General features: G+C 70.3%; 106 protein-coding genes and 1 pseudogene (1 of these 107 cut by a window edge). 60 read left to right on the top strand and 47 right to left on the bottom strand.

Going from position 1 to position 109,766, the window contains the following annotated elements; translation table 11 throughout:
- The 5 genes from STARVERO_RS03140 to STARVERO_RS03160 form a co-directional block, all read left to right on the top strand.
- Positions 1–419, top strand: the final stretch of a protein-coding gene (locus STARVERO_RS03140) for a phage portal protein (protein WP_159597879.1). It extends 748 nt beyond the left edge of the window; the window shows 419 of its 1,167 coding nt (coding positions 749–1,167); the start codon falls outside the window, past its left edge; its stop codon occupies positions 417–419.
- Between the two features lie 113 nt (positions 420–532).
- Positions 533–730: a hypothetical protein gene (locus STARVERO_RS03145; protein WP_144343153.1), complete on the top strand. Its 198-nt coding sequence runs from the start codon at positions 533–535 to the stop codon at positions 728–730.
- On the top strand, positions 727–927 hold the full coding sequence (locus tag STARVERO_RS03150) for a hypothetical protein (RefSeq protein WP_159597880.1): 201 nt from the start codon (positions 727–729) through the stop codon (positions 925–927). The genes STARVERO_RS03145 and STARVERO_RS03150 overlap by 4 nt, the downstream gene beginning before the upstream one ends.
- On the top strand, positions 924–1,487 hold the full coding sequence (locus STARVERO_RS03155; protein WP_144343151.1) for an HK97 family phage prohead protease: 564 nt from the start codon (positions 924–926) through the stop codon (positions 1,485–1,487). Before STARVERO_RS03150 ends, STARVERO_RS03155 begins: the two co-directional genes overlap by 4 nt.
- Positions 1,488–1,618: 131 nt before the next feature.
- A complete protein-coding gene (locus tag STARVERO_RS03160) occupies positions 1,619–2,878 on the top strand; it encodes a phage major capsid protein (protein WP_159601546.1) in 1,260 nt (419 codons plus the stop codon).
- A gap of 82 nt (positions 2,879–2,960) precedes the next feature.
- On the opposite strand, the gene STARVERO_RS03165 is transcribed toward STARVERO_RS03160, so the two are convergent.
- The 3 genes from STARVERO_RS03165 to STARVERO_RS03175 form a co-directional block, all read right to left on the bottom strand.
- Positions 2,961–3,167: a hypothetical protein gene (locus tag STARVERO_RS03165; protein ID WP_159597881.1), complete on the bottom strand. Its 207-nt coding sequence runs from the start codon at positions 3,165–3,167 to the stop codon at positions 2,961–2,963.
- Between the two features lie 76 nt (positions 3,168–3,243).
- Positions 3,244–3,450 carry a hypothetical protein gene (locus STARVERO_RS03170; protein WP_159597882.1) on the bottom strand — a complete coding sequence of 69 codons (207 nt, stop codon included), beginning with the start codon at positions 3,448–3,450 and terminating at the stop codon, positions 3,244–3,246.
- 288 nt (positions 3,451–3,738) lie between these two features.
- Positions 3,739–4,461, bottom strand: coding sequence for a S1 family peptidase (locus STARVERO_RS03175; RefSeq protein WP_159597883.1), 723 nt, complete (start codon positions 4,459–4,461; stop codon positions 3,739–3,741).
- 213 nt (positions 4,462–4,674) lie between these two features.
- Here STARVERO_RS03175 and STARVERO_RS03180 point away from each other — a divergent pair, with 213 nt between their 5' ends.
- The 10 genes and pseudogenes from STARVERO_RS03180 to STARVERO_RS03225 all read left to right on the top strand — a co-directional run bounded on the left by STARVERO_RS03180 (position 4,675) and on the right by STARVERO_RS03225 (position 11,121).
- On the top strand, positions 4,675–5,241 hold the full coding sequence (locus tag STARVERO_RS03180) for a head-tail connector protein (RefSeq protein WP_159597884.1): 567 nt from the start codon (positions 4,675–4,677) through the stop codon (positions 5,239–5,241).
- Positions 5,238–5,582: a head-tail adaptor protein gene (locus STARVERO_RS03185; RefSeq protein WP_244616534.1), complete on the top strand. Its 345-nt coding sequence runs from the start codon at positions 5,238–5,240 to the stop codon at positions 5,580–5,582. The genes STARVERO_RS03180 and STARVERO_RS03185 overlap by 4 nt, the downstream gene beginning before the upstream one ends.
- 97 nt (positions 5,583–5,679) lie before the next feature.
- On the top strand, positions 5,680–6,096 hold the full coding sequence (locus STARVERO_RS03190; protein WP_244616536.1) for a DUF3168 domain-containing protein: 417 nt from the start codon (positions 5,680–5,682) through the stop codon (positions 6,094–6,096).
- Positions 6,097–6,321: 225 nt separating this feature from the next.
- The gene (locus tag STARVERO_RS03195; protein ID WP_144343146.1) at positions 6,322–6,729 is read left to right on the top strand and encodes a phage major tail protein, TP901-1 family; all 408 of its coding nucleotides are present in this window, start codon (positions 6,322–6,324) and stop codon (positions 6,727–6,729) included.
- Between the two features lie 8 nt (positions 6,730–6,737).
- Positions 6,738–7,067, top strand: a pseudogene (locus STARVERO_RS03200) (gene transfer agent family protein); the annotation flags it as partial.
- Positions 7,068–7,162: 95 nt separating this feature from the next.
- The gene (locus STARVERO_RS03205; protein ID WP_280178111.1) at positions 7,163–7,384 is read left to right on the top strand and encodes a rcc01693 family protein; all 222 of its coding nucleotides are present in this window, start codon (positions 7,163–7,165) and stop codon (positions 7,382–7,384) included.
- Positions 7,385–8,000: 616 nt separating this feature from the next.
- Positions 8,001–8,612 (top strand): phage tail tape measure protein, encoded by a 612-nt coding sequence (locus tag STARVERO_RS03210; RefSeq protein ID WP_159597886.1) that lies wholly within the window; start codon positions 8,001–8,003, stop codon positions 8,610–8,612.
- A gap of 187 nt (positions 8,613–8,799) precedes the next feature.
- On the top strand, positions 8,800–9,441 hold the full coding sequence (locus tag STARVERO_RS03215; protein ID WP_159601552.1) for a DUF2460 domain-containing protein: 642 nt from the start codon (positions 8,800–8,802) through the stop codon (positions 9,439–9,441).
- A gap of 332 nt (positions 9,442–9,773) precedes the next feature.
- Positions 9,774–10,637, top strand: a complete 864-nt coding sequence (locus tag STARVERO_RS03220; RefSeq protein ID WP_159597887.1) for a DUF2163 domain-containing protein — start codon at positions 9,774–9,776, stop codon at positions 10,635–10,637.
- 28 nt (positions 10,638–10,665) lie between these two features.
- On the top strand, positions 10,666–11,121 hold the full coding sequence (locus STARVERO_RS03225; protein ID WP_159601554.1) for an NlpC/P60 family protein: 456 nt from the start codon (positions 10,666–10,668) through the stop codon (positions 11,119–11,121).
- 340 nt (positions 11,122–11,461) lie between these two features.
- On the opposite strand, the gene STARVERO_RS03230 is transcribed toward STARVERO_RS03225, so the two are convergent.
- The gene (locus tag STARVERO_RS03230; RefSeq protein ID WP_159597888.1) at positions 11,462–12,121 is read right to left on the bottom strand and encodes a ParB N-terminal domain-containing protein; all 660 of its coding nucleotides are present in this window, start codon (positions 12,119–12,121) and stop codon (positions 11,462–11,464) included.
- 2 nt (positions 12,122–12,123) lie between these two features.
- Positions 12,124–12,462, bottom strand: coding sequence for a helix-turn-helix domain-containing protein (locus STARVERO_RS03235; RefSeq protein WP_159597889.1), 339 nt, complete (start codon positions 12,460–12,462; stop codon positions 12,124–12,126).
- Positions 12,463–12,676: 214 nt separating this feature from the next.
- Between STARVERO_RS03235 and STARVERO_RS03240 the strand changes: the two genes are divergently transcribed.
- From STARVERO_RS03240 to STARVERO_RS03250, 3 genes are all read left to right on the top strand, one after another.
- Positions 12,677–13,192, top strand: a complete 516-nt coding sequence (locus STARVERO_RS03240; RefSeq protein ID WP_159597890.1) for a helix-turn-helix domain-containing protein — start codon at positions 12,677–12,679, stop codon at positions 13,190–13,192.
- A gap of 405 nt (positions 13,193–13,597) precedes the next feature.
- On the top strand, positions 13,598–17,500 hold the full coding sequence (locus tag STARVERO_RS03245; RefSeq protein ID WP_159597891.1) for a baseplate multidomain protein megatron: 3,903 nt from the start codon (positions 13,598–13,600) through the stop codon (positions 17,498–17,500).
- Positions 17,501–17,691: 191 nt separating this feature from the next.
- Positions 17,692–18,384: a DUF2793 domain-containing protein gene (locus STARVERO_RS03250; protein ID WP_159597892.1), complete on the top strand. Its 693-nt coding sequence runs from the start codon at positions 17,692–17,694 to the stop codon at positions 18,382–18,384.
- An 11-nt stretch (positions 18,385–18,395) separates the two neighbouring features.
- Here the strand turns inward: STARVERO_RS03250 and STARVERO_RS03255 are convergent, their stop codons facing one another.
- A complete protein-coding gene (locus STARVERO_RS03255) occupies positions 18,396–18,605 on the bottom strand; it encodes a hypothetical protein (protein ID WP_144343139.1) in 210 nt (69 codons plus the stop codon).
- A gap of 311 nt (positions 18,606–18,916) precedes the next feature.
- Here STARVERO_RS03255 and STARVERO_RS03260 point away from each other — a divergent pair, with 311 nt between their 5' ends.
- From STARVERO_RS03260 to STARVERO_RS03320, 13 genes are all read left to right on the top strand, one after another.
- The gene (locus tag STARVERO_RS03260; RefSeq protein ID WP_159597893.1) at positions 18,917–19,717 is read left to right on the top strand and encodes a glycoside hydrolase family 108 protein; all 801 of its coding nucleotides are present in this window, start codon (positions 18,917–18,919) and stop codon (positions 19,715–19,717) included.
- Positions 19,714–19,962 (top strand): hypothetical protein, encoded by a 249-nt coding sequence (locus STARVERO_RS03265; RefSeq protein WP_159597894.1) that lies wholly within the window; start codon positions 19,714–19,716, stop codon positions 19,960–19,962. The genes STARVERO_RS03260 and STARVERO_RS03265 overlap by 4 nt, the downstream gene beginning before the upstream one ends.
- Positions 19,963–20,171: 209 nt before the next feature.
- Entirely contained in the window at positions 20,172–20,873 is a 702-nt protein-coding gene (locus STARVERO_RS03270) for a response regulator transcription factor (protein ID WP_144343136.1), read from the top strand.
- On the top strand, positions 20,873–22,252 hold the full coding sequence (locus tag STARVERO_RS03275; protein WP_144343135.1) for an ATP-binding protein: 1,380 nt from the start codon (positions 20,873–20,875) through the stop codon (positions 22,250–22,252). Before STARVERO_RS03270 ends, STARVERO_RS03275 begins: the two co-directional genes overlap by 1 nt.
- A gap of 269 nt (positions 22,253–22,521) precedes the next feature.
- A complete protein-coding gene (locus tag STARVERO_RS03280; RefSeq protein WP_144343134.1) occupies positions 22,522–22,989 on the top strand; it encodes a glycine zipper domain-containing protein in 468 nt (155 codons plus the stop codon).
- 196 nt (positions 22,990–23,185) lie between these two features.
- A complete protein-coding gene (ccmI, locus tag STARVERO_RS03285; protein WP_159597895.1) occupies positions 23,186–24,334 on the top strand; it encodes a c-type cytochrome biogenesis protein CcmI in 1,149 nt (382 codons plus the stop codon).
- A 2-nt stretch (positions 24,335–24,336) separates the two neighbouring features.
- Positions 24,337–24,783, top strand: a complete 447-nt coding sequence (gene ccmE / locus STARVERO_RS03290) for a cytochrome c maturation protein CcmE (RefSeq protein WP_144343132.1) — start codon at positions 24,337–24,339, stop codon at positions 24,781–24,783.
- A complete protein-coding gene (locus tag STARVERO_RS03295; RefSeq protein ID WP_159597896.1) occupies positions 24,780–26,783 on the top strand; it encodes a heme lyase CcmF/NrfE family subunit in 2,004 nt (667 codons plus the stop codon). Before ccmE ends, STARVERO_RS03295 begins: the two co-directional genes overlap by 4 nt.
- A 5-nt stretch (positions 26,784–26,788) precedes the next feature.
- Positions 26,789–27,289: a cytochrome c-type biogenesis protein gene (locus STARVERO_RS03300; protein WP_159597897.1), complete on the top strand. Its 501-nt coding sequence runs from the start codon at positions 26,789–26,791 to the stop codon at positions 27,287–27,289.
- Between the two features lie 92 nt (positions 27,290–27,381).
- Complete coding sequence (locus tag STARVERO_RS03305; RefSeq protein ID WP_159597898.1) at positions 27,382–28,950, top strand: Do family serine endopeptidase; 1,569 nt, start codon at positions 27,382–27,384, stop codon at positions 28,948–28,950.
- A gap of 291 nt (positions 28,951–29,241) precedes the next feature.
- Complete coding sequence (locus STARVERO_RS03310; protein ID WP_200837893.1) at positions 29,242–29,922, top strand: response regulator transcription factor; 681 nt, start codon at positions 29,242–29,244, stop codon at positions 29,920–29,922.
- On the top strand, positions 29,906–31,315 hold the full coding sequence (locus STARVERO_RS03315) for a sensor histidine kinase (RefSeq protein WP_144343127.1): 1,410 nt from the start codon (positions 29,906–29,908) through the stop codon (positions 31,313–31,315). Before STARVERO_RS03310 ends, STARVERO_RS03315 begins: the two co-directional genes overlap by 17 nt.
- Before the next feature lie 59 nt (positions 31,316–31,374).
- Positions 31,375–34,401, top strand: a complete 3,027-nt coding sequence (locus tag STARVERO_RS03320) for a bifunctional [glutamine synthetase] adenylyltransferase/[glutamine synthetase]-adenylyl-L-tyrosine phosphorylase (RefSeq protein WP_159597900.1) — start codon at positions 31,375–31,377, stop codon at positions 34,399–34,401.
- A gap of 33 nt (positions 34,402–34,434) precedes the next feature.
- Here the strand turns inward: STARVERO_RS03320 and STARVERO_RS03325 are convergent, their stop codons facing one another.
- Both STARVERO_RS03325 and STARVERO_RS03330 read right to left on the bottom strand, forming a co-directional pair.
- A complete protein-coding gene (locus tag STARVERO_RS03325; protein ID WP_159597901.1) occupies positions 34,435–35,550 on the bottom strand; it encodes an NAD(P)/FAD-dependent oxidoreductase in 1,116 nt (371 codons plus the stop codon).
- Positions 35,551–35,559: 9 nt separating this feature from the next.
- A complete protein-coding gene (locus STARVERO_RS03330; RefSeq protein ID WP_159597902.1) occupies positions 35,560–37,764 on the bottom strand; it encodes a PAS domain-containing sensor histidine kinase in 2,205 nt (734 codons plus the stop codon).
- Between the two features lie 402 nt (positions 37,765–38,166).
- Between STARVERO_RS03330 and fae the strand changes: the two genes are divergently transcribed.
- Positions 38,167–38,706 (top strand): formaldehyde-activating enzyme, encoded by a 540-nt coding sequence (gene fae, locus STARVERO_RS03335; RefSeq protein WP_144343123.1) that lies wholly within the window; start codon positions 38,167–38,169, stop codon positions 38,704–38,706.
- Between the two features lie 3 nt (positions 38,707–38,709).
- Here fae and STARVERO_RS03340 read toward each other — a convergent pair whose 3' ends face one another.
- Positions 38,710–40,161: a sensor domain-containing diguanylate cyclase gene (locus tag STARVERO_RS03340; protein ID WP_159597903.1), complete on the bottom strand. Its 1,452-nt coding sequence runs from the start codon at positions 40,159–40,161 to the stop codon at positions 38,710–38,712.
- A gap of 127 nt (positions 40,162–40,288) precedes the next feature.
- The gene (pepN, locus tag STARVERO_RS03345) at positions 40,289–42,943 is read right to left on the bottom strand and encodes an aminopeptidase N (RefSeq protein WP_159597904.1); all 2,655 of its coding nucleotides are present in this window, start codon (positions 42,941–42,943) and stop codon (positions 40,289–40,291) included.
- Between the two features lie 199 nt (positions 42,944–43,142).
- Here pepN and STARVERO_RS03350 point away from each other — a divergent pair, with 199 nt between their 5' ends.
- Complete coding sequence (locus STARVERO_RS03350) at positions 43,143–44,384, top strand: acyltransferase family protein (protein ID WP_159597905.1); 1,242 nt, start codon at positions 43,143–43,145, stop codon at positions 44,382–44,384.
- Positions 44,385–44,402: 18 nt separating this feature from the next.
- Here STARVERO_RS03350 and folB read toward each other — a convergent pair whose 3' ends face one another.
- From folB to STARVERO_RS03365, 3 genes are read right to left on the bottom strand one after another with little or no spacing between them, the layout of a single operon-like run.
- On the bottom strand, positions 44,403–44,765 hold the full coding sequence (gene folB, locus STARVERO_RS03355; protein WP_144343119.1) for a dihydroneopterin aldolase: 363 nt from the start codon (positions 44,763–44,765) through the stop codon (positions 44,403–44,405).
- Positions 44,766–44,799: 34 nt separating this feature from the next.
- Entirely contained in the window at positions 44,800–45,843 is a 1,044-nt protein-coding gene (locus STARVERO_RS03360; protein WP_159597906.1) for a hydantoinase/oxoprolinase family protein, read from the bottom strand.
- Positions 45,840–46,805, bottom strand: coding sequence for an ATP-grasp domain-containing protein (locus STARVERO_RS03365; RefSeq protein WP_244616540.1), 966 nt, complete (start codon positions 46,803–46,805; stop codon positions 45,840–45,842). The genes STARVERO_RS03360 and STARVERO_RS03365 overlap by 4 nt, the downstream gene beginning before the upstream one ends.
- 26 nt (positions 46,806–46,831) lie before the next feature.
- Between STARVERO_RS03365 and STARVERO_RS03370 the strand changes: the two genes are divergently transcribed.
- Positions 46,832–47,530, top strand: coding sequence for a HisA/HisF-related TIM barrel protein (locus tag STARVERO_RS03370; protein WP_200837653.1), 699 nt, complete (start codon positions 46,832–46,834; stop codon positions 47,528–47,530).
- Here the strand turns inward: STARVERO_RS03370 and STARVERO_RS03375 are convergent.
- The 6 genes from STARVERO_RS03375 to STARVERO_RS03400 all read right to left on the bottom strand — a co-directional run bounded on the left by STARVERO_RS03375 (position 47,520) and on the right by STARVERO_RS03400 (position 53,370).
- Positions 47,520–48,344, bottom strand: a complete 825-nt coding sequence (locus STARVERO_RS03375) for a triphosphoribosyl-dephospho-CoA synthase (protein WP_159597907.1) — start codon at positions 48,342–48,344, stop codon at positions 47,520–47,522. The genes STARVERO_RS03370 and STARVERO_RS03375 overlap by 11 nt on opposite strands.
- Positions 48,341–49,249, bottom strand: a complete 909-nt coding sequence (locus STARVERO_RS03380; RefSeq protein WP_159597908.1) for a RimK family alpha-L-glutamate ligase — start codon at positions 49,247–49,249, stop codon at positions 48,341–48,343. Before STARVERO_RS03380 ends, STARVERO_RS03375 begins: the two co-directional genes overlap by 4 nt.
- A complete protein-coding gene (gene mch, locus STARVERO_RS03385; RefSeq protein WP_144343115.1) occupies positions 49,246–50,229 on the bottom strand; it encodes a methenyltetrahydromethanopterin cyclohydrolase in 984 nt (327 codons plus the stop codon). Before mch ends, STARVERO_RS03380 begins: the two co-directional genes overlap by 4 nt.
- Positions 50,230–50,236: 7 nt before the next feature.
- On the bottom strand, positions 50,237–51,400 hold the full coding sequence (locus STARVERO_RS03390) for an ATP-grasp domain-containing protein (protein ID WP_159597909.1): 1,164 nt from the start codon (positions 51,398–51,400) through the stop codon (positions 50,237–50,239).
- Positions 51,366–52,262, bottom strand: coding sequence for an NAD(P)-dependent methylenetetrahydromethanopterin dehydrogenase (locus STARVERO_RS03395; RefSeq protein ID WP_144343113.1), 897 nt, complete (start codon positions 52,260–52,262; stop codon positions 51,366–51,368). Before STARVERO_RS03395 ends, STARVERO_RS03390 begins: the two co-directional genes overlap by 35 nt.
- A gap of 88 nt (positions 52,263–52,350) precedes the next feature.
- Complete coding sequence (locus STARVERO_RS03400; protein WP_244616542.1) at positions 52,351–53,370, bottom strand: beta-ribofuranosylaminobenzene 5'-phosphate synthase family protein; 1,020 nt, start codon at positions 53,368–53,370, stop codon at positions 52,351–52,353.
- A gap of 158 nt (positions 53,371–53,528) precedes the next feature.
- Between STARVERO_RS03400 and STARVERO_RS03405 the strand changes: the two genes are divergently transcribed.
- The 6 genes from STARVERO_RS03405 (at position 53,529) to STARVERO_RS03430 (ending at position 58,925) form a co-directional block, all read left to right on the top strand.
- On the top strand, positions 53,529–53,909 hold the full coding sequence (locus STARVERO_RS03405; protein WP_144343111.1) for a 4a-hydroxytetrahydrobiopterin dehydratase: 381 nt from the start codon (positions 53,529–53,531) through the stop codon (positions 53,907–53,909).
- A 17-nt stretch (positions 53,910–53,926) separates the two neighbouring features.
- A complete protein-coding gene (locus STARVERO_RS03410; protein ID WP_159597911.1) occupies positions 53,927–55,168 on the top strand; it encodes a formylmethanofuran dehydrogenase in 1,242 nt (413 codons plus the stop codon).
- Positions 55,169–56,836, top strand: coding sequence for a formylmethanofuran dehydrogenase subunit A (locus tag STARVERO_RS03415; RefSeq protein ID WP_159597912.1), 1,668 nt, complete (start codon positions 55,169–55,171; stop codon positions 56,834–56,836).
- Entirely contained in the window at positions 56,833–57,750 is a 918-nt protein-coding gene (fhcD, locus tag STARVERO_RS03420) for a formylmethanofuran--tetrahydromethanopterin N-formyltransferase (RefSeq protein WP_159597913.1), read from the top strand. Before STARVERO_RS03415 ends, fhcD begins: the two co-directional genes overlap by 4 nt.
- A complete protein-coding gene (locus STARVERO_RS03425; protein ID WP_144343107.1) occupies positions 57,747–58,547 on the top strand; it encodes a formylmethanofuran dehydrogenase subunit C in 801 nt (266 codons plus the stop codon). The genes fhcD and STARVERO_RS03425 overlap by 4 nt, the downstream gene beginning before the upstream one ends.
- A gap of 165 nt (positions 58,548–58,712) precedes the next feature.
- A complete protein-coding gene (locus STARVERO_RS03430; RefSeq protein ID WP_144343106.1) occupies positions 58,713–58,925 on the top strand; it encodes a DUF1059 domain-containing protein in 213 nt (70 codons plus the stop codon).
- A gap of 155 nt (positions 58,926–59,080) precedes the next feature.
- Here STARVERO_RS03430 and mgtE read toward each other — a convergent pair whose 3' ends face one another.
- The 9 genes from mgtE to STARVERO_RS03475 form a co-directional block, all read right to left on the bottom strand.
- On the bottom strand, positions 59,081–60,511 hold the full coding sequence (gene mgtE / locus STARVERO_RS03435) for a magnesium transporter (RefSeq protein ID WP_144343105.1): 1,431 nt from the start codon (positions 60,509–60,511) through the stop codon (positions 59,081–59,083).
- Between the two features lie 215 nt (positions 60,512–60,726).
- Positions 60,727–61,458, bottom strand: coding sequence for a (5-formylfuran-3-yl)methyl phosphate synthase (locus STARVERO_RS03440; RefSeq protein ID WP_159597914.1), 732 nt, complete (start codon positions 61,456–61,458; stop codon positions 60,727–60,729).
- A gap of 7 nt (positions 61,459–61,465) precedes the next feature.
- Positions 61,466–62,032 (bottom strand): DUF447 domain-containing protein, encoded by a 567-nt coding sequence (locus STARVERO_RS03445; RefSeq protein ID WP_144343103.1) that lies wholly within the window; start codon positions 62,030–62,032, stop codon positions 61,466–61,468.
- Positions 62,022–63,509: a DUF6513 domain-containing protein gene (locus STARVERO_RS03450; protein ID WP_159597915.1), complete on the bottom strand. Its 1,488-nt coding sequence runs from the start codon at positions 63,507–63,509 to the stop codon at positions 62,022–62,024. Before STARVERO_RS03450 ends, STARVERO_RS03445 begins: the two co-directional genes overlap by 11 nt.
- A complete protein-coding gene (locus STARVERO_RS03455; RefSeq protein ID WP_159597916.1) occupies positions 63,502–64,068 on the bottom strand; it encodes a flavoprotein in 567 nt (188 codons plus the stop codon). The genes STARVERO_RS03450 and STARVERO_RS03455 overlap by 8 nt, the downstream gene beginning before the upstream one ends.
- On the bottom strand, positions 64,065–64,673 hold the full coding sequence (locus STARVERO_RS03460) for an amino acid kinase family protein (protein WP_159597917.1): 609 nt from the start codon (positions 64,671–64,673) through the stop codon (positions 64,065–64,067). The genes STARVERO_RS03455 and STARVERO_RS03460 overlap by 4 nt, the downstream gene beginning before the upstream one ends.
- A 249-nt stretch (positions 64,674–64,922) precedes the next feature.
- Positions 64,923–65,729: a TrmH family RNA methyltransferase gene (locus STARVERO_RS03465; protein ID WP_159597918.1), complete on the bottom strand. Its 807-nt coding sequence runs from the start codon at positions 65,727–65,729 to the stop codon at positions 64,923–64,925.
- Between the two features lie 279 nt (positions 65,730–66,008).
- A complete protein-coding gene (locus tag STARVERO_RS03470) occupies positions 66,009–67,817 on the bottom strand; it encodes an ABC-F family ATP-binding cassette domain-containing protein (RefSeq protein WP_159597919.1) in 1,809 nt (602 codons plus the stop codon).
- Positions 67,818–67,889: 72 nt separating this feature from the next.
- A complete protein-coding gene (locus tag STARVERO_RS03475; RefSeq protein ID WP_308676584.1) occupies positions 67,890–68,297 on the bottom strand; it encodes a VOC family protein in 408 nt (135 codons plus the stop codon).
- 184 nt (positions 68,298–68,481) lie between these two features.
- Between STARVERO_RS03475 and STARVERO_RS03480 the strand changes: the two genes are divergently transcribed.
- From STARVERO_RS03480 to STARVERO_RS03495, 4 genes are all read left to right on the top strand, one after another.
- Positions 68,482–69,909, top strand: coding sequence for an FAD-binding oxidoreductase (locus STARVERO_RS03480; protein WP_159597920.1), 1,428 nt, complete (start codon positions 68,482–68,484; stop codon positions 69,907–69,909).
- Positions 69,910–70,124: 215 nt separating this feature from the next.
- Entirely contained in the window at positions 70,125–71,237 is a 1,113-nt protein-coding gene (gene exbB, locus STARVERO_RS03485) for a tonB-system energizer ExbB (protein ID WP_159597921.1), read from the top strand.
- 6 nt (positions 71,238–71,243) lie between these two features.
- Positions 71,244–71,768, top strand: a complete 525-nt coding sequence (exbD, locus tag STARVERO_RS03490; RefSeq protein ID WP_159597922.1) for a TonB system transport protein ExbD — start codon at positions 71,244–71,246, stop codon at positions 71,766–71,768.
- On the top strand, positions 71,765–72,634 hold the full coding sequence (locus tag STARVERO_RS03495; protein WP_144343095.1) for an energy transducer TonB family protein: 870 nt from the start codon (positions 71,765–71,767) through the stop codon (positions 72,632–72,634). Before exbD ends, STARVERO_RS03495 begins: the two co-directional genes overlap by 4 nt.
- A gap of 20 nt (positions 72,635–72,654) precedes the next feature.
- Here the strand turns inward: STARVERO_RS03495 and STARVERO_RS03500 are convergent, their stop codons facing one another.
- From STARVERO_RS03500 to STARVERO_RS03525, 6 genes are all read right to left on the bottom strand, one after another.
- Positions 72,655–73,152 (bottom strand): GNAT family N-acetyltransferase, encoded by a 498-nt coding sequence (locus STARVERO_RS03500; protein WP_159597923.1) that lies wholly within the window; start codon positions 73,150–73,152, stop codon positions 72,655–72,657.
- A gap of 20 nt (positions 73,153–73,172) precedes the next feature.
- Positions 73,173–74,168: a dipeptide ABC transporter ATP-binding protein gene (locus STARVERO_RS03505; RefSeq protein ID WP_159601562.1), complete on the bottom strand. Its 996-nt coding sequence runs from the start codon at positions 74,166–74,168 to the stop codon at positions 73,173–73,175.
- A gap of 17 nt (positions 74,169–74,185) precedes the next feature.
- Positions 74,186–75,175, bottom strand: coding sequence for an ABC transporter ATP-binding protein (locus tag STARVERO_RS03510; RefSeq protein WP_159597924.1), 990 nt, complete (start codon positions 75,173–75,175; stop codon positions 74,186–74,188).
- Positions 75,175–76,056, bottom strand: coding sequence for an ABC transporter permease subunit (locus STARVERO_RS03515; protein ID WP_159601564.1), 882 nt, complete (start codon positions 76,054–76,056; stop codon positions 75,175–75,177). Before STARVERO_RS03515 ends, STARVERO_RS03510 begins: the two co-directional genes overlap by 1 nt.
- A 58-nt stretch (positions 76,057–76,114) precedes the next feature.
- Positions 76,115–77,128, bottom strand: a complete 1,014-nt coding sequence (locus tag STARVERO_RS03520; RefSeq protein WP_144343092.1) for an ABC transporter permease subunit — start codon at positions 77,126–77,128, stop codon at positions 76,115–76,117.
- A gap of 201 nt (positions 77,129–77,329) precedes the next feature.
- The gene (locus tag STARVERO_RS03525) at positions 77,330–78,928 is read right to left on the bottom strand and encodes an ABC transporter substrate-binding protein (RefSeq protein WP_418655052.1); all 1,599 of its coding nucleotides are present in this window, start codon (positions 78,926–78,928) and stop codon (positions 77,330–77,332) included.
- Positions 78,929–79,206: 278 nt separating this feature from the next.
- On the opposite strand from STARVERO_RS03525, the gene STARVERO_RS03530 reads away from it, so the two are divergent.
- Positions 79,207–80,442: an acyl-CoA dehydrogenase gene (locus STARVERO_RS03530; RefSeq protein ID WP_159597925.1), complete on the top strand. Its 1,236-nt coding sequence runs from the start codon at positions 79,207–79,209 to the stop codon at positions 80,440–80,442.
- 121 nt (positions 80,443–80,563) lie between these two features.
- Here STARVERO_RS03530 and STARVERO_RS03535 read toward each other — a convergent pair whose 3' ends face one another.
- The 6 genes from STARVERO_RS03535 to STARVERO_RS03555 form a co-directional block, all read right to left on the bottom strand.
- A complete protein-coding gene (locus STARVERO_RS03535; protein ID WP_159597926.1) occupies positions 80,564–80,965 on the bottom strand; it encodes a methylglyoxal synthase in 402 nt (133 codons plus the stop codon).
- Entirely contained in the window at positions 80,962–81,411 is a 450-nt protein-coding gene (locus tag STARVERO_RS03540; RefSeq protein WP_144343089.1) for an RrF2 family transcriptional regulator, read from the bottom strand. Before STARVERO_RS03540 ends, STARVERO_RS03535 begins: the two co-directional genes overlap by 4 nt.
- 97 nt (positions 81,412–81,508) lie before the next feature.
- Positions 81,509–81,655, bottom strand: coding sequence for a hypothetical protein (locus tag STARVERO_RS23320; protein WP_186291932.1), 147 nt, complete (start codon positions 81,653–81,655; stop codon positions 81,509–81,511).
- 57 nt (positions 81,656–81,712) lie between these two features.
- Complete coding sequence (locus STARVERO_RS03545; protein ID WP_159597927.1) at positions 81,713–83,038, bottom strand: ATP-dependent DNA helicase; 1,326 nt, start codon at positions 83,036–83,038, stop codon at positions 81,713–81,715.
- A 194-nt stretch (positions 83,039–83,232) separates the two neighbouring features.
- Entirely contained in the window at positions 83,233–84,075 is an 843-nt protein-coding gene (locus STARVERO_RS03550) for an EamA family transporter (RefSeq protein WP_159597928.1), read from the bottom strand.
- A 269-nt stretch (positions 84,076–84,344) separates the two neighbouring features.
- Positions 84,345–85,805 (bottom strand): NAD-dependent succinate-semialdehyde dehydrogenase, encoded by a 1,461-nt coding sequence (locus tag STARVERO_RS03555; protein ID WP_159597929.1) that lies wholly within the window; start codon positions 85,803–85,805, stop codon positions 84,345–84,347.
- Positions 85,806–85,954: 149 nt separating this feature from the next.
- On the opposite strand from STARVERO_RS03555, the gene STARVERO_RS03560 reads away from it, so the two are divergent.
- Positions 85,955–86,476 carry an MgtC/SapB family protein gene (locus STARVERO_RS03560; RefSeq protein WP_144343085.1) on the top strand — a complete coding sequence of 174 codons (522 nt, stop codon included), beginning with the start codon at positions 85,955–85,957 and terminating at the stop codon, positions 86,474–86,476.
- Between the two features lie 31 nt (positions 86,477–86,507).
- Here the strand turns inward: STARVERO_RS03560 and STARVERO_RS03565 are convergent, their stop codons facing one another.
- Together STARVERO_RS03565 and STARVERO_RS03570 are read right to left on the bottom strand one after the other, a co-directional pair.
- Complete coding sequence (locus tag STARVERO_RS03565; protein WP_159597930.1) at positions 86,508–89,294, bottom strand: DNA translocase FtsK; 2,787 nt, start codon at positions 89,292–89,294, stop codon at positions 86,508–86,510.
- Between the two features lie 186 nt (positions 89,295–89,480).
- Positions 89,481–89,801, bottom strand: a complete 321-nt coding sequence (locus tag STARVERO_RS03570) for a GNAT family N-acetyltransferase (protein ID WP_144343083.1) — start codon at positions 89,799–89,801, stop codon at positions 89,481–89,483.
- Between the two features lie 166 nt (positions 89,802–89,967).
- Here STARVERO_RS03570 and STARVERO_RS03575 point away from each other — a divergent pair, with 166 nt between their 5' ends.
- Entirely contained in the window at positions 89,968–90,579 is a 612-nt protein-coding gene (locus STARVERO_RS03575; RefSeq protein WP_159597931.1) for a nitroreductase family protein, read from the top strand.
- Positions 90,580–90,706: 127 nt separating this feature from the next.
- Here the strand turns inward: STARVERO_RS03575 and STARVERO_RS03580 are convergent, their stop codons facing one another.
- The 3 genes from STARVERO_RS03580 to STARVERO_RS03590 form a co-directional block, all read right to left on the bottom strand.
- Entirely contained in the window at positions 90,707–92,884 is a 2,178-nt protein-coding gene (locus tag STARVERO_RS03580) for a malate synthase G (protein ID WP_159597932.1), read from the bottom strand.
- A 283-nt stretch (positions 92,885–93,167) separates the two neighbouring features.
- On the bottom strand, positions 93,168–94,463 hold the full coding sequence (aceA, locus tag STARVERO_RS03585; protein WP_159597933.1) for an isocitrate lyase: 1,296 nt from the start codon (positions 94,461–94,463) through the stop codon (positions 93,168–93,170).
- A gap of 149 nt (positions 94,464–94,612) precedes the next feature.
- The gene (locus tag STARVERO_RS03590; RefSeq protein ID WP_159597934.1) at positions 94,613–94,852 is read right to left on the bottom strand and encodes a hypothetical protein; all 240 of its coding nucleotides are present in this window, start codon (positions 94,850–94,852) and stop codon (positions 94,613–94,615) included.
- 143 nt (positions 94,853–94,995) lie between these two features.
- Here STARVERO_RS03590 and STARVERO_RS03595 point away from each other — a divergent pair, with 143 nt between their 5' ends.
- The 13 genes from STARVERO_RS03595 to cydX all read left to right on the top strand — a co-directional run bounded on the left by STARVERO_RS03595 (position 94,996) and on the right by cydX (position 107,129).
- Positions 94,996–96,414, top strand: a complete 1,419-nt coding sequence (locus STARVERO_RS03595; protein ID WP_159597935.1) for a helix-turn-helix domain-containing protein — start codon at positions 94,996–94,998, stop codon at positions 96,412–96,414.
- 172 nt (positions 96,415–96,586) lie between these two features.
- Positions 96,587–97,456 (top strand): glutathione-dependent disulfide-bond oxidoreductase, encoded by an 870-nt coding sequence (gene yghU / locus STARVERO_RS03600; RefSeq protein ID WP_159597936.1) that lies wholly within the window; start codon positions 96,587–96,589, stop codon positions 97,454–97,456.
- 165 nt (positions 97,457–97,621) lie between these two features.
- A complete protein-coding gene (locus STARVERO_RS03605) occupies positions 97,622–97,825 on the top strand; it encodes a YgaP family membrane protein (protein WP_159597937.1) in 204 nt (67 codons plus the stop codon).
- 29 nt (positions 97,826–97,854) lie between these two features.
- On the top strand, positions 97,855–98,736 hold the full coding sequence (locus STARVERO_RS03610; protein ID WP_159597938.1) for an MBL fold metallo-hydrolase: 882 nt from the start codon (positions 97,855–97,857) through the stop codon (positions 98,734–98,736).
- Between the two features lie 4 nt (positions 98,737–98,740).
- Positions 98,741–99,097: an ArsR/SmtB family transcription factor gene (locus tag STARVERO_RS03615; protein ID WP_144343074.1), complete on the top strand. Its 357-nt coding sequence runs from the start codon at positions 98,741–98,743 to the stop codon at positions 99,095–99,097.
- A complete protein-coding gene (locus STARVERO_RS03620) occupies positions 99,090–99,518 on the top strand; it encodes a YeeE/YedE family protein (protein WP_159597939.1) in 429 nt (142 codons plus the stop codon). Before STARVERO_RS03615 ends, STARVERO_RS03620 begins: the two co-directional genes overlap by 8 nt.
- A 3-nt stretch (positions 99,519–99,521) precedes the next feature.
- Positions 99,522–99,938 carry a DUF6691 family protein gene (locus STARVERO_RS03625; protein WP_159597940.1) on the top strand — a complete coding sequence of 139 codons (417 nt, stop codon included), beginning with the start codon at positions 99,522–99,524 and terminating at the stop codon, positions 99,936–99,938.
- Between the two features lie 174 nt (positions 99,939–100,112).
- Positions 100,113–100,742: a GbsR/MarR family transcriptional regulator gene (locus STARVERO_RS03630; protein ID WP_159597941.1), complete on the top strand. Its 630-nt coding sequence runs from the start codon at positions 100,113–100,115 to the stop codon at positions 100,740–100,742.
- A gap of 1 nt (position 100,743) precedes the next feature.
- Positions 100,744–102,495: a thiol reductant ABC exporter subunit CydD gene (gene cydD, locus STARVERO_RS03635; protein WP_159597942.1), complete on the top strand. Its 1,752-nt coding sequence runs from the start codon at positions 100,744–100,746 to the stop codon at positions 102,493–102,495.
- Positions 102,492–104,180: a thiol reductant ABC exporter subunit CydC gene (cydC, locus tag STARVERO_RS03640; protein ID WP_159597943.1), complete on the top strand. Its 1,689-nt coding sequence runs from the start codon at positions 102,492–102,494 to the stop codon at positions 104,178–104,180. Before cydD ends, cydC begins: the two co-directional genes overlap by 4 nt.
- A 47-nt stretch (positions 104,181–104,227) precedes the next feature.
- Positions 104,228–105,805, top strand: a complete 1,578-nt coding sequence (locus STARVERO_RS03645; protein ID WP_144343068.1) for a cytochrome ubiquinol oxidase subunit I — start codon at positions 104,228–104,230, stop codon at positions 105,803–105,805.
- A gap of 4 nt (positions 105,806–105,809) precedes the next feature.
- Positions 105,810–106,967 carry a cytochrome d ubiquinol oxidase subunit II gene (gene cydB / locus STARVERO_RS03650; RefSeq protein WP_159597944.1) on the top strand — a complete coding sequence of 386 codons (1,158 nt, stop codon included), beginning with the start codon at positions 105,810–105,812 and terminating at the stop codon, positions 106,965–106,967.
- A gap of 15 nt (positions 106,968–106,982) precedes the next feature.
- The gene (gene cydX / locus STARVERO_RS03655) at positions 106,983–107,129 is read left to right on the top strand and encodes a cytochrome bd-I oxidase subunit CydX (protein WP_159597945.1); all 147 of its coding nucleotides are present in this window, start codon (positions 106,983–106,985) and stop codon (positions 107,127–107,129) included.
- 75 nt (positions 107,130–107,204) lie between these two features.
- Here the strand turns inward: cydX and STARVERO_RS03660 are convergent, their stop codons facing one another.
- The gene (locus tag STARVERO_RS03660) at positions 107,205–108,632 is read right to left on the bottom strand and encodes an MmgE/PrpD family protein (protein WP_159597946.1); all 1,428 of its coding nucleotides are present in this window, start codon (positions 108,630–108,632) and stop codon (positions 107,205–107,207) included.
- A gap of 38 nt (positions 108,633–108,670) precedes the next feature.
- Positions 108,671–109,756: a tartrate dehydrogenase gene (locus STARVERO_RS03665; protein WP_159597947.1), complete on the bottom strand. Its 1,086-nt coding sequence runs from the start codon at positions 109,754–109,756 to the stop codon at positions 108,671–108,673.
- Positions 109,757–109,766: the final 10 nt, after the last annotated feature.

A 109,766-nucleotide genomic window follows, 5' to 3' on the forward strand; every position in this document is an offset into this window, starting at 1 on the left:
ATGCCGGGCGGCCGCTGCTGCTGGAGGGCGGGCTGGACTGGCGCCCGCTCTCGCTCTCGCCCAAGGACATGGATTTCCTCGAGGCGCGCAACGCGGCGGCGCGGGAGATCGCGCTCGCCTTCGGCGTGCCGCCGATGCTGATCGGCATTCCCGGCGACGCCACCTATGCCAACTACGCCGAGGCGAGCCGGGTGCTCTGGCGCCAGACCGTGCTGCCGCTGGCGCGCCGGCTGGGGCAGGAGCTGGCCGGCTGGCTCGCCCCCGCCTTCGGCGAGGCGCGGCTGGCGCTGGAGCCGGATCTCGACGCCATCGCGGCGCTGAGCTTCGAGCGCGAGGCGCTGTGGCGCCGGGTGAGCGAGGCGGACTTCCTCACCGACGAGGAGAAGCGCCAGGCGGTGGGCTACGGGGCGGCGGACTAGGAAACACACGACGTCATGCCCGGACGTGATCCGGGCATCCACGCCTCGGCCGATGAAGGCGTGGATCCCCGGGTCAGGCCCAGGGATGACGGCGATCTGTGTGGAGGCGATCCATGAACACCCTCATCGAGGCATTCGCGGCCAAGGCGGACCTCGCCCATCTCGCGCTGCTGATGTGGGCGCTGGGCGCCTCGGCGCTGGCGGCGCTGGCGCTGCGCGAACTTGGCCGCGCGGTGCGCCGCTTCGACGACTTCGTGCGCGAGATCGCGCGCTTCAACGCCCTGTTCGGCGATTTCGGAGACGAGGAATGACATCCACGCCCCGCATCCGGGCCTTGCTGCCCGGCGGTTTCCATCCCGGCGGTTTCCATGGGGTGCGCGGCCGCCTGCCGGTGTCGAGCCGGGCCGGCGACGCGCCGCAGGTGTTTCGCCGGTTCGGTCGCACGCTCGGCCGGCTGGAGCGCGCCGCCGCCACCCGCCGCCCGCGCGGCGACGGGGAGGGCGCATGAACGGGTGGACCCATCCCGCCGCGCCGATCCAGACCAAGGCGCAGCCCGGTGCGCTGGCGCGGATCGAGCCGGACGGCAGCTTCGAGGGCTATGCGGCGCTGTTCGGCCGGGTCGATCTCGGCCGCGACCTGATCCTGCCCGGCGCGTTCTCCCGCTCGCTCGCCGAGCGCGGCGCGCCGGGGGTGCGCATGCTGTTCCAGCATGATCCGGCCGAGCCGATCGGCACCTGGCTGTCGCTGCGCGAGGACGGCGTGGGGCTGCATGTGCGCGGCCGGCTGACGCTGGACGTCGCCCGCGCCCGCGACGTGCTGGCGCTGATGCGGGCGGGGGCGATCGACGGGCTCTCCATCGGCTTCCGCGCGGTGGAAGGGCGCACCGACCCGCGCACGCGGGTACGGCGGCTCTCGCGCATCGATCTGTGGGAGGTGTCGGTGGTGACCTTTCCCATGCAGCCGGACGCCCGCATCGCCGGCGTGAAGCACGCCCCGCTCGCCGCCGCCATCCGCCGCGGCGCCCGGCGCCTGCGCGCCCTGCCGGGGCTGCGGCCGGCGATGGCCTAGCGGCCTTTTCGGACCGTCATGCCCGGACTTGTTCCGGGCATCCATGACCTTGCCGATGAAGGCGTGGATCCCCGGGCCAGGCCCGGGGATGACGGTGCTCTTTCGTCATATCGAACATGGACATGAGCAACATGGATCTCAGCCATTCCGCCCCTGAAGTGAAGTCCGTCGCCGGCCCGGAGGTCGCGGCGGCGTTCGAGGAGTTCATGGGCGCCTTCGAGGCGTTCAAGGACGCCAACGACCAGCGGCTCGGCGAGCTGGAGCGGCGCTGCGTCGACGCGGTGACCGCCGACAAGGTGGAGCGCATCAACGCCGCCCTCGACACGCAGAAGGCGCTGATCGACGAGCTGACGCTCAAGGCCCGCCGCCCGGCGCTGGGCGGCGGCGATCTCGCGACCGGCTTTGTGAGCGATCTGGCCGCCCGCGAGCACAAGGCGGCGTTCGACGCCTATGTGCGCACCGGCGAGGCGGCCGGGCTCAAGCGGCTGGAGGCCAAGGCGCTCTCCGCCGGCATCGGCGCGGACGGCGGCTATACCGTGCCGCAGGAGACCGAGCGCGAGATTGGCAAGCGCCTGACCGCGCTCTCGCCGATCCGCGCCATCGCCGATGTGCGCACCATCTCCGCCGGCACCTACAAGAAGCCGTTCATGACCTCCGGCCCGGCGGTCGGCTGGGTGGCGGAAACGGCGGCGCGGGCGCAGACCGCGAGCCCGGTGCTGGACGAGATCGCCTTCCCGGCCATGGAACTCTACGCCATGCCGGCGGCGACGCAGACGCTGCTCGACGATTCGGCGGTGAATATCGACGAATGGCTCGCCATCGAGGTGGAGGCGGCCTTCGCGAGCCAGGAGGGCACCGCCTTCGTGACCGGCGACGGGATCGCCCGGCCGAAGGGCTTCCTCGCCTATGACACGGTGGCGGAGAACGCCTGGGAATGGGGCAAGCTCGGCTTCATCGCCACCGGGGCGGCCGGCGACTTCCCCGCCGCCGGCCCGGCCGATCCGCTGGTCGACCTCGTCTATGCGGTGAAGGCCGGCTACCGCCAGAACGGCAGCTTCGTGATGAGCCGGCGCACGCAAGGGGCGGTGCGCAAGCTGAAGGACGAGAACGGCCAGTATCTGTGGGCGCCGCCGACCGCGCCGGGGGCGCAGCCGAGCCTGCTCGGCTTCCCCGTCCATGAGGCGGAGGACGTGCCGGAGATCGGCGCGGGCAGCCTTTCCATCGCCTTCGGCGACTTCCGGCGCGGCTATCTGGTGGTGGACCGGGCCGGGGTGAGGGTGCTGCGCGATCCCTATTCGGCCAAGCCCTATGTGCTGTTCTACACGACGAAGCGCGTGGGCGGCGGCGTGCAGGACTTCGACGCCATCAAGCTGCTGAAGTTCGCGGCCTGACCGCGCCGGCGCGGGAGAGCGCGGCGCAAAGAAAAGGGGCGCCCGGAAGGGCGCCCCTTTCAAGACGGCCAGTCATGCGGGATCAGCGGTTGCTGCGGGCGTCCTGCGCGACCGAGGCCTTGATGTAGGCGTCGGAGACGGTGGGGACGGCGACCGCGGCGTTGCGGCCTTCGACGATCTGCGTCACGGCCGGACGGCCGTAGAGGCTGGGATCGCGACCGCCATCCGCCTGGGCGGCAACGGAACCGAGGGTGGCCAGCGCGACGGCGGCAAGAACGATCTTGTTCATGATGGAATCTCCTGTCGGGGACCGGCGCTCGCTCTCATGGGGGCGCCGGATTGTCGGGAAGGGTTGTCGGAAGGGATCAGCGATTGCTGCGGGCATCCTGCGCGACCGAGGCCTTGATGTAGGCGTCGGAGACGGTGGGGACGGCGACAGCGGCGTTGCGGCCTTCGACGATCTGCGTCACGGCCGGACGGCCGTAGAGGCTGGGATCGCGACCGCCATCCGCCTGGGCGGCGACGGAACCGAAGGTGGCCAGCGCGACGGCGGCGAGGAGGATCTTGTTCATGGTGACTTCTCCTGAAGAGTGGAGGCGGGTCGTTGTGGCCGCGCCGTTTTCATGAGGAGAAGCTAGGCTCGGCCCATCTGCATTGCCAGTTGTGTTATGGCGCTGACGACATTGCGCATGTGCAATGAGTTGGCCGTGCAGACGGGGAAGCGGGGACTTGCCCCACGATGGAGCGGCCGGGAGTTTTCGACAGGCCGGACCGGCGCGGGCCGGGGAACCGGGAGGCGGTGAGCCGGACCGGCGCGGGGCGCTTGGTGAGGGTTGCGTCGACGCCGCGCGGGCGCCGCTTCAGCGGCCCATGCCGCGCGCGGTGGCGTCGATCCAGGCGCGCTGCGGGCCGACGAGGGTGGCGCCGGTGACGCCGCCGCAGCCGCGCGCGCCGCCAGCCGCCGTGGACCAGCCGATGATGCCGGCGACCACGCCGTCGAGCAGCACCGGGCCGCCGCTGTCGCCGGTGCAGCCGCCCTTGGCCGCGCCGTCGGACAGACGGACCATGATGCCGCCGGTGGTGCCGATGCTGGGCAGATCGACGCTGCGCAGCGTGCCGGCCGACTTGCCGTCGCCGTCCTTCGTCACGCCGAAGCCGGCGATGGTGAAGGCGGTGCGCCGGGCCGGCAGGGCCGGCTGGTCGGAGAGCGCGGCCGGGCGGAAGCTCGACGGCAGCCCTTCGGCGAGGCGAACCACGGCGAGGTCCGGCGTCGGGCGCCGGGTCTCGAAGGAATTCGGATCATAGGCCGGGTGCAGGGCGATGCGGGTGACGGGGACCAGCCGCGGCGCGCCGCCGGACTCGAACACCACCACCGCGTAATCCGCCGCCGGCTGCACGCAATGGGCGGCGGTGAGCAGCGCATTCGGCGCCAGCACCACGCCGGTGCAGGAGGCGCCGCGCGTCGAGACGATCATCGCCGTTTCCGCCTTCAGCGCCGGATCCGCCGGGCGCCCGCCGACGATGGCGTGGGCGGGCACAGTGAAGACGAAGGCGGCGAGGGCGGAGAGGATGAGGCGGCGCATCGGAGATTCCGGGTGTGGGCGCCGCCGTTGTGGCGGCGGCCGAGCGCGACGTCAATCGGCACCCGCATGAACGACGTCATGCCCGGGCTTGACCCGGGCATCCATGTCTTTTTGCCAGGCGCGTCCAGGCGGCACCGCGTGGATGGCCGGATCACGTCCGGCCATGACGTCGCCGTGTGGGGCGGGCCTTCCAGACATATTGCAGGAGCATCCATGCCCGCGATCCTTCTCGCCGGGCCGGCGGCCGAGCCGATCACGCTCGCCGAGGCCAAGACCTATCTGCGCGTCGACCACGACGCCGAGGATGCGCTGATCGCCTCGCTGATCACCGCCGCGCGGGCGACCGTGGAGGCGCTGACGCGGCGGGCGCTGATCGACCAGAACTGGCGGATCGTGCGCGACGCCTGGCCGGCGAGCGGGCTGATCCCCGTGCCGGTGAACCCGCTGCGGGAGATTCTCGCCGTCCATGTGGTGGATGCCGGCGGCGCCGAGGTGGCGGTGCCGGCCGACGCCTTCACCGCCGACACGGCGCGGCTGCCCGGGCTGATCCGGGTGGGGCGCGGCGGCGTGCCGGCGCCGGGGCGGGCGCTGGCGGGCATCGCCATCGACATCGTGGCCGGGCATGGCGCGAGCGCCGACCACGTGCCCTCGCCGCTGGTCGAGGCGGTGCGGGTGGTGCTGGCGCATTTCTACGAGCACCGCGACGTGCCGGGGCCGGGGGCGGCCTTTCCCGCCCGGCTCGACGCGCTGGTCGCGCCCTTCCGGGTGACGCGGCTATGAGCGCGCCGGGCGGGGGCATGGGCACGGGCACGGGGGCGCTGCGGCACCGGCTGGTGCACGAGACGCCGGTGGAGACGGCGGACGGCATGGGTGGGGTGACGCGCGCCTTCCTTGCCGTGGACGCGCTGTGGGGCGCGATCGAGACCAGCGCCGCGCCGGCGGAGATCGCCGACCGGCCCGGCGCGGTGCTGAGCCACCGGGTGAGCCTGCGGGCGCCGGCGACGGTGCAGCCGGGCGACCGGCTGCGGCTGGGCGCGCGGCGCTTCCTGGTGGAGGCGGTGAGCGATCCCGAGGGGCGGGGGCGGCGGCTCGTCTGCGACTGCCGGGAGGAGACGCCGTGAGGTTCGCGATCCGCCTGAGGGGACTGGAAGCGCTGCGCGACAGGCTGGCCGGTCTGGCGGCGCGGCGGGCCGCGCGGCCGAACGGGAGGTGGCGCCGATGAGCGGGGCAATGGGTGCGGCGGTGGCGCTGCGCCGGGCGATCCATGCGGCGCTGTCGGGGGACGCGGCGCTGACCGCCGCGCTGGGCGGCGGGCGGGTGCACGACGTGCCGCCGGGCGCGCCGGACTTCCCCTATGTGACGCTCGGCGAGGCGCAGGTGACCGACTGGTCCACCGCCACCGAGAGCGGGGAGGAGCACCGGATGACGCTCGCCGTCTGGTCGCGCCAGGGCGGGCACGGGGAGGTGCACGCGCTCGCCCATCTGGTGCAGCAGGCGCTGCACGACGCGGCGCTCGAGCTGCCGGGCCACCGGCTGGTGAATCTGCGCTTTTCCAGCGCCGAGATCCGGCGCGAGCCGGGAGGACGCAGCTACCGCGCGCTGCTGCGGTTTCGCGCGGTGACGGAAACCGATTGAGGTTTTCCCGATGTGTGAGGAACTGGCCGCAAGCGACTCCGGCGACTCGGGAATCTGCGTGAATCTGAATCTGAAGATGAAGCGACTTGGCGGCGTTTGCTGAACCAGCCTGTCAACGCCCGCGCGGCGCATCCGGGCACCGCATGGGAGGCAATCTACCCCATCGCGGTTAACCGTCTCTGAATACCGACGGGCGCGAGCCCCTGCAAGGAAAGGATCGAGCCGATGGCGGCGCAGAAGGGCAAGGATCTCCTGCTGAAGATCCACGACGGAACGGCCTATGCGAGCGTGGCGGGGCTGCGCTCGCGGCAGATCGCCTTCAACACCGAGCCGGTCGACGTGACCCACGCCGAGAGCGCCGGGCGCTGGCGCGAGCTGCTCGCCGGGGCCGGGGTGAAGCGGGCGGCGGTGGCGGGCTCGGGGGTGTTCAAGGACGCCGCCTCGGACGCGCTGATCCGCCAGAGCTTCTTCGACGGGACGATCCGCCAGGCGCAGATCGTGGTGCCGGATTTCGGCGCCATCGAGGGACCGTTCCAGATCACCGCGCTGGAGATCGCCGCCGAGCACGACCGCGAGGTGACGTTCGACATCGCGCTGGAGAGCGCGGGCGAGATCACCTTCGCGGCGCTGTGAGGACGACGATGGCGAACCGGCATCGCGGCGAGATTTCGGCCGAACTCGACGGGCGGACGTGCACCCTCGTGCTCACGCTCGGCGCGCTGGCCGAGCTGGAGGACGCCTTCGGGGCGCAGGATCTGGTGGCGCTGACCGAGCGCTTCGCCCGCGGGCGGCTCGCGGCGCGCGACGCCATCCGCATCGTGGCGGCCGGCCTGTGCGGGGCGGGCGAGAGCGTCACCGAGGACGAGGTGGCGCGCATGACCACGCCGGGCGGCGCGGCCGGCTTCGCGCGGATCGTCGGCGAGCTGATCGCCGCCACCTTCGGCGCGGCGGGGGAAGGGGCGGGGCGTGCCGTCTCCCCGCCGGGCGCGGCGGATGTCGCCGGCACCGATGTCGCCGGCGAGGGAGGGGCGGCGGAGGACGGCCGCCCTTTCGGGCCGGCGGGGCGTTGAGCGGGACTTCGCGGGAGCGCGGATCGGATGCGGTCCGGGCGTTTCCGTGGGAGGCGGCGATGGCGTTCGGCTTCGGCCGCCTGCGGCTGTCCTCCGAGGCCTTCTGGCGGCTGACGCCGCGCGAGCTGGCGGCGGCCATCGGCCGGGAGACCGGCCCGGCCCACGCGCCGCTCGACCGCGCGAGCCTCGCCGCGCTGATGGCGCGGTTCCCCGATTGAGGGGGAGCGAGCCCCGGCGGGCGGGCGCGCGTGGGGGGGCGGTCTGCGCGTGCGGCGGGGAGACGGCTTCCGCAAACTGGCGCCTCACCTCCGAGACCGTGGGGCACTCTGTATGCGTGCGGGGGAGACGGCCGAAGAGTTTCTCCTGGGTCCCGGATCGGCACGGCGCGCGGCGCCGCTTGTCCGGGACGCGGGGCGGGCCGGGCAGATCGGGGGAACGGGTGGGCGCCCGCCGGGTGGTAGCGGTTGCTTCGACCTCTCCCACAGGAGAGGTCGTCGCGCCACGCCGCATAGCGGCGGGTGAGGGGCGCACGCTTGCGGCGTATCGAAGACTCTCACCGAGCCTCGAAGACCCCTCACCCCAACCCTCTCCCCGACGGGGAGAGGGAGTCGACGCGGGGGCGCGACGGCCCCGGGAGGGCGGCGCCGGCGCTCGGGGCACCCGGTTCCGCGCCGGGACAGAACGGCGCGGGTCCGTCCTTAACGGGCGTTCTGGCGCGCGGCGATGGGCCGTTCGGTGCGCGCAAAGGGGCGGCACCGGCCGCTCGTCGGCGGGCGCTTCCGGTTCGCGTGGGTGTGCGGGCGATCATGACATCACTCCAGCGGCGGGCACGACATGGCTGACGGTTTTTCGGACGATTCCCTGACGGTGGAGATCGACGCCGACACCAGCGCCTTCCGGCGCGAGATCGGCGAGGCGGAGCGGCTGGCGAAGGGGTTCGGGCGCTCGCTCGGCGACGCGCTGATCGGCGCGGCGGTGAAGGGGCGCGAGGCGGACGACGTGCTGCGCTCGCTGGCGTCGCGGTTGTCCTCGCTGGCGCTGGACATCGCCTTCAAGCCGCTCGAGCAGGGGCTCGCCGGCCTGCTGCAGGGCCTTGTGGGCGGCGGGCTGGGAAATATCGGCGGCGCGCTGGGCTTCGCCAGCGGCGGGGCGTTGGCCGGCGGGCGCGTGCTGCCTTTCGCGCAGGGCGGGGTGGTGGCGGCGCCGACCTATTTCCCGATGGCCGGCGGCAATCTCGGCCTGATGGGCGAGAGCGGGGCCGAGGCGATCCTGCCGCTGCAACGCGGCCCGGACGGCCGGCTCGGCGTCGCGGCGGGCGGCGGGCGGCGCGGCGTCAGCGTGACGGTGAACGTCGCCACGCCGGACCCGAGCGCCTTCCGCCGCTCCGACGCCTATCTGGCCGGGCTGGTGGCCCGCGCGGTGGCGCGCGGGGAAAGGAGCCTCTGAGCTACCTTTTCCCACCCTTCTTGTTGGCGGCCTGAGCCAGTGCTGAAGCGGCCACCGATACATGATGCGGAAGTCCCGGCATGGACCGGGATGCCCTGTGAGCGATCGCCGGGGCGCCTTCGCCATGGCGCCCTTCCTCGCGCGCCTCGAGATTTCGATCCATCTCCCAGAATTGCGGGTGGCCGACATGCCGGGTTTTCACGAGACGCTGTTCCCGCTCGACATCGCGCTGGGCGCGGCGGGCGGGCCGGAGCGGGCGACGGAGATCGTCACCACGCTGACCGGCCGCGAGGAGCGCAACACGCGGCTCGCCCATTCGCGCCGGCGCTGGGACGCCGGCTATGGGGTGAAGTCGCTGGCGCAGCTTTCAGGCGTGGTCGCCTTCTTCGAGGAACGGCGCGGGCGGCTCCACGGCTTCCGCTGGCGCGACCGGCTGGACCATTCCTCCGCCGCGCCGGGCTCCGCGCCCACCCCGTTCGACCAGCCCATCGGCATCGGCGACGGCGCGCGCATGGTCTTCGCGCTGGCCAAGACCTATGGCGGGGCGCACGCGCCCTATGTGCGGCCCGTCGCCAAGCCGGTGGCCGGCTCCGTGCGGGTTGCTGTCAATGGAGCCGAGCGCACGGCCGGCGCGCATTTCACGGCGGACCCGACCAGTGGCGCGGTGAGCTTCCTTGCCGGCCATGCGCCGCCCGCCGGGGCGAGCGTCACCGCCGGCTTCCTGTTCGACGTGCCGGTACGCTTCGACACGGATTTTCTGGAGGTGAACCTCACCGCCTTCGAGGCGGGGGAGATCCCGCGCATCCCGATCCTGGAAATACGGATCTGAGGGGCGGAGCACCGTCATCCTGAGGTGCCGCCGCAGGCGGCCTCGAAGGATGGGACCGTGGCGTCGGGGCGAGCCTCCTTCGAGGCCGGATCGCTGGCCGGGCGCCTCAGGATGACGGCGTGCCGAGGGGCGGAGGTGGTGGTCGAGAGGGGTGTGCCGGAGGGGGCTGCATCTTCGAAGCGGGAATTCGACGCATCCCGATCCCGAGACGAAGGGGCGGCCGAGAGGGTCGGGCATCTCGGGATGCCGGTGTGCCGGTCAGGACGGAGACCGGACGGGGCGGAAGGGTGACGCCTGCCGGGAAGGGCGGATCGAACCATGAGGAACTGCCGATGAGGGATATTCCCGCGCCGCTTGCCGCGTCTCTGGCCGGCGGGGTGACGACGCTGGCGCGCTGCTGGCGCATCACCCGCCGCGACGGGGCCGTGATTGGCCTGACCGAACATGACGAGGACCTGTTCGTCGACGGCACGGGCTTCCGCTCCGCCAGCGGCGCGAGCGGCAGCGAGGACGCGGCCGCGCTCGGCTTCGCGGTGGGCGGGGGCGAGATGTCGGCGGCGCTGACCTCCGAGCTGATCGACGAGGCCGATCTCGACGCCGGCCGCTATGACGGAGCGCGGATCGAGCTGATCCTCGCCGACTGGTCGGCCCCGGCGCATTTCCTGCTGTTGCGGCGGGCGAGCCTCGGCGAGGTGCGGCGCGAGGGCGGGAGCTTCACCGCCGAGCTGCGCGGACAGGCGAACCAGCTCAACGTGGTGCGCGGGCGGCTGTTCACCTCGGGCTGCGACGCCGATCTCGGCGATGTGCGCTGCAAGGTGGCGCTGGCCTCGCCCGCCTATGCCGGCGCCGGCACGGTGGCGGCGGTGGAGGGGCCGGGGCTGGTGGTGGCGGCCGGGCTGGAAGCCCATGCCGCCGGCTGGTTCACGCAGGGCCGGCTCGCCTTCACCTCCGGCGCCAATCAGGGCTTCGTCACCGAGGTGAAGACGCACGGCACGGCCGGCGGGGTGCGGCTGGAGCTGTGGCAGCGCCCGCCCGAGCCGATGGCGGTGGGCGACGCCTTCACCGTGAGCGCGGGCTGCGACAAGCGCTTCGAGACCTGCCGCGACCGCTTCGCCAACAGCCTGAATTTCCGCGGCTTCCCGCACATGCCGGGCAATGACGCGGTGCTGCGCATCGCCGTGCCGGGAGGGCAGTGACATGGGAAGTGACATGGGCGGGCGCGAGATGGGCGGGGGCGAGACGAGCGAGGGGGATGCCTTGCGCGCGCGCATCGTCGCCGAGGCGCGCGGCTGGATCGGCACGCCCTATCTGCATCGCGCCTCGCTGAAGGGGCAGGGCGCGGACTGCCTCGGCCTGGTGCGCGGGGTGTGGCGGGCGGCGATCGGCCCGGAGCCGCAGCCGCTGCCGCCCTACGCGCCCGACTGGGCCGAGGCGACGAAGGCCGAGCAGATGGCGCAGGCGGCCGGCCGGCACATGCGCGCGGTGGCGCCGGAAGACGCCGCGCCGGGCGACGTGCTGCTGTTCCGCTGGCGCGAGGGGTTTCCCGCCAAGCACGCGGCGGTGCTGGTGACGCGGGAGCGCATGGTGCACGCCCATGACGGGGCGGCGGTGGCGGAGGTGTTCCTCGCGCCCTGGTGGCGTCGGCGGCTGGCCTTTGCGTTCGCCTTTCCGGGGGCGTGAGGGCACGCCGGCATGCGCGGCCTCCGGCCGGGGAAGGCGTGGATGGCCGGGACAGGCCCGGCCATGACGGTGTTCATCCTCCTGCCGCCTTCCCGGATACTCCGCAGGCGGGCGGAAGCGATGCTTTCCTTGATCTCTCGCCGGCGGGGACAGGTCGTCGCGCAGCGACGGGTGAGGGGAGGCGGCGGAAGCCCCTCATTCCAACCCTCTCCCGGCGGGGAGAGGGAGCCGGCTGAAGCGCGACTTTTGAATCTGCAGCACGGGACACTTGATCCTGCACCAATCATAATGGGGGCAAAAGTCCCGCTTAAGGGGTCGGTAAGAGGCTCTTGAAGCTCTCTTACCGCGAACGGCCCAGAGGGGCGTCGTCGGCCTGACCGAACAGCAGGTCGAGAGCCGGCATTCGCTGCTCCGGTGCCAGCTTCAGCAGGGCGTCGAGGTCCGAGCCCTTGTTCGCCATCGGCGTGCCCGCGATGCGGGCGCGCACCTCCGGTTCCAGCGCCGCGCGAGCAAGGGTCCGCTGGAGCGAGCGCTCCGACATGCCGAGCCGCTCGCACGCCTCCTCTGAGAAGCGCGGCACCAAGTCGCCAAAAATGGCGGCTTGATCCGATCGCCGGTCGCCACCGTGCTTCGTCTGCGGGTTCAGCTTCTCGTAGAGGCGCTTCTTCTCGGCAAGGAACACCGCCCGATCGAGTTCGGACAGATCGGCGCGGTAGAGGTTTTCGTCAATCTCGCGCAGGCGCGCCCGGTCGGGGTTGAGGTCGAGCACGACGGCGTCGATCTCGGTCCAGCCGAGGACCGTCGCGCCGGCATGCCGGTGACCGCCCGTCACGAGGACGAACTTGCCGGGCTTCTTCGGTGCGGGACGTACCTCGATCGGTACGTTCAGCCCCTCTTCCTTCATGTTGGCGGCGAGGAGAAGGGCGCGGTCCTCGTCGATCGCCCGCAGGCGGTCGGTGACGATGATGTCGGCGAGTTTGATGGACTGCACGTCGCGCATGTCTAGGCGGCTCTCTCGATTAGACGCTGACAAGCCGCTTCGCCGCTCCTAACGTCACGACGGTTGCGGTGTCCGGGTATGCGCGAGCCGTTCTTGCGGTAGCGGCTCGGCCAGATTTTTCGGGGGGAGAGGTCGAGAAAGGCGGCGATGGCCCTCTCGCCTTCAAAATGAGGGCGGCGGGCGGCGACACGGCAGGCGCCCTCGGATAACCTGTTGTCGCGGGACAGCTTCTCGAAGCTGGAACCCCGCATGCGAACAGCGGCCTTGATCTCTTCCGGGTGCCAGTCACCGTTGGAGAGAACGGTCACAGTCCACCGGCCGTTTGCTTCGCGGATGGCCATCATCGATCCTTGGAAAGCCCGGCGGGACAGGCCGGGTTTTTCGGAAGGCACTTAGTACGGTTCGGGATGAAGAATACCGAAAAAATTGGTCAAAGGAACAGAAAAAAATATGGCACAAGCCACAGGTCGATTGGTCGCCGGCTTGGTCGCTCTAAATTATTGATTGGATACAGAAAAAATTGGTCGTGCCGTCCCTGCCAGTGGACACGCCTCCATGGCACAGCTCAGGAGGCCGGCTGTGCCACATGACGAAATCAGGGGGCGGCTGAAGCTCATCCGCGAATCGCTCGGCCTGAGCCAAACGGCAATGTCCGAGAAGATCGGGGGAGGTAAGGGCACGTGGCAGAACATCGAGGCCGGCAATAACCCCCCGAATGGCACCACGCTTCTAGCGATTGCCGGGCTCGGCTTTAATCCGGGCTGGATACTGACGGGAATTGGCCCGATGCGTCTCGCCGACACGCCCATCGATCGCGAGAGCGTGGAAACGGCCATTGACCGCGAGCTTATGGGGCGCGTGGTCGACTCGATCGCTCGGCTTTACCGCGAACTTGCAATCTCGCTGTCGCCCGTTGATTTAGGCCGTCTTAGCGCTGAGAAATACGAGGAAATCGCGGCGGCGTCCTCGGACCCGGCCGAGCGTATGGCAATGGTCAAGCTGATGGCCGTGCAGCTGAGGAAGGAATTGCTCGCCCCGCCTCAAGCTGATGTCAGGAAAGACCGGGCCTGAGGCTCGTGCTGGTGTTTATTGTATCGGCAAGCACGCTGAGGTTGTTTAGTGGTATCTGCGGACCATCCAGCGTTCAACTGCCCGGCGCCGCCGTCTTTGGTCTATAACGTCGCACGCCCGGCGACAGGCGCGGCTGGGCCGTTTAAGAGGTGTTTTAGCGATGGCTAAGAGCGGGGACGCGACGGGGGCCCTTTCTGCAAGACCATGTGTCCCGCCGCGCCGATTTGGTACGGCTCTGCAAAATCGCCCACCGCGCCCGCCCGCCACGCCGAGGTCACCGGAAGCCAATGCCCACGGTACTTTGTCCGGCCCCGTCCGGGTTCATCCGGCGTGATCCGGGCTCTGCAAGATCAAATGTCTTCACTCACCGGCGGCGTCTTGTCCGCCATTTGATCGGGAGCTTCCATGGCCACACTTGTTCTCGGCGCGCTGGGCGGAACCATCGGCGGGGCGCTGTTCGGGCCGCTCGGGGCGATGGCCGGGCGGGCGCTCGGCGCGCTCGGCGGGGCGGCGATCGATTCCATGGTGCTGACCCCCGGCCGGCGCAGCGAGGGGCCGCGCCTGACCGAATTCGGCACCATGACCTCGACCGAGGGGGCGGCCATGCCGCGCCTCTACGGCCGGGCGCGACTGTCGGGGCAGGTGATCTGGGCGGCGCCGGTGGAGGAGGTGGTCTCGACCCAGACGCAATCGGCCGGCGGCAAGGGCGGCGAGCTCGCCGGGGGCGTCACCACGACGACCTACCGCTATTTCGGCAGCTTCGCGGTGGGGCTGTGCGAGGGGCCGGTGACGCGTATCGGCCGCATCTGGGCGGACGGGCGGCTGCTCGACACCACGCGGCTTGCCGTGCGGCTGCACCGCGGCGGCGAGGACCAGCTGCCCGACCCGCTGATCGAGGCGCGCGCGCCGGGGGCGCCGGCCTATCGCGGGCTCGCCTATTTGGTGTTCGAGCGGCTGCCGCTGGCGGGCTTCGGCAACCGCCTGCCGCAGATCTCCATCGAGGTGGAGCGGGCCGTCGGGGAGCTGGAGAACCAGCTCCGGGCGGTGACGATGATCCCCGGCGCGACCGAGTTCGGCTACGAGCCGCGCGAGGTGGTGCGGGTCGACCGGCCGGGCGTCTACCAGCCCGAAAGCCGGCATGTGACGACCCATCCCAGCGACTTCTCCGCCGCGCTGGACCAGCTGCTGGCGAGCTGTCCGAACCTCGAGCGGGTGGCGCTGGTGGTCTCCTGGTTCGGCACCGACCTGCGGGCGGGGGCATGCGAGGTCCGCCCCGGGGTCGAGCGGCGCCACAAGCCGACGCAGATCTTCGGCCTGAACAAGGAATGGACGGCGGCGGGCGAGACGCGCGCCTCCGCCTATCTGGTCAGCCAGCACGACGGGCGGCCGGCCTATGGCGGCACGCCGGCCGACGACAGCATCGTCATGGCCATCACCGCGCTGAAGGCGCGCGGCATCAAGGTGACGCTCTATCCCTTCGTGATGATGGACATTCCCGCCGGCAACGCGCTGCCGGATCCGTGGAGCGGGGCGGGCGCGCAGCCGGCCTATCCCTGGCGCGGGCGCATCACCTGCCACCCCGCGCCCGGCCGGCCCGGCTCGCCCGACGGCACGGCGGCGGCGGCGGCGCAGGTGGCGGCGCTGTTCGGCGCCGCCGGCGCGGCGGACTATGCGGTGGCGGGGCAGCGCGTGGTCTATTCCGGGCCGGAGGAATGGACGCTGCGCCGCATGGTGCTGCACTACGCGACGCTGGCGGGGATCGCCGGCGGGGTGGAGGCGATCCTCATCGGCTCGGAGATGGCGGCGCTGACGCGCGTGCGCTCGGGCCCCGGCGTCTATCCGGCGGCGGGCGCCTTCGCGGAGCTGGCGGCGGAAGTGAAGGCGATCGTCGGCGCGGGCACGCAGGTCGGCTATGCCGCCGACTGGACGGAATACGGCGCGCATGTGCGGGAAGGGGGAGCGGAGGTGCGGTTTCCGCTCGACCCGCTCTGGGCCGCGCCGGGGCTCGATTTCATCGGCATCGACTGGTACCCGCCGCTCGCCGACTGGCGCGACGGCGACGCCCATCTCGATGCGGCGGCCCATGAGAGCGGCTACGACCGCGCCTATCTCGGCGGCAACCTGAACGCCGGCGAGGCGTTCGACTGGTACTATGCGGACGAGGCCGCCCGCGCCGCGCAGGCGCGCGTGGCCATTACGGATGGGGCCTATGGCGAGCCGTGGATCCACCGCCAGAAGGACGTCGCCTCGTGGTGGGGCAACGCCCATCACGAGCGCGTCGGCGGGGTGCGGCTCGCCTCGCCCACGGCCTGGGTGCCGGGCTCCAAGCCGATCCGCCTGACCGAGATCGGCTGCCCGGCGGTGGACAAGGGCGCCAACCGGCCGAGCGTGTTTCCCGACCCGAAATCCGCCGAGGGTGGCGTGCCGCCCTTCTCCAGCGGGCGGCGGGACGACCTGATCCAGCGCCGGCACCTCGAGGCGACGCTCGCCGGCTTCGCGGGCTCGCTCGCCGTGAACCCGCCGGCGCCGGGCCTGCCGGGCGGGCGGATGGTGGACCCGGCGTCGATCTATGCCTGGACCTGGGACGCACGGCCCTTCCCGGTGTTCCCGCTCGCCCGCGACGTGTGGGCGGACGGGGCGAACTGGGAGAGCGGGCACTGGCTGACCGGCCGGCTCGGCACCGCCCCGCTGGCGGAGCTGACGACGCGGCTGGCGGTGGATTTCGGCGTCGAGGGCCTGGATACCTCGGCGCTGCGCGGCGTCGTCGACGGCTATGTGATCGACCGGCCGATGACGGCGCGGGCGGCGCTGGAGCCGCTGGCGCGCGGCTTCGCCTTCGACCTCACGGAGCGCGGCGGCGCGCTGGCCCTGCGCCCGCGCGGCGGGCGGGTGCGGGCGGTGCTGACCGACGCGGAGATCGTGACCGGCGAGGGCGTGTCGGCGCCGCAACTGGTGCGCGCGGCGGAAGGCGAGCTGCCGGCGAGCGCCACGCTGGGCTTCATCGACGGGGCGGCCGACTACCGCCGCGCCACCGCCGCCTCCCGTCGCCTTGCCGGTGGCGCGCGAGCGGAGACCGGGCTCGACATCGCCATGGTGGCCGATCCCGGCCTCGCGGCGGGGCTGGCGGAGATGTGGCTGCAGGACATGTGGGCGGGGCGGGATAGCGCCAGCTTCGCGCTGCCGCCCTCCTGCCTCGCGCTGGAGCCGGGCGACCTCGTGCAACTCGACCGCGACGGGCGGGCGCGGCTCCTGGAGATCACCGCTATCGAGGACCGCGAGGCGCGGGTGGTGAGCGCGCGCGGCATCGACCCTTCCGTGTTTGACCTCGCGGTGCGCGTGGGGCGGCCGGCGCAGGTGGAGATGCCGGCGAGTGCCGGGCCGCCGCAGGTGCAACTGCTGCAGCTGGCGCTGCCGGGCGGCGAGGGCGGCGCGGTGCTGGCCTGGATGGGCGCCTTCGTCGCGCCCTGGCCGGGCGGCCTGAATGTGTGGCGGGCGGTGGACGGCGGCAGCTTCCAGCCGGTCGCCACCCTCGCGGCCCCGGCGGTGATGGGCGCGACGCTGGCCGACCTGGCGCCGGGCCGGCCCTGGTGCTGGAGCCGCACGAGCCTCGACATCGAGCTCGACGGCGGGCTGGTCGCCGGGGCGAGCGAGGAGGCGGTGCTGGGCGGGGCGAACGCGCTGGCGCTGATCGCCCCTTCCGGGGAGGCGGAGGTGATCCAGTTCACCGAGGCGGTGCTGACCGGCGAGCGCCGCTGGCGGCTGACCGGGCTGCTGCGCGGCCAGCTCGGCACCGAGGCGCGGGCCGGTGCCATCTGGCCGGCGGGCACGCGGCTGATGCGCGTCGACGCGAACCTCGTGCCGGTGGCGACCGGGCTCGACATGCTCGGGCGCGCCGTCGTCTACCGCATCGGCCGGGCCGATGCCGACCATGGCGACGCCGCCGTGAGCGAGCTTGCGGCGACGATCGGGCCGGCGGCGCGGCTTCCCTTTGCCCCGGCGCATGCGCGCGCCCGGCGCATCCCGGCCGGCATCGCGCTGGGCTGGACCCGCCGCACGCGGGCGGACGGCGATTCATGGGATCTGGTCGAGGTGCCGCTCGGCGAGGCGAGCGAGGCCTACCGCGTCGAGATCCTGAACGGCGCGACGGTGGTGCGCGCCTTCACCGTGAGCACCCCCGCGCTGACCTATGAGGCGGCGCAGGAGATCGCCGATTTCGGCGCGCCGCAAGGCTTCCTCGACGTGCGCATCGCCCAGCTCTCGGCCGCTGTCGGAGCGGGCGCGGCGCTGGAGGCGCGACTGCGGCTTTGAGGGCGTGCCCCCCTACCGTCATGCCCAGCCCGGCCGGCATCCATGACTGGCTCGGCGGCCGAGCGGAAGGCGTGGATGGCCGGGTCGAGCCCGGCCATGACGGGGGCGGGGGCTCGCGGCCTTCGACACTCCTCTCATTCCGATCTCTCTCAACTCGCCTCCCTCGCAGGGGAGCGCGGCCGGAGTTCTTCATGTCCGAGACCACACCCCATCTCGCGCTGCCGCTGATGGCGGCGGCGCAGGCGCAGAAGCATGTGACGCACAATGAGGCGCTGCTGCTGCTCGACGCGGCGGCGCAGCTCGGCGTGATCGATCGGCTGCGCACCGTGCCGCCCGCCGCGCCCCAGCCGGGCGACCGGCACATCGTGGCGCCGGGGGCGGGCGGCGAGTGGGCCGGGCATGACAACGAGATCGCGCTGCATGACGGTGGCGGCTGGCGCTTCCTGATGCCGCGCGCGGGCTGGCGCGCCTATGTGGACAGCGACACGCGCGCCCTCCAGTTCGATGGAAGCGGCTGGCGCGACATACTGGTCGGCTCGGCCTCGGGAGGGCGGGCGACGCTGCGGGTGGTCGAGGAAGATCTCGCGCTGGCCGGGGCCTTCGTCGAGAGCAGCATCGCCATCCCGAACCGGGCGATCTGCCTCGCCGTGGCCAGCCGCACCCTGGAGACCGCGACCGGAGCGACGGCCTATGAGGTCGGCGTCGCCGAGGAGACATCCAAGTTCGGCGGGCTGCTGAGCATTGCCGCCGGCGCGACCAATATCGGCGTGATCGGGCCGCAGGCCTTCTATGCGGCGACGCCACTGCGTATCACCGCGCTCGGCGGAAGCTTCACGGGCGGCCGCGTGCGGCTCGTGCTGAGCTATTTCGTCTTCGGCATCTGACCGCCGGCCGACTATTCGGCCGGGCCGGGCGTGCGGTAAGCGGCCGGAGGCGTCGTCATGCGGGCCGGCGTCGCGACGATGCGGCGCTGGGCGCTCTCCACCACCTCGGTGAGCTTTTCCAGCCGCTTGAGCCGGGCGATCTCGTTGTTGAGGCGGTCGATCTCGCGGCCGACCGCGTCGCAGATCGCATGGTAGCTCTCATGCGTCAGGCGATCGCGCATGAAGGCAACTTCATGCGGCCGGCCGGGGGTGGCGCCCTTCAGGACGAAGGGTGCCGTAGCGAGGAGGGCCTCGGCCTGAACATGGCCTGAGGTTTTACGCGCATCGTCGAAGATACTCCTCAGATCGTCGACGAGTTGATCCGACTTTCCCATACCGAGCAACGCCCCTTTGCTGGATGTTGCGCAAATCGTCCATGAAATTCCCGAAAATTGCAACGGACGAGCGGCAACGGCTGGCGCTAATAACGCGATTCGTCCCCAGCGGGTTCCGTTTTTTGCGCTGATCCCTTCCTCCATTACCGGAGAATACGATGACCGCGGCGAGCTTCGAGGGGGCGCTCCGGCGCGTCCTTGTGCATGAGGGCGGCTATGCCGACCACCCGGCCGATCCCGGCGGGGCGACGATGAAGGGCATTACCCAGCGCGTCTATGACGGCTGGCGCCGGCGGCAGGGGCTGCCGGCGCGGGCGGTCCGCCGCATCGCGGCCGGCGAGGTGGCGGCGATCTATCGCCGGCAATACTGGGACGCGGTGCGCGCCGACGACCTGCCGGCGGGGCTCGACTACTGCGTCTTCGACGGGGCGGTGCATTCCGGGCCGGCGCAGGCGGCGAAATGGCTTCAGCGCGGCCTCGGCGTCGTCGCCGACGGGCAGGTCGGCGAGGCGACGCTGGCGGCGCTCGCCGGGCGCGCGCCGGCGGCGCTGGTCGACGCGGTGTGCGACCGGCGCCTCGCCATGCTGCGCGGCCTGCGGACCTTCCCGACCTTCGGCGCCGGCTGGACGGCGCGCGTCGCCGAGGTGCGCGTGGCGGCCCGGAGCCTAGCGCGCGGCGGCGCGGGGCCGGAGCCGGCCATGCTCGTGCAGGGGCCGGCGGACGCCAAGGCCCGGCCCGCCGACACGCGGCTCTCGCGGACGCCGGAAGGGGCGGGCGGGCTGATCAGCGGCGGCGGCGCGCTGGGCGCGGTGATCGCCGAGCAGGCCGACCGGCTGGCGCCGCTCGCCGGCTTCGCCGAGACGCTGAAATGGCTGTTCGCGGCGCTGATGCTGGCCGGAGTGGCGCTGACGCTGGCCGGCGCGCTGCGGCGCGTGCGGGCGGGCGAGGCGGCGCCGTGACGGCACTGCTGGGCCTGCTCGCCAGCCCGCTCGGGCGGGCGGCCGTGCTGCTCCTCGCCGTGCTGGCGGCGATGGCCGGGAGCTATCTCAGGGGACAGGCGGCGGGCGGCGCGGCCTGCCGGGCGGAAGGGGAGCGCGATGTTCTGGAAACCATCGAGCGGGCGGCGCGCGCGCGTGCTGATGCTGACCGGCGCCATGCTGACGAGCGCCGGCTGCGCGACGACGACGCCTTCCGCCGCGACTAGGGGCGCGTGCGGCGCCTTCCGGCCGATCTCATGGGCGCGCGCCGACACCGGTCCGACCATCCGGCAGGTGAAGGCGCACAACGCGGTGGGGCGCGAGCTGTGCGGGTGGCGGGGAGCGCCGGCGGCCTCCTGACCTGACAGCGGCGCCGTTGGGTGGCATTCTCCCCGCGCCGCGCCCGCTTCGCGCGGCGATGCGTCGAGGAACTGCCGTGCGCCTGCTCGTTGTCGAGGACGATCCCGATCTCAACCGCCAGATGTATGAGGCGCTGAACGACGCCGGATACGCCGTCGACCGCGCCTATGACGGGGAAGAGGGCCACTATCTCGGCGAGACCGAGCCCTATGACGCGGTGGTGCTCGACATCGGCCTGCCGAAGATGGACGGGCTCTCGGTGCTGGAGGCCTGGCGCCGCGAGGGGCGCAAGATGCCGGTGCTGATCCTCACCGCGCGCGACCGCTGGAGCGACAAGGTGCAGGGCTTCGACGCCGGCGCCGACGACTATGTCGCCAAGCCCTTCCACATGGAGGAGGTGCTGGCGCGCATCCGCGCCCTGCTGCGCCGCTCCGCCGGCCACGCGGCGAGCGAACTGACCTGCGGGCCGGTGATGCTCGACACCCGCTCGGGCCGGGTGACGGTGGACGGGCGGCAGGTGAAGCTGACCTCCCACGAGCACCGCCTGCTCGCCTATCTCATGCACCATACCGGGCGCGTGGTCTCGCGCGGGGAACTGGTCGAGCATCTCTACGACCAGGATTTCGACCGCGATTCCAACACCATCGAGGTGTTCGTCGGGCGGCTGCGCAAGAAGCTCGACGTCGACGTGATCCAGACCGTGCGCGGGCTCGGCTATCTCCTGGCGGCGCCCGAGAGCCCACGCCAGGAGGCGCCGTCAAAGGGAACGCCCGGCTGATGCGCACCGGCTCGCTGGCGCTACGCCTGTTCATCTCGGCGACGGTGATCAGCGGCGCCGTGCTGACGATCACCGGCTTCGCGCTGCATTCGGTCTATCGCGACGCGGTGGAGCGCGCCTTCGATCAGCGGCTCGACGTCTATCTCAAGACCATCGTGGCGGACGTCGCCAACTCCGCCACCGGCAGCATGCCGGAGCCGACGACGCTCGGCGACCCGCTGTTCAATTTCCCGATCTCCGGCTGGTACTGGCAGATCACCCGCACAGACGGGGCGGCGCCGCAGGTGAAGACCTCGCGCTCCCTGCCGGAGGGCAAGCTGCCGCTGCTGTTCGAGCGCGAGGGCCGGTCCGACGTCTCGGGCCTGCGCGAGGGCTATGCGAAGGGCCCGGCCGACCAGAACCTGCGCATCGTCGAGCGCGTGGTCGATCTCGGCGAGGACGGGCGCTACGCGGTGGCGGTGGCGGCCGACGCCGGCGAGATCGAGGAGGAGGTGCAGGCCTTCGACCGCGCGCTGGAGCTGACGCTGGCGGTGCTGGGCGGAGCGTTCCTGCTCACCCTCGTCTTCCAGGTGCTGTTCGGCCTGCGCCCGCTCAAGCGCATGCTCGCCGCGCTGCACGACGTGCGCACGGGGCAGGCGGACCGGATCGTCGGCGACTATCCCGTCGAGATCGCCCCGCTCGCCGCCGAGGTGAACGCGCTAATCGAGACCAACCGCGAGATCGTCGAGCGCGCCCGCACCCATGTCGGCAACCTCGCCCATGCGCTGAAGACGCCGATCTCCGTGCTGCAGAACGAGGCCGCGCGCGCCGCCGCGCAGGGCGACCCGCTCGCCGCCAAGGTGGGCGAGCAGGCGGAGATCATGACGGGGCAGGTGGCGCACCATCTGGAGCGTGCCCGCATGGCCGCGCGCGCCTCGGTGGTCACCACGGTGGAGGAGGTCGGGCCGATCGTCGGCAAGCTGGCGGGGACGCTGGCCAAGGTCTATCGCGGCCGGGGGATCGAGGTGGAGGCGGAGGTCGCCGACGGCGTGCGCTTTCGCGGCGAGCGGCAGGATCTGGAGGAGATCCTCGGCAACCTCGTCGACAATGGTTGCAAATGGGCGCGCTCGCTGGTCGAGATCGCCGTGGCGCCGGTGCCGGGGACGGCGGGCGAGCGCGACTATTTCGAGATCACCATCGACGATGACGGGCCGGGGCTGACGCCGGAGCAGCAGGCCGAGGCGCTCAAGCGCGGCAAGCGGCTCGACGAGACCCGGCCCGGCTCGGGGCTCGGGTTGTCGATCGTCTCCGAGCTGGCGGGGCTCTATGGCGGCCGGCTGGGCCTCGACCGCTCGCCGCTCGGCGGGCTGCGCTGCGTCGTGCGGCTACCGGCGGCGTAGGAATGTGACATGGAATGTGACCAGGACGCTTGAAGCCTCGTCATGGCCGGGCTTGGCCCGGCCATTTACGCCTTCGGTGCGGCGTGGAGCGCCCGGCAAGTCGTGGATCCCCGGGCCGAGCCCGGGAATGACGGTCCATAGGCAGTGTCGGCAGACCAATTGCGCGTCGACCTGCGGTGTCCCGATATAGGTGACGGAGCCGCGCTTTCGCCCTATTCCTCACGCTTGGTGCGGCAAAGTTCCGTGACTGTGCTGGAGGGATTCGTTTCATGCGCGCATACCAACTCGTCGCCGTCGGCCTGGTCGGAGCCACCCTTGCCGGGTGCAGCACCGCCCAGGAAAACCCGAACACCGTCGGCGGCGCGGCTCTCGGCGCGCTGGCGGGCGGCGTGATCGGCGCCGCGGCCGGCCGCAACGTGGCGGGCGCGGCCATCGGTGCCGCCGTGGGCGGCCTGATCGGCGGCAGCATCGGCAACGCGCTGGACCAGCAGGATCGGGCGCGGGCGCGCGACGCGGAGATGCAGGCGCTGGAATACGGCAACCCCGGCGCGCCGGTGAGCTGGCGCGGCGACAGCGGCGCCTACGGCACCATCGTCCCCGGCCCGGCCTATGCGCGCGGCGGCTCGCCCAAGTGCCGCGAGTTCACCCACACCATCTATATCAACGGCCAGCCGCAGACGGCGCGCGGCACCGCCTGCCGCAACCCGGACGGCACGTGGTCGCCGGTCGCGGGCTGACGTCGGCTTCCGGTCACGGCTGACGCCTTGGCCTCTCACGGGCGCGGTGCGGACCCCCGCACCGCCGACCTGTGGCGGGTTGACGCAAGGTCCCGTCGCGCTCTCGCGACTGTGAGCCTGCGTCGATCGGACTGAGGCTGTTACGGATTGGCGACAGCGTTCCGGTCGGCTACCTCAGCGCATTAGAGGAAGACTAATGTTGCTGTGGATCGCCTTCTCGCTGATGACCGGCGCCGCCATTCTGGCGGTGCTTTGGCCTTTGCGCTCCGTGGCTGCCGGCGTGCCGGCGGCGGCCAGCGCCGCCGAGGCCGACCTTGCCGTCTATCGCGACCAGCTCGCCGAGATCGAGCGCGACCGCGAGGCCGGGCTGATCGGCGCGGCGGAAGGCGAGGCGGCGCGCACGGAAGTCGCCCGTCGCATCCTGCGCGCCTCGGCGGAGGCGGAGCAGCAGAAGGCGGCGTCGAAGGGCGCGGACACGCGCCGGCGCGCCGCTGCCATCATCGCGCTGATCGGCGTGCCGGCCATGGCCGGCGGTCTCTATCTTTTCCTCGGCTCCCCGCTCTATCCGCCGCAGCCGCTGGCCCAGCGGCTGGAGGCGCGGCCCGACCAGACCGACATCGCTATCCTCATCCGCAAGGTCGAGACGCATCTCGAGGCCAACCCGAATGACGGGCGCGGCTACGAGGTGGTCGCGCCGATCTATTCGCGCCTGGGACGGCTCGACGACGCGGCGCGCGCCTGGTCGAACGCCATCCGCCTGCTCGGTTCCAACGCGACCCGCCAGACCGGCCTCGGCGAGGCGCTGACCACGCAGGCCGGCGGCGTGGTGACGGCGGAGGCCAAGGCGGCCTTCCAGGCGGCGCTGGCCGCCGATGCCAAGGACCCGAAGGCGCGTTATTTCCTCGGCCTCGCCGCCGAGCAGGACGGCAAGCCCGCCGAGGCGGGCCGGATCTGGGGCGCGCTGGCGGCGGATTCCCCGCCGGATGCGCCGTGGCTGGGGCTGGTGCGCGAATCCATGGCGCGCGTCGGTGCCGCTCCCGCGCCGGCGGGAGCCGTTGCCGGGGCGCCCGGTCCGAACGCCGCCGATGTCGCGGCCGCCGAGAGCCTCACCCCCGAACAGCGCAGCCAGATGGTGCGCGGCATGGTCGAGCGGCTGGAAACCCGCCTCGCGGAAGACGGCAACGACATCGAGGGCTGGCTGCGCCTGATGCGGGCGTGGAACGTGCTGGGTGAGGCGGAGAAGGCCAAGGCCGCCGCCGGCGAGGCCCGCGCCCATTTCGCCAAGGACGAGGGCGCGCTTGGCCGCATCGATGCGCTGGCGCGCGAACTGGGTCTCGGGAGCTGATCATGACCCGCAAGGGACGCCGCCTTCTCCTCATCTCCTGCGCGCTCGGCGTGCTCGGCGTCGCCGCCGGCGTGGTGCTGTTCGCGCTCAACGACACCATCGTGTTCTTCCGCTCGCCGAGCGAGATCGCCGCCGAGCGGACCGCGCCCGGAACGCGGCTGCGGCTCGGTGGCCTGGTGAAGGACGGCAGCGTGGTGAAGTCCGACAACACACATGTGCGCTTCGTCGTGACCGACGGCGGGGCCGACGTGGCGGTGAACTATGTCGGGCTGCTGCCGGACCTGTTCCGCGAGGGACAGGGCGTGATCGCCGAGGGCGTGATGGTGCCCGACGGCAGCTTCCGCGCCGACAGCATTCTCGCCAAGCATGACGAGAACTACATGCCCAAGGAAGTGGCCGACGCCCTGAAGAAGCAGGGTGTCTGGAAGGAAGGGGAGACGGCGCAATGAACCCGGAGATCGGGCATTACGCGCTGGTGCTGGCGCTCGCCGTCGCCATCCTGCAGACCGCCCTGCCAATCTGGGGCGCGCGCACCGGCGACGCGGCGCTGATGCGGGTGGGGCCGGTGCTGGCGCTGGTCTTCGCCGGCTTCGTCAGCCTTTCCTTCGCGACGCTGGTCACGGCCTATGTGCAGTCCGATTTCTCGGTGCTGAACGTCGTCGAGAACTCGCACTCGGCCAAGCCGCTGCTCTACCGCATCACCGGCACCTGGGGGAACCATGAGGGTTCCATGCTGCTGTGGGTGCTGGTGCTGGCGATCTTCGGGGCGCTGGTGGCGCTGTTCGGCGGCAACCTGCCGGCCCGCCTGAAGGCGAACGTGCTGGGCGTGCAGGGCTCGGTGGCGGTGGCCTTCCTGCTGTTCATCCTGCTGACCTCCAACCCCTTCATCCGCGTCGTGCCGGCGCCGGCGGAAGGGCAGGACCTCAACCCGATCCTGCAGGATATCGGCCTCGCCATCCATCCGCCGCTGCTCTATCTCGGCTATGTCGGCTTCTCCATCACCTTCGCCTTCGCCGTGGCGGCGCTCATCGAGGGGCGGCTCGACGCTGCCTGGGCGCGCTGGGTGCGGCCCTGGGCGCTGACCGCCTGGGCCTTCCTGACGCTGGGCATCGCCATGGGCTCCTACTGGGCCTATTACGAGCTCGGCTGGGGCGGCTGGTGGTTCTGGGACCCGGTGGAGAACGCCTCGCTGATGCCGTGGTTCGCCGGCACGGCGCTGATCCATTCCGCCGTGGTGATGGAAAAGCGCGACGCGCTGAAGGTGTGGACGGTGCTGCTCGCCATCCTCGCCTTCTCGCTGTCGCTGCTCGGCACCTTCCTCGTGCGCTCGGGCGTCCTGACCTCGGTGCACGTCTTTGCCGCCGATCCCTCGCGCGGCGTGTTCATCCTCGCCATCCTGATCTTCTTCATCGGCGGCTCGCTGGCGCTCTACGCGCTGCGCGCGCCGACGCTGCGCCAGGGCGGCATCTTCGCGCCGGTCTCGCGCGAGGGCGCGCTGGTGCTGAACAACCTGCTGCTGACGGCGGCGGCGGCGGCGGTGTTCGTCGGCACGCTCTACCCGCTGGCGCTGGAAGCCTATAACGGCGCGAAGATCACGGTCGGGCCGCCCTATTTCAACCTGACGGTTGGCGTGCTGATGCTGCCGGTTGCCTTCGCCATGCCGTTCGGGCCGCTGCTGGCCTGGAAGCGCGGCGATCTCGCCGGGGCGGCGCAGCGGCTGATGGCGGCCTTCGGCGCGGCGCTGGTGGTGGCGGCGCTCGCCGCCTATGCGCAGGGCGGCGGCCCGGTGCTGGCGCCGTTCGGCATGGGGCTGGCGGCGTTCGTGATCATCGGCGCGGGAGTGGAGATCTTCGAGCGCGCCGGCTTCGGCCGGGTGCCGCTCGCCACCGCCTTCGCGCGCCTGCGCGGCCTGCCGCGCTCGGTCTTCGGCGGGGCGCTCGCCCATGCCGGCGTAGGGATCTGCCTGCTCGGCATGATCGCGGAGACGAGCTGGAACGCGGAAGGCGTCGCCGGCGTGCGGGTCGGCCAGAGCCTGAATGTCGGCGGCTACGAGCTCACCCTCGACCGGCTGGAGCCGCGCAGCGGGCCGAACTACCGCGATCTCACGGGAGTGTTCTCGGTGCGGCGCGGCGGGGTGGACGTCGGCACGATCGAATCCTCCAAGCGCCTGTTCACCGCCCGCAACATGCCGACCACCGAGGCCGGCATCCGCACCCTCGGCCTCAGCCAGCTCTATGTGAGCCTCGGTGACGAGCTGCCGGGCGGCGCGGTGGGCGTGCGCGCCTACTGGAAGCCGCTGGTGACGCTGATCTGGCTCGGCGCCGTCATCATGGCGCTCGGCGGGGCGCTGTCGCTGACCGACCGGCGCCTGCGCGTTGGGGCGCCCAAGCCCGCGAAGAACAAGCCGGCGAAGAAGCCGGAGAACGTCGTTCCGGCGCCGGCGGAGTGAGCGGGATGCGTGCGGCGATCGCCCTTTCCCTGCTGGCCCTGACGCTGGTCGTCCGCCCGGCCGCGGCCGTCCAGCCTGACGAGATCCTGCCCGACCCGGTGCAGGAGACGCGGGCGCGCGAGCTCTCCAAGGAGCTGCGCTGCATGGTTTGCCAGAACCAGTCGATCGACGATTCCGACGCACCGCTGGCGCGCGACCTGCGCCTTCTGGTGCGCGAGCGCATCACGGCCGGCGATACCGACCGCGAGGTGCTGGACTATCTCGTCGCGCGCTATGGCGAGTTCGTGCTGATGCGCCCGACCTGGCATGGGGCCAACGTGCTGCTGTGGGGGGCGCCCTTCGCCGTGCTCGTCATCGGCGGCTTCGGCCTGTGGGTGGCCTATCGGCGCCGCGCTGCGACCGTGCCGGCCGCCGCCGCGCTCAGCGCCGAGGAGGAGGCGCGGCTGCGCGACGTGCTGGCCACACACGGTGCCGGCGATGCTCCGGCCGACGTTACGAAAGTTTAACGCCGCCGCCAGCCTGCGTTAAGGAGACGCCCTCTACGTTCCCGTTCAAGCCTCCCTGAGGGGAGTGAGATTTGTCGAACGAGGAACGACACATGTCGCGCAACGCGCTCAACCAGACCCGCACCGCTTCGTCCACCCTGCGCGGGAGCCGTTCGCGGCTGCTCGCCGGCGTCTTCACCCTGGCGCTCGCCGGTGGCGCCGTTGGCGCCTTCGTGATCCCCGAGACCGTCACCCCCGCCTTCGCCCAGCTCTCCACCAACCAGCCGGCCGGCACGTTCTCCTTCGCCGACATCGTCGAGAAGGTTTCCCCCGCCGTCGTCAGCGTGAAGGTGAAGAAGGACGAGGAGCAGGTCGCGGCGAATGGCGACGAGGACTCCCTCGGCGGCCAGAACGTTCCCCCGCAGATCGAGCGTTTCATGCGCCGCTTCGGCTTCGGTCCGGGCGCCCCCGGCGGTCCCGACATGGGCCCGCGCCGCGGCCCCGGTCACCGCGCCGTCGTCGGCCAGGGTTCCGGCTTCTTCATCTCGGCCGACGGCTATGCCGTGACCAACAACCACGTGGTGGACGGCGCCTCCGAGGTCGACCTGACCACGACCGACGGCAAGACCTACACCGCCAAGGTGGTGGGCACCGATCCGCGCACCGACATCGCGCTGATCAAGGTCGACGGCAAGTCGGACTTCCCGTGGGTGAAGCTCGCCGAGAAGGCGCCGCGCGTCGGCGACTGGGTGGTCGCGGTCGGCAACCCGTTCGGCCTCGGCGGCACGGTGACCGCCGGCATCGTCTCGGCCCGCGGCCGCGACATCGGCTCGGGTCCGTATGACGACTTCATCCAGATCGACGCCCCGATCAACCGCGGCAACTCCGGCGGCCCGACCTTCGGCCTCGACGGCGAGGTCATCGGCGTGAACACCGCCATCGTCTCGCCCTCGGGCGGCAATGTCGGCATCGCCTTCGCCATTCCCTCCGAGACCGTCTCCGAGGTGGTCGCGGCGCTGAAGGAAGGCGGCCAGGTGGCCCGCGGCTATGTCGGCGTGCAGATCCAGCCGGTGAGCGACGATGTCGCCGAGGCGATGGACCTCAAGCAGGCGGAAGGCGCGCTGGTCGCCCAGGTGCAGCCCGGCACGCCCGGCGAGAAGGCCGGCCTCAAGCCCGGCGACATCGTGACCGCGATCGACGGCGCGACCATCAAGGACTCCCGCGAGATGTCGCGCGAGATCGCCCGCAAGAAGCCCGGCACCACGGTGAAGCTGAGCGTGCTGCGCGACGGCAAGGCGATCACCGTGCCGGTGACGCTGGAGCAGCTCCCGACCAACGTTGCCTCGGCCGACAAGGCCCAGGGCGGCGAGGAGCGTGAGCAGGGCACCCGCGACGTGCCGCGCCTCGGCCTCTCGCTGGCTCCCGCCAAGGGTGTCGCCGGCGCCGGTGACATCGGCGTGGTCGTCACCGAGGTCGACCCGAACGGCCCGGCGGCCGAGCGCGGCCTGAAGGCGGGCGACGTCATCCTCGACGTCGGCGGCAAGCCGGTGATGACCCCCGCCGACGTGCGCGACGGCCTCGCCGCCGCCAAGAAGGACAACCGCAAGGCCGTCCTGATGCGCGTCAAGTCCGAGCAGGGCACCCGCTTCGTCGCGATCTCCCTCGGCGATCAGCGCGGCTGATCCCCGGCGGACCTGAGAGTTCCGGTTGCGGCTCGTTCCGTCGCCCCTTGGGCTGCGGCCGGTTCGGTGGCGCGGGGAGTCCGAAAGGGCTTCCCGCGTCATCTTTTTCGCAGGGGCGCAGGCACGGCTTCCCTGACCATGGGAGCGATAGGCGCGAGGCTCGAAATGACGTACATGGTGACGAATTCGAATCCCACCGCCGCCGCCGATTCCCCGTCGCGTCACGATGGCCCGGTCATCGACCTCGCGGATATCCGGCGGGCCACCCGCGAGTCCGCCGAAGAGTCCCCCATGCGCCTGCTCATCGTCGAGGACGACCGTGACGCCGCCGACTATCTGCGCAAGGCGTTCCGCGAGACCGGCCATGTCGTCGACGTCGCGTCGGATGGCGAGGAGGGCCTCGCCCTCGCGCTGGACGGGGGCTACGACGTGCTGGTCATCGACCGCATGCTGCCGCGCCGCGACGGCCTGTCGCTGATCACCGAGCTGCGCGGACGCGGCGACAAGACGCCCTCGCTGATCCTTTCCGCCCTCGGCCAAGTGGACGACCGCGTGACCGGCCTGCGCGCCGGCGGCGACGACTACCTGCCCAAGCCCTACGCCTTCTCCGAGCTGCTCGCCCGCGTCGAGGCGCTGGCGCGGCGCGGCGGTCCGCAGGCGACCGACACGACCTATCGCGTCGCCGATCTCGAGCTCGACCGGCTGGCGCATCGCTGCACCCGTGCCGGGCAGGAGATTCCGCTGCAGCCGCGCGAGTTCCGCCTGCTCGAATATCTCATGCGCCATGCCGGGCAGGTGGTGACGCGCACCATGCTGCTGGAGAATGTGTGGGACTACCATTTCGACCCGCAGACCAACGTGATCGACGTCCACGTCTCGCGCCTGCGCTCGAAGATCGACAAGGGCTTCGATCCGCCGCTGCTCCATACGGTGCGCGGCGCGGGATACATCATCCGTGACGGCGCTCGGTAAGCTCATCCGCACCACCGCGTTCAAGCTGATCGCGGCCTATCTGCTCGTCTTCGCGGTCTTCGCCGGCTCGGTCATCGCCTATCTCGGCTGGCACACGCAGCGTCTTGTCACGCGGCAGGCGATCGAGGCGATCGAGAACGACACACGCTTCATGCAGGCGCAGTTCGAGCGCGGCGGCATTTCGCGCCTCGTGCAGGTGGTGACGCGCCGCGCCCGCGCGCCCGATGCCGGGCTGCTGCTGCTGACCAGCTTTTCGGGCGAGCCGCTCGCCGGCAACGTGCTGAACCTGCCGCTGAACTTCCTCGACAAGGAAGGCTGGCGGGAGATCGACTATGTGCGCTCGGAGGAGGCCGCCGGGCCGCCGAGCCGGGCGCTGGTGCACGTCATCTTCCTGCCGGGCGAGTTCCGCCTGCTGATCGGCCGCGACATCGTCGAGCGCGAGGAATTGCGCCAGATCATCATCGGCCCGGCGGTGTGGGGGCTGGTGCTGCTGGTGGTGCTCGGCGTGGCCGGCAGCCTGTTCGTCACCCGCCGCGTGCTCAAGCGCATCGACCAGATGACGGCGATCTCCGACGGCATCATGGCCGCCGATCTTTCCGGGCGCCTTCCGGTCGCCGGGACGGGCGACGAGTTCGACCGCCTCGCGCTCAGCGTCAATGCCATGCTGGAGCGCATCGCGGCGCTCATGGCCGGGCTGAAGGAGGTCTCCGACAACATCGCCCACGATCTCAAGACGCCCCTGACACGCCTGCGCAACCGCGCCGAGGACGCGCTGCGCACGGCGAGCGGCGACGAGGAGTGGCGCGCCGCGACGGAGCAGACCATCGAGGAATCCGACGGGCTGATCCGCACCTTCGACGCGCTGCTGATGATCGCCCGCGCCGAGGCCGGGCAGGCCAGCGCGCGCATGGTGCGCTTCGACCTCGCCGATACCGCTTCAAGCGTCGCCGAGCTCTACGAGCCGGTGGCCGACGAGGCCGGGCTCGACCTCGTGGTCGAGGCGCCGGGGCCGCTGCCGATCCACGGCGTGCGCGAGCTGTTCGGGCAGGCGCTGTCCAACATGATCGACAACGCGATCAAGTACAGCGCGCCCGACACGCCCGGCGAGCGGCGCGAGATCACGCTGACGGCGACGCGCGAGGGCGAGCGGGCGCGCCTCGTCGTCGCCGACCGCGGGCCCGGCATTCCCGAGGCGGACCGGCCGCGCGTGCTGGAGCGTTTCGTGCGGCTGGAGGCGAGCCGCACCCGTCCCGGCTTCGGGCTCGGTCTGTCGCTGGTTTCCGCCGTGGTGCACCTGCACGGTGGCACGCTGTCGCTGGAAGGCAACGATCCGGGCCTGCGGATCGTTATCGAGCTGCCGCTCGATCTTTCGGATGAGACGCCGCCGGCGTGACGGCGGGAGCAATCACCGGCGGATCGGGGTAAGGTTGCCGCAGAGGGAGGCGGATACGTATGGCGGCGCGGCGGGGCAAAGCGGCGGGCAAGGCGGGAGCGGCAAAGGCGGCGGGAGCGGCGGTGCGGCCGGGGGCGGACGAGCGCAGCCTCGTGGCATGCCTGCGACACGACGCCGGCTTTCCAGTGCCGGACGGGCTGCCGGCCGCGCTGAAGGATGCCATTTCCGACGCGCAAAAGGCGGTGCGCACGCGCATCGAGAACCTGCTGGCGGCACAGCCGCAAGCGCGCGCCGTGCTGGCCGGCATCGCCGACCATTCCCCATTCCTGACCGACCTGATCCGCGTCGACCCGGCGCGGCTGGTGCGGGTGCTGGAGGGCGATCCCCTCGACACGCTCGCCGCCGCCCGCTCCGCCACTGTGGCGGCGCTGGAGGCGACCAAGGACGAGGACGCGGCGATGGCGGCGTTGCGCCGCCTGCGGGCGGAGACGGCGCTGACGGTCGCGCTGGCCGACATCGGCAACGTGTTCGACCTCGCCACGGTGACGGCGGAGCTGACCGCGACGGCGGACCTCGCCATCGCGCTGGCGGTGGATTTCCTCGTCCGCGAGGCGGTGGGCGCGCGCAAGCTGAAGAAGGTCGGCGACGAGGGGCTCGGCTACACCGTGCTCGCCATGGGCAAGCACGGGGCGCGCGAGCTGAACTATTCCAGCGACGTCGACCTGATCGTGCTCTACGACCCCGAGGTCGCGCCGCTGGGCAAGGACGTGGAGGCCGCGCCCTTCTTCGTGCGGATGACCCAGCGCCTGGTGAAGCTGATCCAGGAGCGCACCGGCGAGGGCTATGTGGCGCGCGTCGACCTGAGGCTGCGCCCGGACCCGGCCTCGACGCCGGCGGCGCTCTCGGTGGACGCGGCGCTCGATTATTACGAGCGCGAGGGCGCTACATGGGAGCGCGCGGCCTATATCAAGGCGCGCCCCATCGCCGGCGACATCAAGCTCGGCCACGCCTTCCTGCGCCAGCTCGCCCCGTTCGTCTGGCGGCGCGCGCTCGACTACGCGGCGGTGGCGGAGGTCCATGCGATGAAGCAGGACATCCACGCCTTCCGCGGCCATGAGGCGATCGCCGTCGAGGGGCACAATGTGAAGCTCGGGCGCGGGGGCATCCGCGAGATCGAGTTCTTCGCCCAGACGCAGCAGCTCATCGCCGGCGGGCGCGACCCGCGCCTGCGCACGCCGCGCACGCTGGAGGCGCTCGCCGTGCTGGCGGAGACCGGCTGGATCGGCGAGCCGGCGCGGGCGGAGCTGGACGAGGCCTACCACTTCCTGCGCCGTGTCGAGCACCGGTTGCAGATGGTGGCGGACGCCCAGACCCATACCCTGCCCGAGGACGAGGAGGCGCTCGCCGGCTTCGTGCGGTTCATGGGCTATGAGGACCGCGCGGGCTTCGCGCAGGCGCTGACGGTGCGGCTTGCCCGCGTGCAGGACCATTATTCCAAGCTGTTCGAGGACGCCCCGCCGCGCGCGGTGGTGGAGGGGCGGCTGGAGTTCCCGCCGGCCAAGGACGACCGCGAGACGCTGGCGACGCTGAGCGGGCTCGGCTATGCCGACGCGAAGGCGGCGAGCGCCACGGTGCGCGGCTGGCTGGCCGGCGAGCCGCGGGCGCTGCGGCCCGAGAGCGTGCGCGAGGAGCTGGCGGCCATCGTGCCGCTGCTGATCGACGCGCTGGCGCGCGGCGGCGCTCCCGATGCCGGGCTCAACGCCGCCGACCGCTTCTTCCGCGAGATGCCGACCGCGCTGCGCCTGATGCCGGCGCTGCGGCACAATCCCGACCTCGTGCGCCTGCTGGCGACGATCCTCGGTACCGCGCCGCGGCTCGGCGAGATGCTGGCGCACCGGCCCTCGCTGCTCGATGCGCTGCTCGACCCGGCCTTTTTCGGCACGCTGCCCGACGAGCCCGAGCTCGCGGCGCGGCTCGACGCCGAACTGGAGCTGGCCGAGGACGAGGAGGACCTGCTCGACCGCGCCCGGCGCTTCCGGCAGGAGCACCATGTGCTGATCGGCGTGCGCATCCTCTCCGGCACCCTGCCGGCGGCGCGGGCGGGGGAAGCCTTCGCGCGGCTGGCCGACATCCTCATTAGGGCGCTGGAGAAGGCGGTCGCCGCGCGCTTTCGCGAGGCCCATGGCCGCCTTGTCGGTGCCGAGGTGGCGGTGCTCGCCATGGGCAAGCTCGGCGGGCGGGAGATGACGGCGGGCTCGGATCTCGACCTCATCGTGCTCTACGATTTCGACGAGGAGCACCCCGAGAGCGATGGGCCGCGCCCGCTCTATGGCGGGCAGTATTTCGCCCGGCTGACCCAGCGCCTCGTCAGCGCGCTGACCACGCCCACCAATGCCGGACAGCTCTACGAGGTGGACCTGCGGCTGCGCCCGTCGGGTCGCGCCGGTCCGGTGGCGACCAGCCTGCCGCGCTTCGAGGCCTATCAGGCCGAGGAGGCGTGGACCTGGGAGCACATGGCGCTGACGCGGGCCCGCGTGGTGGTGGCCTCTCCGGCCTTCCGTGCGCGGGTGGAAGCGGCGATCGGCGAGGTGCTGCGCCGCCCGCGCGATGCGCGCCGGCTCGCCGCCGATATCGTCGACATGCGCGGCGCCATCGCCGACGAGAAGGGCGACGACGCGCCCTGGGACCTCAAATATGCGCGCGGCGGGCTGATCGACATCGAGTTCATCGCCCAGTACCTCGTCCTCGCCCACGCGGCGAATGAGCCGCGCATCGTCGATACCTCGACGCTGCGGGTGATCGAGGCGGCGCGCCGTGTCGGGCTGCTCGACGCGCAGGACGGGCAGGTGCTGGCCGATGCCTGCCGCCTGCTGCACGACCTGACTCAGGTGCTGCGCCTCGCGCTCAGCGGCCCCTTCGTGCCGGGCGAGGCGAGCCCGGCGCTGCGCCGGCTGCTGGCGCGGGCCGGCGCGATGCCTGATTTCTCGACGCTGGAGGCGCATCTGTTCGACACGCAGCGGCAGGTGCGGGCAGCCTTCGAGCGGCTGCTGAGCACGGAGCCGCAGCGCCGGCGCAAGCGGGCCTGAAAGCCCTCTCTCCGCTTCGTCGGGGCGAGGAAGCTAGGCGAGCTTCTCCGCCACCCGATCGGCGATGGCGAGGCTGGCGGTGAGGCCGGGGGACTCGATGCCGAAAAGCTGCACCAGCCCCGGCACGCCATGCTCGGCCGGGCCGTCGATGCGGAAGTCCGCCGCCCGCGCACCGGCCGGGACGATCTTCGGCCGGATGCCGGCATAGGCCGGGTTCAGCGCGCCGTCCGGCAGCGCCGGCCAGTAGCGGCGGATGGCGGCATAGAACGTGTCCCCGCGCGCCGGATCGACATCGTAGTTCGGCGCGTCGATCCATTCCGTGTCCGGCCCGAAGCGGGCCTGCCCGCCAAGGTCGAGCGTCAGGTGCACGCCGAGCCCAGCCTGTTCCGGCACGGGATAGACGAGGCGGGAGAAGGGCGCCCTGCCGGACAGGGTGAAATAGGAGCCCTTGCAGAAATAGGCGGGCGGGATCGTCTCGGCGGGAATGCCGGCGATGGCGCGGGCGAGCGGCACCGCGCCGTGGCCGGCGGCGTTGACGAAGGTGGAACACGTGAGCCGCATCGGCTCGGCCCCGCCGACCTCCAGCACGATGCCGTTCGCCGTCACCTCGCCGCGCAGGACCGGCGCGTTGAAGGCGATCATGCCGCCGGCATCTTCCAGATCGCCGCGATAGGCGAGCATCAGCGCGTGGCTGTCGACGATGCCGGTGTAGGGCGAGAGCAGGGCCGCCTCGGCGGAAAGCGCCGGCTCCAGCGCCCGCGCCTGCGCCCCGGTGAGCGGTTCGAGATCGGTGACGCCGCAGGCGCGGGCATGGGCATCGATGGCAGCGAGTCGGTCGGTCTCCGCGGCGCTAGCGGCGACGATGAGCTTGCCGCAGCGCCGGTGCGGGATGCTGCGCTCGGCGCAATAGGCATAGAGCGCGTCCCGCCCGGCGACGCAGAGCCGGGCCTTCAGCGTGCCGGGGGCATAGTAGATGCCGGCGTGGATGACCTCGCTGTTGCGCGCGGAGGTGTCCGAACCGACGAGCCCGGTCGCCTCCAGCACCAGTACCTCGCGCCCGCGCAAGGCCAGCGCGCGGGCGACGGCGAGGCCGATCACCCCGGCCCCGGCGACCACGCAGTCGACCGACGATTCCTCACTGGCGCTCATGCGGCGATCTTATTCGGCGGGAACGCTGCGGCCACTGCGATATTGCAGCGCCGGCCGTCCGTTGAGCGGCAGGCGGATGACGATCGTGGTGCCGACGCCTTCCGAGGAGCGGATGCGCATCGTGCCGCCATGCAGCTCGACCAGCGACTTGGCGATGGCGAGGCCGAGGCCCGATCCCTTGTGGGTCTTGGTGAACTGGCTTTCCACCTGCTCGAACGGCTTGCCGATCTTGGCGAGCGCGCTCCTGGGGATGCCGATGCCGCTGTCCTCGATGACCAGCAGGGCGGCGCGGGCGGAGCGGCGGGTGCGCACGGTGACGCGGCCCTTTTCCGGTGTGAACTTGATGGCGTTGGACAGCAGGTTGAGGGCGATCTGCTTCAACGCCCGCTTGTCCGCCTCGATGGTGACGGCCTCGTCGGAATCGGCGCTGATGGTGAGGTGCTTCTCGTCGGCGCGCACCGACATGACGCGGATGGCGTCGGCGATCACCTCGTCGAGCGCGACCGGCTGCAGGTTGAGCTGCACGCGGCCCGCCTCGATGCGCGACATGTCGAGGATGTCGTTGATGACGTCGAGCAGGTAGCGGCCGGAATCGCGGATGTCGCGGCAGTATTCGTTGTACTTGTCGCTGCCGAGCGGGCCGAACAGGCCGCTCTCCATCAGCTCGGAGAAGCCGATGATGGCGTTGAGCGGCGTGCGCAGCTCGTGGCTCATATTGGCGAGGAATTCGGACTTGGCGCGGTTGGCGTCCTCGGCCTTGGTCTTCTCGTCGGCGTAGTTCTGGGCGAGTTCGGCGAGCTGGAGGGCCTGCATCTCCAGCGTCTGCTGCGATTTGCGTAGGTCCGCGACGAGGGCCATGAGGCGCTTCTCGCTCTCCATCAGCCGCTCTTCGTGACGCTTGAGCGCGGTGATGTCGGTGCCGACCGAGACGTAGCCGCCATCCTTGGTGCGGCGCTCGGCGACCTTGAGCCAGCGGCCGCCCTCGAGCTGGGCCTCGAAGGCGCGGGCGCCTTCCTCCGGCCTGTCCTCGGGGCGCAGCGGAATGCGCACGACTGGCTGGCGGGCGAGGGAGGCGACGGCGTCGAACTCGGTGCCGGGGATGACATTGGCGTCGCCGATCCCGTGCAGCGACTGGAACTTCGAGTTGCACATCACCAGCCGGTTCGCGCTGTCCCACAGCACGAAGGATTCGGAAATGCTCTCGATGGCGTCGCGCAGGCGCATGTCGGCGGTAGCGGTGCGCTCGGCGAGGCGGCGCTCCTCGGTGACATCCACGGCGATACCGACGAGATGGGGCGGCTCACCATTTTCCTGCGGCACCACCTCGGCGCGGGCGCGCAGCCAGATCCAGTGACCGTCGGCGTGCTTCATGCGGAACACCCGGTCGATGGTCCGGCCGGGCTTGTCGGCGATTTCCTTGGCGATGTCGTAGAGGTTGGTGTCGTCGGGATGGACGAGGCTCGCTACCTCGCCGAAGGAGACCAGCTCGTCGCGCGGCTCGTGGCCGATGATCTCGAACATCGATTCCGACCAGAACATGCGCCCGCGGCCCATGTCCCAGTCCCACAGGCCGCAGCGCCCGCGGGAGAGGGCGGTGTCGATGCGCGCGCGCACCGTCTCGTAGATGCCGTCGGCCTCGCGGGCGCGGCTCGCCTGCCAGTGGAAGGCGAAGCCGAGGATGAGCAGCACCGCGCCGGTGGTCGAGAGCAGGGTGACGGTGAGGATGGTGTCGGACTGCCAGGTGGCCAGCGCGCCGGCGAGCGGCTGCACCACGACGAGCTGCATCGGTGCGCGGGGCAGGTTGCGCACCGTGGCGAGCGCCGGCGAGCCGTCCGGCATGCTGACATCGAGGACGCCGGCATTCTCCGCGAAGATGGTCAGCGCCTGCGTGTTGGCGAGGAGTTCGCTGAGCTCCGCCGGCGCCGTCGCGGCGTCGTCATGCGCGGCGAGCACCTTGCCGCCGGCGTCGACCAGACCGTAGCGGCGGCCATCCTCGGTGGCGCGGGGCGGCAGGCTGGATTTGAGCAGGGTGTCCGGCCCCATGGCGGCCGGGTCGTGGCGGCCGGTCTCGCTGGCGATGGCGGCGGCGAACAGCGCCAGCTCGTCCTTCGCGTTGGCGATGGCATCGGCGCGGTAGGCGCGGATCTGCACCACGGCGGCGATGGCGATGGAGGCGATGAAGGCAATGATGAGCGCCGGCACAGCCTTGCGCATGAAGGGCTCTGCGTCGACCAGCCGCTGATACGCAGGTCGCGCCACCGAGCGTGCAAGCCCTCGCATGGCTTGTACGCGCACGGACGCGCCTGCAGCGTTGGCGCGAGCCATCGCCGGCCTCCCCCGAAGTCCCAATACCCGTTCCCATCTTGATAGGAGCGATGTGCCGCATCTCTCCGAATCACCCTGATTTGAATCGAATCGGCCCCTCCCTGTCCAGAGTCCTCGGGAGTCAAGTTAACGATTCGGCAACCTCCGGGTGGTCCCGCGGTGCTGCGATACGTGGCGGAAGCCGACAGCGGCCGCGGCGGAAGGCGACAACCGCGTCGCATGGACGCCGCGCGGCGCCCGATGTTATGCGCTGACGCCCGATTTCGGGTGCCAGAAGGGAGAGACGACCACATGAGCGACATCTGGTTCCGCACCGGCGAGGCGACCGTGCTCGCCGCCGACGGGCAGTTCACCGACGCCATGCCGGAGGTTCTGATCGGCTCGGTCCGTGGGCCGGCCGGGCATGCCTTCGCCTCGATGATGGGCCAGGTCCAGGGCCACACCCGCATGTTCGTGGTGCGCGACCTGAACCAGATGGTGCGTCCGGCCACCATGATGACCACCAAGGCGACCATCCATACGCTGGAATATGTCGACCTGCTGGGCGGCGTGGTGCAGGGCGCGATCGGCGATGCCATCGTCGACGCGCTGGCCGAGGGCATCCTGCCGAAGGACCAGGCCGACGAGCTGTGCATGATCGTGATGGTGTGGCTCGACCCGCGCTGCGCCGAGGATCCGAACCTCGACAAGGCCGACCTCTACCGCACCAATTACGAGGCGATGAAGATCGCGCTCGAACGCGCCATGACCGGCAAGCCGACGGTCGACGAGCTGATCGCCAATCGCAAGACGATCAAGCACTACGCGCTGGATGGCGTGGTGGAATACTGAGGCTCAGCGCCGGGCCGTCGAGCCCGGCGCGGCTGTCCCGTCCGGGGCGGGCGGAACCCCGTCCGTGACCGGCACGGGGCTCATGGAGCCGTCCGCGCCCAGCACGAGGATGCGGTTCCGCCCCGCCTGCTTGGCGGCGTAGAGCGCGCGGTCGGCGCCGGCGATGAGGCCGGGGCTGGGCAGGGGCGGCGTGTTCGCGTCGTACAGGGTGATGCCGATGCTCACCGTCACGATGCCCTGCGGGGTGCCGGCGTGGGGCAGGCGCAGCGCCCGCACCGCCCGCAGCATGTGCGTGGCGACGGCGATGGCGTCGCTCTCGTCGGTGTCGGCGAGGATGGCGGCGAACTCCTCCCCGCCATAGCGGGTGACGAGGTCGCCGGCCCGGCGCGCGCAGCCGCGCAGCGCCTCGGCGATGCGGCGCAGGCACTCGTCGCCCTCGATATGGCCGTAGAGATCGTTGTAGGTCTTGAAGTCGTCGACATCGATCATCATCAGCGCGAGCGAGGGCTTGTGCCGCCCCGAGCGCTTGATCTCGTGCGCCAGCACCTTGTCGAACTTCCGCCGGTTGGGCAGCTCGGTGAGCGGGTCCATCTCGGAGAGTTCGGTGAGGCGGCGGTTGGCCTCGATCAGCTCGCGTTCCAGCCGCTCACGCTGGCGCACCGTGGCGGCCAGCTCCTCCTCGATCTGCTTCTGCCGGGTGATGTCGACGCTGGTGGCGAGCAGGCGCAGCGGCCGGCCTTCCGCGTCGCGCTCGACGATGCGCCCGCGCCCGAGGATCCAGCGCCAGCGGCCGAACTTGTCGGGTACGCGATAGACCGCCTCGAAGATGTCGCTGCTGCCGGCAAGCACCTGCTCGTAGCGCTGCACCACCATCGGCCGGTCGTCGGGATGGATGATGCTCCAGGGGGTGCGCTCGTTCTCCTCGGGCGTATCGTCCGGGCCGAAGCCCAGCGCCATCTTCCAGCGCGGCGAGCGCCGTACCACGCCGGAGCGGATGTCGAGCTCCCACACCCATTGCCCGGCGCTTTCCAGCGCCACGCCGATGCGCCGTTCGCGCTGGGCGAGGCCGGCGCGCAGCAGACGGCGGCGGGTGATGTCGGTCAGCGCGATCGACAGGCTGGCGGACTTGCCCTCGACGTCCGGCACGGCGCGCGCGGAGGCGAGATAGGTGCGCCCGCTCGCCGGATCGGACCATTCCTGCTCGGAAACCGCGCGGCCTGCGGCCACCCGCTCGAACCAGCGGCGCACGAGGGCCGAGGACCCCGGCAGGAAGTCGTCGACGGGATGCCCGACGATCTCCTGAGCCGGCCGGCCGAGCAGGGCGGCCATCTGCATGTTGACGGCGAGCAGCCGCAGGTCGTCGCTCACGACGCACAGCGCAACCGGCGCCTCCGCGAGAGCCGCTTCCGATTGCACCCGGGCCGCGTCATTCGACGGGAGTGCGTCACTGCTCATCGACCGGCTTTCCCTCCGCCGCGACGCAGTCTAGCGCCGATCCGCACCGCCCGGAATGCCCGGAAACCCGATAACTATACAGTTGTCCAATGCGGCGGATGCGGGTCGGAGCGGCGCCCGGCCGGTGTTAGGCCGGTTCCAGCGAGCGCGAGACGATGTCGCCGACATCCGGCGAGAGGCCCGGCTTGGCGGCGACGCGGCGCAGGGCGCGCTCGGCCGAGGCGCGGCGTCCCGGTTCCAGCGAGCGCCAGCTCTTGAAGGCGGCGAGCAGGCGCGCCGCCACCTGCGGGTTGCGTCCGTCGAGTTCCAGCACCGCGTCGGCGACGAAATCGTGCCCCGCGCCGTCCGCCCGGTTGAACTGCGTCTGGTTGGCGCCGGCGAAGGAGCCGACGAGCGAGCGCACGCGGTTGGGGTTGCCCCACGAGAAGGCCGGATGGCCGGTGAGCCCCCGTACCCGTTCCAGCGTCCCCGGCTCGGCGATCTGCGCCTGCAGGGCCAGCCATTTGTCGACCACCAGCGGATCGTCGCGGAAGCGCTCGTAGAACGCCGCCAGCGCCTCCTCCCGCGCGTCGGGCGCGTTGTGGGCGAGCACCGACAGGGCGAGGAAGCGATCGGTCATGTTGTCCGCGTCGCGGAAATGAGCGAGCGCCCGCGCGAGGCCAGGCGCCGTGCCTCCCGCCGCGAGCAGGTCGAGGCAGGCGTTGCGCAGGGCCCGCCGGCCGGCGGAAGCGGCGTCGGGCGCATAGGCGCCGGTCGGGGCATGCCGGTCATAGGCGCCCTCCAGCGCCGGCCTCAGGGCCGCGCTCAGGGCGCGCCGCAGCGCCTGGCGGGCGTCATGGATGGCGTCGGGGTCGACATCGTCGGCGATCTCCCGCGCGACATCGCTTTCCGACGGCACGGAGAGCGCCTGGGCGATGAAGGCGGGATCGAGCGTGGCGTCGGACAGCGTCGCGCCGAGCGCCTCGACGAGGGCGGCGGGGGAGGGCAGGTCGCGCCCGGTGCGCCGCGCCGCCGTCGCCTCGACCAGATGGGCGAGGGCGATGGTCTGGGCGGCATCGAAGCGGTTGAACGGATCGGCGTCGTGGCGGGCGAGGAAGACGAGGTCCTGCGTGGTGAGGTCGCTGGTCAGCTTTACCGGCGCGGAGAAGCCCCGGTTGAGCGAGGCCACCGGGCGCTCGGCCACGTCGCGGAAGACGAAGCTCTGCCGGGGCCGGGTGACCAGCAGCACGCCGCGCTCGGCATTGGTGCCGTCGTCGAGGCGCATCGGCAGGTCGTTGCCGTCCGGCCCGACGAGCCCGAGCGCGAGCGGGATCACCATGGGCTGCTTTTCAGGCTGGCCGGGCGTCGGCGGCAGGGTCTGGACGACATCGAGTCGATAGGTGCGTGCCTGCGCGTCCCAATGGCCGCTGACGGCGAGGTGCGGCGTGCCCGATTGGGCGTACCACAGCGCGAACTGGGTGAGATCGATCCCGTTGGCGTCGGCGAAGCAGGCGAGGAAGTCCTCCACCGTCGCGGCGTCGCCGTCGTGGCGGTCGAAGTAGAGATCCATGCCGGCGCGGAAGCCTTCCTCGCCCAGCAGGGTCTTCAGCATGCGCACGACCTCGGCGCCCTTCTCGTAGACGGTCGCCGTGTAGAAGTTGTTGATCTCGCGATAGGTCGAGGGGCGCACCGGATGCGCCAGCGGGCCGGCGTCCTCGGGGAACTGGTGCCCCTTGAGCAGGCGCACGTCGGAGATGCGCTTCACCGGGCGCGAGCGCTGGTCGGAGGAGAATTCCTGGTCGCGGAAGACGGTGAGCCCTTCCTTGAGGCAGAGCTGGAACCAGTCGCGGCAGGTGATGCGGTTGCCGGTCCAGTTGTGGAAATATTCGTGGGCGATGATGCCCTCGATATTGGCGTAGTCGGCGTCGGTCGCGGTCTCGGGGCTGGCGAGCACGTATTTGTCGTTGAAGATGTTGAGGCCCTTGTTCTCCATCGCGCCCATGTTGAAGTCGGCCACGGCGACGATGTTGAACACGTCGAGGTCGTACTCGCAGCCGAACACCTCCTCGTCCCAGCGCATGGAGCGCTTCAGCGCGTCCATGGCGTAGCCGGCGCGCTCGGTCTTGCCCGGCTCGACATAGATGCCGAGTTCGACCTTCTTGCCGGTGGCGGTGACGAAATGGTCGGTGATGCGGTCGAGCCGCCCGCCGACGAGGGCGAACAGATAGCTCGGCTTCGGCCAGGGATCGTGCCAGATCGCATAATGGCGGCTGGTGCCCTCGACGGCGCCGCTCTCGACCGGATTGCCGTTGGCGAGCAGCACGGGCGCTTCCTCGCGCTCGGCCTCGATGCGGGTGGTGTAGACGGCGAGCACGTCCGGCCGGTCGGGAAAATAGGTGATGCGGCGGAAGCCTTCCGCCTCGCACTGCGTGCAATAGGCGCCGCTGGAGCGGTAGAGGCCCATCAGCTTGGTGTTGGCCGAGGGGTCGACGACCGTCTCGATCTCCAGCGTCAGCGCGCGCTGCGGCGGGGCGAGGACGGTCAGCGTGCCGGCGGTGGTGACATAGGCGCTGCCGGCAAGCGGCGTGCCGTCGAGCGCGATGGACTTCAGCGACAGCTCGTCGCCGTCCAGCACGATGGGCGAGCCCTCGCGGCCCTCCGGATTCGGCCGCAGCGCGAGCCGGGCGAGGATGCGGGTGGCGGTGGGGTGCAGGCGCACGTCGAGATGCACCGTGTCCACGAGCCAGTCCGGCGGCCGGTAATCGCTGAGGCGGACGGGCTGGGGCACGGCATCGCGCGGCATTGGAAGGCTCCGGTTCTTGGGCGTAGCGCCATCTGGTCCTTCAAGAGTTAGGCCTTCGCGCGCCGAACCGAAAGCCCCCGCTGGAGGGGGGTGCCCCGGAATGGTCAGAGTTGTCGTGACAATCGGGGAACCGCTTCGGCAGAGATTCGTTAGTCGTTCCGGGAAAGCTTGGGATTAACAAACGACAGGATGGCTCGGCATGCAGGAGAACGTGAGCTCCGAGAGGTTCGACGCGCTCGATTCGTGGAGGGGGCTATGCGCCATCATGGTAGTGATCTATCACTACATCTACGTTGTCCGGGTTGACGTTCTGCATTCTACGCTGGTTGCCAATTCCTATCTGTTTGTCGACTTCTTTTTCGTATTGTCCGGCTTCGTCGTCTGCCATGCCTATCGCAGCCGTATCGGCGATGCGCGGCAGGCTGGCGGCTTCCTTTTGCGACGGGTCGGGCGGCTCTGGCCGCTGCACCTGACCGTGCTGTTCGCACTGATGCTGGCGGTGATGGCGATCAATCTCGGCGGCCGGCATCCCGAGCAACTCATGATCGAGGCCGGCACCGGCAACTACTCGATGCGCGCGCTGCTGCTCAACGCGGCGCTGCTCAACTCCATGGGCTTCTACGGCGTGGCGTGGAACGGCCCGGCCTGGAGCATCGGCGCGGAGTTCTACACCTACACGCTGTTCGCGGCCGTGCTGCTGCTGGCGGGAGCGCGCCGCCTGCCGATGGTGGCGGCGCTGCTGTCGCTGGCGGCGATGGGGGCGGTGCTGGCGGTGGCGCCGACCTACATGAACGTGACGGCGGATTTCGGCTTCCTGCGCTGCATCGCCGGCTTCTTCGCGGGCGTCGTCGCCTGGCACGCGCATCGGCGCTGGCGCGACCGGCGGCTGCCGGCCGCCGGGCTGTGGGAGGCGGCTTCCGTGGTCGCCATCGGCCTGTTCATCGTCGCCGCCGGCACGGGCCCGGATCAGGTGCATCCCTGGAGCGTGGCGGCGCCGCTGGTCTTCGCCGCCGCCATCCTCGTCTTCGCCCGTGAGAAGGGCACGCTGTCGGCGCTGATGCGCACGGCACCGCTCGCCGCGCTGGGGCGGTGGTCCTATTCGATCTATCTCATCCACATGCCGCTGCTGATCGTGCTCGGCTACGGCATCTGGCTCTATGGCGACGTCGCCGGCATCGCCATGCGCCAGCCGGTCGAGGTGCTCGGCTATGAGAAGCAGCTCTATGACCTCGGCGGGCCGGGCGCCGCGCTTGCCGTGCTGGCCGTCTTCACCGGCCTCGTGGTGGCGCTGGCGGCGCTGAGCTACCGCCTGGTCGAGGCGCCGTGGCGCGACCGCTTCGCGGTCTTCGCCCGCAATTACGAGAGGGGCGGACGCAGCCTCGCGCCGCTGCCGCCGCGCACGGTCGCCTCGGTGGCGGTGCGGGCGGAGGAGCGGCGTTAGCGCGGTTCGCCCGCGGCGCTACCGCGTGCGGGTGATCTCGACGCCGGCGTCGCCGAAGATGCCGGCGATCGGGGCGGAGGGCTTGTGCACCTCCACCCGCACCTTCTCCACGCGCGGATAGCGGGAGAGAACCGTCTCGGCGATGGCCTGGGCGAAGGCTTCCAGAATGTGGAACCGGTGGCCGGCGGAGACCTCGTGAATGGCCTCGAACACCTTCTCGTAGCCGACCGTCTCGCCGTAATTGTCGTGCGCGGCGGCGGGGCCGGTGTCGAGCCACCAGTCGATGTCGACGACGAAACGCTGGCCGAGCCGCGCTTCCTCCTCGTGCAGCCCGTGATAGGCGTGCAGCTCGACGCCTCGAAGGAAGATGCGGTCGGACATGGGGATGGCGTTCCGGCGTGTCGGTTGAGAGGGATCAGGCGGGCGAGAGGGCGGCGGCCAGCAGGCCGACCGCGACGGCCGGCGCGCAGTCGGCGGCCTGCCCGGCGAGGGCTGGATCGTCGGTCAGCACGTCCGCGAGGTCGAGATAGGCGAGGCTGCGGCGCTCGGCGAGCCGGGCGGCGATGAAGCGTCCGACCCCGGCGCCGACGATCATGCCGGGCTCGGTTTCGAGACCGGACACGACGCAGTCGAGGGCACGGCCGAGGCGGGCGGTCTGCGCTTCGGCGAGATGGCGGGCCAGCGCCTTCGCCTTGGGCAGCGTCGCCGGGGTGAGGTCGTGTCCGACCATGCGCAGCAGGCGGCGGGCGCTCGCCTCCTCGGTCTTCGGCCCGCCATCGGCGCTGGGGTGCAGGTCGGCGCCCTCCGGCAGGTCGCCGGCGAGGCGGTGGACATCGGCCGTCGTGGCATAGTGCTCGGCCATCAGCGGCAGCCAGCGGCCGCCGAACGGCGCCTCGGCGGCGAGCGCCATCACCGGCGTGCGGACGGCGCCGGTATAGATGAGCTCATTGTTCGCCAGCCGCTCGGCATCGGTGAAGCCGCGCGCCGCCACCCGGCCGCTGCCGAAGGGAATGAGGTCGGCAGTGGTCGAGCCGATATCCATCAGGATGCCGTCCGGCAGCAGATGCGCCAGCACGGCGGCGGTGGCGTACCAGTTGGCCGAGCCGATGGTGTCGGCATGCGCCGCCGCCTGCTCGGGCGCCACGAAGCCTTCCGGCCCGGCGAAAAGGGCGAGCGGCGCGCCGCCCAATTCGCGCATCAGCAGCGCGGCGGTGCCGACGACGCCGGCATGGCGGTCCGGCCAGAGGTCGGCGACCTCGGCGGTCATGGTGACGGCGGAGGTCGCGTCCGGCCCGAACTCGCTCCGCAATTCGTGCACCGCGCCGGCGAGATGGTCGGCGCCCTTCCACACCGGGCAGGCGGCGATGCGCACCGCTTTCAGCCGGCCGTCGGCGCCGAAGGCGGCGAGCTTCACATGAGCGCCCCCGACATCCCATCCAAGGCGGACGATATTCTTCACAGCAGGACCTCGACGAGCAAAGCGGGCGGGAGACGGGGCAGGTCGGGCACCATGCCCTCGCGGATGAACTCGGCGAGGAAGGCGACCGGGTTCACCCCGAGCGAACGGCGCAGGCCGACATAGGCGGTGGTGAGGCGCGGATTGATCTCGACCACCACCGGCCCCTGCGGCGTGGCGATGTAGTCGACCCCGACGATGCCGTGCAAGCCGGGCAGCGCGGCGCCGATGCTCCCGGCCAGCGCGCGCAGCGGCGCGTCGGCCGGGAAGGCGCCGACCGTCAGCCCGCTGAAATGGAACCGTCCGTCCGCCCGCGTCACATGCTGGCGGTTGGCGGTGAGCACATGGGTGCGACCTTCCTGGCAGAGCAGGGTGAGGCTGGCGGGCATGCCCTCGACCAGCGGCTGGGCGATGAAGCCGGCGGGGAAGGGCGGGGCTGGACGATCCGGCGAGAGGTGCACTTCCTCCGTTCCCGTCCCGTCATCCGGCTTGGTCACGAAGGGGCCGGCGACCTCGGCGGGCACGGCCTCGATCGGCCACGTCGGCACCACCGGAATGCCGGCCGCCGCCAGCGCTCCGGCGGTGGCGCGCTTGCTCGCGCACAGCGCCAGCGTCCGCTGATCGGGAAGGATCACCCGGCGGTTGCGCGCCCGCAGCTGCCCGGCGAGCTGTTCCAGCACGCCGCCGGTCTCCGGCGCGATGGGCCAGCAGCAATCGGCCTCCTCGGCCATCATGTTCCAGATCGAGCGGGGATCGTCGCCGAGGCGCAGCGCCGTCGAGGTGCCGCGTGGGGGAGGCGGCAGGCGGGCGTCGTGCGTCGTGACGACGCGCACGCCGGGAAGATCCTCCAGATCGCCGATGAGCGTGTCGCGCATCAGCGCGGCTTCGGCTATCAGCGAGCCGGGCGGCTCGCCGCCGAGATAGTCGCCGCCGGTGACGGTTTCCAGGACGAAGACGTGCATCATCGATACGTCGGAAAAGGAAGAGCAGGGTGGAACTTATACCGGTGATCGACCTGATGGGAGGTGCGGTCGTGCACGCCCGGCGCGGGGCGCGCGACGCCTACCGTCCCATCGAGACGCCACTCTGCGCCGGTGCAGGGCCGCTCGACGTGGCGGACGGGCTCCTGGCGCTCGGCGCCTTCCGCACGCTCTACATCGCCGATCTCGACGCCATTGCCGGAAAGGGCGGCCACGACGCGGTGCTGGGCCGCCTCGCGGCACGCCACCCCGCGCTCGCCCTGTGGGTCGATGCCGGCGAAGCCAATCCCGAAGCGCTCGCCGGCCGCGTCGCGCAGGGCCCCGGCCGGCCGGTGGTCGGCAGCGAAAGCCTCGCCAGCCTCGATGCGGCGGTGGAAGCGCTCGCTGCCGGCGGCGGGGTGCTCTCTCTCGACTACGGGCCGGAGGGCCCGCGCGGTCCCGCCGAACTGCACGCCCGGCCGTCCCTGTGGCCGGACGCGGTGATCGTGATGACGCTGGCCCGTGTGGGGGCGGGGGAGGGACCGGATCTCGACCGTCTCGGCGACATTCTGGCGCGGGCCGAAGGGCGGCGCGTCTATGCCGCTGGCGGGGTTCGCGACGTGGCGGACCTTCATCGGCTGGCCGATCTCGGCGTCGCCGGCGTGCTGCTGGCGAGCGCGCTGCATGACGGGCGTCTGTCCCGGCACGACATCGGCACCTTCACCGGCTGACGAGAGGGGCGGCGAACAGCGTGGCGACCGTGAGGTCGGCGCTGGTGCCGGGATTGAGGCCGCGCGCCTTGAGCGCCGCGTCGAAAGCGGCGAGCGGGCGGTGACGCTCGTCGGCCGGCGCGCGGAAATCGATGCGCGGCAGCAGCGCGGCGGCCTCCATGCGCACCTGCTCGGCCGTCTCGGCTCCGAACTTGCGCAGGATATGGCTGTCGGGAAAGGCGGCCATGAAGGCGAGATGCACCGCCTCCGTGCGCGCTTCCGGCTCGGCGCCGTCGAGTGCCTCGAAGCGGGCGAGACCGATGTCGAACAGGTCGGCGAAGCCGTTGGCGTATTGCCGGGCGATGAGGTCGCGCTCCGCCGCCAGCGCCATCGCCTCCCGAAGGCCGATGCGGGCGGGGCCGGCGACATCGTGCTCGTCCTGCCGGCCGAGCCCGCCGGGATTGGCGGCGGCGATGCCCCGGAAGGCGGCCTCCGCATCGGCGATGTCGAGGCTGTCCAGCACGTCCTGAAGACGGGCGCGCAGCGGGCCGGCGCGCTCGGCCGCCGCCGCCAGCGGGGCGCAGAGCAGCACGATGCCGAGATTGGTGTTGAGCCCCGCCACCTTCAGCGAAGCCTCGACAGCGCCCTCGATGCGGACGCCCACCCGCGCGCCGGGCGCGGCGATGAAGGGCGCGGCGGCGGTGGCAGCCCGCTCGAAATGAGCGACCTCCATGCCGTGGCCGGCGCTGAAGCGGTGCACATTGCCCGGCTTCAGCGCGTCGAGCTCGGCGAGGCAGGCGGCGCGGAAGGCGGCTGCGATGGCGTCCGCCTTCATGTCGCGGGAACCGGCGCGAGGGTGGCGGCGAGATGGCGGGCGAGGGCAGCGGCGACGTCGATGTCGGTGGCCCGCTGCAGCCCCTTCCAGGCCGGCATGGAGTTGACCTCCAGCACCTGCAGCGCGCCGCCCGCGTCCTCGATCAGGTCGACCCCAGCATAGTCGGCGCCGACGGCGGCGGCGGCGCGGATGGCGAGCTCATGAGCGCGCGCGTCGAACGGCGCGGGCACGCCGACCGCGCCCTGATGAATGTTGGTGATCCAGCGCGGCGAGCGGCGCAGCATGCTCGCGACGACCGTCTCGCCGATGACGAAGACGCGCCAGTCCTGATAGGTCTCGGCCTCGGGCGCGGCGACGAAATCCTGGAGATAATAGATGCCGCCCACCTTCTCCGGCTCCGGCAGGGGAGAGCGGCGCGGAATGCGGCGGATGCCGCGCCCCTGCGCGCCGAACAGCGGCTTCAGCACCATGTCGCCCGGCGCCTCGTCGACCAGCGCCTGCATCGCCGCGCGATCCTCGCCGACGAAGCTGCGCGGGGTCGGCAGGCCGGCGCTGGCGATGAGGAAGCTGGTCATGGACTTGTCCACGCAGCGCTCGATGGCACGCGCGTCGTTCATCACCTTCACGCCGGATTCGCGCAGCGCGTGCAGCAGGCCGAGGCGGGCGGTGATCTGCTCGGTGGAGCCCTTGTCGATCAGCCGCACGAAGGCGGCGGCCGGCAGCCGGTCGCCGAGACCGGGCAGCACGAGGCCGTGCGCCGTCTCGCCGATGGCGAAGCCGCAATCGTTCAGCGAGAGCACGAGGACGTCGAAGCCCTCGTGCTCGATCGCCGCCTTGAGGCGGCGCGTGTGCCAGTCGGCATCCTCGGTGAAGATGACGACCGTATCGGAGCGCGTGGCGCTCATGCGAAGGAGCGCTCCAGAATCTCGTCGTGGAAGGCGCCGAAGGTGAAGCTGCGGCCGGTTTCCAGCGCGGTCACGGTGACCCGCGCCGGGCTGAACAGCATCGGGTCCATGGCGTAGAAGTCGCCCTTATAGGCGGTGAAGATCTCCGCGAAGGTGCGGCCATGGTCGCGCGAGGAGGAGCTGGGCAGTCCCTCGGCCAGCTCGCGCGCCTCGCTTTCCGGCCCGGTCACGAAGAGCTGCACGTCGCCGCCATAGAGCGTCGCGTCGTTGGTGCGGCCCATCGCGGCGACGAAGTCTGGCGCCGGCGGCGGCAGGGGCGACGAGCCGATGCCGTCCACCACGCGGTCGAGTGGAAAGTGCAGCGCGTGCGTCTTGTGCAGCGCCACCTCCAGCACGCGGGCGACGATCTGCACCGTGCCGGCGAGGCTGCTCGTGGGGGTGAGGATCAGCGTCAGCTTCTCCGGTGCGACGCCGCATTCCTCGGCGATGCGCGCGACCAGGCTGTCGGGCGGGGTGCGGTCGACCTCCAGCACGAGGCAGGCATGGTCGGCGCTGTCACGATAGCCGAGCTCGCCGAACAGCGTCTCCTTCGCCCAGAGCGCGCGGGCGGGGCCGGAGCCGAGGGCGAAGAAGTCGCCTTCCGCCAGGCTCCAGCCGGCATACTGGCTGCCGAGGCAGGCGATGACCGGATCGGCCGTGGTGACGGTGATCATCGTGCCCCAGCGCGGGAAGCGCCCGGCGGTGTCGACGCTGACCCGGCCGAGCCCGCCGAGGCAGATCTCGGCGATGCGCCGGCCGGCCTCGATGCCACCGCGCGCCTTGATGCCGGCATCGACGATGCGCGCGCCGCAGGGGCTGCGGCTCACGTCGAGGCGCAGCACGGCGGCCTTGGCGATGAGGTCTTCGACGAGCGGCGCGCTCAGCGCGGCGACGCTCGGCCGCAGGAGTTCGATGGTGTCGCTTTCGATGGTGTCACCCATGGGGTCTTCACTCCGCGGCTTGGCGGTCGGCTGTGTTCAGCGTGCGCCAGAGATGATCCATGCGCCGCGACAGGGTTTCGCGGGCGTCGATAGTGTCGTGTCCGGCCGCGAGCACCGTGCAGACGGGCTCGCCGGCGTCGAAGCGCGTGCCGTAGCGGGGGCGGTCCGCCACCCACTCGGGCAGCGGATCGAGCCGCATGTCGAAGGCGGCCGGCGCGTAGAGGACGCCGGCGGCACGCGCTTCCACGCCCGCGCCGGGAGCGAGGAGGGCAAGCTCCGGCAGCCGGCCGGCGCAGGCGTCGATATGCAGGCGCAGAAGCGGCGGCAGCGGCGGCCGGTCGAAGATGTCCAGCGTCGCGCCGGGGCGCGGGTTGATCTCGAGGAGCGACCAGCCCGCTTCTCCGACCATGAGATCGGCACTGGCGAGGCCAACGAGGCCGTTGGCCTCGACGAGGCGCGACAACGCATCCGCCACGTCCCGCGCAATCCCGTCATCGAGGCGGATCGGCCCCGCCGCCCCGCCATAGCGGAACGGCGTGCCCTCTGCCGGGGCGCACCATTGCTCGGAGAAGGCGAGGAGCCGTGCCGTGCATGCGTCGCCCAGGAACAGCGCCGAGACGCTGCGGCCCTCGACCTGCTCCTGCAGGTACCATCCCTCGCCGCGCGCCATTGTCGCCGGCCGCACATGCGCGCCGCCGGCGCCGCCGACCTGCTTTTCCAGCGCCCGCATCCCTTCCGGCGCAGCGCCGTGGAGGAGGCGCGGGTGGGGGATGCCGAGGTCGGCGAGCAGGCGCTCGAACACCGCCGGCTGCTTGAGCCGGGCGAGCGTGTCGGGACCGCAGCCGGCAAGCCGGTAGCGCGCGGCCAGCGCGCCGACGATTTCCGGCGCATGCTCGAAACCCGTGCCGAGCACGACCGGGAGGGTGTGCCCCGCATGGATGTCGAGCTGGTCGAACAGCTCGCCGGGGTCGATGGCGAAGCCGGGATGACGGCGCAGCGCGATCGTCTCGACCGCCAGCGCGCGTGTATCCTCGTCCCCGAACAGGTCGAGGGCGACGGCGCGCAGGCCGGCGCGGCGGGCGGCGGCGGCGAGGCCACGCGCGGCGATGCCGAGGACGACGACATCCGCCTTGTCCTCAGGCGGTGAGCGATCTTGCCAGGAAGAAGGCATCCTCGAACCCGACCGTCATCGCCTTGGACGTTACCCGCATCTGTTTCAGCAGTTCGTGCTGCACGCGGTATTTGAGATGGCCGATGGTCAGCGCGCCGATGCCGACCGCCCCGTTGGCGAGCGGCTTGCCGTCGGCATGGGCGTCGATGCCAGCGATGCCGGCGGGCGGCACGGCGTTGACGTCGGCGGCGACCTTGAGCCGCTTCGCCCCGGCCAGCGCCTCGGCCGACAGGATCTCGACGCCGGCACGCCCGCAGGCGAGCACCACCTCGGCATCGGCCAGCAGGCCGCGCTTGTCCTCGTCGCTCTTGCCGACCGCGCCGGCGAGGTCGACCCCGAAGCGCTGCTTGAAGTCGCGCGCCTTGGCGGCGACCGCCTCCAGCTCGCGGTGGCTGACCAGCGTCACCTCGGCGCCCGCCTGTGCGGCGATCACGCCCGCGATGCCGCCGACCACGCCGGTGGCGCCGTAGACCTGCACCTTTACGCCCTTCAGCCCTTCCGGGTGGCTCGGGCGCAGCTTCAGCTCGACTTCGGCCACCATGGCGGCGGCGGTGGTGAAGGAGCCGGCCGGATCGACGAAGACGGAAATCTCGAAGGGCGGGAACAGCACGCTCTTCGCCTTGTCGGCCATGTCAAGGGCGAGGCCCGCGTCCTTGCCGCCGATGAACAGGCCGGTGCGCGGGGCGGCATCCGGATGGCGCGAGAACATCATGTCCTGCGTCAGGTCGCCGACCTCGTCGAGCGTCACCCCCGAATAGGGCAGGATGGTCGCATAACCGGCGTCGACGGCCATGTTCACGTCGAACGGGCTGACGTGGCGAAGCGGCGAAATGATGTGAAGAATGGGGGCGATATCCGCCATTGCGTTCATTCCCTAGGTCAGAAACGGGCCTTGCGGCCTCTCATGCGGAGGAAAAGGGAGCGACGCGGGCGTTACGCCAAAACCGCCGCTAGCACTGCTCGACGCAGGCAAGCCACTCGATGCGGGCACCGGCATTGCTGCCGCGCACGCAGTCGAAAGCCAGAGCGGGCCGGTCGCCGAAATGGGCGCGGGCCTCGCGGATGAGCTGATCGGCCTCGTCCGGGCTGCCGAGAATGGCGAATCCGGTAGGCCCCCAGGAACTCTGGCCGAGACCGCGCAGACCGCGAGCCTCCAGCCAATCCATCACCTCGGCGACGGATGAGCTTGTATAGCGGCCACCCTGGGCACTCGCATAGTGCTCTCCGAGCAGCCGCTGCATTTCGCCGACCGCCGCGGCGAAGTAATCCACATCCGCTTCGGCCAGAGCGGGCAGCGCGACCATGACCGCGAGCCGCGCCATGTGGCCGGCCAGCGTGTCGGCGAAAGGCGGCAGGCCCTCCATCGCCTTCACTTCCTCCGGGCCGCTAAGTCCCTGATGCGCGTGGTCATATACCAGCAGGATGCGCCAGTTCTCGGGGAAGGGCAGGCGCGAGAGGATGGGGGGCGGCGCGTCCGAGCCGCGCTTCTTGCCGCCATCGAGGATGACGCCGCCCTCGGTGAAGGCGCCGATGCCGATGGACGAGCGGGCGCCGCGACCCAAAGCCGCGCCCACTTCGCGGGGCGAGATGTCGCGCCCGTGCAGCAGGCACAGGCCGGTCGCCACGGCAAGGCCGAGCTGGGTCCCCGAGCCGAGGCCGGAATGCGGCGGTAGCGCCGATTCCACCGTCACCTCGACCGCCTTGTCGAGGCCGAAGCGGGTCGCCGCCTTCTCCACCGCCGCGACCGCGCGGCCGGCATCGGGCCCGCTGGCGGAAAGCCGCTCCGCGCGCTGCATGCGCACCACGGTGGACGGCCGGTCGAGCGTGATTCCAAGGCTGCCGAAGCGGCGGCCCAGCGTGCCGGCGAGATCGAGGAATCCCAGATGCAGGCGGCCCGGCGCGATGATGCGCACCGTGGCCCGGTCGGTCCCCTCGTTTGCCGCCTCGAAGTTTCGTGTTGTGCTGTTCACGGGCGTTTCCTCGACCGCCATCGTAAGGCGGGGAGCGCGGCGCGGACAAGCCGGCCGCGTCATTTACGGGTTTGCGGGAAGCGCCGGCTGCGTGCTACCGAATCAGGAAAAGCCGCTCGCGACAGAACGAGCGGACGCCGCCAGGAGGACGCCAGGACATGGCGCTGGATCCGAAAAAAACCTTCACCGACAACGAGGTGGAGGAACGCCTCGCCGTCGAGCTGCCGCACTGGAAGCTCAAGGACGGCTGGATTCGACGTACCTACCGGACGTCGAGCTGGAAGGGCACGCTGATGGTGATCAATGCCGTGGGGCATCTCGCCGAGGCAGCCTGGCACCATCCCGACATCACCGCCTCCTATGCCTGGGTCGAGGTGCGGCTGGTGTCGCACGACGTGAAGGGCATCACCGAACGGGACTTTCAACTGGCGAAGAAGATCGAAGAGGTCGTCGGCTGGCAGCCGGGGACCGAGCCGGACAGCGCGCTGGAAGGCACGCCGCGCGGCGATCTACGCTTCTCCTACATCAAATACGATTGAACGATTGCGATAAAGCCATGGCCGGAGCTTCGACCGAAACGATCCATGACGTGGTGTGCGGCTTCTGCGGGCTGGGCTGCGACGACCTTTCCGTCGAGGTCGAAGGCCGGGACGTCCGCGCCAAGGGGAGCATCTGCCCCGAGGCCGCGCGGCTGCTGCGTCGTCTCGACGTTCCCGACCGTCCGGCGAGCGTCGCCGGCGCGCCGGTGAGCCTGGACGAGGCGGCCGCGGCCGCCCGGCGCATTCTCACGGAGGCGCGGGCGCCGGTGATCGGCGGGCTGGGCACGGACATGGCAGGCGCCGGGGCGCTGGTCGATCTCGCCATCCGCTTCGGCGGCGTGCTCGACCACTATGCCTCCGACGGTCTTTTCCGGAACTATGCGGCGACGCAGCGCACCGGCTGGCTCTCGACCACGCTGGCCGAGGTCCGCAACCGCTGCGACGTGCTGGTGGTGGTCGGTGACGATCCGTCCGCCGTCTGGGGGCGCCTGTTCGAGCGCTTCTTCCCCGAGACGCCGCTTTTCGCCGATCAGGGCCGCAAGGTCGTCTTCCTCGGCAGCGCGCCGGGCGAGAAGGCGAAGGCCCACCTCGCCCGCGCCAAGGTCGTCCATCACGCCGCGAGCGATGCGGTGGCGGCGCTGGAAGCCCTCGGCAGCTTCGTTGCGGGCCGTCAGCCTCCGGGCGAGAGCTTCGGCGGGATCGCCGCCAACGCGCTCGCCGGCCTCGCCGAGGAACTGCGCAGCGCCCATTACGCGGTGGTCACCTGGAACGCGGCGGAGATTGACGACGGCGATCTCGTGGCCGAGCGGGCGACCGCGCTGGTCGACGCGCTGAACGTCACCACCCGCGCCGGGGTGTTCCCGCTCGGCGGGCGCGACAACATCATCGGCGTCAACCAGCTCATGCTGTGGCGGATCGGCTATCCCCTGCGCACGGCGATCCGGGGGCAGGAGAGCGCGCATGACGGCGTGCTCTACGCCAGCGAGGCCGCGCTCGCCGATGCCGACGTGCTGGTCTGGGTCTCCGCCTTCGGGCCGGAACCGCCGCCGGCCTTCACGGGCAAGGTGATTGCACTTGCCCATCCCGAAACGGTGTTCGAAAAAGAACCGGATGTCCTGATCCCTGTGGGCACTCCCGGCGTGGACCACGCCGGCACGGTGTTCCGCATGGATTCCATCGTGAGCCTGCCGCTCGGCGCCTTGCGCGTCGCGACGCTCCCCAGCGTCGCCGAGGCTGTGCGTCGTATAGCGGAGGGGTGAATGCGGATAAGGCTCAAGGGCGGGCGTGTGCTCGACCCGGCCAATGACGAAAACGGCGTCGCCGCCGGCAGGGCGCGCGACATCGAAATCCACGACGGGCGCATCGTCGCGCCGACCGACCTCAAGGCCGACGCCGAGTACGATCTCGGCGGCGACATCGTCATGGCCGGCGGCATCGATCTGCACAGCCACATCGCCGGCGGCAAGATGAACCTTGCCCGCCTGCTGATGCAGGAGGACCGGCGCGCCTGGCCCGAGCTGCCCGGCAATTTCTGCGGCTGCGGCGGCGGGCGGGCGGTGCCGACGGCGCATGCCACCGGCTGCCGCTACGCTGAGCTTGGCTACACCACGGTGTTCGAGCCGGCCATGGTCGGGGCGAATGCGCGCGGCGCGCATCTTGAGATGGCGGACATCCCGAATCTCGATACCGGCGCCTATCTCGTGCTCGGCAATGACGACTTCTTCCAGCGTCTGCTGGCGGCCGGCGCCGGGCAGGAGCAGGTGAACGCCTATGTCGGCTGGATGCTGGAGGCGACGCAGGCCTTCGCCATCAAGATCGTCAATCCGGGCGGCATCAACGCCTTCAAGTTCAACGCCCGCAAGATGGACCTCGACGAGGCCAACCCGCATTACGGGGTGACGCCGCGCAAGGTGCTGACCACGCTGATCCGGGCGGTGACGGAGCTGGGCATCCCGCATCCGATCCACCTGCACGGCTGCAATCTCGGCGTGCCGGGCAATGACGAGACGACGCTCGCCACCATCGCCGCCGCCGAGGGGCGCCGGCTGCACCTGACGCATCTCCAGTTCCATTCCTACGGCACGGAGGGGGACAAGCGCTTCTCCTCCTCCGCCGCGCGGATCGCCGAGCTGGTGAACGCCAACCCGAACATCTCGGTCGATGTCGGGCAGGTGATGTTCGGCCAGACCGTGACCGCCTCGGCCGACTACATGTCGCAATACCGCAACCGCGCCCTCGCCAGCCCCAGTAAGTCCATCGGCATGGACATCGAGCTGGACGCCGCCTGCGGCGTGGTGCCGTTCGAGTATCGCGACCGCAATTTCGTCAACGCGCTGCAATGGGCGATCGGGCTGGAGCTGTTCCTGCTGGTCGAGGATCCCTGGCGGATCTTCCTGACCACCGACCACCCCAATGGCGGCCCCTTCACCACCTATCCGCACCTGATCCGGCTGCTGATGGACCGGGATTTCCGCAACGCCCAGCTCGCCACCCTCAACAAGGCGGCGCAGAAGCACACCATGCTGGCGCAGATCCGGCGCGAATACTCGCTGGAAGAGATCGCCATCCTCACCCGCGCCGCGCCGGCCCGCATCCTCGGGCTCAAGGACAAGGGTCATCTCGGTCCCGGCGCGGTGGCGGACATCGCCGTCCACAAGGAGGACGCCGACCGCGAGGCGATGTTCTCGACCACGCGCTTCGTGTTCAAGAACGGGCGGTTGATCGTGAAGGACGGCGTGGTGGTGGAGCTAGCGCAGGGCACCACCCATGTCGTGCGGCCGGAGTTCGACCGCGCGATCCAGAAGGACATGGACCGCTGGTTCGACGAGGCGGTGGGCCTGAAGGCGCAGCATTTCCGCGTCGCCGACGGCGAGCTGCGGGGCGGCGCCGGTCCCACTGTCCTGAACTGCCAGGGGGTGGTGCCATGATCCTCAACGGCGTCGAGATCCGCGACACCTTCGCGGAAGCCTTCCCGATGGTCGGCACCCGTCTCATCGTCACCGCCGACACGCCGGAATGGGCGTTGACGGCGGGACGCACCACCACCGGCTTCGCCACCTCGGTCATCGGCTGCGGCTGCGAGGCGGGCATCGAGCGCGTCCTCGCGCCCGAGGAGACGCCGGACGGGCGGCCGGGCGTGTCGCTGCTCATCTTCGCGATGGACTTCAAGCAGTTGAAGACCGTCGTGCCGCTGCGCCTCGGCCAGTGCGTTCTGACCTGCCCGACGACCGCCTGCTACGCCGGCATCGAGACCGGCAAGCGCGTGCCGCTGGCCAAGACCATCCGCTACTTCGCGGACGGGCATCAGATCTCCAAGAAGATCGGCGACAAGCGCTTCTGGCGCCTGCCGGTGATGGAGGGCGAGTTCGTCTGCGACGAGGACACCGGCTCGGTGGACGGCGTCGGCGGCGGCAACTTCCTCATCCTCGCCCGTTCCCGTGCCGCTGCCCTGAAGGCGGCGGAGGCGGCGGTCGCGGCGATGGGAACGGTCGAAGGCGTCATCCTGCCCTTCCCGGGCGGCGTGGTGCGCTCGGGCTCCAAGGTCGGCTCCAAGTACAAGGGGCTGTTCGCCTCCACCAATGACGCCTACTGCCCGACCCTGCGCGCCACGCGGCCCAGCGCCCTGCCGCCGGAAGTCGGCTCGGTGCTGGAGATCGTCATCGACGGCGTGAGCTTCGAGGCGGTGTCGGAGGCGACGCGCGTCGGCATTACCGCCGTCTGCGCGCTCGGCGCGGAAGGCGGTGTGGTGGCGGTCGATGCCGGCAACTATGGCGGTAATCTCGGCCCGTTCCACTTCAAGCTGCGCGAGATCATGAAGGACAGCGCGGGAGGCGCGGCATGAGCGGGGTTTCCCTGAAACCGCGCGCGCCCTTCGAGGCGCGGGTGGACTTTTCCGGCATCACGCCGGCCGTCACCTGTCCGCTGACGCTGCGCGAGCTGGAGCACCTGCCGGTGCCCCATGGCGCGCGCAGCGTGAAGCTGGCGGAGCTGTTCTTCATCGAAAGCGCGCCGGAAGGCGTGCTGCTGATCGAGGGCGGGGACGAGCGGCTCGACGGTGTCGGCGCCGGCATGCTGGAAGGCGAGCTGATCGTCGACGGGCCGGTCGGCGCCTGGGCCGGGCGCGGCATGGGCGGCGGCGTGCTGCGCATCGCGGGCGATGCCGGCGATTTCCTCGGTGCCGAGCTTTCCGGTGGGCGGATCGAGCTGGCCGGCAAGGCCGGCGCGCATGCGGGTGGCGCGAGCTCCGGCTCGCGGCGCGGCATGTCCGGCGGCGTGCTCAAGATCGGCGGCAGCGCCGGTCCACGCGCCGCCGAGCGCCAGCGCGGCGGCCTCCTGCTCGTCGCGGGTGACGCCGGCGAAGGGCTGGCCACCGACATGATCGCCGGTACGGTGAGCGTCGGCGGTGCCGTCGGCCCGCTTGCCGGGCGCGGCATGAAGCGCGGCACGATCTTCCTGCGCGAGGTGCCGGCGCTGCCGGCCGGCTTCGTCGATACCGGCGCGCACGAGCTCATCGCGCTGCGCCTCATCGCCCGGCGCGTGCCGGAGCTGGCGGAGGTACTGGCCGGCTGGACCCTCGCACGGCGTATCGTCGGCGATACGCTGCTCGGCGGGCAGGGCGAGGTGCTGGCGCCGGAATAGGGCCGGGGCGCCGGCCATTCGCGCGCGGGCCGTTCAAGCGGTCTTATGACGTAACGTCATGATCGCAGGCCCGGTTTCGTGATTAGGGGTGGCCGGCGCCGGGGGTGTAAATTCTTCCTCCGGCGCCGGGCGCCCCGTTCGGCGTGCGAACCACAGGAGGCACTTATGGGCCGAATGTTCGTCGATTGCCGGGAAATGCCCGGCGACAAGAAATGCTCCGTCGCCATCGCCGCCGACAATGAAAAGGAACTGCTCGACGCGGTGGCCCAGCACGCGGTTTCCGTGCATGGCGCCACGGATACGCCGGAGCTTCGGAGCCAGCTCAAGAAGGCGATCCATCAGGGCACGCCTCCCATGGCGGTTCACCGCGCCGCCTGACGCGACCTTGCCGTTCCCGGCCGATGGTGCGCGGTCCCGGCCGGCCATCCACGGTTTCCGCCCGCAAGGGCATCAATCCCCGGGCAAAGCCCGGGGATGACGTGGTTCATGTGGCCGGCGCGGCCAGAGCGGGTTCCGCGCCGCCACCTCCGCCCCTACAGCAGCGTTCCCTGCAGGATGAGCAGCGCGACGCTGAAATAGATCACCAGGCCCGTCACATCGACGAAGGTCGCTACGAAGGGCGCCGAGGCGCTCGCGGGGTCGAAGCCGAGCCGCCGCAGCACGAAGGGCAGCATCGAGCCGATCAGCGAGCCGAAGGTGACGATGGCCACCAGCGCCGCGCCCACCGTCGCCGCCACCAGCACCCAGTGCTCGCCGTAATCGTGCAGGCCGAGCATCTGCCAGGCGGTGATGCGGGCCATGCCGAGCACGGCGAGGATGGCGCCGAGCACGAGGCCGGAGGGCAGCTCGCGCAGCGCCACGCGCCACCAGTCGCGCACCTTGATCTCGCCCAGCGCCAGCGCACGGATGATGAGCGAGGTCGCCTGCGAGCCGGAATTGCCGCCCGAGCTCATGATGAGCGGGATGAACAGGGTGAGCACAATGGCCCGCTCCAGCTCGTCCTCGAAATGCTGCATGGCGTTGGCGGTGAGCATCTCGCCGAGAAACAGGATGGAGAGCCAGCCGGCACGCTTCTTCAGCATGTTGAAGAAGCCGATCTCCATATAGGGCTCGTCCAGCGCTTCCATGCCGCCGAACTTCTGCACGTCCTCGGTATTCTCCTCGATGATCGCGTCGATCATGTCGTCGACGGTGACGATGCCGAGCACATGCTCGTTCTCGTCGACCACCGGCACGGCCAGCAGGTCGTATTTGGAGATGAGGCGCGCCACGTCCTCGCGGTCGACGAGCGGGGTGGTGGTGATCGGGTCGTGCTTGGGCGCCACGGTGAGGATGGGCTGGCCCGTCTCGCCGGTGATCAGCTGGCGCAGCGTCACCGCCTTGATCAGCTTGTGGGTGATGGGGTCCAGCACATAGATCGCGTAGATCGTCTCTCGGGTGCGCTCGATCTGGCGGATATGGCGCAGCGTCTCGCCGACCGTCCAGGTGGAGGGGACGGTGACGAACTCGGTCGTCATCAGGCTGCCGGCCGTGTGCTCGGGCCAGGCGAGCAGGCGGTTCAGTTCCCCCTGCGTTTCCGGCGGCAGACGCGCGAAGAGATGCGAGCGTGCCGGCTCGTCCATCCAGCGAAACAGGTCCGCCGCGCGGTCGGCGGACATTTCGGAGACGAGGCGCACCGCCTCCTCGACCGGCAGCGCTTCGATGAGCTCGCTGGTCAGGTCGACGTCGGGCAGGTCGAGAATCTCGACCTGCTGCTCGCGCGGCAGGCTGGCGAGCACGGCGGAAGCGGTCTTCGGCTCCTGCTCGTCGAGCGCTTCGGCGATGTCGGCGGGGTGTTCCTCGGCGAGCTCGGCCGCAAGGGCGGCGGCGTCCACCGTCTCGTCGTTGCGGCGGAGATCGTCTCGGCGGTCGTCACGGCGGAAATTGTCGCGGCGCTCGGGTGCCGGATTCCGGTTGTCTTCCATTTCGGCTCTCTTTCCGACGTCCGGCCTTCGGAAGGCGGGCGCAGGGAGCCGAAACCCAGATCAGTTCTGCGGTCGGCTCACGGCGCCGGCCGCCGCCGGCCGGACAATCGACTGTAACTGTCGCTGGGCATGGTTAGGGGATTCCGATTTCGCCACGGTGACACGCGGCGCGGGGGAGATGGACCCGCGCGGGCGGGGAGTCAACCCTCGTGAAATCAGGGGCGCGGCAGGTCGCTGGGAGCGCGCAGCCGGGCGCTCACCTGGCCGAGCCGCAGGGGATCGAGCGTGCCGGAGCGCCCGCCCGCGCACAGCGCGCCGCGAAAGCCGAGATAGTCCGCGCCGACGCCGATCAGGCCCGGTATGTCGTCGATCCTCAGCGAGCCGGCGAGGCCGGTGATCAGGCCGTGACGGCGGGCTTCGCTCACGAACTGGCTCAGCGTCAGCGGGTCGAGATGTTCGGTCAGCGAGCCGGACTTCTTGTCCGCCGTGTCGATCATCACGCCGGCGAAGCCGGCGCGCCCCAGCGTGCCGATGAGGCCGAAATCCGGTCCCTCGTCGGCGAACATCACGCCGATCAGGCGGGTGCGGGCGGCGAGCGGGGCGAGCGCTTCCACGCATTCCCCGGCATGTTCGGAGGCGAACAGGCCGAGCTTGACGATCGGCACGCCGGTGGTGGCGACCCGTTCGGCGGCGGCGCGCATCAGCGCCGGCACCATGGGCTGGTCGCCGGCGGTGGCACTCAGCGCCGGGCGTGCGTGCGCGGGCATCTGCGTGCCCCAGGCGTTCCACAGCATCACTGCGGCGGTCAGCGCCTCGGTGCTCCACGCACCCAGCGCACCGAAAGCCGGCTGCTTGAGATCGACGATGTCGGCGCCGCCCGCGCGTGCCAGCTCCATCTCATGGAGATCGGCGACGCTGGCGAGCAGGCCGGGCGGGGTCTCGCTCATGCCGGGCTCACGACGCCCGCTTGCGGCGGTGCTCGGCGACGGCCTCGACCATCCAGCCCCAGGCTTCCAGTTCCTCCGGCCCGGCGGTCTTCTCCACCGCGATGGCGAGATAGGCCATCTCCTGGTCGACCTTCTCGTCGGGCAGCATGGTGAGGCGGCTCACCAGCACGGCGGCCTCCAGCACCGCCGCCTTGGCGCGGTTCAGCCCCTCGAAGCGGCGGTGGCCTTCCGAATGGTAGGTCTTGCAGAAGAATTTCGGCCGCTGCGGATCGTCTTCCGCCCGCTCCACCGTGATCTCGTCATGGGACAGCGCATCGGCGAGGCGCGGGCACTCGATATGGGTGGATTTCATCACCTCGACGGGCACGCGCCGGCCGGCGACGCAGCCGGCGAAGATGCGCACGTCGTCGGTGAAGTTGATCACCGCGATGCGGGTGCTGGCGAGGTTGTCCAGCGTGCGCGAGGGGCGGAAAGGCTGGAGCAGATAGCCACCCTCGATCACCGTCGCACCCATCGGGGCGATGTGCGGCTCGCCCTCGCGCGAGCGGGTGGTGACGATGACTTCACGGATCACTTGAAGGCGCCTTTCCCGATGCTGCTGGCTTGTCGACCTTGGCCTGCAAGGTCGTGCCGGCTTCCTTGAATGTCAAACGATGGGCCTCCTCCGGGCTGCCGGCGATCTCGCCGGCGACACCCCATTTCAGGCCCTCGTCCTGCGCATAGCGCTTGCCGAGCTTGTAGGCGATCTCGGCGCGCGCCGTCTCTACGCCGAGATAGAAGGCGTGCGCCCCGTCGTCCTCGACCTTGAGGTGCGGGAACAGCGCGAAGGGATCGGCCGCGACGTGGTGGCCCTCGCGGTTGTAGACGTGGATGCCGTCCTCGGTCACGTCGATGCGGAAATTGCGGTCGCGCACCTCCTCCGCGAGGCGGGCGATGTCCTCGGGCGAGGCGGGGAAGGGCTTGCGGTCGCGCAGCGCCATCAGCCCGCCGCCGAAGCCCTGCGGCAGTGCTCCGGCCTGCCGGGCGGCGTAGAATTCGCGCCGCGCGCGGTCGAACTCGCGCACCGCCGTGCGGCAATGCGGGCTCACCTGCACCGCCAGCACCGCCTGGATGTGCAATTCGGAAATCATCCCCATCAATATGGCGTTGATGCCGGTGGTGTCGGCGTCGGTCAGCTCGGTGACGTTGCCGATGCCCATCAGCATCGGGATGTCGGGGTAGCGCCGGCGCAGCTCGGCGTAGCGCACCACCGAGGGCGTGAAGCCGTAATGGATGGGGTCGAGGATCGGGTCGGCGTAGAAGGGCTGGCCGGCGGCGAGGCAGGCGTCCACGGCGCGGCACAGGGAGTCGAGATCGCCCTGCTTCGCCGGCACGAGAACCGGCACCGCCGTCCCTTCCTTGGCGATGTGCAGGTTGTCCTCGTTGAGGCTGAGCAGGAAATCGGCGCCGGCGCGGGTGGCGCGCGCGAGTTCGGTGAGATCGAAGCTGTCGACGCTGACCTTCAGCTCCTCCGCGTGCAGGGCGGCGATGGCTTCCTCCAGATGCGGGAAGGCCGTGTCGGGCATGCAGCCGAGATCGACGACGTCGGCCCCTTCTCCGCGCAGGTAGAGCGCGCGCGCGACGATGCCCTCCACGTCGAGCACGGTGGCGTCGACGATCTCGGCGAAGATCGTCACGTCGTGCTTCGACAGGTCGACCGCCCGGCGCTGCTGGCCGAAATAGTCGGGAATATCCGCCATCTCGTCCGGCCCGCGCGCGAAGGGCACGCCGAAGAAGCGCTCCAGCCGGTCGAGATCGCCGCGGAAGCGGCCGGGCATCAGCACCCGGTCGGTGCCCTCGGGCAGCTTCAGCCGGCGCTCGACGATCTCCGCCGTCATCAGCGCCGCGACCTTGACCCCGACATTGACCACCACCGGGTCGAGCGCCGCGTCGGCGATCTCGCCGGCGATCTTCGTCAGGCGCGGCTCGGCCAGCGAGCCGGTGACGAGGGCGATCCTCGAAGGTTTCCTCGGGGCGGTGGAGGCGGTGTCGGACGCGTTCTCGTCAGCCATCGACGGGGGCGGCCTTCTCGGCGAGGTGCAGCCGGCGCGCGGCGATGGCGTCCTCCAGCTCGCGGATCGATTCGACCACTGTGGTGTCGTCGAACTCCTTGAGCTTGGCGGTGTTCTCGAGGTCGATGCGGCGCGGATAGACCGGCACCGGGCCCTTCGGCGCCATGGTGATCATCTCTGGCGCGGTGTCGCAGGCGAAGACGATGGCGTGCACGCGGCATTTTCCCGCCTGCGCGAAGCAGTTCGTCACCAGCGTGTCGGAAATGCCGAACACTGCCTTCGCGACCGTGTTGGACGAGGCGGGCGAGACCACCAGCGTGTGGTAGAGCCCCTCGTAGAAGCGCCCGACCGGGGCGGAGCTCGCCGTGGTCTCGTGGAAGATGCGGGTGTCGGCCGGCAGCTCCTGCTTGTACATGCGCAGCACCTCTTCCGCCGCCTTGGAGACGAAGAGGTCCACGGCATCGAGCGCCTTGATGAGGGCGATCGACTCCGTGAAGAAATGTCCCGAGCCGGTCAGCGCCCAGGCCCAACGCGGATAGACACCCTTCTTGACGCTCATGCCGCGAGGCTCCCATGTTCGAGCGAGGCCAACGCCGCCTCGACCGTCGTCACCGCGACGGGGCCGGCAAGGCGCGCGGCGAAGGCCGGAAACAGCGGATCGACCAGCCCGGCGGCGGCCCAGTCCGCCGGCGCGCTGCCCGGCGCGGCGGCGGTGGACTTTACCAGCACCAGCCCGGCGGCGCCGGTCTCGCCGGCAAGCCATGCGGCGAGGCTGTCGGAGGTCAGGTCCCAGCTCTCCGGCAGGTCGCGCGCGGCCAGCGCCATGCGGGCCGGCAGCCAGAGCGCGGCACGCCCTTCGGCCTGCGCGCGGGCGATGGCTTCCGGTCCGTCCGCGAGCGCAATATGGGGGGCGAGGTCGGCGAAAGCGATGGCGGTCTGCTCCATGGCGAGGATCGCCATGCGGTGGCAGGCACCCTCGCTCAGCGACAGGCGCGGCTGCAGCACGCGTACACCGTCGGCCAGCGGGCCGCCGCCGGCGACGAGGAGCAGCGGCGCGCCATGCCGCGCCAGCGCGCCGAGCAGCGCCGGCAGGCGCGGATCGCCGGTCAGGCTGCCGCCGAGCTTGACGATCTCGGGGCGGCGGGGGAGTTGAAGGTCCGGCATGGTCTGACTTCCATTCGGGGCCGAGAGGCTACGCCAAACGCCAGGCCGCGCAAGCCGGCGCAAGGCGCCGCAATATCAGCAAAAACTGCCGGGCCAAAGGCGGCAGCGCATAGAAAAAGGCCCGAGGTGAAACCCCGGGCCTGACAAGGTGACGATCAGTCAGACGGCTGCCCGCCTGTATCAAGTACGCCGGAGCATGCGCCTCGGAATCGCGATTGTCGAGCGCTGATTCGCGCTCTCACGCGTGCTTTATCGGCCTGACGTAAGGGCGTGTAGCGCGATACCGCCGGCGGTCGCGACGTTGAGGGAATCGAAGCCGGCCCTCATCGGAATGCGCACCGTGCGGGTGCGGGCGAGGATGGATTCCGGCAGGCCCGGTCCCTCGGCGCCGAGCAGCAGCGCGGCGCGCTTCGGCCGGCGGATATCGCCAAGCGCGGTCGCGCCGGCCGGGCTCAGCGCCAGCAGCTCGAAGCCGTGGGCGGCGAGAAGATCGAGGATCGCTTCCGCCGAGCCTTCGCGGGCGAAGGGCACGACGAGGCTGCCGCCGACGGAAACGCGGATGGCCTTGCGATAGAGCGGGTCGCAGGAGGCGAAGTCGAACAGCGCGGCATCGGCGCCGAAGGCGGCGGCGTTGCGCATGATGCCACCGACATTGTCGTGGTTGGTGATGCCGAGCGGCACCACCACCAGCGCCTCCTCGGGAAGCGAGGCGACGAGTTCCGCCATGGAAGGCATCTCGCCGCGCAGGCCGACGCCGAGCAGGCCGCGATGGATATGGAAGCCGGTAATGCCGTCGAGGATCGGCTGGGCGGCGGTGTAGATCGGCAGGTCGTCGGGCGCCTGCGCCAGCAGGTCGCCGAGAGCATGGACGCGGCTCTCGGCCAGCAGCAGCGATTCCAGCGCGAAGCGGTTGCGGGCTGAGAGCGCGACGTCGAGCACGGTCCGCCCCTCGACGATGAACCGCCCGCCGCGCCCGACGAGGTCGCGCTCCTTGATCACGCGATAGGCGTCGATACGCGGGTCGTCGGGCGAGGCGAGGGGGGCGAGGGTGGGCATGGCGCGTCTTATCGTCTTCCGGCGCCGATGTCGCGGCTCAGCGGGGCAGAAGGCGTGGATGCCCGGCACAAGGCCGGGCATGACGGTCATCATCTTGGGGCACGGTCTGCATACAGAGCGACGTCATGGCCGGGCTTGGCCCGGCCATCCACGCCTATCTCACTGGTAGGTCGTCATCCCGGCCGAAGCGTAGCGGAGAGCCGGGATCGCTCTCCAATCGGCATGCGATCCCGGCTCGGCCTACGGCCGTCCGGGATGACGGCACGTGTGGAACCGGGCTCACGCCCCCAGTTCCTCGCGCAGCATCTCGAGCTCCAGCCACTGCTCCTCGGCCTTCGACAGCTCGGCGTGCTTCGCCTCCAGCGTCGCCGAGGTCTTGGCGAAGCCGGCCGGGTCCTTGGTGTAGAAGTCCGGCGCCTGCATCTTGTGGGCGAGCCTGGCGATCTCTTCTTCCAGCGCGGCGATCTGCTTGGGCAGCTGTTCCAGCGCGTGCTTCTCCTTGAAGGAGAGCTTGCGCTTCGACGTCGGCGTCGCCGCCGCGGCGGGCGCGGCTTCCGCCTTCTCGGCCTTCGGCTTGTCGACCGTGCGCGCAGTGACGCCCTGACCGCGCTGGGCGACCATGTCGGAATAGCCGCCGGCATAGACGGCCCACGTTCCGTCGCCCTCGAAGACGATGGTGGCGGTTACGGTGCGGTCGAGGAAGTCGCGGTCGTGGCTGACCAGCAGCACGGTGCCGGCATAGTCGTCGATCATCTCTTCCAGGAGGTCGAGCGTTTCGAGGTCGAGGTCGTTGGTCGGCTCGTCGAGCACCAGAAGGTTCGAGGCCTGCGCCAGCGCGCAGGCGAGCAGCAGCCGCCCGCGCTCGCCGCCCGAGAGCGAGGACACCGGCGTGCCGGCCTGCTCGGGCGCGAACAGGAAGTCCTTCATGTAGCCGATGACGTGGCGCGGATTTCCGCCGATGAACACCTGGTCGCCGCGCCCGTCGGTCAACGTGTCGCGCACCGAGCGGGTAGGGTCAAGCTTGGCGCGGCGCTGGTCGAGCGTCGCCATTTCGAGATTGGTGCCGAGCTTCACCGTGCCGCTGTCGGGCGCCAGCTCGCCGGTCAGCATCTTCAGCAGCGTCGTCTTGCCGGCGCCGTTGGGGCCGACGATGCCGATGCAGTCGCCGCGCTGGATGCGGATGGAGAAGTCGCGGACGATCACGCGCTCGCCGAACGATTTCGAGATGTGTTCGGCCTCCATCACCACTTTGCCGGAGGTTTCGGCCTCGGTGGAGGTCAGGGTGACCGTGCCGAGAGCCCGGCGGTGCTCGCGGTACTGCTTGCGCAGGTCGGCCAGCTCGGCGACGCGGCGCATGTTGCGCTTGCGCCGGGCGGTGACGCCGTAGCGCATCCAGTGCTCCTCGGCGACGATCTGCCGGGCGAGCTTCTGCTGGTCGCGCTCCTCTTCCTCCAGCACCTGGTCGCGCCATTCCTCGAAGAACCGGAAGCCGCGCTCCATGCGCCGCGTCTGGCCGCGGTCCAGCCAGACGGTGGCGCGGGTGAGGTCTTCGAGGAAGCGCCGGTCGTGGCTGATGAGCACGAGAGCGGAGCGGGTCGAGGCGATCTCGCTTTCCAGCCATTCGATGGCCGGCAGGTCGAGATGGTTGGTGGGCTCGTCGAGCAGCAGGATGTCGGGCTCGGGCGCCAGCACGCGGGCGAGCGCGGCGCGGCGGGCCTCGCCGCCCGACAGGCTCGCCGGAGATTCCTCGCCGGTGAGGCCGAGTTGTTCCAGCAGGTAGCGCGCGCGGTACTCCTGGTCGCCCGGCCCCATGCCGGCCTCGACATAGGCGAGGGTGGTGGCGAAGCCGGAGAGGTCCGGCTCCTGCGGCAGATAGCGCACCGTGGCGCCGGGCTGCACGAAGCGCGTGCCGGAATCTGCTTGCACAAACCCGGCGGCGATCTTGAGCAAGGTCGACTTGCCCGAGCCGTTGCGGCCGACGAGGCCGACGCGCTCGCCCTGGGAGACGGAAAGCTCCGCCCCTTCGAGCAGCGGCGTGCCGCCGAAGGTGAGCTTGATGTCCTGAAGCAGAAGAAGAGGTGGCGCCATGGCGCGGGGATAGGGGATGCGCGGCCGGCGGGCAAGGGGCAGACGCCGGAAGCCGCCCCCTCCGGCACGGCGTTATTCCGGCAGTCCGTAGCGGTGGAAGACGGCGGCGAGCTTGTTGCCGTCGGGATCGCGGACATAGGCCGCATAGAAATGCGGCGTGTAGTGCGGGCGCAGGCCCGGCGCGCCCTCGCTGCTGCCGCCATGGGCGAGCGCGGCGGCGTGGAAGGCGTCCACCTGCCCGGCGCTGGCCGCGCGCATCGCCACCATCGGGCCGTTGCCGGGCTGCGGGGCGTTGCCGTCGAAGGGATGGCACAGCCAGAGGCTGACGCCGCCGTCATAGTCCGGGCCGTAGCCCGCCCAGCCGGGCGTCGCATCGTCGCTGCGGCTCTGGCCGAGGCTCGCCATTACCGGATCGTAGAAGGCGAGGGAGCGGTCGAAGTCCGAGACGCCGAGCGTGACGTAGAGGATCAGCGAAGGCATATGGATCTCCTGTCCTGCCGCGGGATGTACCGCGATCCTGATGCAGGGGCGGGACGGGTCAAGCGCCGGCATCCGGGCTGCGGCGATAGAACATGGTCGCCTGGCACGCGCCCTCCTGACCCGCGCCGCGAGCGCGCCTATGATCCGGGAACGACGCCACGCAGCCAGCCATCCGGACGCCGCCATGCTCTCCACGCCTTCCGCCGACCTCGCCCCGCTCCTTGCCGCCATCGCTGGGCGGATCGGTGCCCAGCACGTGCTGACCGACCCGTCCGACATGGCGCCCTATCTGCGCGAGGAGCGCGGGCTCTATCAGGGGCGGACACCGGCGGTGCTGCGGCCCGGCACCAGCGAGGAAGTCGCCTTCATCGTCGGGGCCTGCGCCGGCGCGGGCGTTCCCGTCGTGCCGCAGGGCGGCAATACCGGGCTGGTCGGCGGGCAGATGCCGTTCGGCGAGGTGCTGGTGTCGCTCGCCCGGCTCGACCGTATCCGCAACGTCGATCCCGTCGACATGACGATGACGGTGGAGGCAGGCTGCATCCTCGACAAGGTGCACGAGGCGGCGGAGGCGGCTGGCTGCCTGTTCCCGCTGCACATCGCCTCGCAGGGCTCCTGCCGCATCGGCGGCAATTTGTCGTCCAATGCCGGCGGCACCGCCGTGCTGCGCTACGGCAATGCGCGCGAGCTGGTGCTCGGCCTCGAGGTCGTGCTCGCCGACGGGCGGGTGTGGAACGGCCTCAAGCGGCTGCGCAAGAACAACGCTGGCTATGACCTGAAGCAGCTCTTCCTCGGCACCGAGGGAACGCTCGGCATCATCACCGCCGCCGTGCTCAAGCTGTTTCCCCGACCGGTGCAGCGCACGACCGCCTTCCTCGCCGTGCCCGACCCGCAGGCCGCTCTCGACTTGCTCAAGCGCCTGCGCGGCGAGGCGGGGGACGCCCTCACCACCTTCGAGCTGATGGCGGCCTTCGGCGTCGAGACGGTGCTGAAGCACATGCCGGGCGTCGTGCGTCCCTTCCGCGACACCCATGACTGGTATGTGCTGGCCGAGTTCTCCACCCCGACCCGCGCCTTCGACCTCGCCGCGCTGATGGAGGAAAGCCTCGGCGCGGCGATGGAGGCCGGCGAGGTGACCGACGCGGTGATCGCCGCCAGCGAGACGCAGGCGGCCAATATGTGGCGGCTGCGCGAGGACATGTCGGAGGCGCAGAAGCACGAGGGCGGCTCGATCAAGCACGACGTCTCAGTTCCGGTTTCGCGGGTGCCGGAGTTCCTCGGCCGGGCGCTCCCCGCCTGCATGGCGGCGCTGCCGGGGCTGCGGCCCTGTCCGTTCGGCCATGTCGGCGACGGCAATATCCACTTCAACCTCAGCCAGCCCGTGGGCATGGAGAAAGCCGCCTTCATCGGCATGTGGGAGACCTTCAACCGTATCGTTCACGACATCGTGGTGGACATGGACGGCTCCATCGCCGCCGAGCACGGCATCGGCGTGCTCAAGCGCGAGGAACTGGCGCATTACGCGGACCCGGTCGGCCTCGACCTGATGCACCGGCTCAAGGCGGCGCTGGATCCGGCGGGTGCGCTCAATCCCGGAAAGGTCATCGCTTCGTAGTTGGCAATATTTCTCAGTCTAGAACGATGATAAACTGGATTTCGTCAGCGTATTCATTGTTTTGAAGCGTTCTACAGTTGCCGTTTCGGGCGTTTTTATATTGTCGAGCGCGCGCTTGCGGGTTTATGGAAGCCGGTAACTGACGGGCCGGCCCGCCGATACGTCCGTGATGGAACGTGTGGCGTGGCGGCCGACCGGAACTTCGGAAACCCGCCATGCCGACACTTCGCAGGACTTCTCCGCATCGCACCGGCCTGAGCGCGCTGCTGGCGCTCGTCGTTCTGCTCGTCGCTCCGGCGGGGATGCAAGCCCTGGCGCAGCAACCGGCGGTCGAGGCCCCGGCCCAGCCTGTCGTTCCCGTGCAGACGGCGCCCGCCATTCAGCCGCCGGCGGCCCAGTCGCCGTCTGTTTCGGCGCCGTCCGTCCAGACCCCGGCCCCCGCCGCCCGGACGGGCGCGCCCGCGACCCCGGAAGTTGCCGATCCGCTGGTGCCGCCCCTGGCCCCGGCCGGCACGGCGGCCGATGCCGGTGCGGCGCCCGGCGCTTCCGATCCCGCGCTGGCCACGCCGGCCGGGGAAGGCGAGGACGCCTCCGTCGTCGCCCAGCTCCCGCACGACCTGTCCCCCTGGGGCATGTTCATGGCCGCCGACTGGGTGGTGAAGGCGGTGATGATCGGCCTCGCCTTCGCCTCGGTCGTGACCTGGACGGTCTGGCTCGCCAAGTCGCTGGAACTGATGGTCGCCAAGGCACGCCTGCGGCGCGCGCTGAGAGGCTATCTCGCCAGCGCCTCGCTGGACGAGGCGCGTAAGGTCGGCGCCGCCGGCCCGGCGGGTGCCATGCTGCGCACCACCGATCTCGAGCTCCAGCGCTCCGGCGACCTGCCGGCCGACGGCATCAAGGAGCGCGTGTCGATTTCGCTCAGCCGTATCGAGGTGGCGGCGGGGCGTGCCATCACGCGCGGCACCGGCCTGCTCGCCACCATCGGCGCCACCGCCCCCTTTGTCGGCCTGTTCGGCACGGTGTGGGGCATCATGAACTCCTTCATCGGCATCTCGAAGGCGCAGACCACCAATCTCGCCGTGGTGGCGCCGGGCATCGCCGAGGCGCTGCTCGCCACCGCCATCGGCCTCGTCGCGGCCATTCCGGCGGTGGTGATCTACAACCACTTCTCCCGCCAGGTGTCCGGCTATCGCGTGCTGATGGGCGACGCCTCGGCCGAGGTGCTGCGCCTGCTCTCCCGCGATCTCGACCGGCGCGACGTGGCGCGCCGCGCCCGTCCCGAGGCGGTGCGCTCCGAGGCGGCGCGCCTGCGCGCAGCGGCGGAGTGAGCCGGCATGGCCGCCAAGCTCCAGAGCAGCGACAGCGACGATCTCGTCGAGAACCACGAGATCAACGTCACGCCGTTCATCGACGTGATCCTGGTGTTGCTGATCATCTTCATGGTGGCCGCCCCGCTCTCCACCGTCGACGTGGCGGTGGACCTGCCGGCCTCCAATGCGCAGGTGCAGCCGCGCCCCGACAAGCCCGTCTACCTCACCGTGAAGGACGATCTCGTCCTCGCCCTCGGCAATGAGGACATCGCGCGCGGCGAACTCGGCGCCACGCTGGACCGCACCACCGAAGGCAAGCGCGACACGCGCATCTTCCTGCGCGCCGACAAGGCGGTCGCCTATGGCGACCTGATGGAGGTGATGAACCTCCTGCGCGCGGCGGGCTATCTCAAGATCGCGCTGGTCGGGCTGGAAATGGCCGGCCAGCCGGCCGCCACGCCGGGTGCTCCGGCGGGTGCTGCCCCCGCTGGCGCGGCCCCCGCGAACCCGGCTCCCGCGGCTCCTGCCTCGGGGGCGCCGGCCCCATGAGCCTTCTGCTGCTCAAGGGCGGCCCGCGCCACAAGCTGCGCGAGGCCGGCATCTGGCTGACCTGCGGCGCCGTCGTGCTGGCGGTGCATGGCGGGGCGCTCGGCTACATGATGTCCGAGCCGCCGATCGTCGCGGCCGAGGAGCCGGCGGCGATCATGATCGAGCTTGCCGAGATGCCGGTCGCGCCGGAGTCCGAGCCGCTCGAGCTGCCGCCCGGCCCGCAGATGGTGGAAGCGCCGGAGAAGGTCGAGGAAGAGGTTCCGCCCGATCCTCTTGCCAAGGACGAGGACGTGCCGCCGCCCGAGCCCGTGGAGGAAGAGGAGCCGGTGCCGGAAGTGACCGAGTCGCCGGCCCCCGAGATCGAGGTGCCGTTGCCTCCGCCTCCGCCGCTCGCCGCCGAGCTGAAGCCGCGCGAGAAGAAGCCCGATCCGCCGAAGCAACGGCCGAAGCCGAAGCCCAAGCCGCGCGAGCGCGACAAGAGCGACAAGCCCCCGGCGCCGCGCACTACCTCCGCGCCGTCGCTCGACGCGGCGCGCTCGGACCGTGTCGCCGCCCCGACTTCCGGTGCGTCGTCGGCGAATAGCCGGGCGCCCGCCAATTGGCGCTCGCGGCTGATGGCCCATCTCAACCGCCACAAGCGCTATCCCGGCGGGGCGAGCGGCAGCGGACGGGCGCGGGTGTCCTTCTCGATCAACCGTTCCGGCCAGGTGCTCTCGGCACGGCTGGCCGGCAGCTCGGGCAATCCGGCCTTCGATCAGGAGGCGGTCGCCATGGTCCGCCGCGCCTCGCCGGTCCCGGCGCCGCCGCCGGAAGTGCCGGGTGGCACCATCGTCTTCACCGTGCCGGTGCAGTTCAGCCCGCGGTAATGGCGGGTGAGGACGGGGAGCTAGCCGAGATCGGCGAAGGCCGGCGCGTGGCGCAGGTCGCCGGTGCGGGTTGGCAGGTCGCCATCGAGCGCCAGCGCCATGAAGTACGGTCCGGCATAGGGCGAGGCGAAGCCGGCGGCGAGCCCGGCATCGAAGCCGAAGCGGCGGTAATAGTTCGGCTCGCCCAGCACGAAGATGGCCTGCCAGCCGTGACGGAGGGTATGGTCAATGGCGGCGTGCACCAGCGCGGCGCCGATGCCCTGTCGCTGCCGGTCCGGCCGCACCGCCAGCGGGCCGAGCGCGAGGGCGCGCAGCGGCGCCGCCATGCGGCTGAGCAGAACATGGCCGAGCAATGCCTCGTCCGCGCCCACGCCCTCGACCGCCACGAGCGACAGCACCACGTCACCGTCCGCCTGCAGGCGGTCGACGAGATCGGCCTCGACCGGCTGGCCGAAGGCGGCGCGGTTCAGCGCATGCACCGCCGTCCGGTCGGCGGCCGTCTCGGGGCGGATGTCCATCTCGCCAGACGAGCCGGTGCTCAGCTTACGGCCCAGCAGGCGACGAGCTGGGCGCCCTTGCGCTCCAGCGGCGGCATCTCCACCCGGCAGCGGTCCATCACCAGCGGGCAGCGCGGGTTGAAGGGGCAGCCCTTGGGCGGATTGAAGGGCGAGGGCAGCTCGCCCTCCAGTACGATGCGGTCCTTCCTCGCCTCGGGGTCGGCGACCGGCGTCGCCGAGAGCAGCGCGCGCGTATAGGGGTGCTTGGGCGCGCCAAAGATGGCGTCGCGCGGGCCGTGCTCGACGGCGCGGCCGAGATACATCACCAGCACCTCGTCGGCCATGTGCCGGACCACGCCGAGGTCATGGCTGACGAACACATAGGCGACGCCGAGGCTCTCCTGCAGTTCGACCAGCAGGTTCAGCACCTGTGCCCGCACGGAGACGTCGAGGGCCGAGACCGGCTCGTCGAGCACGAGGATTTTCGGCCGCAGCACCAGCGCGCGGGCGATGGCGATGCGCTGGCGCTGGCCGCCGGAGAACATGTGCGGGTAGCGCCCGTGATGCTCCGGCCGCAGGCCGACGCGCTTCATCATGTCGAGCGCCCGCTCGCGCCGCTCAGTGGCGGAGAGGGTGGTGTTGACCAGCAGCGGCTCCTCGATCGCCTTGCCCACCGTCTGGCGCGGGTTGAGCGAGCCGTAGGGGTTCTGGAACACCATCTGCACCTCGCCCCGGTAGCGGCGCCGCGTGGCGGCGTCGGCTTCCGCGACATCGGTGTCGTCGAGGCGCAGCGCGCCCGAGCCGGGGCGCTCGATCAGGGTGAGCATGCGGGCGAGGGTGGACTTGCCAGAGCCGGATTCGCCGACGACGGCGAGCGTCGAGCGCGGCGCGAGGCGGAAGCTGACGCCGGCCACCGCCTTGACCGTCGCCGATTTGGCGAACAGCCCACGCGACACTTCGTAGCTCTGCGCGAGGTCGACCGCCTCCATCACCGCGTCGGTGGAGGTGCGGGTGGGGAGGGCGGCCTCCGTGGCCATGACGGGAACAGGTTCGCTCATGCCGCGATCTCCCGGCGTTGCGGCACGCCCGCGAGCAGCGGGGTGTGGCACAGCGCGAAGCCGAACTCCGCTCCCGCGCGCGGCGGCGGTACGTTGCGGCAGGTGTCGGTGGCGAAGCGGCAGCGTGGCGAGAACAGGCAGCCCTTCGGCCGGTCGGCCAGCCCCGGCACCACGCCGGGAATGGAGGGCAGCATCCGCCCCTGCGCGCGCTCGGGCAGCGCCGCGAGCAGGGCGGCGGTGTAGGGGTGGTGCGGATCGCGGAACAGGCCGCGCGTCTCCTGCATCTCCACTTGCTGGCCGGCATAGTGCACGCAGACCCGCTGCGCCGTCTCCGCCACCACGCCCATGTCGTGGGTGATCAGCACGAGGCCCACGCCGCTGTCCTTCTGCAGGCGGAGCAGAAGGTCCAGTATCTGCGCCTGTATCGTCACGTCGAGCGCGGTGGTCGGCTCGTCGGCGATGATCAGCTTCGGCTTGCAGGCGAGCGCCATGGCGATCATCACGCGCTGGCTCATGCCGCCGGAGAGCTGGTGCGGGAAGGCGCTCAGCCGCCGCTCCGGCTCGGGGATGCCGACCAGTTCCAGCAGCTCGACCGCCCGCGCCTGCCGCTCGGCACGCGAGAGGTCGAGATGCGCCTTCATCGCCTCGCGGATCTGGAAGCCGACGGTGAAGCAGGGGTTCAGGCTCGACATCGGCTCCTGGAAGATCATGGCGAGGTCGCGCCCGATGATCTTGCGCCGCTCGCGGGCGGAGAGGGCGAGCATGTCGCGCCCGTCGAAGGTCAGCCGGTCGGCCGTCACCGTGGCGGTCCATGGCAGGAGGCCCATTACCGCCAGCATGGCCACCGACTTGCCGGAGCCGGATTCGCCGACGATGGCGACCAGCTCGCCCGCCTCGACGTCGAGGTCGACCCCGTCCACCGCGCGGAACGGGCCGCGGGAGGTGGCGAAGGTGACGGACAGGTTGCGGATGGAGAGCAGGGGCATCAGCTTCTCCTCAGCTTCGGGTCGAGCGCGTCGCGCAGGCCGTCGCCCATCAGGTTGATCGCCACCACGGTGACGAGGATGGCGAGGCCCGGCAGCGTCACGATCCACGGCGCCGAGCGGATGAATTCGCGGCTGTCGGCCAGCATGGCGCCCCATTCCGGCGTCGGCGGCTGCGCGCCGAGGCCGAGGAAGCCAAGCGCGGCGGCCTCGAGGATGGCATCGGAAATGCCGAGCGCCGCCTGCACGATCAGCGGCGCCAGGCAGTTCGGCAGCACGGTGACGAACATCAGCCGGACCTTGCCGACCCCCGCCACCTGCGCCGCGACGACGTATTCCTTCGACAGCTCGGCGATGGCGGCGGCGCGCACGAGGCGCACATAGCGCGGCAGATAGACCACCGTGACGGCGATGATGGTGTTGGCGAGGCTCGGCCCCAGCACCGCCACCACGAGGATGGCGAGCACGAGGCTGGGGATCGCCACCACCACGTCCATGATGCGCATCACCACCACCTCGACGCCGCCGCGCATGAAGGCGCTGGCGAGGCCGAGCACGATGCCCAGCGCCACCGAGACGACCATCACGGAGAGGCCGATGCCGAGCGAGATGCGCGCGCCGTAGATGAGGCGCGAGAGCACGTCGCGCCCCACCGCGTCGGTGCCGAAGGGGAACTGCCAGCTTCCGCCCGCCCAGACCGGTGGCTGCTGCACGAACTGCCGGAACTGCTCGACCGGCGAGTGCGGCGCCACCCATGGGGCGAAGATCGCCAGCAGCGCGATGAACGCCACCACCATGAGGCCGAGCACCGCGCCGCGGTTCTCGCTGAAAGCGGACCAGAAGGCGCGCAGCGAGGAAACCTCGGGCGGCACCGTTTCCACCATGGCGATGGCGGCGGGATCGAAGGCCGGGCCTTCCCTCATGTTGTCACCCGCCATGCTGTCACCCGCCATGACGGATCCTCGGGTTGATCGCGACATAGAGCAGGTCGACGATGAGGTTCACGAGGATGACGATGCCCGAGATCAGCATGATGCCGCCCTGCAGGGCCGGGTAGTCGCGGCGCGAGATCGACTCGATCAGCCATTTGCCGACCCCCGGCCAGGCGAAGATGGTCTCGGTCAGCACCGCGCCGGCGAGGAGCGTGCCGGTCTGCAGGCCGATCACCGTCACCACGGGGATCAGCGCGTTGCGCAGCGCGTGCAGGCCGACCACGCGCAAGGGCGAGAGCCCCTTGGCGCGGGCGGTGCGCACATAGTCCTCGCCCAGCACCTCCAGCATGGAGGAGCGCGTCATGCGGGCGATCACCGCCAGCGGGATCGTGCCGAGCACGATGGAGGGCAGGATGAGATGCGCCACCGCCGCGCCGAACGCGCCCTCCTGGTCGGAGAGCAGGCTGTCGATCAGCATGAAGCCGGTGACGGGCTCGAAATAGTAGTTGATCAGGTCCATGCGGCCGGAGACGGGCGTCAGCCCGAGATATTCCGACATGAACATGATCAGCAGCAGGCCCCACCAGAAGATCGGCATGGAATAGCCCGCCAGCGCCGCCGTCATCACCGTGTGGTCGAAGATGGAACCGCGCTTCACGGCGGCCAGCACGCCGGCCGGAATGCCGAGCACGATGGCGAAGACCAGCGCGCAGAAGGCGAGTTCCAGCGTCGCCGGGAAGAGGATGAGGAATTCGTTCAGCACCGGCGTCTTGGTGACGATGGAAACGCCGAAATCGCCGTGCAGCAGGCCGTTCGCATAGTCGAGGAACTGCTGCCAGATCGGCCGGTCGAGGCCGAGCTCGTGGCGGAACTGGGCGAGGCGCTCGGGCGAGATGCCGCGTTCGCCGGTGCGCACCTCGATGGGGTCGCCCGGAACCAGACGCACCGCGACGAAGGTGACGAACATCAGCGCCACGAAGGTCGGCAGCGTCAGCGCGACGCGGCGGAGAAAGAGTTTCAGCATGTCGGTGCGGGGGATCCCGTCGAGGCGGTGTGGCTGCCGGACGTGTCGCGGTCGGACGCATCGTGGCCGGGCATGTCCCGGCCGGGTGCGTCCCGGTCATCCACGATGCCGCCTGCGTGCAAGGCGTGGATCCCCGGGCCGCAGCCCGGGGATGACGGTGAAGCGGTGATGGCCACGCCCGGCGGCGTCGGCCTTTTCATGTCACTTCAGGTCGACGCCGTAGAATTCATGCCGGCCGAAGGGGCTGACCTTGTAGTCGACCACTTCCTTCCGGGTCGGCTCGTAGACCACCGAATGGGCGATGGTGAACCAGGGCGCCTCTTCCTTGAAGATCACCTGCGCCTGCTCGTAGAGCTTGGTGCGCTCGTCCTTGTCGGCGATGGTGCGGGCCTTGGTGATCAGCGCGTCGAAGTCCTTGTTGCACCACTTGGCGAGATTCTGGCCACCCTTGCGCGCGGCGGGGCAGCCGAGCAGGAAGAAGAAGTTGTCCGGGTCGCCATTGTCGCCGGTCCAGCCGAGCTGGCCGGTCATGTGCTCGCCTTCCTGCATGCGCTTGCGGTACTCACCCCACTCATAGGAGACGAGCTTGGCGTTGATGCCGAGCTTGGAGAGATCCGACTGCATCATCTCGGCGATGCGCTTGGCGTTGGGGTTGTAGGGGCGCTGCACCGGCATCCACCACAGGTCGATGTCGAGCGGCGTCTTCACGCCCGCCGCCGCCAGCATGGCCTTGGCCTTCTCCGGGTCGTAGGCGTAGTCCTTCACGGCGGTGTTGTAGGACCAGATGGTCGGCGGGATCGGATTGACCGCCGCCTGACCGGCGCCCTGGTAGACGTCCTTGATGATCGCCGCCTTGTCGATCGCCAGGTTGAAGGCCTGGCGGACCTCCTTCTTGTCGAAGGGGGGCTTCTCGACGTTGAAGGCCCAGTAGGCGATGTTCAGGCCCGGCTGCGAGAGCAGGTTCACCGCCGGGTCGGTCTTCATGCCGGCGATGTCGGCCGGGTTGGGCGCGATCATCACATGGCACTCGCCCTTCTTCAGCTTGGCGTAGCGCGCGGTCGGGTCGGGGGTGATGGCGTAGACGAGGTTGTCGATCTTGGCCGGGCCCTCGAAATAGGCCGGGAACGCCTTGAAGCGGATCACCGCGTCCTTCTGGTAGGTCACGAACTGGAAGGGGCCGGTGCCGACCGGAATCTGGTCGAGCTGCTCGGGCGCGCCCTTCTTCAGCAGGAAGTCGGCATATTCCTTCGACATGATGGTGGCGAAGTCCATCGCGAGGTTCGCCAGCATCGGCGCGTTCGGCTCGGTCAGCACGAACTTCACCGTGTAGTCGTCCACCTTGTCGATCGACTTGAGCAGGCCGGGCATGCCCATGTCGTTGAAGTAGTCATACGCGCCGCCCGTAACCTTGTGATACGGGTTCTCGGGCTTCCACTGGCGCTCGAACGAGAACAGCACGTCGTCGGCGTTGAAGTCGCGGGTCGGCGTGAAGCCGTTGACGCCCGAGTGGAACTTCACCCCCTTGCGCAGCTTGAAGGTGATCTCCTTGCCGTCGTCGCTCACCGTCCAGCTCTCGGCGAGGGCGGGAACGACGTTGGTGGTGCCGCGCTCGAATTCGACGAGCTGGTTGTAGACCGGGCGCGCCGCGTCGAAGCTGGTGCCGGTGATGTTGAGCGCGGGCGTGAAGTTTTCCGGGCTGCCTTCGGAGCAGTAGACCAGCGTCTTGGCCGCGTAGGCGGGCGCCGCGAACGCGGTGAGCATGGCAGCCGCAAGGGCCACTTTCGTGTTGATGGCCGGCATGGAATTAGTCCCCTCTTGAGGACGGCGGCTGGCGTTCCCTGTTGATCGGGATGGCCGGTTTTTGGTCGCCGCGGTCCGATCTCGAAACTGAAACACGTGTCCGAATATTGCGCAATCACACCCCACCCCCCGACCAAAGTCGCATGACGCAGGGGAGCCTTGAAGCCGCGCGCCGGGTCGGCAACCCGCCGGATGCATCCTGCCGTGCGAAGTTGTAAGAGCATGGAGCCGGCGTCATCCGTCGCTCGTCGCCGCCGGCTCGTTCGGGAGATTTTCTCATGAGTGCCGCGCCGTCTTCCGCTCTCGCCGCCGCATCGGCCCCCGCCAAGCCGGCACGGGCCGTCTTCGACTGGGCCGATCCGTTCGGCCTCGATGACCAGCTCACCGAGGAGGAGCGGCTGGTTCGCGACACGGCGCGCGACTACGCGCAGGAGAAGCTGCTGCCACGCGTCGCCTCCGCCTTCATGGAGGAGCGCTTCGACCGTGAGATCATGAACGAGATGGGTGAGCTGGGCCTGCTCGGTCCCACCATCCCGGAGGAATATGGCGGCGCCGGCCTCGGCTATGTCTCCTACGGCCTCGTCGCGCGGGAGGTGGAGCGGGTGGATTCCGGCTACCGCTCGGCCATGAGCGTGCAGTCCTCGCTCGTCATGCACCCGATCAACGCCTATGGCAGCGAGGCGCAGAAGCGGAAATTCCTGCCGAAGCTGGCCACCGGCGAGCTGATCGGCTGCTTCGGCCTCACCGAGCCGGATGCCGGCTCCGACCCCGCCGGCATGCGCACCCGCGCCGAGAAGATCGACGGCGGCTATCGCCTCACCGGCTCGAAGATGTGGATCACCAATTCGCCCATCGCCGACGTCGCGGTGGTGTGGGCGAAATCGGCCGCTCATGACAACGAGATCCGCGGCTTCCTGCTGGAGCGCGGCATGAAGGGCTTCTCGACCCCGAAGATCGAGAACAAGCTCTCGCTGCGTGCCTCCATCACCGGCGAGATCGTGATGGACGGCGTCGAGGTGCCGGAGGAGAATCTGCTGCCGGCCGTTTCCGGCCTCAAGGGCCCGTTCGGCTGCCTCAACCGCGCCCGCTTCGGCATCGGCTGGGGCGTGATGGGCGCGGCGGAGGCCTGCTACACCTCGGCGCGCCAGTACACGCTGGACCGCAAGCAGTTCGGCAAGCCGCTGGCGGCGACGCAGCTCATCCAGAAGAAGCTCGCGGACATGGCGACCGAAATCGCGCTGGGCCTCCAGCTCGCGCTGCGCGCCGGCCGTCTGTTCGACGAGGGGCAACTCCCCGTCGAGGCCATCTCGATGCTGAAGCGCAACAATTGCGGCAAGGCGCTCGACATCGCCCGCCTCGCCCGCGACATGCACGGCGGCAACGGCATCTCTGGCGAGTTCCCGGTCATGCGGCACATGGTGAACCTCGAGACGGTGAACACCTACGAGGGCACGCACGACATTCACGCCCTGATCCTCGGCCGGGCGATTACCGGGCATCAGGCGTTCTTCTGAGGGTCTCGAAGCAGCCCGCCATCCCCGGGCTTGACCCGGGGATCCACGGCTTTCCTCACGCGCCAAAAAGTAGATGGCCGGGCCCAGCCCGGCCGTGAGGGTGTGAGTGCGGGGAGGTTGTCTATTCGTCCGCCGCCACGGCCGCGATCAGCATCTGCGCGGTGGCGGGGTTGAGTGCCAGCGGAATGTCGTAGACCAGCGCCACCCGCATCAGCGCCTTCACGTCGACGTCGTGCGGCTGCGCGGTCAGCGGGTCGACGAAGAACACCAGCGCCCGCACCCGGCCTTCGGCGATCAACGCGCCGATCTGCTGGTCGCCGCCCAGCGGGCCGCTCTTCAGCCGGGTGAGGCGCAGCTCCGGGCAGGCTTCGAGGATGCGCCCGCCCGTCGTGCCGGTGGCGACGATCTGGAAACGGGCGAGGACGTGCCGGTGGGCGATGGCCCAGGCGACCATCTCGTCCTTCTTGCTGTCATGGGCGACGAGGCCGATGAGGCCCGGCCCAAGCGAGGCACCCAGCGTCATATGTTGTACATGAGGTCGGCGTTGGGCGTTTCGGCGAAGACGATCATGTCCTGCAGCGACATGCCGTCGAGTATGTCCGACATGGCGTCGCGCACCTTGCTCATGGTGATGCGCACCGAGCAGGTCTTAAGGTCCTCGCAGTCCTGGCAGGGGACGTAGGCGCTCTTGCTGGCGCAGTTGATCGGCGCCAGCGGCCCGTCCAGCGTGCGGATGATGTGGCCGATGCGGATCTCGCGGGGCGACTTGGCGAGCGCATAGCCGCCGCCCGGCCCCTTCTTCGAGCGCAGCATGCCGGCGTTGCGCAGTTCGAGCAGGATCGCGTCGAGGAACTTCTTGGGGATATTGTTCGCGGTGGCGATTTCCTGGCCCATCGCGCTCGATCCCGGTTCGAGCCGCGCAAGGAACAGCATGGCCTTCAGGCCGTACTTGCCTTTGTTGGTCAACATATCCGCATATCACCCAGCACGCGCGGCCGGAGCGAATCTCCGCCGGCAACACGCTATATAGATGGTAGATCAGTCGGACTTTTACCAGAAGGCGAAATCAGCGGGCGGTTTCCGCAACGGCGACAGGGGGAGCGGACGGCGCGTCGCGGAACGGCTGCGCGAAAAGGACGGCGCCCACAACGGCGCCATAAGCCAGGGCGAACAGCAGCTTGTCGCGATAACGGCGGATGCCGGCCTGACTCATCGATCCCTCTCCAACTGAGAAGGATAATCTATCAACAATATGGATTTTGTAAAGCCGCTAGGCCGGGGCGAGCGCCGCGCCCGCCTCGAAGGCGGCGGTGAAGGCGGCGACGCGGCGGTCGATGCGGATGTCGGAGGTGCGCAGCGGCCGGGCGAGCGAGAGCCCCTCCAGCGAGCGGGCGCGCGAGAGCGCGACATAGGCCTGCCCTGCGGCGAAGGCGCCGCTGTCGAAGTCGATGCGCACGTCGTCCAGCGTCAGCCCCTGCGCCTTGTGCACCGTCACCGCCCAGGCGGGGACGAGGGGCAGCTGCGTGTAGGTGCCGACCACCTTGGCCGCGACCTTGCCCGTCGCCTCGTCCCAGTCGTAGCGGATGCGCTCCCAGCTGGTGCGCTCGATCTCGACCAGACCGGCCCCGTCCAGCCGCACGAAGGCGCGGTCAGGCGCGAGGCCGGTGACAGTGCCGACCGAGCCGTTCACCCACTGCTTTTCGGGGTCGTTGCGCACCATCATCACCCGTGCGCCGATCTTCAGCGCCAGCGTCTCCGGCACCGGCAGGCGGTCATTGGCGAGGTCGAACTCGCCCTCGCTCTTGCCCTCGTAGAGGCGTCCTTCATCGTGCAGGGCGTCGAGGCCGCGCCGGTTGTAGGCGTCGACCCGCATATTGGTCGGCGCCAGCACCACCGGGATGCGCCCGGGCCGGTGCTCGCGGTAGGAGGCCTCATTGATGGCGGCCACCGCCTCCGCCACATAGCGGCCGGCGCGCAGCTCGGCGAGGACGCCGACAAAGGCGTCGTCGGTCTGTCGGTGCACCTGCAGGAAGGGCAGGCGCGTCGGCTCCACCTCGCGCAGCACCCGCGCGTCGAAGGCGAAGGGGCCCTCATAGCCGAGATGGCCGAGGATCTCGCGCTCGGCCGTGGGCACCACCGGTGGCAATTGCAGGAAATCGCCGACCAGCACCACCTGCACCCCGCCGAAAGGCTCGGGGTTGCCGCGCGCGATGCGCAGGGACCGGTCCACGGCGTCGAGAACGTCCGCCCGCACCATCGAGATCTCGTCGATGACGAGGCGTTCCAGCTTCTTCATCAGCGTGCGCTTCGGCGAGCGCGGCTTCACCTGGTCGGGATCGACGAGGCGCGGCGGCAGGCCGAAGAAGGAATGGATGGTCTGCCCACCGAGCTGCAACGCGGCGACGCCGGTCGGCGCGAGAAAGGCCTGCCGGCCGCCGCCATGCCGCCGGAGCGCGTGCAGGAAGGTGGTCTTTCCCGTGCCCGCGCCGCCCAGCACCATCACCAGCGGCGCGCCGGAGCCGACCACGGCGAGCGGTCCGGCGAAGGCGTTCTCCGGGATGGCGGGACGAATCGGCAGCGACGTTTTCTCGTTCATCGGCGCAATGGAGCACAGGAGGGACGACGGGGCGAATATGGGGACGGCTTCCGTGGACCGTCATCCCCGGGGCTTGGCCCGGGGATCCACGACTTGGGCTGGTCGCACGGCGTTCCCGAAGACGTGGATGGCCGGGCCAAGCCCGGCCATGACGGCATGCGGGTGGACCGCGTCTGACCGATCTTCTCGATGATTCAATGCAGCTTGATCAGCGCCAGCCCGGCGACGATGAGGGCGGCGGCGAGGATGCGCTCGCGGCGCAGCGGCTCGTGCAGCACCACCACGGCGATGACCGCGCCGAACAGCACGCTGGATTCGCGCACCGCCGCGACGAGGCCGATGGGCGCCTTCGTCATCGCCCAGATGGAGATCCAGTAGGCGGCGAGCGACATCGCCCCGCCGGCGAAGCCCGGCCCGATGAAGGAGAGCGTCGGCGCCAGCGCGCGCGGCCCCTTCCAGGCGAGGCCGACGAGGGTGATCAGCAGGCTGTCCATCACGAACAGCCAGGAGGTGTAGAGGTGCGGCGAGGAGGCGCTGCGCGCCCCGAGGCCGTCGACCAGCGTGTAGGCGGTGATGGAAAGGCCGCACATCAGCGCGAGCCGCAGCGCCGTGCGGTCGAAGGCGGCGAAGCCGGCCCGGCGCCAGGCGATGGTCAGGATGCCGAGCGCCAGCAGCGCCACGCCGAGGAAGCCCTGCGCGTCCACCGCCTCGCCCACCAGCGTCACCGAGAGGATGGTGGTGAGCAGCGGCGCGCTGCCCCGCGCGATGGGATAGACGAGCCCCATGTCGGCGCGCCGGTAGGCGCCGCTCAGCGTCAGGTAGTAGACGAGATGGATGAGGACCGAGGCGAGGATCCACGGCCAGACATGCGGCTCCGGCAGGCCGAGATAAAGCGCCACCGGCAGGGCGATGATGCCGCAGGCGGCATTGACCAGCACCACGGCGAGGAAGGGATCGAGCCGGATCTTGAGGACGGCGTTCCAGCCCGCATGCATCGCGGCGGCGGCGATGACCGCCATGAAGACGCTGGGTTCCATGAATGGGGGACAGGCCTCAGGGGGCGATTCGTAAATTGCTGCGTGCGCGCAAGCTTAGCTGGAGAGCGTCGTGGAGCGCCGCATCTTCTACCGTCGGTGGATCGATCGACGTGGAGCCTGCCGATAACCGCCAGATCCGCCGTCATCCCCGGGCTCGGCCCGGGGATCCACGACGTCCTGCATGGAACCGGACCAAGGCGTGAATGCCCGGGCCAAGCCCGGGCATGACGTTCGACAGGGGAGTGGCCGCCTGCGAGGGCGGCCCCGTCTCACACACCCAGCTGGGTGACGAACTTGGTGTTCACATAGGCTTCCATGGCCTCGGTGCCCCCTTCCGAGCCGTAGCCGGAATCCTTGATGCCGCCGAAGGGCGTCTCCGGCAAAGCAAGGCCGTGGTGGTTGATCGAGACCATGCCGCTTTCCACCCGGCGGGCGAACTCGTCGGCGCGGGCGGAGGAGGTGGTGTAGGCATAGGCGGCGAGGCCGTAGGGCAGGCGGTTCGCCTCCTCGATCACAGCTTCAGTGGAGGAGAAGGGCATGATCGGGACGATCGGCCCGAAGGGCTCCTCGTTGAGGATGCGCGCGTCGGCCGGCAGGTCGGTCAGCACGGTGGGCTGGAAGAAATAGCCCTTGTTGCCGATGCGCGAGCCGCCAGCGCGCAGCGTGGCACCCTTGGAAACGGCGTCGGCGGTCAGCGCCTCCATCGCCTCGACGCGGCGCGGATTGGCCAGCGGGCCCATGCGCACGCCCTCGTCGAGGCCGTTGCCGACCTTGATCGCCTGCACCGCCTCGGTGAAGCCGTCGACGAAGCGGGCATAGATGTCCTCGTGCACGAGGAAGCGGGTCGGCGAGACGCAGACCTGCCCGGCATTGCGGAACTTGGCGCCGGAGAGCAGCTTCACCGCCACGTCGACGTCGGCGTCCTCGAACACTACCGCGGGGGCATGGCCGCCGAGTTCCATGGTGACGCGCTTCATGTGCGCACCGGCCAGCGCGGCGAGCTGCTTGCCCACCACGGTCGAGCCGGTGAAGGAGATCTTCTTCACGATCGGGTGCGGGATCAGGTAGCTGGAGATTTCCGCCGGCACGCCGAAGACGAGGTTGACGACGCCCTTGGGCAGGCCGGCATCCTCATAGGCCTTGATCAGCGCGGCGCAGCTCGCCGGGGTCTCCTCCGGTCCCTTCAGGATCACCGCGCAGCCGGCGGCGAGCGCGGCGGAAACCTTGCGAACGGCCTGGTTGATCGGGAAGTTCCAGGGCGTGAAGGCGGCGACCACGCCGACCGGCTCGCGGTGGACGATCTGCTGCACGCCGGCGGCGCGGGCGGGGATCAGCCGGCCATACTGGCGGCGGGCTTCCTCGGCGAACCAGTCGATGGTATCGGCGGCCGCCTGCGTCTCCATGCGCGCCTCGGGCAGCGGCTTGCCCTGCTCCATGGTCATGATCTGGGCGATGCTCTCGGCGCGCTCGCGCAGGAGCTCGGCGGCCTTGCGCATCAGCTTGTAGCGCTCGTGCGCGGCGGTGTGGCGCCACACGGCGAAGCCCTTCTCGGCCGCCGCCAGCGCCGCGTCGAGATCGGCCCGGCTGGCATTGGCGAGGGTGCCGATGGTCTCTTCCGTCGCCGGGTTGATGATCGGCTGGGTCGCCGGTGCACCGCCGTGGTTGCTGCCTCCGCGCCACTGGCCGTCGATGAAGAGCTGGACGTCGGGATAGGACACGGAGTGCTGCATGGCCGAACCTTTCAAGCTAGGATGCTGGGCATACCTAATCGCCCCGGCGCCGGACGGGAAGGGGTAAAGGTAGCCTGCCGTAGGGGAATTGGATCCAATTTCGCTTTTCAGCGAAAGTCCGTGCCCCGCGTTGAGTGAGCGGGGCTTTGATGTTCTTCGACGACGCCGATCTCGACAACCTGCTGCGCCTGCTGGCGGCGACCGTCATCGGCATGGTGATCGGCACCAACCGCGACCTGAAGGGCAAGGTCGTGGGCATGCGCACGCTCGGGCTGGTCTGCATGGGGGCGACGCTGGTGTCGCTCACCGCGATCCGCGTCGGCGAGGTCGCGCTGCATCCCGACGCGATGAGCCGCGTCGTGCAGGGGGTGCTTCAGGGCGTGCTGACCGGGGTCGGCTTCATCGGCGCCGGCGTGGTGCTGCGCAGCGACGCGGAGGGGATGCAGGGCCACCGGCTGACGACGGCGGCCACCGTCTGGGCGACCGCCGCGCTGGGCATCGCCTGCGCGCTGGCGAGCTGGCGCCTGATCGCGCTGGGGATGCTCATCACCATGGGGCTTCTGGTGGTGGTGAACCCCATCGAGCGCCTGGTGGAGCGCGTCGCGTCCCGCGCCGGCATCAGGGGCGACAGCGGGCGCCCGCCGGATGACGGGACGCCGGACCCCGGCTGACCGGAGGAACCGGCCAGCCTTCGGGGCGGTGTCAGCGCGAGTCCTTCAGGATCTCGCGCTTGCCGGCGTGGTTGGCGGGGCCGACGATGCCTTCGTTCTCCATCCGCTCCATCAGCGAGGCGGCGCGGTTGTAGCCGATCTGCAGGCGGCGCTGGATGTAGGAGGTCGAGGCCTTTTTGTCGCGCATGACCACCGCCACCGCCTGATCGTAGAGATCGCCGGCTTCCTCGCCCATCGCCGTGCGGTCGAACACCGCGCTTTCCTCGGCGACCGGCTCCTCGTCCTCTTCCGCCGTCACCTCGTCGAGATATTCCGGCCGCGCCTGCGCCTTCAGATGCTCGACCACGCGTTCGACCTCGCGGTCGGAGACGAAGGGGCCGTGCACGCGGGAGATGCGCCCGCCGCCGGCCATGTAGAGCATGTCGCCCTGGCCCAGCAGCTGCTCGGCGCCCATCTCGCCCAGAATCGTGCGTGAATCGATCTTCGACGTCACCTGGAAGGAGATGCGGGTCGGGAAGTTGGCCTTGATGGTGCCGGTGATGACGTCCACCGAGGGGCGCTGCGTCGCCATGATCAGGTGGATGCCGGCGGCGCGGGCCATCTGGGCGAGGCGCTGGATGGCGCCCTCGATGTCCTTGCCGGCGACCATCATCAGGTCGGCCATCTCGTCGACCACGATCACGATGTAGGGCAGGGGAGCGAGATCCATGATCTCCTCCTCCTCCAGCATCTCGCCGGTCTCCTTGTCGAAGCCCTTCTGCACTGTGCGGGTGATGATCTCGCCCTTGGCGGCGGCCTCCGCGACGCGGGCGTTGAAGCCGTCGATGTTGCGCACGCCGAGGCGGCTCATCTTGCGGTAGCGGTCTTCCATCTCCCGCACCGCCCATTTCAGGGCGACGATGGCCTTCTTCGGATCGGTGACGACCGGGGTGAGCAGATGCGGGATGCCCTCATAGACGGAGAGTTCCAGCATCTTCGGATCGATCATGATCAGCCGGCACTGTTCCGGGCGGTGCCGGTAGAGCAGGCTCAGGATCATCGTGTTGATGGCGACCGACTTGCCCGAGCCGGTGGTGCCGGCGACCAGCAGGTGCGGCATCTTGGCGAGGTCGACGATCACCGGCTCGCCGCCGATGGTCTTGCCAAGCCCGATGCCGAGCTTGGCCTTGGCCGCCTCGAATTCGTGGCTGGACAGCATCTCGCGCAGCCACACCGTCTCACGGCGCTGGTTGGGCAGCTCGATGCCGATGACGTTGCGGCCCTCCACCACGGCGACGCGAGCGGAGAGGGCGCTCATCGAGCGGGAGATGTCGGCGGAGAGGCCGATGACGCGGCTCGACTTGATGCCGGGCGCCGGCTCCAGCTCGTACAGCGTGACGACGGGGCCGGGATTGGCGTCGATGATCTCGCCGCGCACGCCGAAATCGTGCAGCACCTGCTGGAGCTTCACCGAATTGCGCTCGAGGAATTCCTCGGAGAGCTCGTAGTCCGGCTCGTTGGTCGGCGGTTCGGTCAGCAGGTCGAGCGGCGGCAGTTCGTAGTCGGCCGCCTCCGCGAACGCCGGCTGCGGGGCGGGGCGTGCCGGAACCACCGGAGCGGCGGGCCGCGGCGTGGCCATGGGCGCGACCGGAGCGCGGGCGGGCGACGGCTCGGCCGAAACCGGCGTGGCCACGACCGGTGCGGACACAACCGGAGCAGCCACGACCGGCGCGGTCGCGACGGGAGCGGCCGGGACAGGCGCCGCCGGCACCATGCCGAACATCGGCCAGGAGAAGGAGACGTCGGACGGCGTGACGCTGTAGCCGCCGAAGCTCGTCGGCCCGGCTTCCGGCGCGGCGGCCTCCGGCATGGCGCTCGCCGTGTCGGGGATCTCCTCGACAAGAAGCGGCTCGTCGGCGTCGTTCGCGGCGTCCATGCGGAACGTCTCGTCCTCGAACGCATCGTCCTCATAGGCCGCCGGGTCGAACGCCTCGTCTTCGTAGCGGCTGTCCTCGTAGCCTGCGTCCTCGTCGCCGTACCCGTAGCGCTCGTCCGCATAGGCATCGGCCGCAACGGCCTCGTCCTCGTCGAGGCCGGCATCGGCGGCGACATGCTCCGGGGGCCTATCCTGCGGCACCATATCCTGCGGCGCGGGGGTGACGGGCGGCGTGTCCCAGCCGAGCTGGATCATGCCGGCGATCTGCCGGATCGAACTCGGCGCCTCGGTCGGCAGGGGGGTGATGGGCAGTGCCTGGAGGGACATCGGCTGGACGGGCATCGGCTGGGCGGCGAAAACCGGCGCTTCCGGCGCGACTTCGGCCACCTGCGGAGCGGCCTCGGGCATGGCCGGCGGAACCGCGTCCGGCGTCGGCTGGTCGGCCAGCGCGCGGCGGGCATGGGCGGCGATCAGCGCCTTCGGCACGGCGCCCAGCGGCGGCTTGCGCGGCGGCACGCGCAGCACCGGGGTCTGCGAGGGGCGGGGCGGGAGAACCGCCGCGGCCGTCGCCGGCGGTTCCGGCAGGGCCGGCGCGGGCTCGGGTGCCGGCGGCTGGCGCAGCAGATAGTCCGGCGTGCGGGTGAAGCGGGTGTTCGGCGGCATGGTGAAGGGTTGCAGCCAGCTCGGCACCACCTCGCGCGGGGCGCTCGCCGGGGCCGGCTTCATGCCCCGCGGCATGCCCTTCGGCGCGGCATGCGGCGCCTTCTCGGCCTGCGTCACCCTGGGGGCGTACGTCACCTGCGGGTTGGCCCGAGAGAACACATGGGTCGGGCGCGCCGGGGCGCCCGTGTTCTCGGAAGCCTTATCCGCCTTCGGATCGGAGGGATGCGCCGGGTTACGCATGGGACGCTGGAACCTTTACCGCTTCTGCCGTTGGGCCTCGCGCCGGGAGGCGCGCAGGGCGCCGTCTCGGCCGTGCTCCATGGTTAGGAGCACAGCGTTAACGAACGGTATGGAGCAGCGGTTTTTCCCCCGGCGAAGACCCTCCGTTCCGGCTGGCGGCGCAGACCGGCGGTTCAGACCCGTGGCTCAGACCGGCAGGCCGAGCGTGGCGCGGATCTCCGGCGCCATCAGGTCATGCGTCTCGGGATGCTTCATCATGTAGCGGCCGAACACCGAGCAGCGCGGAACCACCGACAGGCCACGCTGGCGGGCGCTGGCAAGCCCGGCCTCGACCAGCCGCGTCGCAAGGCCGCGCCCGCCGAGTTCCGCCGGCACCTCGGTATGGGTGAAGATGATGTGGTCCGGCGCGAGAATGTACTGCGCGATCGCCAGATGGCCCTCCAGGTCGATTTCGAAGCGGTCGGCGGCGCGGTTGTCGCGCACCGGAATGTCGCCGTTCATGCTCATGCTCTGCTCCTTGGGGCGCCCCTTATGGGTCTGTCGCAGCGTTCGGACGCCATGGGATATTGTCGACCAAAATGCGTGCCGCGTCGCCCCCCGATTGATCGTGCGGGATGAATTTCTCGACCGGGTCCGATATAGCGCGGCCGACCTCATCGGGAAGGCTTCGCTCATGTCCTCACCCACCCGTCGTCCGCCGCAGCCGGAATGGCTGGCCGCGCTGGAGCGCCGCCGCTCCGTCTCCGCCGCCGGTCTCCACGCCCCCGGGCCGGACCCGGAGGAGACGCGCCGGCTGCTCGCCATCGCCGCCCGCGTGCCCGATCACGCCATGCTGGTGCCCTGGCGCTTCATTCTCATCGAGGGCGCTGCGCGCGGCGAGGTCGGCGCCCTGCTGGCGGAAGCCTATCGCGCCCGCAACCCGCAGATGCCGCCGGAGAAGCGCGAGAAATTCGCCGGCATCATGGCGCGCCTCTTCCCCGCGCCGCTGGCGGTGATCGTGGTCAGTCGCCCGGTCGGCGGCACGATGATTCCCGATTTCGAGCAGGAGCTGTCCGCCGGCGCAGTGTGCATGAACCTGCTTACCGGCGCGCGGGCGCTGGGCTTCGACGCCATCTGGGTGACGGGCTGGGCGGCCAGCGATGCGGAGGCGCGTCGCATCCTCGGCCTCGGAGAGGGCGAGCGCGTCGCCGGCATCCTGCATGTCGGCACGGCGGCGGAAACGCCGGCGGACCGTCCGCGCCCGGATGTCGAGGCGCTCACCACACGCTGGGCGCCGCCGGAATGACGCGGCGCCTGTAAAGGCCGTCTGTAAAGCGCGCCTGCAAAGGCGGGCGCCCTGAATCGGAAAGGCCGTGCCGGTTTCCCGGCACGGCCTTCGCTTTTTGGCGTTTCCTCGAAGGGGTAAGCCGCGCTCAGGCGGCGGCTGCCTGCGCCTGCTTGGCCTCGCGGCGGCGGCGGGTCAGCACGAACTCGGTGTAGCCGTTCGGCTGCGTGCGGCCCTCGAAGATGAGGTCGCGCGCGGCGCGGAAGGCGACGCCGTCATAGGCCGGGGCCATCGGCGTGTAGTCGGGGTCGCCGGCATTCTGCCCGTCGACCACCTTGGCCATGCGGCGCAGCGTCTCCTCGACCTGCTCCGGGGTAACGACGCCGTGCAGCAGCCAGTTGGCGACGTGCTGGGAGGAGATGCGCAGCGTGGCGCGGTCTTCCATCAGCCCGACATCGTGGATGTCCGGCACCTTGGAGCAGCCGACGCCCTGGTCGATCCAGCGCACGACATAGCCGAGGATGCCCTGGATGTTGTTGTCCAGTTCCTCCTGCACGGCGGCCGGCTCCCAGTTGCCGCGGTCGACCGCCGGAATGGTCAGCAGGTCGCGCTTGGAGGCGCGCGCCCGCGAGCGCAGCTCGGCCTGGCGCTTGAACACGTCGACCTTGTGATAGTGCAGAGCGTGCAGCGTGGCGGCGGTCGGCGAGGGCACCCAGGCGGTGTTGGCGCCGGCGAGCGGATGGGCGATCTTCTGCACCAGCATGTCGGCCATGCGGTCCGGCATCGCCCACATGCCCTTGCCGATCTGGCCGTGGCCGTCGAGATGGGCTTCGAGGCCCGCGTCGACGTTGTTGTCCTCATAGGCCTTGATCCAGGCCTGCGCCTTCATCTCGTTCTTGCGCACCATCGGGCCCGCCTCGATCGAGGTGTGGATCTCGTCGCCGGTGCGGTCGAGGAAGCCGGTATTGATGAAGACGACGCGCTCGCGGGCGGCGCGGATGGAGGCGGAGAGGTTGGCGCTGGTGCGGCGCTCCTCGTCCATGATGCCGATCTTCAGCGTGTTGGCCTCGAGGCCGAGCAGCTTCTCGACGCGGGCGAACAGCTCGACGGCGAGGGCGACCTCCTCCGGGCCGTGCATCTTCGGCTTCACGATGTAGACCGAGCCGGCGCGGCTGTTGCGCAGCTTGCCGGTGCCCTTGAGGTCGTGCAGCGCAATCAGCGTGGTGACGGCGGCGTCGAGGATGCTCTCGGGAATCTCGTTGCCCTGCGCGTCCAGCACGGCGTCGGTCAGCATGTGCTGGCCGACATTGCGCACCAGCATCAGGCTGCGCCCGTGCAGGGTCAGCCCGCTGCCGTCCGGCGCGGTGTAGTGGCGGTCGTCGGCGAGGCTGCGCTCCACCGTCTCGCGGCCCTTGGCGAAGGTGGCGCTGAGCGTGCCCTTCATCAGGCCGAGCCAGTTACGGTAGACGAGTACCTTGTCTTCGGCGTCGACGGCCGCGACGCTGTCCTCGCAGTCGACGATGGTGGTGACGGCGGCCTCGATCACGATGTCCGCGATGCCGGCCGGGTCGGTCTTGCCGATGCGGTGGGTGCGGTCGATTACGATGTCGATGTGCAGGCCGTGATTGACCAGCAGCACCGAGGAGGGCGCTTCCGCCGCGCCGTCGAAGCCGGCGAACTGCGCGGGGTCCTTGAGACCGGTGACGGCGCCCGAGGCCAGCGTGGCTTCGAGCTTGCCGCCGCTCACGCGATAGGCGGTCGCGTCGGCGTGGCTGCCGGTGGCGAGCGGCACGCTCTCGTCGAGGAAGGTGCGGGCACGCTCGATCACGCGCTGGGCGCGGACGGCGTTGAAGCCGTTGGAACGGCTGGCGCCGTTGTCCTCGGGCAGCGCGTCGGTGCCGTAGAGCGCGTCGTAGAGGCTGCCCCAGCGGGCGTTGGCGGCGTTGAGCGCGTAGCGGGCATTGGTCACCGGCACGACGAGCTGCGGTCCGGGAATGCGGGCCAACTCCTCGTCGACCTTGGCGGTGACGACCTCGAAGGGCTCGGGCTCGGGCAGCAGGTAGCCGATCTCGGCGAGGAAGACCTCGTAGGCGGCGGGGTCGACCGGCTTGTTCCTGTGCGCGCGGTGCCAGGCGTCGATCTGCGCCTGCAGCTCGTCGCGGCGCTGCAGCAGTTCCTTGTTGCGCGGGGCGAGGTCACGCACGATGCCGGCGAAGCTCTCCCAGAAGGCGGCTACCTCCACCCCGGTTCCGGGGATCGCTTCATCGTTGATGAAGTCGACAAGGGTGGAATTCACCTTCAGGCCGGCGACGTCGGTATAGCTCATGACGGGTTCCTTCGGTCGAATGGAAGGCAGGCGTCGCCTTGCGGCGACACCTCTTCGATTGTGCTATGCAATGTGGACGGGTGCGGCGCAATATCGCACATAGTCGGAGAGGCGCGCCCCGCAAGGGGGCGCCCTCTTCACTTCGGCGGCTCGCGCGGTGTTGAAGCCGCGCAAGCCGATGAAGGTGTCATCCCGGGCCGCCCGGCCTTTGCCGGACCGCGAAGCGGACCTTCCCCAGGCCCGCTCCGGGCTCGCCGTGCTCACGTCCCGGGATGACGAGCTCTCAGAACTGCGCCGTCTCGGTGGATTCCTTCATCGCCGTGGTCGAGGAGGCACCCTCGCTGAGCACGGTGGCGATGGCGTCGAAGTAGCTGGTGCCGACCTCGCGCTGGTGGCGCATGGCGGAGAAGCCCTTCGCCTCGGCCGCGAACTCCGCCTGCTGCAGCTCGGAATAGGCGGCCATGCCGTCCTCGCGGTAGCGCCGCGCCAGCTCGAAGGTGGTGAAGCACTGGTTGTGGAAGCCGGCCAGCGTGATGAACTGGTAGCGGTAGCCCATCGCCCCCAGCTCGCGCTGGAAGATCTTCATCTGCGCCTTGTCCATGTGCTTGGCCCAGTTGAAGGAGGGCGAGCAGTTATAGGCGAGCATCTTGCCCGGATGGACCTTGTGCACGCCCTCGGCGAAGCGCCGCGCGTCCTCCAGGCTCGGGGTCGAGGTCTCGCACCACAGCAGGTCGGCATAGGGCGCGTAGGCGACGGCGCGGGCGATGCCGGCCTCGAAGCCGCCATTGTAGCGGTAGAAGCCTTCCGGCGTGCGCTCGCCGGTGATGAAGGGCCGGTCCAGCTCGTCGATGTCGGAGGTGATGAGCCGGGCGGATTCCGCGTCCGTGCGCGCCATCAGGACGGTCGGCACGCCGAGCACGTCGGCGGCGAGACGCGCGGCGTTGAGCGTGCGGATGAACTGGCGGGTGGGCACCAGCACCTTGCCGCCGAGATGGCCGCACTTCTTCTCCGAGGCGAGCTGGTCCTCGAAATGGACCGCGGCCGCGCCGGCCTCGATCAGCGCCTTGGTCAGCTCATAGGCGTTGAGCTGGCCGCCGAAGCCGGCCTCGGCGTCGGCGATGATCGGCACGAAGAAGTCGTATTCCGGCCCCTTGGCGCCGTCGGCCTTCTCCATGGTCTGGATCTGGTCGGCGCGGGCCAGCGCCTTGTTGATGCGCCGGACCACCGCCGGGACGCTGTCGACCGGGTAGAGGCTCTGGTCGGGGTACATGTCGCCCGACGAGTTGGCGTCGGCCGCGACCTGCCAGCCGGAGAGGTAGATCGCCTCCAGCCCCGCCTTCACCTGCTGCACCGCCTGGATGCCGGTGTAGGTGCCGAGCGTCGGCACGTAGTCCTGGCTCTGCAGCAGTTCCCACAGGCGGCGGGCGCCGTTCTGCGCCAGCGTCTGCTCGATGCGCAGCGAGCCGGCGAGACGGGCGACCTCAGCGGGCCCGTAGGTGCGGCGGATGCCGTTCCAGCGCTCCGGCGCCCAGTGCGGGGCGGGGAAGCTGTCGGGCGTGGTGCGAAGCGTGTCCAGCATGGTTCTTCTCGGCTGATGTGTCGGAAAGGGGTGAGGAAGGCGCGGGCGCCGTGGAGGGGTCGGCACCCGCGCGGGCCGGTCCGCGGGTCGGGGCGCGTCGTGCGTCCTCAAGGCGGATCGGCCGGAAGCGCGGCCTGGCAGCCATCCCGCTAGCGGGCCCGGCGGGTATAGGTGGCGGCCACGAGCTGGCGGCCGTCGAGGAGCGACAGCAGGTCCTGCCCGGTGGGCAGGGCGAAGCGGTGGCGGCCGATGCGGTGGACCACGGTGTAGTCCTGCTCGGCGAGGCCCTGTTCGCGAAACGCCCGGCTGATCTCCTCGGCGGTGCCGCCGACGATGGTGACGAATTCCTCGCTGCCGTCGGGCTGGCCGTCATGCTGATTGCGTGTCATCTCCGTTCCTCCGTTCGAGGTGTGATGTAAAGATTTAACACTCGACACGGAAAGGCAATAATTATAATGATTTGAGCGTGTTAAGCTGATAAGACTTGTAAAGTTTACACGCGTGTTTTGTAAATCGAGCAAAGGAGGCGGCCATGCTCGCCACCGAACCGCGCATCGGCAGCCGGGTGCAGAGGCTGCGCCGCACCAAGCGTATCTCGCAGGCGGACCTCGCGACCGCGCTCGGCATTTCCGCGAGCTATCTCAACCTCATCGAGCACAATCGCCGGCGCATCACCGTGCCGCTGCTGATGAAGATCTCCGGCTATTTCGGCATCGAGCCGGGCGAGCTGGTGGAGAATGACGAGCCCCGCCTCGTCGGCGACCTGATGGAGCTTTTCAGCGACGAGCTCTTCGCCGAGCACGCGCTGACCAACCAGGACATCCGCGATCTCGCCGCCTCCAACCCGACGGTGGGCCGCGCGGTGGTGCGCCTGTTCGACCAGTTCAAGACGCTGCGCGAGGCGCACCGCACCGGCGCCACCGGCGCGCTGGACGACGATGCCGGCTCGCATCCGGCCACCGATGCCGTCTCCGACTTCATCCAGGAGAACGCCAATTATTTCCCGACGCTGGAGGCCGCCGCCGAGCGCATCCGCCGCGACATCGACTTCGCTTCGGATTCCTTCGAATACGGGCTGAAGACCTATCTCTCCAACGTGTTCGGGCTGAACTGGCGCTCCGCCTCGCTGCCCGCCGGCATCGCCCGGCGCTACGACGCGGGCGCGCATGAGCTGATCACCGCCGAGGTGCTGCCGCCGGAATCGGCGCTGTTCGCCGTCGCCCACCAGCTCGGCCTGCTCGCCGCCTCCCGGCAGATCGATGAGCTGATCGAGGCCGGCAACCTCTCCGCCGACGCGCCGGTGGTCACGCGCAACGCGCTGGCGAGCTATTTCGCCGCCGCGCTCATCATGCCCTACGAGCCGTTCCTGAAGGCGTGCCAGGAGACGCGCTACGACATCGAGCGCATCCAGCGCCGCTTCCGCACCAGCTTCGAGCAGATCTGCCACCGCATGACCACGCTGCAGCGGCCGGGCATGAGCGGCATCCCGCTGCATCTCGTGCGCACCGACATCGCCGGCAACATCTCCAAGCGCTTCTCGCTGTCGGGCATCCACATCTCCCGCCATTCCGGCGCCTGCCCGCGCTGGAACGTCTACGCCGCCTTCTTCCATCCCGAGCGGATCAACGTGCAGGTCAGCCAGATGCCGGAGGGGCAGCGCTATTTCTGCATTGCCAAGTCGATCACCAAGGGCGGCTACCGGCACAACGCGCTGCGCCGGCACCTGTCCATCGGGCTCGGCTGTCACATCAGCCATGCCCAGCAGATGGTCTATTCCGACGGCATCAACCTCAACGATCCCTCGCAGACCGTGCCGATCGGCGTGGGCTGCCGCATCTGCCCGCGGCTCGACTGCGAGCAGCGCGCCCAGCCGCCCATCGACCATCGCTTCACCCTGAACGAGACCGACATGTCCGAGAGCTTCTACGCCCCGGCGCGCCGGGCGGTGTGAGCGCGGGCGCCTCGTTTCCCGCTACCCGCCTCGTGCGTGGGTCATGCGCGCCGAGGGTGTCTGGACGATCCCGCCGGCCGGCTTACATGTCAGCCGACCGGTATCGCACGCCGGGGCGCCCGCGCGCCCCGCGACGGGCGGTGCCATGGATCCATCAGGACGGGAGTTGCGCATGAGCGCGTCCGAATACACGCCGCCGAAGGTCTGGACCTGGGACAAGCCCAGCGGCGGCGCCTTCGCCAACATCAACCGGCCGATCGCCGGGGCCACGCATGAGAAGGAGCTCCCCGTCGGGCGTCATCCGCTCCAGCTCTATTCGCTGGCGACGCCCAACGGGCAGAAGGTCACGATCCTTCTGGAGGAACTGCTCGCCGCCGGGCACGCCGGCGCGGAATACGATGCCTGGCTGATCCGCATCGGCGAGGGCGACCAATTCGGCAGCGGCTTCGTCGCGGTCAATCCGAACTCCAAGATCCCGGCGCTGCTCGACCGTTCGGGCGACACGCCCGTCCGCGTCTTCGAATCCGGCGCGATCCTGCTTCATCTCGCCGAGAAGTTCGGCGCCTTCCTGCCCGCCGATCCGGCCCGGCGCGCCGAGTGCCTGTCCTGGCTGTTCTGGCAGATGGGTAGCGCGCCATATGTCGGCGGCGGCTTCGGCCACTTCTATGCCTATGCGCCGGTGAAGATCCAGTACGCCATCGACCGCTTCACCATGGAGACCAAGCGCCTGCTGGACGTGCTCGACCGACGTCTGGCGGAGAGCGAGTATCTCGCCGGCCCGGAGTACAGCATCGCCGACATCGCCTCCTTCCCCTGGTATGGCGCGCTGGTGAAGGGCTGGGCCTACAACGCCGCCGAGTTCATCTCCGCGCAGGACTACAAGAACGTCCTGCGCTGGGCGGACGCGATCGCCGCCCGGCCGGCGGTGCAGCGCGGGCGCATCGTCAACCGCACCTGGGGCGAGCCCTCCGAGCAGTTGCACGAGCGTCACGACGCCAGCGACTTCGAGACCCGCACGCAGGACAAGCTGGCGGCGCAGTAGCGCCGCGCTTCGACGAGCCGGGCGGCCTTGCGGGGCCGCCCGGTTTCCGCCTTAAGGGAAAATACCTGCGCAAAAATACTTGCGTTTTTATGATTGCAATTTTCTGCAATTGAATTACCTCAAGAGACGGCAGGAACGGACCTGCCTGCTCAGGGGACGGACATCATGACCCGCAATCTCGGAAGCCTCGACCGCACGCTGCGCATCCTCGTCGGGCTGGTTCTGCTGTCGCTGCTCTTCGTGCTCGACGGCGGCGCGCGCTGGTTCGGTCTGGTCGGCCTCGTGCCGCTGCTCACCGGCCTCGTCGGCAACTGCCCGCTCTATTCCGTGTTCGGCTTCTCGTCCTGCCCGCTGAGCGGGCGCAAATGAGGCGCGGGTGACGACGCGAGGAGCGAGCCATGACCCAGAAGCCTGAAGTGACAGGGTTTTTCGACCCCCGCACATGGTCGATCCAGTATGTCGTCGCCGATCCTTCGACGAAGCGCTGCGCCATCGTCGATCCCGTGCACGATTTCGACGAGAAGTCCGGCCAGACCGCCACCCTCAACGCCGACCGCATCCTCGACTTCGTGCGGGAGCGCGGCTACGCGGTGGAGTGGATCCTCGATACCCACCCGCACGCCGACCATTTCTCCGCCGCCCGCTATCTCAGGCAGAAAACCGGCGCCCCGACCGCCATCGGCGAGCGGGTGAAGGACGTGCAGACGCTCTGGAAAGGCTATTACAACTGGCCCGACTTTCCCGCCGACGGCTCGCAATGGGATCGCCTCTTCGCCGACGGCGACACCTTCAAGGTGGGCGGCATCGACGCGAGGGTGATGTTCTCGCCGGGCCACACGCTGGCCTCCGTCACCTATGTGATCGGCGACGCGGCCTTCGTCCATGACACGCTGTTCATGCCGGACAGCGGCACGGCGCGGGCGGATTTTCCCGGCGGCAGCGCCAGCGTGCTGTGGACGTCGATCCAGGACATTCTGGCGCTTCCCGACGAGACTCGTATCTTCACCGGCCATGACTACCAGCCGGGCGGGCGCCGGCCGTTGTGGGAATCCACCGTCGCCGACCAGAAGGCGACGAACATCCACATGGCGCGGTGCAGGACGCAGGCGGACTTCGTCGCGATCCGCGAGGCGCGCGACCGGAGCCTGCCCATGCCCAAGCTGATCCTGCAATCCCTGCAGATCAACACCAACGGAGGACGGCTGCCGGAGCCGGAATCGAACGGGGTCCGCTATCTCAAGATCCCGCTCGACGTGCTCAGGGGAGCCGCCTGGGACTGACACGATGATCGAGACGCTCTCCAGCGAGGTTGCCGGAATGAAGGCCCGGGTCGACGAGGCCTCGGCCTTCCTCAAGAAGCTGTCGAACCCCGACCGGCTGCTGGTCGCCTGCGCGCTGGTCGACGGCGAGCGCTCGGTGCGCGAGCTGGAGGATTTGCTCGGCATCCGCCAGCCCGGCCTGTCGCAGCAGCTCGCCGCGCTGCGCGAGGCGGGGCTGATCGTCGGACGCAAGGAGGGCAAGCAGGTCTTCTATCGCCTCGCCGACCCGCGGGTGGAGACCTTCATCATCACCATGCACCGGCTGTTCTGCGCGCCTTCGGGCGGCGAAGCGGCCGGGCAGGGGCAGGAAAATCATGACTGAGTTCACCCCCGTCGCCTCCCTCATCGGCGGCATGCTGATCGGCCTCAGCGCCGTGCTGATGATGCTGCTGGAAGGGCGCATCGCCGGCATCAGCGGCATCGCCAGCCGGGCGCTGCCGCCCTGGCGCGACAATGCCGTCGCCGGCCGGCTGGCCTTCATCGCCGGCCTCGTCGTCGCGCCGTTCCTGGTCGCCGCCGTCACCGGGGCGCCGGTGGTCCAGACGGTTTCCTCCAATACCCTGTTGATGCTCGCCGCCGGCCTGCTGGTCGGCTTCGGCTCGGTGTGGGGCGGGGGCTGCACCTCGGGCCATGGCGTGTGCGGCCTGTCGCGCCTGTCGCGCCGCTCCTTCGTCGCCACCGCCATCTTCATGGTGGCCGGCTTCCTCACCGTCTTCGTCGTCCGCCACCTGATCGGAGGCTGAGCCATGTCGATCCTGGTCAATCTCGGCCTCGGCCTGCTGTTCGGCGTCGGGCTCATCGTCTCCGGCATGGGCAACCCCGCCAAGGTGCTGAACTTCCTCGACCTGTTCGGCACCTTCGATCCCTCGCTCGCCTTCGTCATGGGCGGGGCGGTGGTCGTCGCCTTCATCGGCTACCGGCTGGTGCTGGCGCGGCCGGCGCCGCTGCTGGCGGAGCGCTTCCAGGTGCCGACGCGCACCGACATCGACGTGCGCCTCATCCTCGGGCCGGCGCTGTTCGGCATCGGCTGGGGACTCGGCGGATTCTGCCCCGGCCCGGCCTTCACCGCCCTCGGCCTCGGCGCGCCGGGCACGCTGGTCTTCGTGCCGGCCATGCTCGCGGGCATGTGGGCGGCGCGGGCGCTCGCCGAACGCCGCGCCTGACGCCGGGCGGGAACGCTCTTCCCGCATCACACCCGTGCGATCCGGACAGATCGGCGTTTCCCCTGTCGCAGGATTGGAATAAATCGCGGCTATTAATTTCAGAAATTTCTGAAATTATCGTAGACGACGAATTTCGAGGCGCCTCCCGCCTCCGCCAGCCAGGACCCCGCCGCCGTGAACCTGCCGCCCCTCATCCAGTCCTTCGTGCTGCATTTCGGCGAGATGGGCAGCCGCTGGGGCATCAACCGCACGGTCGGGCAGATCTACGCGCTGCTCTATGTCTCGCCCGAGCCGCTTTGCGCCGACGAGATCGTCGAGGCGCTCGGCATCTCGCGCTCCAACGTCTCGATGAGCCTGCGCGAATTGCAGGCGTGGAACCTCGTCCTGCTGCGCCATCTGCCCGACGACCGGCGCGACTTCTTCACCACGCCCGATGATGTCTGGCAGATCCTGCGCACCCTCGCCGAGGAGCGCAAGAAGCGCGAGGTCGACCCCACCCTCTCGGTGCTGCGCGAGATCCTCATGCAGCAGCCCGGCAGCGAGAAGGAGCGATACGCCCAGCAGCGCATGGCGCAGATGCACGGCCTCATCGAGCAGCTCACAAACTGGTACGACGACGTGAAGCGGCTGGAGACCGAGCGCCTCGCCAACCTGCTGAGCCTGGGCTCGAAGATCAGCCGCCTGCTGGAGACCAAGGACCGGATCGTCTCGCTCGGCCGCCGGTCCAAGGCGAAGGCCAGTGGGGCCCAGCCGGCCGATATTCCGCCCGGCGACGGCGAACCGGATGGCGGAGCGACGCGGTGACATGAGCGCCACCCCCGCCACAGCCACCCCGGCGACAGCTACCCCCGCGATAGCCCCCGGCGCCGCATCGGAGCCCGCGCCCGCCCGTCGGGCCGCCTCGGATGCCGTTCCCGGCCTGCGCGCCGCCCTTGCGTTGCAGATCGCCGCCGCGCTGCTCTGGCTGCCGCAGGCGGCCCTGCTCGCCGGGGCGGTCGCGGCGCTCGCGTCCGGCGGCGGACTGGCCGAGGTCACGCTGCCGGCGGCCGGCATCGCCGCGCTTGGCCTCGTGCGCGCGCTGGCCGAGGCCGGTGGCGGACGCATCGCCTTCCGCGCCGGGCGGGCGGAACTGTCTCGCCGCCGCGCGGCGGCGGCCGTGGCGCTGGCGCGCCGCTCCCCGCTCGATATCGCCCGCCCTCCCTCCGGCCTCACCGCCAGCGTGCTGGCCGAGCAGGCGGAGGCGGTGGTGCCTTATCTCTCGCGCTTCCTGCCGGCCCGCTACCGGGCGGTGGTCGTGCCGCTGGTCATCCTCGCCTGCGTGCTGCCCCTCTCCTGGGCGGCGGCGCTCATCCTCGCGATCTGCGCGCCGCTGATCCCGCTCTTCATGGCGCTGATCGGCTGGCGGGCGAAGGAGGCGAGCGAGGCCCAGCTCGTCGAGATCGGCGGCATGAACGCCTTCCTGCTGGACCGGCTGCGCGGCCTCGCCACCATCCGCAGTTTCGGCGCGGTGGAAGCCACCGCCCGGCGGCTGCGCGCGGATGCGGAAAATCTCCGGCAGCGCACCATGGCGGTGCTCCGGATCGCCTTCCTGTCCTCGGCGGTGCTGGAGCTGTTCTCCGCCGTCGGCGTCGCCATGGTGGCGGGTTATATCGGCTTCCATCTGCTGGGCATGATCGGCTTCGGCGCGTGGGGAGCCCGCCTCGGTCTCGGCGAGGGCCTGTTCATCCTGCTCGTCGCGCCGGCCTTCTTCGAGCCGCTGCGCGACCTCTCCGCGGCGTGGCACGATCGTGCCGCCGGGCAGGCGGCCCTTGCCGCGCTCGACCGGCTGGGCGCGGACGGCCTGCCGGTGGTCGGCACGGACGAGCCGGTGCCCGCGCGTTCCGGTGGCGCGCCGGAAGTGCGGCTGGAAGGCGTGCGCTTCGTCCATGCCCACCGTGCCGGTTCCGGTTCCTCCGCGCCGCTGTTCGACGGCTTCGATCTCACGGTGGCGCCGGGCGAGCATGTGGCGCTCTTCGCGCCGAGCGGCGCCGGCAAGTCGACCCTGCTGGCGCTCGTCGCCGGCCTCGCGCCGCCTCAGGCCGGGCAGGTCTTCGTCGGCGGCGAGGCGCTGACGGGCGAGAGCGCCGCGCGCCTGCGCGCCGGCATGGCCTATATCGGCCAGCAGCCGCACATCTTCGCCGGTACGCTCAAGGGCAATATCGGTCTCGGCCGCGCCGGCATCGACGCCGGGGCGGTGCGCGCCGCCCTGCGGGTGGCGCGGCTGGAAGAGGTCGCCGCGCGGCGCGGGCCGGCCCCTATCGGCGAGGGCGGGCGCGGCCTGTCGGGCGGCGAGGCGCTGCGTCTCGCGCTGGCACGGCTCGCGGCGACGCCCGATGCCGGCCTCATCCTCGCGGACGAGCCGACCGCCCATCTCGACAGCGACACGGCGGCCGAAGTGGCGGACGGCCTGCTGGAGCTGGCGCGCGGGCGCACGCTGATCCTCGCCACCCACGATCCGCTTCTGGCGGCGCGGATGGACCGGGTGATCCCGCTCGGCAACGGGGAGGTGGCCCCATGACCGCGCTGCGCTCCATGGGCGCGATCCTGCGCCTGTTCTTCGCCGAGCGCCGACTGGCGCTGCTGGGCGGCATCGCGCTGGCGGCGCTGACGCTGATCGCCGGCACCGCGCTGCTCGGCCTGTCCGGCTGGTTCATCACCGCCACCGCCCTTGCCGGGCTTTCCGCCGTCGGCGCCGTGGCCTTCGACGTCTTCGCCCCCTCGGCCGGCATCCGTTTCTTCGCCATCACCCGCACCGTCGCCCGCTATGGCGAGCGGCTGGTCACGCACGATGCCGCGCTGGCGGTGCTGGCGGGCCTGCGCGAGCGGCTCTTCCTCGGCTGGGCGGCGCCCGAGGCGGCGGGCCGGCTCGCGGATCGTCCCGCGCGGCTGCTGTTCCGCCTCACCCTTGATATCGACGCGCTGGATTCGCTCTATCTGCGCGTGCTCGTGCCGGTGCTGGCGGCCATCGCGGTCACGCTGGCGGCGGCCGTCTTCATCGGCTTCATCGATCCGGGCACCGCGTTCGCCTTCGCCGCCGTGGTGCTGGGCTGCGGCTTCCTGATCCCGCTTCTGGGCCTGCGCGCCGCGCGCCGTCCGGGGCGCCGCCGCGCCCATGCGCTGGAAGTGCTGCGCGCCCGGGCCATCGATCTGGTGGCCGGCCAGACCGAGCTCGTCATGACCGGCCGTCTGGCCGCCCAGCGCGAGGCCTTCGTCGAGGCCGACCGGCGGCAGGGCGAAGCCGACGACGCGCTCAACCGTGTCGAGGTCTTCACCGGCGCCGCCCTGTCCGCCGCCGGCGGTCTGCTGCTGGCGCTGGCGCTGCTCGTGGCGGCGGCGCTGAAGGGGGAGGGCGTCGTCGACGCCCCGCTGGCGGCGCTGCTGCTGCTCGTCGCGCTCGCCGCCTTCGATCCCTTCGGGATGCTCAAGCGCGGCGTTGTCGAATGCGAGCGCGCGCTCATCGCCGCGCGCCGCGTCGCGCCGCGTCTGGCCGCTCCCGTCGTGGCGTCCGCGCTGCCGGCGCCGGAGCCGGGCGTGGCCCTGCGTCTCGATGGCGTGGCCGTCGGTCATGCCGGCTCGACCCGCCCGGTGCTCACCGGCGTCGATCTCGTCGTCCGCGCGGGCGAGCGGCTGGCCATCGTGGGCACGAGCGGGGCGGGCAAGTCGACGCTGCTCGCCGCCATCGCCGGGGAGATCGGCATCAAGGTCGGCCGCCTCGCCGCCGTGCCCTCGACCCTGCTCACCCAACGCACCGAGCTGTTCCGCGACACGCTGCGCGGCAACCTGCTCATCGCCGATCCCGATGCCGACGACGCCCGCCTTCTCGCCGCCCTCGAGGCCGCCGGCCTCGGCGAGGTGGTCGCCGCCCTGCCGGAGGGGCTCGGCACGCTTCTGGGCGAGGGCGGTCTCGGCCTCTCGGGCGGACAGGCCCGCCGGCTCGCACTCGCCCGTCTGTTCCTGCGCGCCGCGCCGCTCTGGCTGCTCGACGAGCCGACCGAGGGACTGGACGGTGCTACGGCGCGCGACGTGGTAGCGCGAGTAGCAGCCGTGTCGCACGGAAACGCTACGGTTTTTGCTACTCACCTGCGACGCGAGGCGGAGGTGGCCGACCGCATCGTCCTCATCGCCGACGGCCGCATTCAAGCCATTGCCAACAAAGGAGAACCGGCGTTCGACGCCGCGCTCGCCACGCTTCGACCCGACTAGACACCCCCGAAGACCGACAGGAGACCGGAAAGCAACCGGAACCGACCATGGAACTCGATGTCGTCGACCTCTCGCGCCTGCAATTCGCAATGACGGCGCTGTATCATTTCCTTTTCGTGCCGTTGACGCTGGGACTTTCGGTGCTCCTGGCGGTCATGGAGACGGTCTATGTCATGACCGGCCGGCGTATCTGGCGGCAGATGACCAAGTTCTGGGGCACGCTGTTCGGCATCAATTTCGTGCTCGGCGTCGCCACCGGCATCGTGATGGAATTCCAGTTCGGCATGAACTGGAGCTATTACAGCCACTATGTCGGCGACATCTTCGGCGCCCCGCTGGCGATCGAAGGGCTGATGGCCTTCTTCCTTGAGGCGACCTTCGTCGGCCTGTTCTTCTTCGGCTGGGACCGGCTGTCCAAGATCGGTCATCTCATCGCCACCTGGGCCGTTGCTCTGGGTTCCAACTTCTCGGCTTTGTGGATTCTCATCGCCAATGGCTGGATGCAGAATCCGACCGGCGCGGCCTTCAATCCGCAGACCATGCGCATGGAGATCACCGATTTCTTCGCCGTGGTGACGAACCCGGTGGCGCAGGCGAAGTTCGTCCACACCGTCTCCGCCGGCTACGTGACGGCTTCCATCTTCGTGCTCGGCGTCTCCGCCTGGTACCTGCTGAAGGGCCGCCACATCGAGATCGCCAAGCGTTCGATGACGGTCGCCGCCTCCTTCGGCCTCGCGGCTTCGCTGTCGGTCGTCGTGCTGGGCGACGAGAGCGGCTATCTCACGACAGAACATCAGAAAATGAAGCTCGCCGCCATCGAGGCGATGTGGGAGACCGAGCCGGCGCCGGCCGCCTTCACCGTGTTCGGCCTGCCGAGCCAGACCGACCGGGAGACCCATTTCGCCGTGCGCATCCCGTGGGCGCTGGGCCTCATCGCGACGCGCTCGCTCGACACCGTCGTGCCCGGCATCGACGAACTGGTGCGGAAGGCGGAGGATCGGATCCGCGACGGCATCGTCGCCTTCGACGCCCTGCAGAAGATCCGCGCCGCCAGCAGCCCGGCCGCCATCCCGCCGCAGGTCCGCGAGGCGTTCGAGGACAACGGCGCCGATCTCGGCTACGCCTTGCTACTGCGACGCTACGTCGACGACCCCCGCCAGGCCACACCCGACCAGATCGCGCAGGCCGCGTGGGACACGGTGCCGAGCGTGCCGACGCTGTTCTGGTCGTTCCGCATCATGGTCGGGCTCGGCTTCTTCTTCATCGCGCTCACCGCGAGCTTCTTCTTCCTCTCGGCCCGCCGGCTACTCGATTGCTACCGTCCCATGTTGTGGGTAGCAGTACTTGCCATTCCACTACCGTGGATTGCGGCTGAGCTTGGCTGGGTGGTGGCGGAATTCGGCCGCCAGCCCTGGATCATCGAGGGCGTGCTGCCGACCGCCGCCGCCGTCTCCAGCTTGGGCGCTGCCACCGTGCTCACCACGATCATCGGCTTCGCGCTGATCTACACGGTGCTCATCATCATCGAGATGACGCTGATGGTCCGCGCCATCGCCAAGGGGCCGGAGCCGGATGAGGAGCCGGACGCCGAACTCGTTCCCGCCAATCTCGTCGCCGCGGAGTAGGGCTATGATCCTTCACACGCTCATCGACTACGACACGCTGCGCGTCATCTGGTGGCTGCTGCTCGGCGTCCTGCTGATCGGCTTTGCCGTGATGGACGGCTTCGACCTCGGCACGGACATCCTGCTGCCCTTCGTCGCGAGGACCGACCTCGAACGGCGGGTGGTCATCAACTCGGTCGGCCCCGTCTGGGAAGGCAATCAGGTGTGGCTGATCCTCGGCGGCGGCGCGATCTTCGCCGCATGGCCGCCGCTCTATGCGGTCTCCTTCTCCGGCTTCTACCTCGCCATGTTCGCGATCCTGTTCGCGCTCATCCTGCGCCCCGTCGGCTTCAAGTACCGCTCCAAGCGCGACAGCGCGCTGTGGCGCGGAGCCTGGGACTGGGCGCTGTTCATCGGCGGCCTCGTGCCGGCGCTGGTGATGGGCGTGGCGGTCGGCAATGTGCTGCAGGGCGTGCCCTTCCATCTGAACAACGACCTGCGCATCTTCTATGACGGTACGACGCTGTTCGAACTGCTCAACCCGTTCGGCCTGCTGTGCGGGCTGCTCTCGGTGGCGATGCTGGTCATGCACGGTGCCGGCTGGCTGGTTCTGAAGACGCAAGGCGACGTCGCGGTGCGCTCCCGGATGGCGGGCAGCGTTGCCGCGGTGCTGACCATCGCCCTGTTCGCGCTTGGCGGCGTGTGGCTGTGGTTCGGCGACGAAGGCTATCGCATCACCGGCGGGATCGTGGCCGGAGGGCCTTCCAACCCGCTCGCCAAGACGGTCGAGCTGGCCCCCGGCGCCTGGTTCGCCAACTATGCCGCGCATCCCTGGATGCTGGCGGGGCCCGCGCTCGGCCTCGTCGGCGCGCTGGCCTGCCTCGTCCTGCTGCGCGTCCGCGCCGAAATCGGCGCGCTGCTGGCGAGCGCCGTGTCGATCTTCGGCATCATCGCGACGGTGGGGCTGTCGATGTTCCCCTTCATCCTGCCGTCCTCGCTCGATCCGGGGTCCAGCCTGACGGTGTGGGACGCCTCGTCGAGCCATCTCACTTTGTTCATCATGCTGGTCGTGACCGTGATCTTCATCCCGATCATCGTCGCCTACACCACGTGGGTTTACCGCGTGCTGTGGGGGAAGGTGGACGCGCGGGCGATCCAGAACGACAGCAGCCACGCCTATTGAGGGAAGGAGAGCGACATGTGGTACTTCGCCTGGCTTCTCGGCCTGCCGCTGGCGGCGGCCTTCGCCGTGCTCAACGCCATGTGGTACGAGCTGATGGACGATCTGGCCCGTTCCAGGGCCAAGCCGCAGCCGGCCTCGGCCAGCGCGCGCCGGCCGCGCTGAACGGACGGATTGTCCTGACACGACAAAGGGCGCCCGCGCGGCGATGCGCCGGGCGCCCTTTCCATTGCGGTGGGATCAGGCGCACAGGCGCGTGAGTTCGCGGATGTCGGCGACCTGCTCGAGGCGGCGCACCGTCTCGATGATGGCCTCGGTCTTTGCCTTGTCCCACTTGGCAAACTCGGCGCAGCCGCGGAATTTGTCGGCGGCCTCGTCATAGGTCATCGGGTTGGCCGGGCTGCCCTTGCCGAAGTCGGAGCGGCCGGAGATGGTGCGCCCGTCCTTCATGTGGATGTCGATGATGGTGGTCATCTTGTCGTAGCCGGCGGCCTCGGCCTCCGGGTGGACGTGGAAGTTCACCTTCTCGATCATCGCCTTGACGTCTTCGCGCTCGACCACCTCGTCGGTGAACTCCGGCAGGCTGCCGCGCCCGTCGAGCAGCAGGATCGCCATGCAGAATTCCATGGAAAACTTGGCCTGAAGCTCGTTCTTCGGGCAGTGATGAATCAGCGCGTTCGGCATGTTCTGGTTGGTGCCGACATCGACGCGCTCGACATCCTCCGCCTTGATCCCATGGGTGCGGATCAATTCCAGCATCTTGGTCATGCCCGGATGGGTGAGCGAGCCCGACGGATGCGGCTTGATCGAGACGCCGGGGAAGACGAACGTCCAGGGCTGGCCGAGCTTGCCGACGATCGCGCCGGCATCGAAACCGCCACCCGCCGCCTGGAAGAAGCCGCGGGGCGCCTCCAGGATCTTGTCGGTCGTGGTCCAGCCGAGCGCGGCGAAATCAGCCGCGACGACGCCGCTCTCCGAGGAGCGGCCGGCATGGAACGGCTTCATCATGGTGCCGAAGTTCTCGCGCAGGCCGGCCGACTGGCTGCCGGCGCAGCCGAAAGCGCGCACGACCTGCTCGACATCCAGCCCCTTGAGCTTCGACGCGGCGGCGGCAGCGGCATAGGTGCCGCAGGTCGCGGTGGCGTGGAAACCGTGCTGGTAGTGGCGCGGGTTGATCGCCTCGGCGATCTTGCACTCCACCTCGACCCCGAGATGGTAGGCGAGCATCGTATCGGCGCCCGACCGGCCACCGGCCTCGGCGACCGCCAGCGCGGCGGGCAGCGCCGGGGCGGTGGGGTGGGTGAGCAGGCCGTAGACACGATCCTTGGCGACGGCGAGCTGGGTGTCGTCATAGTCGTCGGCGTGGATGCCGACGCCATTAGCGAAGGCGGCGAAGCGCGGGGGCACTTTCAGCGAGGTGCCGATCACCGTGGCCGGTCCGTCCTTGATGCCGAGGCCGGCCAGATAGGACTGGATGTATTCGCCGCTCTTGGCCACCGAGCCGGACAGGGCGAGACCGATGCCGTCGAGGATCGACTTCTTGCCGAGCTCGATCACCTCCGCCGGCAGGTCGGCATAGCTTGTGCCGACGACGAATTCGGCGACGTCGTGGGTGAGCCCCTCGACGATGGGCTGGGCCTGCGCGGGGTTGGTCTGGTGCAGCGTCATGGAGCGTTTCCTGTTGTTCGTTCAGCGTGTGGCGTGGCTCAGGCCGCCGGCGCGCGGGCCAAGGAGGAGGGGAGCGCGCCGATGATGGCGTCGGTGAGCTCGCGGGTGCCGGCCTTGCCGCCGAGATCGCGGGTAAGGCTGTCGCGGCGGGCGAGCACCTCCTCGATGGCGCTCTCGATGGCGGCGGCGGCGGCCTCCTCGCCGAGATGGCGCAGCATCATCGCGCCGGACCAGATCTGGCCGATCGGGTTGGCGACGCCCTTGCCGGCGATATCCGGCGCCGAGCCGTGCACCGGCTCGAACATGGAGGGATATTCCTTCTCCGGGTTGATGTTGCCGCCGGGCGCGATGCCGATCGACCCGACCACCGCCGGACCCAGATCGGAAAGGATGTCGCCGAACAGGTTGGAGGCAACGATCACGTCGAACCAATCCGGATTGCGCACGAAATGCGCGGTCAGGATGTCGATGTGGAACTGGTCGGTGGTGAAGCCGGGATATTCCGTGGAAATCGCCGCGAAGCGCTCATCCCAGTACGGCATGGTGTGGCTGATGCCGTTCGACTTGGTGGCCGAGGTGACGTGCTTCTTGCGGCCCTTGGCCAGCTCGAAGGCGTAGCGCATCACGCGGTCGCAGCCACGGCGGGTGAAAATGGACTGCTGCATCACCAGCTCGTCGTCGAGCCCGTCATAAAGCCGGCCGCCGATGGAGGAATATTCGCCCTCGTTGTTCTCGCGCACGACGTAGAAGTCGATCGAGCCGGGCTCGCGGCCCTTCAATGGGCTCTCGACGCCGGCGAGCAGCTTCACCGGGCGCAGGTTCACATACTGGTGGAAGCCGCGGCGGATGGGGATGAGCAGGCCCCAGAGCGAGACGTGATCCGGCACGCCGGGAAACCCGACGGCGCCGAGGAAGATGGCGTCCTTGTCGCGGATCTGCGCGAGGCCGTCCGCCGGCATCATGGCGCCGGTCCTGGCGAAGCGTTCGCAACTCCAGTCGTAATGGGTCCAGTCGAAGGAAAAGCCGCCGGAGCGCGCAACGGCCTCCAGCACGCGCTGCGCCTCGGGCACGACCTCGTTGCCGATCCCGTCGCCGGGAATGACCGCTACGGAATATGTCGTCATGGGAACTCCT

The sequence above is a fragment of the Starkeya nomas genome (assembly GCF_902703545.1).
GTDB classification, from domain to species: Bacteria; Pseudomonadota; Alphaproteobacteria; order Rhizobiales; family Xanthobacteraceae; genus Ancylobacter; species Ancylobacter moscoviensis.

What these genes read in the sequence shown, in the direction of transcription:
- STARVERO_RS03145 (WP_144343153.1), top strand. Translation starts at nt 533, where the DNA reads ATGAACACCCTCATCGAGGCATTCGCGGCCAAGGCGGACCTCGCCCAT.
- STARVERO_RS03150 (WP_159597880.1), top strand. Translation starts at nt 727, where the DNA reads ATGACATCCACGCCCCGCATCCGGGCCTTGCTGCCCGGCGGTTTCCAT.
- STARVERO_RS03155 (WP_144343151.1), top strand. Translation starts at nt 924, where the DNA reads ATGAACGGGTGGACCCATCCCGCCGCGCCGATCCAGACCAAGGCGCAG.
- STARVERO_RS03160 (WP_159601546.1), top strand. Translation starts at nt 1,619, where the DNA reads ATGGATCTCAGCCATTCCGCCCCTGAAGTGAAGTCCGTCGCCGGCCCG.
- STARVERO_RS03165 (WP_159597881.1), bottom strand. Translation starts at nt 3,167, where the DNA reads ATGAACAAGATCGTTCTTGCCGCCGTCGCGCTGGCCACCCTCGGTTCC.
- STARVERO_RS03170 (WP_159597882.1), bottom strand. Translation starts at nt 3,450, where the DNA reads ATGAACAAGATCCTCCTCGCCGCCGTCGCGCTGGCCACCTTCGGTTCC.
- STARVERO_RS03175 (WP_159597883.1), bottom strand. Translation starts at nt 4,461, where the DNA reads ATGCGCCGCCTCATCCTCTCCGCCCTCGCCGCCTTCGTCTTCACTGTG.
- STARVERO_RS03180 (WP_159597884.1), top strand. Translation starts at nt 4,675, where the DNA reads ATGCCCGCGATCCTTCTCGCCGGGCCGGCGGCCGAGCCGATCACGCTC.
- STARVERO_RS03185 (WP_244616534.1), top strand. Translation starts at nt 5,238, where the DNA reads ATGAGCGCGCCGGGCGGGGGCATGGGCACGGGCACGGGGGCGCTGCGG.
- STARVERO_RS03190 (WP_244616536.1), top strand. Translation starts at nt 5,680, where the DNA reads ATGAGCGGGGCAATGGGTGCGGCGGTGGCGCTGCGCCGGGCGATCCAT.
- STARVERO_RS03195 (WP_144343146.1), top strand. Translation starts at nt 6,322, where the DNA reads ATGGCGGCGCAGAAGGGCAAGGATCTCCTGCTGAAGATCCACGACGGA.
- STARVERO_RS03210 (WP_159597886.1), top strand. Translation starts at nt 8,001, where the DNA reads ATGGCTGACGGTTTTTCGGACGATTCCCTGACGGTGGAGATCGACGCC.
- STARVERO_RS03215 (WP_159601552.1), top strand. Translation starts at nt 8,800, where the DNA reads ATGCCGGGTTTTCACGAGACGCTGTTCCCGCTCGACATCGCGCTGGGC.
- STARVERO_RS03220 (WP_159597887.1), top strand. Translation starts at nt 9,774, where the DNA reads ATGAGGGATATTCCCGCGCCGCTTGCCGCGTCTCTGGCCGGCGGGGTG.
- STARVERO_RS03225 (WP_159601554.1), top strand. Translation starts at nt 10,666, where the DNA reads ATGGGCGGGGGCGAGACGAGCGAGGGGGATGCCTTGCGCGCGCGCATC.
- STARVERO_RS03230 (WP_159597888.1), bottom strand. Translation starts at nt 12,121, where the DNA reads ATGCGCGACGTGCAGTCCATCAAACTCGCCGACATCATCGTCACCGAC.
- STARVERO_RS03235 (WP_159597889.1), bottom strand. Translation starts at nt 12,462, where the DNA reads ATGGCCATCCGCGAAGCAAACGGCCGGTGGACTGTGACCGTTCTCTCC.
- STARVERO_RS03240 (WP_159597890.1), top strand. Translation starts at nt 12,677, where the DNA reads ATGGCACAGCTCAGGAGGCCGGCTGTGCCACATGACGAAATCAGGGGG.
- STARVERO_RS03245 (WP_159597891.1), top strand. Translation starts at nt 13,598, where the DNA reads ATGGCCACACTTGTTCTCGGCGCGCTGGGCGGAACCATCGGCGGGGCG.
- STARVERO_RS03250 (WP_159597892.1), top strand. Translation starts at nt 17,692, where the DNA reads ATGTCCGAGACCACACCCCATCTCGCGCTGCCGCTGATGGCGGCGGCG.
- STARVERO_RS03255 (WP_144343139.1), bottom strand. Translation starts at nt 18,605, where the DNA reads ATGCGCGATCGCCTGACGCATGAGAGCTACCATGCGATCTGCGACGCG.
- STARVERO_RS03260 (WP_159597893.1), top strand. Translation starts at nt 18,917, where the DNA reads ATGACCGCGGCGAGCTTCGAGGGGGCGCTCCGGCGCGTCCTTGTGCAT.
- STARVERO_RS03275 (WP_144343135.1), top strand. Translation starts at nt 20,873, where the DNA reads ATGCGCACCGGCTCGCTGGCGCTACGCCTGTTCATCTCGGCGACGGTG.
- STARVERO_RS03280 (WP_144343134.1), top strand. Translation starts at nt 22,522, where the DNA reads ATGCGCGCATACCAACTCGTCGCCGTCGGCCTGGTCGGAGCCACCCTT.
- ccmI (WP_159597895.1), top strand. Translation starts at nt 23,186, where the DNA reads ATGTTGCTGTGGATCGCCTTCTCGCTGATGACCGGCGCCGCCATTCTG.
- ccmE (WP_144343132.1), top strand. Translation starts at nt 24,337, where the DNA reads ATGACCCGCAAGGGACGCCGCCTTCTCCTCATCTCCTGCGCGCTCGGC.
- STARVERO_RS03295 (WP_159597896.1), top strand. Translation starts at nt 24,780, where the DNA reads ATGAACCCGGAGATCGGGCATTACGCGCTGGTGCTGGCGCTCGCCGTC.
- STARVERO_RS03300 (WP_159597897.1), top strand. Translation starts at nt 26,789, where the DNA reads ATGCGTGCGGCGATCGCCCTTTCCCTGCTGGCCCTGACGCTGGTCGTC.
- STARVERO_RS03305 (WP_159597898.1), top strand. Translation starts at nt 27,382, where the DNA reads ATGTCGCGCAACGCGCTCAACCAGACCCGCACCGCTTCGTCCACCCTG.
- STARVERO_RS03310 (WP_200837893.1), top strand. Translation starts at nt 29,242, where the DNA reads ATGCGCCTGCTCATCGTCGAGGACGACCGTGACGCCGCCGACTATCTG.
- STARVERO_RS03320 (WP_159597900.1), top strand. Translation starts at nt 31,375, where the DNA reads ATGGCGGCGCGGCGGGGCAAAGCGGCGGGCAAGGCGGGAGCGGCAAAG.
- STARVERO_RS03325 (WP_159597901.1), bottom strand. Translation starts at nt 35,550, where the DNA reads ATGAGCGCCAGTGAGGAATCGTCGGTCGACTGCGTGGTCGCCGGGGCC.
- STARVERO_RS03330 (WP_159597902.1), bottom strand. Translation starts at nt 37,764, where the DNA reads ATGCGCAAGGCTGTGCCGGCGCTCATCATTGCCTTCATCGCCTCCATC.
- fae (WP_144343123.1), top strand. Translation starts at nt 38,167, where the DNA reads ATGAGCGACATCTGGTTCCGCACCGGCGAGGCGACCGTGCTCGCCGCC.
- STARVERO_RS03340 (WP_159597903.1), bottom strand. Translation starts at nt 40,161, where the DNA reads ATGAGCAGTGACGCACTCCCGTCGAATGACGCGGCCCGGGTGCAATCG.
- pepN (WP_159597904.1), bottom strand. Translation starts at nt 42,943, where the DNA reads ATGCCGCGCGATGCCGTGCCCCAGCCCGTCCGCCTCAGCGATTACCGG.
- STARVERO_RS03350 (WP_159597905.1), top strand. Translation starts at nt 43,143, where the DNA reads ATGCAGGAGAACGTGAGCTCCGAGAGGTTCGACGCGCTCGATTCGTGG.
- folB (WP_144343119.1), bottom strand. Translation starts at nt 44,765, where the DNA reads ATGTCCGACCGCATCTTCCTTCGAGGCGTCGAGCTGCACGCCTATCAC.
- STARVERO_RS03365 (WP_244616540.1), bottom strand. Translation starts at nt 46,805, where the DNA reads ATGATGCACGTCTTCGTCCTGGAAACCGTCACCGGCGGCGACTATCTC.
- STARVERO_RS03375 (WP_159597907.1), bottom strand. Translation starts at nt 48,344, where the DNA reads ATGAAGGCGGACGCCATCGCAGCCGCCTTCCGCGCCGCCTGCCTCGCC.
- STARVERO_RS03380 (WP_159597908.1), bottom strand. Translation starts at nt 49,249, where the DNA reads ATGAGCGCCACGCGCTCCGATACGGTCGTCATCTTCACCGAGGATGCC.
- mch (WP_144343115.1), bottom strand. Translation starts at nt 50,229, where the DNA reads ATGGGTGACACCATCGAAAGCGACACCATCGAACTCCTGCGGCCGAGC.
- STARVERO_RS03390 (WP_159597909.1), bottom strand. Translation starts at nt 51,400, where the DNA reads ATGCCTTCTTCCTGGCAAGATCGCTCACCGCCTGAGGACAAGGCGGAT.
- STARVERO_RS03395 (WP_144343113.1), bottom strand. Translation starts at nt 52,262, where the DNA reads ATGGCGGATATCGCCCCCATTCTTCACATCATTTCGCCGCTTCGCCAC.
- STARVERO_RS03405 (WP_144343111.1), top strand. Translation starts at nt 53,529, where the DNA reads ATGGCGCTGGATCCGAAAAAAACCTTCACCGACAACGAGGTGGAGGAA.
- STARVERO_RS03410 (WP_159597911.1), top strand. Translation starts at nt 53,927, where the DNA reads ATGGCCGGAGCTTCGACCGAAACGATCCATGACGTGGTGTGCGGCTTC.
- STARVERO_RS03415 (WP_159597912.1), top strand. Translation starts at nt 55,169, where the DNA reads ATGCGGATAAGGCTCAAGGGCGGGCGTGTGCTCGACCCGGCCAATGAC.
- fhcD (WP_159597913.1), top strand. Translation starts at nt 56,833, where the DNA reads ATGATCCTCAACGGCGTCGAGATCCGCGACACCTTCGCGGAAGCCTTC.
- STARVERO_RS03425 (WP_144343107.1), top strand. Translation starts at nt 57,747, where the DNA reads ATGAGCGGGGTTTCCCTGAAACCGCGCGCGCCCTTCGAGGCGCGGGTG.
- STARVERO_RS03430 (WP_144343106.1), top strand. Translation starts at nt 58,713, where the DNA reads ATGGGCCGAATGTTCGTCGATTGCCGGGAAATGCCCGGCGACAAGAAA.
- mgtE (WP_144343105.1), bottom strand. Translation starts at nt 60,511, where the DNA reads ATGGAAGACAACCGGAATCCGGCACCCGAGCGCCGCGACAATTTCCGC.
- STARVERO_RS03440 (WP_159597914.1), bottom strand. Translation starts at nt 61,458, where the DNA reads ATGAGCGAGACCCCGCCCGGCCTGCTCGCCAGCGTCGCCGATCTCCAT.
- STARVERO_RS03450 (WP_159597915.1), bottom strand. Translation starts at nt 63,509, where the DNA reads ATGGCTGACGAGAACGCGTCCGACACCGCCTCCACCGCCCCGAGGAAA.
- STARVERO_RS03455 (WP_159597916.1), bottom strand. Translation starts at nt 64,068, where the DNA reads ATGAGCGTCAAGAAGGGTGTCTATCCGCGTTGGGCCTGGGCGCTGACC.
- STARVERO_RS03460 (WP_159597917.1), bottom strand. Translation starts at nt 64,673, where the DNA reads ATGCCGGACCTTCAACTCCCCCGCCGCCCCGAGATCGTCAAGCTCGGC.
- STARVERO_RS03465 (WP_159597918.1), bottom strand. Translation starts at nt 65,729, where the DNA reads ATGCCCACCCTCGCCCCCCTCGCCTCGCCCGACGACCCGCGTATCGAC.
- STARVERO_RS03470 (WP_159597919.1), bottom strand. Translation starts at nt 67,817, where the DNA reads ATGGCGCCACCTCTTCTTCTGCTTCAGGACATCAAGCTCACCTTCGGC.
- STARVERO_RS03475 (WP_308676584.1), bottom strand. Translation starts at nt 68,297, where the DNA reads ATGCCTTCGCTGATCCTCTACGTCACGCTCGGCGTCTCGGACTTCGAC.
- STARVERO_RS03480 (WP_159597920.1), top strand. Translation starts at nt 68,482, where the DNA reads ATGCTCTCCACGCCTTCCGCCGACCTCGCCCCGCTCCTTGCCGCCATC.
- exbB (WP_159597921.1), top strand. Translation starts at nt 70,125, where the DNA reads ATGCCGACACTTCGCAGGACTTCTCCGCATCGCACCGGCCTGAGCGCG.
- exbD (WP_159597922.1), top strand. Translation starts at nt 71,244, where the DNA reads ATGGCCGCCAAGCTCCAGAGCAGCGACAGCGACGATCTCGTCGAGAAC.
- STARVERO_RS03495 (WP_144343095.1), top strand. Translation starts at nt 71,765, where the DNA reads ATGAGCCTTCTGCTGCTCAAGGGCGGCCCGCGCCACAAGCTGCGCGAG.
- STARVERO_RS03500 (WP_159597923.1), bottom strand. Translation starts at nt 73,152, where the DNA reads ATGGACATCCGCCCCGAGACGGCCGCCGACCGGACGGCGGTGCATGCG.
- STARVERO_RS03505 (WP_159601562.1), bottom strand. Translation starts at nt 74,168, where the DNA reads ATGGCCACGGAGGCCGCCCTCCCCACCCGCACCTCCACCGACGCGGTG.
- STARVERO_RS03510 (WP_159597924.1), bottom strand. Translation starts at nt 75,175, where the DNA reads ATGCCCCTGCTCTCCATCCGCAACCTGTCCGTCACCTTCGCCACCTCC.
- STARVERO_RS03515 (WP_159601564.1), bottom strand. Translation starts at nt 76,056, where the DNA reads ATGGTGGAAACGGTGCCGCCCGAGGTTTCCTCGCTGCGCGCCTTCTGG.
- STARVERO_RS03520 (WP_144343092.1), bottom strand. Translation starts at nt 77,128, where the DNA reads ATGCTGAAACTCTTTCTCCGCCGCGTCGCGCTGACGCTGCCGACCTTC.
- STARVERO_RS03525 (WP_418655052.1), bottom strand. Translation starts at nt 78,928, where the DNA reads ATGCCGGCCATCAACACGAAAGTGGCCCTTGCGGCTGCCATGCTCACC.
- STARVERO_RS03530 (WP_159597925.1), top strand. Translation starts at nt 79,207, where the DNA reads ATGAGTGCCGCGCCGTCTTCCGCTCTCGCCGCCGCATCGGCCCCCGCC.
- STARVERO_RS03535 (WP_159597926.1), bottom strand. Translation starts at nt 80,965, where the DNA reads ATGACGCTGGGTGCCTCGCTTGGGCCGGGCCTCATCGGCCTCGTCGCC.
- STARVERO_RS03540 (WP_144343089.1), bottom strand. Translation starts at nt 81,411, where the DNA reads ATGTTGACCAACAAAGGCAAGTACGGCCTGAAGGCCATGCTGTTCCTT.
- STARVERO_RS23320 (WP_186291932.1), bottom strand. Translation starts at nt 81,655, where the DNA reads ATGAGTCAGGCCGGCATCCGCCGTTATCGCGACAAGCTGCTGTTCGCC.
- STARVERO_RS03545 (WP_159597927.1), bottom strand. Translation starts at nt 83,038, where the DNA reads ATGAACGAGAAAACGTCGCTGCCGATTCGTCCCGCCATCCCGGAGAAC.
- STARVERO_RS03550 (WP_159597928.1), bottom strand. Translation starts at nt 84,075, where the DNA reads ATGGAACCCAGCGTCTTCATGGCGGTCATCGCCGCCGCCGCGATGCAT.
- STARVERO_RS03555 (WP_159597929.1), bottom strand. Translation starts at nt 85,805, where the DNA reads ATGCAGCACTCCGTGTCCTATCCCGACGTCCAGCTCTTCATCGACGGC.
- STARVERO_RS03560 (WP_144343085.1), top strand. Translation starts at nt 85,955, where the DNA reads ATGTTCTTCGACGACGCCGATCTCGACAACCTGCTGCGCCTGCTGGCG.
- STARVERO_RS03565 (WP_159597930.1), bottom strand. Translation starts at nt 89,294, where the DNA reads ATGCGTAACCCGGCGCATCCCTCCGATCCGAAGGCGGATAAGGCTTCC.
- STARVERO_RS03570 (WP_144343083.1), bottom strand. Translation starts at nt 89,801, where the DNA reads ATGAGCATGAACGGCGACATTCCGGTGCGCGACAACCGCGCCGCCGAC.
- STARVERO_RS03575 (WP_159597931.1), top strand. Translation starts at nt 89,968, where the DNA reads ATGTCCTCACCCACCCGTCGTCCGCCGCAGCCGGAATGGCTGGCCGCG.
- STARVERO_RS03580 (WP_159597932.1), bottom strand. Translation starts at nt 92,884, where the DNA reads ATGAGCTATACCGACGTCGCCGGCCTGAAGGTGAATTCCACCCTTGTC.
- aceA (WP_159597933.1), bottom strand. Translation starts at nt 94,463, where the DNA reads ATGCTGGACACGCTTCGCACCACGCCCGACAGCTTCCCCGCCCCGCAC.
- STARVERO_RS03590 (WP_159597934.1), bottom strand. Translation starts at nt 94,852, where the DNA reads ATGACACGCAATCAGCATGACGGCCAGCCCGACGGCAGCGAGGAATTC.
- STARVERO_RS03595 (WP_159597935.1), top strand. Translation starts at nt 94,996, where the DNA reads ATGCTCGCCACCGAACCGCGCATCGGCAGCCGGGTGCAGAGGCTGCGC.
- yghU (WP_159597936.1), top strand. Translation starts at nt 96,587, where the DNA reads ATGAGCGCGTCCGAATACACGCCGCCGAAGGTCTGGACCTGGGACAAG.
- STARVERO_RS03605 (WP_159597937.1), top strand. Translation starts at nt 97,622, where the DNA reads ATGACCCGCAATCTCGGAAGCCTCGACCGCACGCTGCGCATCCTCGTC.
- STARVERO_RS03610 (WP_159597938.1), top strand. Translation starts at nt 97,855, where the DNA reads ATGACCCAGAAGCCTGAAGTGACAGGGTTTTTCGACCCCCGCACATGG.
- STARVERO_RS03615 (WP_144343074.1), top strand. Translation starts at nt 98,741, where the DNA reads ATGATCGAGACGCTCTCCAGCGAGGTTGCCGGAATGAAGGCCCGGGTC.
- STARVERO_RS03620 (WP_159597939.1), top strand. Translation starts at nt 99,090, where the DNA reads ATGACTGAGTTCACCCCCGTCGCCTCCCTCATCGGCGGCATGCTGATC.
- STARVERO_RS03625 (WP_159597940.1), top strand. Translation starts at nt 99,522, where the DNA reads ATGTCGATCCTGGTCAATCTCGGCCTCGGCCTGCTGTTCGGCGTCGGG.
- cydD (WP_159597942.1), top strand. Translation starts at nt 100,744, where the DNA reads ATGAGCGCCACCCCCGCCACAGCCACCCCGGCGACAGCTACCCCCGCG.
- cydC (WP_159597943.1), top strand. Translation starts at nt 102,492, where the DNA reads ATGACCGCGCTGCGCTCCATGGGCGCGATCCTGCGCCTGTTCTTCGCC.
- STARVERO_RS03645 (WP_144343068.1), top strand. Translation starts at nt 104,228, where the DNA reads ATGGAACTCGATGTCGTCGACCTCTCGCGCCTGCAATTCGCAATGACG.
- cydB (WP_159597944.1), top strand. Translation starts at nt 105,810, where the DNA reads ATGATCCTTCACACGCTCATCGACTACGACACGCTGCGCGTCATCTGG.
- cydX (WP_159597945.1), top strand. Translation starts at nt 106,983, where the DNA reads ATGTGGTACTTCGCCTGGCTTCTCGGCCTGCCGCTGGCGGCGGCCTTC.
- STARVERO_RS03660 (WP_159597946.1), bottom strand. Translation starts at nt 108,632, where the DNA reads ATGACGCTGCACCAGACCAACCCCGCGCAGGCCCAGCCCATCGTCGAG.
- STARVERO_RS03665 (WP_159597947.1), bottom strand. Translation starts at nt 109,756, where the DNA reads ATGACGACATATTCCGTAGCGGTCATTCCCGGCGACGGGATCGGCAAC.